The sequence below is a fragment of the Nonomuraea turcica genome (assembly GCF_030718205.1).
GTDB lineage: Bacteria > Actinomycetota > Actinomycetes > Streptosporangiales > Streptosporangiaceae > Nonomuraea.
The window spans coordinates 56,520-169,678 of the sequence record NZ_JAUZQF010000002.1 but is presented as its reverse complement, the minus strand read 5'-3'; the positions used below and the strand labels follow the sequence as shown (position 1 = coordinate 169,678).

Genomic DNA, 113,159 nt, shown 5'->3' with positions numbered 1-113,159 from the left:
TTTTCGCCCGAGGTCTTGAACGGCGTGCCGCCCGCCTGCCAGATCAGGCTGTCCACGCCGCCGGCGTCGCCGGGGTCGATGGAGGTGATGAAGTTGTCCGGGTTGTCGGCCTTGATCTTCTTGGCCGCCTCGATGAACTCCGCCCACGTCTTCGGCGGCTCGATCTTCAGCTTCTCGAAGATGTCCTTGCGGTAGAACATCGCCATGGGGCCGGTGTCCTGCGGGATACCGTAGACGCCGCCGTTGATCGCCACCTGGCCCCACGCCGCGGGCGCGAACTTGTCCTTGAGCGCGTCGGAGCCGTGCTCGGCGAGGTTGACGACCTGCTTGGAGAGCGCGAACTGAGGCAGCGCGAAGTACTCGATCTGCGCCACGTCGGGCGCGCCGGAGCCGGCCTTGATCGCGGTCTGCAGCTTGGTGTACTGGTCGGCGGACTGCCCCGCGTTCACCACGTTGACCTTGATGTTCGGATATTTCGCCTGGAAGCGGGCGACGGTCTTCTCGATCCCCGTGACCCAGGTCCAGAACGTCAGCTCGGCCGGCTTGCTCAGCGCGTCCTGGACGGCGGCCGACGCGCTCGGAGCGGCGGCCGGGGCGGTGGTGGCGCCCCCGCCGCTGCCGCCGCCGCATGCGGCCAGTGCCAGTGACAGGGCGGTGGCGACCCCGGCGGTCATCACACCGCGCCGCGATGGAAGAGTTCTCATGGGCGTTTCCTTATTCACGGGGGTTTATTGCTTGACGCTGCCGGTGGCCAGACCCGACTGCCAGAACCGCTGGAGCACCAGGAAGGCGATGATCAACGGCACGATGGACAGCAGGCTGCCGGTCAGGATGAGGCTGTAGGTGGCGTCGACGGCGCCGGAGGTGCCGCTGTTGGCCTGGGCGTTCCACTGGTTGAGCCCGACGGTGAGGGGGAACCAGTCGGGCGTGTTCAGCACGATCAGCGGCAGGAAGTAGTTGTTCCACGTCGCGACCAGTGAGAAGAGCAGGACCGTGACGAATCCGGGGGCGAGCAGGCGCAGCGCGATGGTGCGGAAGATCCTGAACTCACCCGCGCCGTCGATGCGGGCCGACTCCAGGATCGAGTCGGGCACCGCGTCGGCCGCGTAGACGCGCATCAGGTAGAGGCCGAACGGGCTGCAGAGCGACGGGATGAGCACCGCCCACGGGGTGTCGACGAGCCCGATCTGGCTGAACAGCAGGTACGTCGGCACCGCGAGGGCCGTGCCCGGGATGGAGATCGCGCCGAGCACCACCGCGAACAGCAGCTTGCGGCCGGGGAAGTCGTACTTCGCCAGGGCGTACCCGCCGATGGTGGCCAGCAGGGCCGCCCCGCCCGCGCCCACCACGGAGTAGAGCACGGTGTTGCCGAACCAGCGCAGGAAGATGCCGTTGTTGTAGCTCAGGGTGTCGGCGATGTTGGCGAACAGGTGGAAGTCCCCGCCGAACCAGAGCCCGAAGGTCGAGAACAGGTCCGCGCTGGTCTTGCTGGAGTTGGCCAGCAGCCAGAACAGCGGCAGGACCGCGTACCCGAACATGACCAGCATGATCAGGGTGAGGACGGGGCTCTTGCCCCGGCGCCTGGCCTTGGTGGATCGGTGCGTGCCCCGCTGGGCGGTGGTGGCGGGCGCGCCGGCGACGGCCGTCACAGCGTCTGCTCCCTTCTCGCGGTGATGAGCTGCACCACGTACGCCACCACGACGGTGACCAGGCCCAGCACGACGGCGACGGCGGCCGAGTAGTTGATCTGCTGGCCGTTGAACGCCAGGTTGTAGGCGTACATGTTGGGCGTGTAGCTCGTTGTAATCACCGAGGGCGCGAGCTTCTGGAGGATGTTCGGCTCGTTGAAGAGCTGGAAGCTGCCGATGATCGAGAAGACGGTGGCCACGAGCAGCGCGGGCCGCAGGGCGGGCAGCTTGATGCTCCAGGCGATGCGGATGGCCCCCGCACCGTCCATTTCGGCGGCCTCGTAGAGCTCGTCCGGGATGGCCCGCAGCGCGGCGTACAGGATGATCATGTTGTAGCCGACGTACTCCCAGGTCACCATGTTGCCGATGGAGCCCAGCATCCAGGAGCGCGACATCAGGTCGGGGAGCGTGACGCCGAAGACGTCGCCGATCTGGCCCACCAGGCCGAACTCGTCGCCGTACATATAGCCCCACATGAGGGCCGCCACGACGGCCGGCACCGCGTACGGCATGAAGATCGTGATGCGGAACAGGGACGGCCAGCGCAGCCGGCCGCTGTCGATCGCGAGCGCGCACCCCAGGGCGATGAGCAGCATGATCGGCACCTGCACGACCAGGAAGAGCGCCACGCGGAGCAGGCCGGCGCCGAACAACGCGTCGCCCACGGCGCGGGTGTAGTTGGCCAGGCCGGCGAAGACCGTGCCACCGATCAGGCGGTCCTGGAAGAAGCTCAGGTAGATCGCGTACAGCAGCGGCGCGACCACTGTGATCAGGAAGACCACGAAGAACGGCAGGAAGAAGGCGTAGCCGGCGACGCGCAGGCGCACGAACGGCCGGGCGAGGCCGGCCTGCCGGAGCCCGGTGGCCGGCGCGGTCATTCTGTGCTCCAGTGTGATGTTCGCGTTGCCATGGGGACTGGCACTGAACTCTCCTTGTCGGGGCGTCTGCGGCCTGGCAACCGCACCGCTACCTGCGCCACCGTGTCCTGCCTCCGGCGGCAGTCGCGGTGATCGTGTGTTTGCGCAAACATGATGAAGATGGTCCGTAGTCTGGACTTGCCGCCGGAATCATGTCAATAGGTAACCGTCAGTTAACATGACTGCCTATTTTTCGCCACATTTGTTGCCGACTGAAGCGGTCGTTGACGGACCGGCCATGTTTGCGTAAACATCATGCGAGACTTCGTACGGAGGTGTGAGTGGACGGGGCCACCCAGGAAACGGCGGCAGGACGGCGTACGCGCAGGCGGCCGTCCATGGCCGATGTCGCCGCGATGGCCGGGGTCTCCAGTCAGACGGTCTCCCGGGTGGCCAACAACCGCACCAACGTGGAGGAAGAGACCCGTCAGCGGGTCCTGTCCGCCATGCGGGTGCTCGGCTACCGGCCCAACACGGCCGCGCGTGCCCTGGTCACCGGCCAGTTCCGCACCTTGGGGCTGATCAGCTTCGGGCTCGGCAGCTTCGGCAACGCCCGCACGGTCGACGCCATCACGCGGGCGGCGCAGCGCGCCGGCTACACGGTGAACATGATCGCCATCGAGTCGCAGACCGAGCAGGCCGTGCACGAGGCGTTCGACCAGCTCACGATGCAGGCGGTCGACGGCATCGTGCTCATCGAGGCGCAGATCCTCGACACGCCAGCGCTGCGCCTGCCGCCGGGCGTGCCGGTCGTGATGGCCGACGGCGACGTCAGCCACCGCCATCCCATGGTCGACACCGACCAGGCGCTCGGTGCCCGGCTCATCACCCGTCACCTGCTCAACCTCGGCCACGAGACGGTCTGGCACGTCGCCGGGCCCGAGGACTCCTACGCCGCGCGGCGGCGGGCCGAGTCGTGGCACGCGACGCTCAAGGAGGCGGGCGCCGCGGTCCCGCAGCTGCTGTACGGGGACTGGAGCGCGGGCAGCGGCTACGAGGCCGGCCGCGTCCTGGCCCGGCGGCCCGGCGTCACGGCCGTCTTCGCCGCCAACGACCAGATGGCGCTCGGCGTGATGCGCGCGATGATCCAGGCGGGCCGGCGCGTCCCCGAGGACGTCAGCATCGCCGGGTTCGACGACCTCGACGAGTCGGCTTACCTGTCCCCGCCGCTCACCACCGTCCGCCAGGACTTCGACGTGGTGGCGGATCGGATCGTGTCGCTCATGATCGACCAGATCGAGGGCGGCACGGTCCCGTCCGCGACCGCCTTCGTCGCCCCCGAGCTGATCGTGAGGGAGAGCACCGCCGCGCCGCCGCCATCGGCCTGATCCCGCCGCCTCACCCCGCCCACCTGCCCGTCCACTACGCCCACCATCCAACAGCCCCCACCGGCTCCACGGGCCGCGACGAAGAAAGACGACCCGTCTGCCCGACGGGGCACCTACGAATAACACCACCTGTCGGCCCGACCGGGCGCCGACGAAGAAGACGACCTGTTGGCCCGTCCGGGCCGCGGTGACGAAGACGACCTGTCAGCCCGACCGGGAACCGACCAGGAAGAGGACCTGTCAGCCCGACCGGGCACCGACCAGGAAGACGACCTATCAGCCCGACCGGGCCGCGGTGACGAAGACGACCTGTCGGTCCACCGGGCCGCGGTGACGAAGACGATCCCGCCGGCTCCACCGGGCCGCGACAAAGAAAACGATCCCGGCGGCCCCACCGGGCCGCGACGAAGAGAAGGGAGGAGCGGCGGACCTCGCTCGTCGAGGCCGCCGCGCCGACAATGAACGCCGTACCTGACGATGTCACGCCGGTCTCCGGCACCGCCGGAGCCCCGTCCCCGGGTGAGCGGCTCTGGCGCCGGCTGGGCGGCGTGGCCTTCGGCGGCGACTACAACCCCGAGCAGTGGCCGGCCGAGACGAGGGCGGAGGACCTGCGGCTCATGGCCGAGGCCCGGGTGAATCTCGTCACCGTCGGCGTGTTCGGCTGGGCCCGCGTGGAGCCGGCGCGCGGAGCGTACGACTTCTCCTTCTTCGACCAGGTCCTGGATGACCTGCACGCGCACGGGATCACCGCCGACCTGGCCACCATGACCGCTTCGCCGCCGCCGTGGCTCGTCCACGAGCATCCTGAGATCCTGCCGGTCACCGCGGACGGCACCGTGCTGGGTCCGGGCGGGCGCCAGCACTTCTGCCCGTCCAGCCCCGTCTACCGGGAACGGGCCGCGCTGCTGGTGGAGCGGCTGGCCGCCCACTACCGGGGCCATCCGGCCCTCGGGCTGTGGCACGGCGGCAACGAGTACGGCTGTCACATCCCCGCCTGCTACTGCGAGGTGTCGGCGGACGACTTCCGCCGATGGCTGCGGGAGCGGTACGGCGACGACGTCGAGGCGCTGAACGACGCCTGGTCGACGGACTTCTGGTCGCAGCGTTACGCGTCCTTCGACCACATCCGCCCGCCCCGGGTGGCTCCGACCTACCCCAATCCGGCCCAGCAACTCGACTACCTGCGCTTCAGCAACGAGGCGTTGCGCGCCTGCTTCGATCTGGAGGCCGGCATCCTGCGGCGGGTCACCCCTGAGGTGCCGATCACCACGAACTTCCTGATGGGGCTGAAGGCCGTGGACGTCTTCGACTGGGCGCCGAGGCTGGACGTCGTGGCGGTCGACTCCTATCCCGACCCCCACGACGAGCGGCCGCATCTGTTCCCCGGCCTGGTCTACGACACGATGCGCGGCGCCGGGGGAGGGCGGCCCTGGATCCTGATGGAGCAGGCGCCGAGCGCGGTGAACTGGCGGGCCAGGAACGCGATCAAGCAGCCGGGCCAGATGCGGCTGTGGAGCTGGCAGGCCATCGCGCACGGCGCCGATGCGATCCTCTACTTCCAGTGGCGGCAGTCACGAGGCGGCGCCGAGAAGTTCCACTCGGGCATGGTGCCGCACGCGGGGCCTGACAGCCGGGTCCACCGCGAGATCGCCGCGCTCGGCAAGGAGCTGGCCTCGGTGCCCGACCTGGTCGGCACGCGGGTCCGCAACCGGGTGGCGATCCTGCTCGACTGGAACAGCTGGTGGGCGCTGGAGCTCGATTCCCACCCCTCGGACGGCGTGCGCCAGGAGGAGCGCCTGCTCGACCACTACGGCCCCCTGTTCGACCTCGGCGTGGGCGTGGACGTGGTGCCGCCCTCGGCCGACCTGGCCGGCTACGCGCTCGTCGTCGTGCCGAACCTGTACCTCCTGTCGAGCGAGGACGCGCAGCGGGTCTCGGCGTACGTCTCCGGCGGCGGCGCGCTGGTCGTCTCCTTCTTCAGCGGGATCGTCGACGAGCACGACCGGGTCCACCTGGGCGGGTATCCCGCACCACTGCGTGAGGTCCTCGGCGTGCGGGTCGAGGAGTTCTGCCCGGCGGCCGAGCACGAGACGTTCCCCGTCCGCGGCTACGGGGCGCTCGCGCACCTCGAAGGGGTCGCCGACCTGTGGCGCGAGGATCTCCAGCTGGCCGGCGCCGAGCTGGAGATCGCCTTCGACTCTCCGGACTGGGCCGGCCGCCCGGCGGCGACCCGGCACGAGTTCGGCCAGGGGACGGCACGCTACCTCTCGACCCGGCTCGACGCGGCCGCCATGCGGGCGGTGCTCGGCCTGGCGCTCGCCGAAGCGGGAGTGACTCCCGTCGTCGAGGGCCTGCCTGCCGGGGTCCAGGCGAGCGTCCGCGAAGGCGCCGGGCGCAGCTTCCTGATCTTGCTGAATCACACCGGCGACAAACACGACATCACCCTCCCCGGCGGATGGACCGCCGCACTCGACTCATCCGGGGAAGAGGGCGGCGTCGTCACCCTGCCCCCGTCTGGCGTCACTGTGCTCCGGCGAGTCCAATAAACATCACTCTGCGTGAGATCTCCGTCGTAACGGTCACGAACCGTGCGCTGACAAAGAGTCAGCACGACTTTCGGCACGATTGTTCGCATCCGTACCTTGAAGTACATCTGCCCCATGGGCATAGTGGACCAACCACAGGCGTCCCAGTCGTGGCAGGCGCTCTCGGGGGGTACCGGCCCACGACTGCCCAGAGGCGCACCACCCCGTGCGGAATTGGACAAGATGGATGAGCTCGCCCCCGACGATCCGTACCAAGCTGCTCAGGATCCTCCTGCTCCCGCTGGTATCCATGGTCGCCCTGTGGGGATTCATCGCCTACTCCAGCGTGGCGGAGATCGTCACGGTCTCCCAGGCGCAGGACCGCTGGGAGGAGATCGGGTCGCCGGTGCTGCAGCTGATCGTCGAACTGCAGCGGGAGCGGCAACTGTCCGCCGAGGCGGCGGGCGACACCGCGGCGTCCGTTCCTCTGGCCCACCAGCGGCGGGTCACCGATGCCAAGGCCGAGCAGCTGCGCCAGGTCATCGGATCCGTCGACGTGACCTCGGACGATGCGGAGACGCCTGCCCAGGTGCGGGCGCTGTTGCAGGCGCTCGACGGGTTACGGTCGCTGCGTGAGTCCGCCGACGGGGGCGTGCTGGCTCCGCCGCTGGCGATCACCGACGCGTACAACAAACTGATCGACGTCGCCAACAAGCAGTTCAGCGACCGCGACGCGCTGAGCGACGTCTCGTCCTTCCGCTCGGTGCGCGGGATGGCCGCCTACAACGCCGCTGCGGAGTATCTGGGCCGGGAGCACGCGGTGCTCACCAGCACGATGGTGGTGCGCAGGATGACGCCCACCGACCGTGCCGCGTTCGTCGCCGCGTCCACCAGCCGCCGGATCGTCTTCGTCAACGCCGAGCGCGACGTCGACGCCGATATGCAAGTGAGGCTCAATAAGCTGGTCGAGAGCGCCGCGTACAAGCGGCTGCTGGACATCGAGGACGAGCTGTTCACGTGGGACACCAGCGGTGGCGCCCCACCTGTCGACCCCGTCGAGTGGAAGAGCGACGCCGACTCCATGCTCGGCGCGATGTACCTCGACACGCGGCATGAACTCAACCATGTCCAGGCCCAGGCGGCGGAGCAGAAGACCGGGGCGTACTGGCGGATCGGGCTGGTCCTGGTCCTCGGCCTGGCGGCGGTGCTCGCGTCGGTGGCGCTGTCGTACCGGTTCGGCCGGTCGCTGATCGACGAGCTCAAGAGACTGCAGGCGTCGGCGGCCGAGATGGCCGAGCAGCGGCTGCCCCGGCTGGTCGAGCGGCTGCGCCGCGGCGACGACGTGGACCCGGCCACCGAGGCCCCCGTCCTCGACCCGGCCGGCACCGCCGAGGTCGATCGCCTGGTGCACGCCTTCTCCGAGGTGCGCCGCACCGCGGTCGAGGCCGCGGTGGGGCAGGCGAGCCTGCGCAAGGGCGTCGGCCAGGTCTTCCTCAACCTGGCCCGGCGTAACCAGGCGCTGCTCCACCGCCAGCTCGCCCTGCTCGACACCATGGAGCGGCGGGTCGACGAGCCCGAGGTCCTGGAGGACCTGTTCAAGCTCGACCACCTGACCACCCGCATGCGGCGGCACGCGGAGAATCTGATCATCCTGTCCGACTCCGCCCCGGCGCGCCGCTGGCGTGACCCGGTGCCGCTGTTCGACGTCGTCCGCGCGGCGGTGCTGGAGGTCGAGGACTACACCCGCGTCACCGTCACGCCGATGCCGAACGCCCCGCTGCTGGTCGGTACCGCGGTCACCGACGTGATCCACCTGATCGCCGAGCTGGTGGAGAACGCCACCGTCTTCTCCCCGCCCGACACGAGCGTGCAGATCCGCAGCATGACGGCGGCCAACGGCTTCGCGCTCGAGGTGGAGGATCGTGGTCTGGGGCTGAGCCAGGCCACCCTCGACGAGATCAACGCCCGGCTGGCCCAGCCGCCGGAGTTCGACCTGGCCGACAGCGACCGGCTCGGGTTGTTCGTGGTGTCCAGGCTGGCCGCGCGGCTCGGCATCAAGATCATGCTGCGGCGCTCGCCGTACGACGGGACCACCGCGATCGTGCTGCTGCCCTCCGCGTTGCTGGCCGGCGCCGAAGCCCCGGCCGTCACAGCGCCGCAGCACTCGCCGCGACCGGCCGACCACGCCGCCCGCCAGGGCCGGCCGGTCGGAGCTCGGCGGGCGCTCGGCGCGGCGCAGCCCGGCTTGGACGAGGGTACGCCGGACGCGCCCGAGCGCGTGACCTGGTTCGAGGCGAACCCCGCGCCGAGGCCGCGCCAGGCGAACGGCGCCGCCAAGCCCCCCGCGCCGGACGTCGAGTGGAGCGTCACGGTGCCGCCCCAGGAGACGACCGAGGACCTCGACGGGCTGCCGATGCGGATCCCGCAGACCAGCATGGCTCCCCAACTGCGTGCCACCAGGCGCGTGGAGCCGCGCGCGGTCTCGGTGCGCTCGCCGGAGGAGCACGCACAGCTCATGTCGTCCATGCAACGCGGCTGGCAGCAGGGCCGCCACCAAGCGGAGCAGGGACAAGACGTGTGGAATCGAAAGGACGACCATCCCGATGCCCGACCCCAGAAGTGAACTGAGCTGGCTGCTCGACGACCTCACCCAGCGCGTCCCCGGCATCCGGCACGCCATCGTGCTGTCCGCCGACGGGCTGGCCATGGGCGGATCCCGGGAGCTCACCCGGGAGGACGCCGAGCACCTGTCCGCCATCTCCGCCGGCAGCCACAGCCTCGCCATGGGCGCGGGACGGCACTTCGGCATGGGCGGTGTACGGCAGACGATCATCGAGCTGGAAGGCGGCTTCCTGTTCGTCACCGCGGCGGGCCAGGGCGCCCGGCTGGCGGTGCTCGCCTCGGGCGACGCCGAGCTGGGCATGGTCACGTACGAGATGGCGCTCATGGTCAAGCGGGTGGGCGAGCACCTCACCGCACAGCCGAGGGGGGCGGCACCGGCACCCGCCTGGAACGGCGCGAGAGCGTGACAGGGGAGGATCCCGGGCCGCTGATCCGGCTGTTCGGGCTGACCGGGGGCAGGGCGCGCCCACAGGGCGAGACGTTCGACCTGGTCGCCATCGTCACGACGGTCGGCGGCTCGTACGAGTCGGAGCTGATCCCGGAGCATCGCGCCGTGCTGTCGTTGTGCCGCCGGCCCACGCCGGTGGCCGATGTCGCGGCGCACCTCAGGCTGCCGCTCAACATCACCCGGGTGATCCTGGGCGACCTGCGACGCGAGGGCTTTGTCACCATCGAGCGCCCGCGCCCGGTGGCGCAGACGATCGACGAACGCATCTACAGGGAAGTGCTGCATGGACTACGCAGCCTCTGAGCCGGGGACGACCGCGGTCGCCTCGGCCTTGGCCATCAAGATCCTCATCGCGGGTGGCTTCGGCGTCGGCAAGACGACCATGGTCGGCACGATCAGCGAGATCCGGCCGCTGCACACCGAGGAGCTGCTGAGCGAGCGAGGCGTCGGGGTGGACGACACCTCGGGCGTGGAGACCAAGACCACGACCACGGTGGCGCTGGATTTCGGCCGCATCACGATCCGCGAGGGGCTGTGGCTGTACCTGTTCGGCACGCCCGGGCAGGACCGGTTCTGGTTCATGTGGGACGAGCTGGCCCTCGGCGCGCTGGGCGCGGTCGTGCTCGCCGACACCCGCCGCCTGGAGGACTGCTTCCCCGCGGTGGACTACTTCGAGCAGCGCGGCCTTCCGTTCGTGGTCGCCGTGAACTGCTTCGACGGCGCTCGCCGCCACGACCCGGCGAAGGTGCGGCGGGCGCTCTCACTGCACGAGATCATTCCGATCGTGCTGTGCGACGTGCGCGATCGCGAGTCGGTCAAGCGGGTGCTCACCACGCTGGTCACGTACGCGGTGGAAGGCCCATGACCGTGCGGGCGGTTCGCATCATCCCAGGTGCGTCGGGGCGAACATGCGCAGGGTCGCGGGCAGGACGATGACGCTCGGTCCCGGCGTTCGCAGCGCCCGCGCGAGGTCGCCTTCCAGGTCCGCCGGAGTGGTACGGCAGGCGGGCACGCCGAAGGCGGCCGCGAGCGCGACGAAGTCCGGCCTGGCCAGCTCGGTCGCCGTGGCGACGCCGAACGCGCCGGTCATGTACTCGCGCAGGATGCCGTAGCCGCCGTCGTCCACGATCAACCAGGTCACGTCGAGGTCATGCTGGCGGAGCGTGGCCAGCTCGGCCAGGCCGTACATCGCGCCGCCGTCACCGCTGACCGCGAGCACCGGCCCGCCGGTGGCGGCGGCCGCGCCGAGCGCCGCGGGGAGCGCGTAGCCGAGCCCGCCCGCGCCCTGCGCCGACTCCATCGGCCGCGGCCAGGCGGACCAGGCCCAGTACGCGAGGATCGTCATGTCCCAGAAGCTCAGCGCCTCCGCCGGCAGCGCACGGTCCACGGCCGCGAGCAGTGCGCGCTCGATCGTGAGGTCCTGGGCGTCCAGGCGCTCGGCGACCCGCGCGAGCACGTCACGCACCGCATCCCGCGCCGCCGGCCCACGGCCGGGCTTCGACGCCGCACCCTTGACGGCCGGCGCCAGCGCTTCCAAAGCCAGGCGAGCGTCCGCGTGGACGGCCAGCGCCGGATGGTTGGATTCCAGCTTGCCGAGGTCGGCCTCGATCTGGATGACGCGGCCGCGTGGCCGCATCGTGTGGTAATTGCTGGACAGTTCCCCCAGGCCCGAGCCGACGACCAGCAGCACGTCGGCGTCCTCCAGGAACGCCGTCAGATGCCGGTCCTCCAGCCACGACCGCAGCGACAGCGGATGCTCCCAGGGAAAGGCGCCCTTCCCGCCGAACGTGGTGGCGACCGGTGCATTCAGCTCCTCGGCCAGGTCCAGCAGAGCCGCCTGAGCGCCGGCGCGGACCACGCCACCGCCGGCCAGGATCACCGGGGCGCTCGCCTGGGCCAGCAGGTCCCCCGCCGCGGTGACGAGCTCGGCCCGCGGGGTGAGCGGCCTCGGCGCCACCCGGAGCTCGGCGACTGTGGGAAGGTCGGTCGCGCCGAGCAGCACGTCCTGCGGGATCTCCACCCAGACCGGCCCGGCGGGCGCGGTGAGCGCGGCTTCCCACGCCTGCGCCAGCGCCGGCACGATCTGACCGGCTGTCCGCACCACGTGGACCGACTTCACCACGTCACGGAAGGACGCCGCCTGGTCGGGCAGCTCGTGCAGGTAGCCCTTGCGCCCGCCGCCCAGCCCGTCCGCCGGGATCTGGCTGCTGATGCCCAGGACGGGCACGCTCGCCGTACGGGACTCCATGAGCGCGGGCAGCGTGCCCAGCGCGCCCGGGCCGGTGGACACCAGGAACGGCGTGACCGAGCCGGTCGCACGGGCATGCCCGTCGGCGGCCAGCGCGACGCTCAGCTCGGTCCGGCACCCTACGTAACGCAGGGGTGCTCGGCGTAGTGCGTCGAACAGGCCGAGCGCGTGCTGTCCCGGCTCGCCGAAGACCGTGGTGGCGCCGAGCGCGGCGAGCGACTCGACGACCAGGTCGCCGCCCGTCCGCACGGGTTTCGGCGCGGATTCGAGGGATCCCATGAGGTCCTTTCGCCTAAAGGACCTTGGCCAGGAAGGCCTGGGTCCTGTGGTGCCGGGGATTGGCGATCAGCTCGCCGGCCGGTCCCGCCTCGACGATCATCCCGTCGTCCATGAAGACCACGTGGTCGGCCACCTCGCGGGCGAATCCGATCTCGTGCGTCACCACGACCATCGTCATTCCCGCGCCGGCCAGGTCCTTCATCACGTCGAGGACCTCGCCGACGAGCTCGGGGTCGAGCGCGCTGGTCGGCTCGTCGAACAACATCAGCTTGGGCTGCATGGCGAGGGCCCTGGCGATCGCGACCCGCTGCTGCTGACCGCCGGAGAGCTGGGCGGGGTAGTGGCCGGCCCGCTCCTCCATGCCGACCCGCCGCAGCAGGTCGAGCGCCGCCTGCCGGACGGCCTCGCGGGGCCGGCCGAGCACGTGCACGGGCGCCTCCATGACGTTCTCCAGCGCCGTGCGGTGCGGGAAGAGGTTGAAGCTCTGGAACACCATGCCGATGTCACGCCGCTGGTCGGCCACCTCGCGCGGGCGCATCTCGTACTTCTTGCCGCCGGAGCGGCGGTAGCCGACCAGGTGGCCGTCGACCCAGATCTCCCCGCCGTCGAGCCGTTCGAGGTGATTCACGCACCGCAGGAACGTCGACTTGCCCGAGCCCGACGGGCCGAGCAGGCACACCACCTGGCCAGGGTGCACCGTCAGGTCGATGCCCTTGAGCACCTCGACTTTCCCGAAGCTCTTGCGTACGGCCCGCGCGACGAGCAGCGGCGTCATGTCACTCATGCGTGCCCTCCGAGTCGCCGTTCGAGTCTGGACTGGGCGAAGGTCAGCAGCGTGGTCAGCACGAGATACCAGATGCTGGCGACGATCAGCAGCGGGATCTGCTGGAAGTTGCGGCCGTAGATCAGCTGGGCGCTGGTCAGCAGGTCCGGCAGGCCGATGACCAGCACCAGGGACGTGAGCTTGAGCATCGAGATCGTCTCGTTCGCGGTCGGAGGCACGATCACCCGGGCCGCCTGGGGCAGGATGACCCGCCGGTAGACCAGCGCGGGCCGCATGCCGAGCGCCTCGGCGGCCTCCCGCTGCCCCCGGTCCACGGAGCCGATGCCCGCCCTGACGATCTCGGCCATGTACGCGGCCTCGTTCAGCCCGAGGCCGAGGATGGCCGCGGTGAACGGCGTGATCAGCGTGTTGACCGGCGCGGAGAAGAACTCGGGCCCGAAGGGGATCCCCACGCTGATCCGCGGCATCACCGCGCCGAGGAAGAACCAGAACAGCAGCTGGACCAGGATCGGCGTGCCGCGGAAGAGCCACACGTACGCTGCGGACGCCCAGCGCAGCAGCGGGTTGTCCGAAAGCCGCATGATCGCCAGAGCCGTGCCGAGCACCACGCCCGCCAGCATGGCGAGCACCGTCAGCTCGATCGTGAGCAGCAGTCCACGCATGATCGACCGCTCGAAGAGGTAGCCCGCCACCAGGTCGAGCCGCAGGGCCGGGGTGGTCACCACGAAGCTGACCGCCATCGCGGCCAGCACCGCGAGCACCGCCGCCGCTACCCACCTACCGGTGCGCCGCAGCGGCACGATCGGCTCGGCCGCGTGCTCCTCGACGCTCGTCATGAGCCCGCGTTGATCGCGGCGTCCTTGAACGCCTGCGCCTGCAGGTTCCACTTGGCCAGCAGCTGGTCGTAGGTGCCGTTCGCGATGACCTTCTTCAGCGCGGCCTGAACGGCGTCCCGCAGCTGCGGCTTGCTCTTGGGGATGGGGATGCCGACGGGCAGCGGGTCGATCGCGCTCACGGCGACCTCGAACTGCTGCGGCGCCTGCTTCACGCTGTAGGCCAGGGTCAGGTCCAGCGCGGCGACCATGTCGGCCCGCTTGGACTGCAGGGCCTGCACGGCGCTGGCCTGGTCGGGGAAGGGCACCTTCTCCACGGCCGGCTTGCCGGCGTCGGCGCACTTCTTCGTGACGTCGTCCACGAGCAGGTCGCCGGTCGCGGCCTTCTCGACGGCGACTTTCTTGCCGCACATGTCGAGGACCTCCTTGACGCCCTGCGGATTGCTCTTGGGCACCATGAGCGCCGAGCCGGACTTGAGGTAGTCGACGAAGTCCACCTGCTGCTGGCGCTCCTTCTTGTCCAGCATGCTCGTCAGGCCCAGGTCGTAGCGGCCGGCGTTGAGCCCGCCGATGATGCCGTCGAAGTTGACGTTCTCGAAGGCGAACTCCACGCCCAGCACCTCGCCGAGGGCCTTGCCCAGGTCGGCGTCGAACCCGAGCACGGTCTTGTTGTCGGTGTCGAAGAACTCCATCGGCGGGAAGGAGACACCGGAGGCCACACGCACCTTGCCGGCCTGCTGGACGTCCGCCGGGAGCAGCTTGGCGATCGCCTCGTCCTTCGCGCCCGCCGAGATCTGGGTCGTGGGGGCCGCCGTGGTCTCCTCGGGCGCGGCGCAGCCGGCGAGAGCCAGGCCGACGAGGCCGGCGAGGGTGATGGCAAGTGCTCTTCTCATGTGGTGCCCGTGCCTTCCCATACAGGTGGATGGCATTGAGTGTGGGGGGCGTACCGCGGACCTTCAATCGGGGCAGACCTGAAGACGCGCCATATCCTTTGTGGGTGACCACAAAAGTGTCGGTGGAGGACCTGCTGCGCTCTCCCGCTCTCCAGCTGCGGCTGCTGGCCGGCGAGGCGGGACTGGGGCGGTCGGTGTCGTGGGCGCACGTCAGCGAGCTCGACGACCCCACGCCCTGGCTGCTCGGCGCGGAGGTCATCATGACGACGGGAATCGCGATCCCGCGCCAGGCCGCCAAACAGCGCGCCTATCTGGAGCGGCTCGACGACGCGGGCGTGTCCGCGCTCGCCCTGTCGGCGCAGCTGCACGTGCCGCCGCTGCACGATACCTTCTTCCAGGCCGCCGAGGAGCGGGGGATGCCCGTGCTCGAGGTGCCGCTGGCGGTGCCGTTCATCGCGATCGCCCAGGAGGTGGCCGCGGCCGTGCAGGAGGACGCCAGTCAACGCCTCGGCGCACAGCTCCAGGTGTTCGGCGCGCTGCGCTGGCTGGCGGCCGAGAATCTCGGCACCGCGACCTTGTTCAAACGTCTCGAGCAGCTGTCCGGCTATGAGGTCTACCTGTGCACCCCGCAGGGACGGCCGTTGTTGCCGGGAGTGCCGGTGCCCGATCTGGCCGTGCTCCCGTCCCAGCCGGAAGCGCCGCCCACCATTCCCGGCGGCTTCGTCCTGCCCGTGCCGGCGCCGGGCGGGCCCGCGGGCTTTCTCGTCGCCTTCGAACGCCAGGGCGCCAGGCCCGCCGGCCTGGCCGTGGTGCAGCACATCGCCACCGTGGCCGCCCTGCAGGTGGCCATGGCCCGCCACGAGCGCGAGACGCTGCGCCGCCAGGGCGCGGAAACCCTGTCCGAGCTGCTCCAGGACGTCCTCGATCCGGCCACGGCGCGGCGGCGGCTGGTCAGGATGGGGCTGCCCGTGGATGCCGAGCTGGCCCTCCTCGTGATCAGGAACGTGCCCGACGAGGCCATTCACCGCGCGCTCGACGATCAGCCGCACCTCATGCTCCGCAGGGGCGAGGACCGCTACGTGCTCGGCTCACCCGCCCTCGAGGCTGCCGTCGCGGCGCTGCCCGACGTGGCGGCGGGCATGAGCAGGCCGTTCGCACCGGGGGAGTCCTTGCAGGTGCCCAAGCGGGAGGCGGTGTGGGCGGCGTCCTCGGCGTCGGAGTCGGGGCGCGCCCTGGTGCACTACGGGGACGACACCACCGGCAGGTGGCTGCCCGACGATCCGTGGGCGCTCACCGCGCTGGTCGAGAACGTGCTCGGCAAGGTGCTCGCCTACGACTCCGCGCACGGCTCGCAGCTGCTGACGTCCGTGCGGACCTGGATGGAGCGTGATCGGCGCACCGAGGACGCCGCGGCCGCGCTGCACATTCATCCCAACACGCTGGCGTACCGGCTGCGCAGGTTCGCCGAGCTGACGGGCCGCGACCTGTCGTCCACCGCGGCGTTCGCCGAGGTGTGGCTGGCGTTGCGAGCCGGGCGCCAGCTCGGTCTCCTGGACTGAGGTCCCGTTCGCGCCTCAGGTGCGGGAAAGGGGCTGGTCGCGGCGGACCAGGCGTTTGCCGAGGCGCTGGGCCGGCGCCTCGATCAGCTGGTACGAGGCGACGCTGAGCGGGAGGAGGACCACGAAGTACAGCACCAGGTCCGGTAGCACGTACAGCAGGAGCGGGTGCAGCAGGTAGAGGGAGAAGCTGATCACGCCCAGCTGCGGCAACCAGCGCGGGAACGCCCGCCGGCGCAGCGCGTACGCCAGGGCGAAGGCGCCGAACGCCAGCACGACCCCCGGCGCCCAGGCGGGATCGTCCTTGGCGGGCAGCGCGCATCCCAGCACCGCCACGACCGCGACGCCGGCCGTGCGCCAGGAGATCGTCCCCTGCTCGGCGCGGTAGACGGCGGTCCCCGCGAACATCGTCGCCAGGATGATCATGCCCTGCCAGGTGCCGGCCCGGCTGCCCAGGACCACGAGCGCCAGCCCCAGGAGACCGCCCGCGACCGCCGCCGCCGTACGGGCCCTGCCGCGCCCCAGCACGGTCACCGCGATGGCCGCGACGACCGCCAGGCCGAGCGACGCGGCAGCCAAGTCGGCCCGGCCGCCGATGCTCGCCCGGGGGAGCAGGAGGCCCACGGGCACGGCGGTCAACGCCAGGGCGACGGCGATCCCCGCCGACCGGTGTGCCTGCCTGACGGTGAACAGCGCGACGCTCATCAGGTAGAACGCCATCTCGTACGACAGCGTCCACGTCACGCTGATGACGGCGGGCAGATTGAGCAGTTCCTGCAGCATCGTCAGGTTGCCGAGCACGACCAGGGGCGGCGGGCGTTCGCCGAGCCCGGGATGGAGAGGCAGCACGCCGGCCTGCGCGAGCAGGAGCGCCAGGCAGCAGGCGGCGAGCAGGAGGGGGAGGAGGCGGAAGGCCCGGCCGGTCCAGAAGGCACGCAGGTCGCCGCGCCGCTCCAGGGAAGCGGGGATGATGTAGCCGCTGACGAGGAAGAACACGAACACGCCCCACGTGCCCAGATCGATGCGCCGGTCCACCTCCGCCCAGAGGCCCGGGACGAAGGTCCAGCCGGCGTGGTGCATCGTGACGGCCAGCGCGGCCGGTCCCCGCAGGGCGTCCAGCCAGGCCAGCCGGGCGGGGGCCGCGAACATCTGCGGGAGTCTAGACCATCGGCGCTCACACCCCTAAATAATTGACACTTGCCTTCTTATTTACATGTGTCCATTATCTTGAGGTATGCCACTGCAGTCGGGCGCGCTCGCCCCCGCACAGGACCGCCGGGTGCGGCGTACGCGCTCCGCTCTCCTGCGGGCCGCCGTCGCCCTGGTCGCCGAACGAGCCACGGCGGCCGTCCCGATCGCCGACCTCGCCGCGGCCGCGGACGTGAGCAGGCAGGTGGTGTACCAGCACTTCGGAGATCGCGACACGCTGCTGCTGGAGGCCGCGCTCGACCTCGCCCGGCGCGAGCTGTTGCAGCGCATCGAGGACGCCTCGCCCTCCCCTGACAGGCGCGGCCCGGCTTTGGCTGCGATGCGGCATTTCGCCGAACACCGGGCCTTCTACCGGGCGATGTTGACCAGCTCGATCGCGTTCGCCCTGAACAAGGCGCTGTCCGAACTGCTGATGCCGGTCAACAGGCGGCTCGCCCGCCGGATGGGCGGCGATCGGCTCGACCCGCGCACGGCCGACGACCTCACCCTGTACCTGACCGGCGGCGCGGCCGCCTTCGTCAATGCCTGGCTGGTGGAGGGGGACGATCCGCTCGACCCCGAGGAGTTCACCGAACGGCTCATGCGCATGATGCACGTCCTCCTCGAGCACAAAGAACAGGACCGATGAACATGATCAGTCATCTCCTCCAGCGCTGGCTGAAGCTGCCCCCGCCGGTGACCAGGAACCTCGTCGTCCAGCGGGATCTCCGGGTGCCGATGCCCGACGGGGTCGAGCTGCTGGCCGACCGGTGGGCGCCGCGGAGCGGGGGCGAGGCGCTGCCGACCGCGCTCATCCGCTGCCCGTACGGCCGGCGGGGCGTGCTGGCCATGGCCATGGCCAGGCCGCTGGCCGAACGCGGATTCCAGGTGCTGATCCAGAGCACCCGCGGCGGCTTCGGCTCCGGCGGCGCCTTCGACCCGCTGCGCCAGGAGCGCGAGGACGGCCTGGCCACGCTGGACTGGGTGATCAAACAACCCTGGTTCGGCGGCTCCATCGTCCTGGTGGGCGTCAGCTATATGGGGTATGTGCAGTGGGCCGTCGCCGACGCCCTGCCTCCCGAGGTCAAGGCGATGATCCCGCAGGTGACCGAATCCGCGCTGACCCTGGAGTTCCTCCGCAAGGACGGCATGTCACTGGAGACGCCGTTCGGATGGGGCGCCCTGATCGCCGTACAGGAACGACCCTTGGCGATGCTCCGGCAACCCTTCCAGGCCAAGAAGATCCGCCGCGCCCTGAGCACGCTCCCGCTCAACCAGGCCGACGTCGCCGCCGTCGGCCGCCGCTCGGACTACATCCAGGACATCCTCACCCACGACGCCGACGCCCCCCGCTGGGCCGGCCTCGACCACAGCGACCGGGTGGCCCAGGTGACGGTGCCCGTCAGCTCGATCGGCGGCTGGTACGACATCTTCCTGCCCGGCCAGCTCCGCGACTTCCGGATCCTCCAGGAGGCGGGCCGGCCGGCCAGAATGACGGTCGGACCGTGGACGCACACGGCGATCAACAACACGGGGACGCTGGAGGCCATCGAGTTCGGGCTCGCCCATGCCCGCGGCGAGCAGCCCCCGCACCGCCTGCCGGTGCGGCTGTTCGTGATGGGCGAGGAAGCCTGGCGCGACTTCGAGACCTGGCCGCCGCCCGGCTACGCACCGCAACGTTTCCACCTCCAGCCTTCCGGCGCGCTGTCCACCGAGACGGCCGGTGACTCGGCGCCCGACCGGTACCGTTACGACCCGGCGGACCCGACGCCCGCGGCCGGCGGCGTGGTCATGAACGGCGGCGGCCGCGTCGACAACGGGTCTCTGGAGGCCCGCGCGGACGTGCTGACCTACACCACCGACGTGCTCGAGGAGGACGCCGAGGTCATCGGCGAGGTCGGCGCCGAGATCTGGTTCCGCTCCAGCCTGCCCTACGCCGACGTCTTCGTCCGGCTCTGCGACGTCGACCCGCGCGGCCGCTCGGCCAACGTCTGCGACGGCCTGGTCAGCCTGTCCGGCGCCGAGGAGATCACTCGCGCCACCGTGAAGCTCTGGCCGACCGCGTACCGCTTCAAGCGCGGCCACCGGATCAGGGTCCAGGTCTCCAGCGGCGCCTTCCCCCGCTACGCCCGCAACCCCGGCACCGGCGAATCCCGCGCCACCGCCACCACCCTCCGAGCGGCGGACCAGGAGGTCTACCACGACTCCGCACACCCCTCGGCGGTGATCCTCCCGATCCGGAGCGCCTGATCCGCCGCCTCCCCGTCACGTCGAGGAGCCGGTCGTCCTGAGGGTGGGCGGCACGATCGCCTCGTAGGCGGGGAGGTGTCTGACCAGGCCGGTGGTGCGATGGAAGGCGATGGCCGTGTCGAAGGACGTGCGGGAGAAACCGATGGTCTCCGGTATCTCGGTCCGCATGAGGCCGGGCAACTCGGTCAGCGCCTTCGGATCGATGCCCTTGAGGTAGACCGTCAGCAGCCGCGTGATCTCCTCCGGCTCGGCCTCGTGGATGTACCGCTGCGCACGCTCCAGCGCGCGCTGGAAGGCGGCGACCTCCGCCGGCTTCTTGTCGATGATCCGCTGCGTGGTGAACGTGACGCCGTGCGCGGTCCGCTCCAGCCCTGGCACATCACCGGCGGCAGGCGAGATGTAACGGGTGCCGATGCCGGCGGCCGCCGCCTGCTGGGCGATCGGCTGGAAGAAGGCCAGCGCGTCCACCCTCCCGGCCTTGAGCGCGCCCAGCGCCGAGGCGGCGATGCTGCCGAGGTTGACCAGTTCGCAGTCCGTGGCGGAGTTCATGCCTGCCTTGGCGAACAGGTAGGTGACCAGGGCCTCGGTCCCGCTGCCCGGGCCGGTGATGCCGATCTTCTTGCCGCGCAGAGCGCGGATGCGCTGCTCGAGCGGGTCGGCCGCGGTGGCGCCGGTGAAGGAGGAGCCGACCACCACATCGACGTAGTAGCGGTCCACCAGGTTGGACACGAGCCGGGTCTTGTCGTCGATCCTGGCGAGGTTGAGCGCGTCGGTCAGCACCCCGGCGCCCAGGTCGATGCTGCCCGACTTGAGCGCGGCCGCGACCTTGGCGCCGGTGCCGAGCCTCGGCCGTTCGCCCAGTTTGACCCCCTCCTGCATGAAGTAGCCCTTCTGCTCGGCCACGAAGAGGGGGAAGAAGGCGATCGAGTTGCTGATCTGGCCGACGTTGAGCACGCCCGGCGGCGTCGTCGAGCCGCGTTGGGCGCACCCGGTCGTGACCAGGACCAGTGCGGCGAGGACGGCCAGGACTTTGCGCCTCACTGCTCCGCCCCCATCGGCTTCCACCGGCGGGCCCGGCGGTCGAGCAGCCCCACCACCAGGTTCAGCAGTGCCGCGATCACGCTCAGGACCGCGAGCGTGGCGAACACCCCCGCGGTGTCGAACTGCGCGGCCGCGTCGTTGATCAGGTAACCGAGCCCGCGGTTGGAGGCCACCAGCTCGCCGATCACGGCGCCGATGAGCGCATAGGGGATGGCCACCTTGAGCCCGGTGAGCAACCCGGTCATCGACGATGGGACGACCACCTTGAGCATGATCTCCCGCCGGCCGCCGCCCATCAGGCGCACGGCGTCGATCAGGCCGCGGTCCACCTCGCGCACGCCCGCCGCCGTGTTGAGAAAGACGAGGAAGAACACCGTCGCGGCGGCCAGCAGCACCTTCATGTGCAGGCCGATGCCGAACCAGACGATGAACAGCGGGGCCAGCGCGACCTTCGGGATCGCGTAGAGCGCCATGATGAACGGATCGAGCACCCGGTAGACGGCGGGCGCCGAGGCCAGCAGGAAGCCGGTCAGCGCGCCCGCGACCGCGCCGAGCACGAAGCCGTAGACGATCTCCTGGACCGTGATCCAGGTGTTGGACCACAGGGTCCCGTCCTGCTGCCACTGGACCAGCCGGGTCCAGATGTCGCTCGGCCTGCTGGTGAAGGTGATGTCGAACCAGCGCTCCGCGGTCAGCTCCCACACGAGCAGCAGCGCCGCCACCAGCAGGGCGCGCAGGGTCCACACCGTGGTGGTGCCGCCGTGCCTGCTCCACCAGCTCCGGTCGAGCCGCACTGTTTGGATGGTCGTGGTCATCGTGCTCCCTCCCGGAGCGCCTCGGTCAGCTCGCGGTGCAGGGCGACGAAGCCCGGGTCCACCCGCAGCTCGTCGGCGTCCCTGGGCCGGGGCAGGTCGATCGGCCGGTCCAGCACGATGCGGCCGACTCGGCCCAGCACCACGACCCGGTCGCCGAGCAGCAACGCCTCCTCGATGTCATGGGTCACGAACACCACCGTCTGCCCGCTCTCCTCCCACAGCCGCAACAACTCCGCCTGCAGATCACCGCGCAACTGGGCGTCGAGCGCGCCGAACGGCTCGTCCATCAGCAACGTCTCCGGGCCCCCTGCCAGCATCCTGGCGAGGCTGACCCGGCGGCGCATGCCACCGGACAACTCGCGCGGATAGTGCCGTTCGAACCCCTCGAGGCCGACCTTCGCGATGAGCTCCGCCGCGCGTTCCCTCCGGCGCTCGGCGGGCACGCCACCGATCTCCAAGGGGAGCTCGACGTTTCTCCGGACGTCACGCCACGGCATGAGCGTGTCGGACTGGGTCAGATAGCCCACCTCCGTGCGTGGGCCGGAGATCAGCTCGCCCCGGTAGGCGACCGATCCCGAGGTCGGCGTGGTCAGACCGGCGAGCAGGTTGAGCATCGTCGACTTGCCGCAGCCGCTGCGGCCGAGCACGGTGACGAAGCCGCCCTCGGCGATCTCGAGGTCGAAGTCGCGCAGCGCCACGATGCCGAGGTCGTCCTTGGCGAACTGCTTGCTCAGGCCGCTCACCTTGATGACGGTGCCGTTCATGATGCGTCCTGGGCGCGCATGCCGTAGGCGTCATAACTGAGCTCGCCGGACCGCCACCGCTCACGCAGGCCCGCCTCCTTGGCCAGCCTTTCCCGTACGGCTCCCACGGTCGCGTCGAGGTCGTGGGCGGGCACCACCACCGCGCCGTCGTCATCGAGGACCACCAGGTCGCCGGGCTCGATGGTGGCGCCGCCGACGGTGACGGGGACGTTCACCGCGCCGCGGACGTCCTTGCCCGCGCCCCTCACCCGCCGCCACCGCGTCCAGACGGGAAGGCCCAGCTCACGCAGGTCGGCCACGTCCCGTACGGCTCCGTCGACCAGCACCGCCGCGGCGCCGCGGGTCTGGGCCTGGGTGGCCAGCAGGTCCCCGAGCAGCGCCACCGGCCGCGGCTCCGGCATGGTCAGCACCACCACCTCGCCCGGCTGAACGTGGGCCATCACCTCGTGAACCGCTCGGTTGTCGTCCTGCCCGCACAGCGCGGTCCTCGCCGGGCCGGCGACCGCGCGACCGGGCAGCAGAGGTTCGAAACTCCCGTCGATCAGGCCGAGACGGCCCCTGGCCTCGTAGACCGTGGCCACGCCCGCCGCGGCCAGCTCACTCACGCTGCCGTGTCTCTTGGTCGTCTCGCTTCGCTCGCTCACAGCCCCTCCACCACGTTCGGCAACAACCGCTGGAACGCTTCCGCCTGCCGGATCCCCGCGTCGCCCGTGACCTTGCGCGCGTGGTTGCCGCGGTGGTCGGCGCGCTGCCGGTAGTAGTCCTGAAGGTATTGCTGGGCTTCCATCGCGGCCATCGCCTCGACCTTCTGCTCGAAGACCGGGGTGATGTCCACGTAGACGGTGGGGATGAATCCGCACAACTCGGGCTGGTGCGGCTCGAACACCAGGAACTCCGAGGGCGGGGCCGTACGGAAGCCGCTCGCCACGCCCGCGCCGGAGGTGAGCAGCCGGGCCTGCGCCACCGCCGCGTGCGCCGCGGGATGGTCGGGGTTGAACGGGTCGTGCTCAGGGTGGGTGAGCACGACGTGCGGTGCGAAGTCGCGCATCACCTCGGCCAGCCGGTCGACGGCCTCCGGCCCCACCCGGAGCGGATAGTCGCCGAGGTCGAACGCCTCGAACCGGGCGCCCACCGCCGACGCGGCCTTCGTAGCCTCCTCGTGCCGGATGCGCTTGACGTTGTCCTCGGTCTGGCCCGGCTGCTTCCACAACTCGCCCGATTCGCCGCGCTCGCCGTACGACAGGGCGAGGACCAGGGCCTCGCCGCCGCGGGAGGTGTGACGGGCGATGGCGCCGGCCGCCCGCCAGACGAAGTCCGCGCTGTGCGCGCCGACCACCAGCATCCTGCGTCCGCTCATTTCGCACCTGCCAGCCAGAGGGAGTTGTCCACGGCCATGGTCCGGATGTCCTTTTCGGTGAAGCCCTCGGCGAGCAGCCGGTCGGCGAGGAGCGCGAGGCCGTCTTCCACGGGCGGGTTGAAGGGCTGGCCGAGGTCGCTGGAGAGCACGGAATGCTCGGGTCCCGCGGCGCTGATGTGCTCGAACCACGTCTCCCACGAGATCTTGCCGCTGTGGGGCGTGGTGAAGCAGCGCTCGAGCAGGGCGCCCTTGGCCGCGAGCGCGCGCTGCCGGTCGATCGCGACCCGCTGGGACGTGAACTCCGGATGGGTGATCACGATGCGGCGGACACCCTCCTCCACGGCCGCGTCCACCACCGCGTCGATCTCGTCCGCGCTGAGGTGGCCGGTGGCGAGCGTCATGTCATGCTTGGCGATCACGCGCAGCACCTGGCGGGTGTGGTCGAGCACGGCGCCGCCGGACCCCACCACGTCCACCGGATCGGCCGCGATGCCCTCTTCCCGCAGATCGGCCTGCAACCGCGCCCACATGGGCGGCGTCGCCCCTTCGGGGTCGGTGGCCGTACAGGCCCGCTGGTTGGCGCTGTCCACCGTGGGCATCCACACGACCTGCGCGCCACCCCGGGCGGCGATCTCCACGGCGATGGGGTTCATACCGCCTACGGCGGCATTCAGGGTGATCGCCCCGACCGCCCCGAACCCTGGCACCGCCGCGCGCACCACCGCGGCCCGCTCCGCCGTGGGGACGTAGTGCGACTTGAGCACGAACCCCGCGAGCCCCACCTCGGCGAAGCGTGCCGCCAAGGTGAGGTCGTCTATTCGCCTGCGCATCACGTCGGGGGCCACGTGGATGTGGATGTCGTAGGCGCCGGCGACGAGCTTACGAGCTCGAGCGGAGGGCCTGGGATGGTCCGCCATGCCTGTCTCCCAAGATTGTTCGTCATCTTGTGAAACAGATTGTTTACAATGCGGCTACGCGCGTCAAGAGTGCTCGCCACCTCGCCTTCGGAAGCAGCATTGTTGACAATTTTGTATGACGCATAGCGGGGAAGGGCGGCGCCCGCACCAACGCTGGCTGGAGCCATGTGCCTCTAGTCGGCGCCGTACAGCCGCTCGATCGTCTCGGCCTGCCGGCTGCGGAACCACGCGCGGTCCCTGGCACCGGCGGCCAGCCCACCGGGCCGTTCGCCGTCGTGCCTGGCGTACTCCTCGGCCCACAAGCCGGTCTTCACCCGGCTCGGCAGGTTGGCCATGCCGGGCCGCCGCCGCGCCCGGCGCAGCGCGGCAAGGTCGAGCTCCGCCGCGGCCACCAGCGACTCGCCCGCGCCCGCCTGCGCGAGCACCCGCCCCTCGTGGTCGATCAGCTCGGAGCCGCCGTTGGTGGAGTCGCCGGGGATGGCGGTGCCGGACAGGCCGCCGGTGTTGGCCGACACCACGTACGCCAGGTTCTCCACGGCTCTGGCCCGGCGGGCGATCGCCTTGGGCGTCAGCGTGGGGGAGGACGCCTCGGAGGTCGGCTGGCAGAACACCTCGGCGCCGCGCATCGTCAGCGCGCGGGCCAGCTCCGGCATCAGGATCTCCTCCGAGGCCAGCACCGCCAGGTTGCCGATCTCGGTACGGGCCACCGGCAGCACGGCGTCCATGCCGTAGATCTCCACGTAGTCGCCCCACACGTCGTACGGGGTCGGCGTGAACATCGAGTGCAACCTGCGGTAACGCAGCACCACCTCGCCCGCGGGGGAGAAGATCACCGACGCCTGGAAGTACAGCTCGGGGAAGTGCTCGTCACGCTCGTAGGCGTTCACGCACAGGAACACCTCGTGCGTGACGGCGATTCCGGCGAGCACCCGGTACTCCGGGCCGCCCGGATCGAGCGCCGCCCGCTCCCGCCACTCGGCGAAGCTCTCCCGCATCGGGAAGCCGGTCAGCGCGTACTCGGGTAACACCACCAGCCGCAGGCCGGGCCCGAGCCACGCTTTCGAGCCGCCGACCTGCGCGCCGATCCGCTCGATCGCGGCGCGGATCTCGGCCCGAGGATCGGTGGCCCCGTTGATGGCCCGGGTCCGCACCTGCAGCGCCAGTGCGGTGAAGGCCGTCATGCCACCCGGCTCTCGTCGATCAGGGTGCGCCGCATGCACACGTGCGGGGCCGGCAGCGGCAAGTCCGCGCGCAGTCCCATCCGGTTCACTCCTTCGTCGCGTGCCACCACGGGTCGGCGGCGTCGGATCGGTTGACCAGGAAGGCGCGGCGGCGCAGGAACCGGCTGATGGAGGCGGGGCCCATGCGGGAGCCGCCGAGCCCGGACAGCCGGAAGGAGTGCTTCTCGCCCTCGTGCACGAGCGCGGTCAGCGAGGCGTCGTTGACGCTGACCGCCCCGGCGTGCAGCCGGGCCGCCACGGCCCTGGCCTGCTCCTCGGTGGCGGCGAAGACCGCGGCCGACAGCCCGTACACCGAGTCGTCGGCCAGCGCGACCGCCTCATCCACGCCGTCCACGGCCATGACCGGCAGCAGCGGGCCGAACGTCTCCTCCGTCATCACCAGCATCGTGTGATCGACCCTGGACAACACGGTCGGACGGCACCAGTGGCCGCCGCCGTGCCGCTCGATCGCCCCGCCCGTGTGCATGATCGCACCCTTGGCCACGGCATCGGCGAGGTGCGCGGCGAGCACGTCCGGCTGCTCAGGCGCGATGATCGGCCCGATCGGCCCGCCCTCGCAGGTCAGGCCGACCTGGGCGGCCTTGCCCACGAGCAGGGCCAAGAACTCGTCGTGGACCTCCCTGGCCACGTAGACGCGTTCGATGGACTGGCAGGACTGCCCGGCGTTGGCGGTGCCGCCCCACAGGATCGCCGAGGCCGCCCGGTCGAGGTCCGCTCCGGCCAGCACGATCGCCGGATCCTTTCCGCCAAGCTCCAGGTACGCCGGCACGAACGCGCGGGCGGCGGCCTGCGCCACCAGCCGCCCGGTCGGCACGCTGCCGGTGAACACCACGGCGTCCACCAGATCCACCAGCGCCGCCCCCGTCGCGCCGTCGCCCTCGACGACCCGCAGCGGCAACCCGTCAGGCACCAGCCGCATCAGCGGCTCGATGAACCTGGGGGTCACCTCGCTCGGCTTGACCACCACCGCGCACCCGGCGGCCAGCGCGGGCACGGCGTCGATGAGGCCGAGCAGCAGCGGGAAGTTCCACGGGGTGATCGCCCCGACCAGCTCGTACGGCACCGCGTCGCCGCCCACGACCACGCCGGGCAACGAGGCGGGAAACTCGGCAGGCGGCGCCAGCAGGGCGGGCGCCTGGCGTACCCACCGGTCGATCAGGCCGGCCACGACCTGCCGCTCCAGCAGCGACTCCGCCACCCTGCCGGTGTCGGCCACCAGCGCGGCGAGCAACTCGTCGTCGGCGGCGAGCGCGGCGCCGAACCGCGACAGCGGCGTGCCGCGGTCGGCGTCGCGCCAGGCCGGGGTCATCGCGCGCAGCTCCGCCGCGACGGCGGCGAGCCGGTCGGGCGGGACCGGATCGAGCGGCCGCTCGATCCGGCCGGTGAGCGGGTCGCGGACGTTCATGGACCGCCCTTCATGGCGGAGAAGGAACCTCATTGTGATCATGCCGGGCGAAAGGTTGTCCAGCCCGCCGATCAGCTGCCCGGCATGGGCAGCAGCGTCGGGTTTTCGCCGTGAAGTATCTGCGTCATCCGGTGCTCGATGTGTCCGGCGTATTCGGGATGCGTCAGGATGTAGAAACGCTCCTCGCGAATCGCCTGCAGCACCTCCTCGCCAATGGTTCGCGGGCTGAGGCCGAGCGCGAACCCCTGCCGGGCGGCGTCTTCGGACCAGCCGGTCGGAAACGGGCCGGCCTCGGCGAATCTGGCCGGCCGATTGCGGTGAGAATTGAAGATGTTCGTGCTGACCACGCCGGGGCACAGCACCGATATGCGCGGTTTGAAGCCGCCGCCGATGAGTTCCAAATGAACGGTTTCTGAATATGCGATGACGGCCGATTTTGATACGCCGTACAACGAGCCGCCCGTCAGCAGACCCGCTATGGACGCGGTGTTGACGATGTGCGCATCCTCGCCTTGCTCGATCATGACGGGGAGAAAGGTGCGGATTCCGTGCACGACGCCCATCAAGTTCACGCCGAGAATCCACGCCCAGTCGTCGAGCGTGCTCTCCCAGCTCGGCCTGCTGCCGGTGTGGATGCCCGCGTTGTTGCACAATACGTTGACGGTGCCGTATTTCCGTAGCGCGGACTCGGCGAGCGCGGCGACGTCAGGCGCTTGTGAGACGTCGGCCGGCACGGCGTGCACGTCGGCGCCCCCATCGCGCAGCTCGGCCGCCGCGGCGTAAAGTGCGGGCTCCTCCACGTCGCTCAGCACCACACGCATCCCCACTGCGGCGAATGCCTCGGCCATTCCCCGCCCGATGCCGCTCGCCGCGCCGGTGATGACGGCGACTTTGTTCTCCGGGTCTTTCATGACGACAGATTAGAGAAAAAGAGGCTGCCCGGCATCCGCTCGTTTCGACCGCGCCGATGCCACATCCCCCAGGTACGTAGTCCCACGGGTGTGAAAGATCTTGAGAGGCATGAGATTTTCCCGTACCGGTCCAGGAAAGCGCTTCATCGGAGGCAGCGACATGCGGGGACGCGAACGTGAATGGCGCCACGTCGACGGCCTGCTGCGCGTGCTGCGACGGCGTGGCGGGACCCTCCTGGTCGACGGCGAGCCGGGCGCGGGCAAGAGCCGACTGCTCGGCGAGGCCGCCGCCGCGGCCTCCGCACGGGGCATCGCCGTGGTGCGGAGCGGCGTGGCGGAGTTGGGGGAGCTCGTTCCGTGCGGCGTGCTGCTGGAGGCGCTCGAGCTGGGCGCCGAACCCGACGACGCCGCGCCCGTCGGGTCGGGAACGCGGCTGCTGGACCGGCTGAAGACGGCCTTCCACGCCAGGGCGCCGGTCCTGGCCGTACTCGACGACCTGCAACGCGCGGACCCGGCCACGCTGAAAACCCTCCACACCCTGCACGGCCTCCTCGCCGGCCAGCCGGTCGGCTGGTTGCTGAGCCGCTCGACCGCGGTGCGAGCCGGTCCTGCGGCCTCGCTGTTCGACCTGCTGGAGCGGCATGGAGCCGCGCGGACGACACTCCCCCCGCTCTCCCCGGACGCCGCCACGGCGCTGGCCGCGGACACCCTCGGGGAACGTCCCGACGCGGCCACGCGGGCACTCGTGGCGACCGCCGGTGGCAATCCGATGCTGATCATCGAACTCCTCGCCGGACTGCGCGACGAAGGCCTGCTCGGGACGGCCGGGCCGGGCGCGCCCCCGCCGGCCCGGCTGCGAGCCGTGGTGCGGAGCTGGATCCACCCGCTGAGCGCGGAGGCCAGGAGCCTGGTGGAGACTGCCGCGGTGCTCGGCGGCTCGCTGTCGCTCCAGCACGCCGCGTCGCTGCTGGGCACCACGCCGGCCGCGCTGCTCCCGGCGATGGAGGAGTCCACGGCGGCGGGAGTCCTCGTCGTGACCGCGCACGGCCTCGCCTTCCGCCACGAACTGGTCGGGGACGTCGTCGCCGCGTGGGTCCCGCCGCCCGTGCGGCAGGCGCTGCATGAGCAGTTCGGCCTGGTCGAGGAGACGGTCGCCGCGGCGGGACCGGCCGTCGCCGCCATGGAGTCCGCGATCGCCGCAGGGCGGCTGCGGGAGGCCGAGCGGGTGGTCAGGAGGCGCCTCGCCGATCATGGCACCGTACCCGACGTGTCCGAGTCCGGCACCGTGCCCGACGTGTCCGAGTCCGGCACCGTACCCGACGTGTCCGAGTCCGGCACCGTGCCCGACGTGTCCGAGTCCGGCACCGTGCCCGACGTGTCCGAGTCCGGCACCGTGCCCGACGTGTCCGAGTCCGGCACCGTGCCCGACGTGTCCGAGTCCGGCACCGTGCCCGACGTGCCCGAGTCCGGCACCGTGCCCGGCATGGCCGAGCTGCGATCCCTGCTGTCGGAGATCATGTACCTGAGCGGGCGGGGTGAGGAGGCGGTCAGGGAGGCCGAGACGGTGCTGGCCGTTCCCGGCCTGCCCCAGCACGTCCGCGACCGGGCCATCCTCGTCCGGCTGTACGCCGTCACGCGGCAGCGAAGCGGCGGTGCCGCGGCGGCGTACGCGAGCGAGGTCGTCGAGGAGCGGTCCCGGCACGGTCCTGCGGCCACGGCCGCCGCGCTGATCGCCCTCGCCACGGCCGCACGGGAGGAAGGCCGGTTCGCGGACGCGCTGGCGCTGGCCGAGGACGCCGGCCGGCTGAAGGAGGGCGACCGCTACGAAGTGCGCCTCACCACGGCCGCCATGCTCACGGACGTCCGCCGGCTCGACGAGGCCAGGGCCATGCTCCGGCAGGCACGCAAAGAGATGTTCGCCGGCGGCCATTTGGCCTGGGCCGCGGACGCCTCGGCGCTGGAAGCCCGGGCCGAGCTGGCCGCGGGCCGGCTCGACAGCGCGGCAGGCGAGGCCGAGCGCGCGCTGGACCTCGCCGGAGCGCTCGACACGCCCCTGACTGCCACGGTGGCACGCTCGGTGGCAGATACGGCGCCCGGCACGGCGGCAGGCTCGGCGCCCGGCACGGCGGCTGGCATGGCGGCAGGCTCGGCGCCCGGCACGGCGGCTGGCATGGCGGCAGGCTCGGCGCCCGGCACGGCGGCTGGCATGGCGGCTGGCACGGCGGCAGGCTCGGCGCCCGGCTCGGCGCCCGGCACGGCGCCCGGCATGGCGGCTGGCATGGCGGCTGGCTCGGCGCCCGGCTCGGCGGCTGGCATGGCGGCTGGCATGGCGCCTGGCACGGTGGCAGGCATGGCGCCTGGCACGGCGGCAGGCATGGCGCCTGGCACGGCGGCAGGCACGCCAGCCGGCACGGCGGCAGGCGTTGTGCTGGCCGCCGTGGCGCTGCGGCGTGGCGACCTGCGCGAGGCGGCACGACAGGTCGCCGAGCCGCCTGAGGGATCGCTCGAGTCACGTACCCGCCACGCCCTGCTGGCCGCGCAGATCACCGAGGCCCGCGACGGCCCCCATAGCGCCATGACCCTGCTCGCCGGCCTCTCCTGCCCGCTGGCGCTCGCCATGGAGCCGACGGCCGCCCCGTGGCTGGTGAGGGTCGCGCTCGGCGCGGGCGACCGATCGGCGGCCGAGTCCGCCGCCGCCACGGCGGAAGCAATCAGCCGGGCCAACACGGGGTTCCCCGCGCTCGCCGCGTCTGCCGCGCACGCCCGGGGCCTGCTCGACGGCGACCGGGACGCTCTCGCGCTGGCCGCCGGGCAGGCCGTGGACACGTGGGCGCGAGCCTCCGCGGAGGAGGATCTCGGCGTGGCGCTCGAGAAGGCCGGGCAACGTGAGGAGGCGGCCGGCAGCCTGGACCGCGCCCTAGCGGGGTACGTCGAGACGGGATCCGTCAGGGACGCGGCCCGCATCCGGCAGCGGCTGCGCGGCATGGGGGTACGCCACCGGCACTGGAACTCCGCCAAACGGCCGGACTCCGGCTGGGACAGTCTCACCGAGACCGAGCACACCGTTTCCCTGCTGGTCGTGGACGGGTGGACCAACCGGCAGATCGCCGAGCAGATGTTCATCAGCGTGCACACGGTCACGTTCCACCTGCGGCAGGTGTACCGCAAGCTGAGCATCAACTCGCGCGTCGAGCTCGCGCGTCTCGCGGTCGCGCAGGGGCGGGTCGACCCCGGCCGGGCGCGGGAAGGAAGACGGGGCTGACTACACGTCTGGGGGATGTGGCCGGGAAGCGCCAGGAGCAGGGTCGAAACTGTAGGCACAGGACGTCTCCGCATGTCTTGGCATGGGGAGGAGAGGAGGAGCCGTGTCTCACATGGTGTCGTCGACTCTCATCACGACCAACAAGGAACCGATCGCGACCTATCGCAGTTACCAGGAAGCCCAGAAGACCGTCGACTTCCTGTCCGACCACGGGTTCCCCGTCAAGGGCACGCTCATCGTCGGTGTCGGGCTCCGCTCGATCGAGCAGGTCGTGGCGCGCATGACGTATCTGCGTGCGGCCGGCTGGGGCGCGCTGAGCGGAGCCTGGTTCGGGCTCCTCATCGGCCTGTTCTTCGCGATCTTCACGGCCACGGCCATGCCGCAGATAGCCGTGGTGCTGTACGGGCTGCTGTGGGGCGCGGTGGCCGGAGCGATCTTCGGCCTGATCGCCCACTCGGTGCACGGCGGTCGCCGGGACTTCGTCTCGGAATCCGGCCTGGTCGCCGACAAGTACGAGGTCCTCGTCGACTCCGATCACGCGGCCAAGGCCCACGAGCTCCTCGGGAAGACGCCTCACTAGGCCGCTCGTTCGGGGAGTGGGGGGTTGCGGGGCGCACCAACCCGTTGATGAACGTGCTGGTGCACCTCCGTATCACGACGGCGCGTAGACCCGGTGGACGAACTCGGCGAGCTTGTTGTCCGGCAGTTCCTTCGCCAGGTCCGACTCGCTGACCATACCGACGATCCGGTGGTTGTCGATCACCGGCAGGCGCTTGATCTGGTGCTTCTCCATCTTCTGCAGCGCCTCTTCGACGCTGCTGTGGGCATCCACCCAGACCAGCCCGTGGGCGAGCTCGCTTGCCGTGGTCCGGTCGAGGTCCTTGCCCTCGGCGCAGCACTTGATCACGATGTCCCGGTCGGTGATGATGCCCTTGAGCCGGTCGTCGTCACCGCAGATCGGCAACGCGCCGACCCCCAGGTCGCGCATCATCTGCGAGGCCCGGCGCAGGCTATCGCTCGCGCCGATGCACTGCGCTCCCTGGTGCATCACGTCCTGAACCGTCTTGCCTTGCGTTGTGCCCATTCTTTTTCGCCTCCCTGAGAAGAAGGATGGGATTTTCAGGGCACCCCTACCCAGCAGATTCCAGATCAGTGGTGGGCCGCCCGGCGAAATGCCCTGTGAACAGCGGATATGTTCGCCCAGGCCCTGGTTGTGGGGGTTGTCGTGGACATGTGGCGTCGTTCTCCCGCGGTGACGGTCCCGCGCCCCGACGCGGCCCTTGCCGCCCCCGAGCCCGCCGTGCGCCCGGTCGTGCTGCTGGCGGGGGTGAGCGTCCTGTACGGCGTGGCCCAGCTGTTGCTCGTCTCGCCGTATCTGGGCATCGGCTGGGACGAGGCCGTGTACGCCAGCCAGGTCGCCCCGCACGCGCCGCCTGCCGTGTTCAGCGCACCACGGGCGCGGGGCGTGCCGCTCCTGGTCGCCCCCGTGGTGGCGGTGACCGATTCGGTGTTCGTGCTGCGCCTGTATCTGACGGTGCTCTCGGTGGCGGCCCTGTTCGGGGCGTTCTACGTCTGGCTGCGGGTGCGGGCCGATCATGTGGTGCCGCTGGCCGCCCTGCTGTTCGGCGGCTGCTGGCTGACGTTGTTCTACGGCAACCAGGCCATGCCCAACCTGTACGTCGCGCTGGCCGCCGTCGCGGCCACCGGTTTCCTCGTCCTGGCCGGGCGTTCCCGGCCGGCACCGGTGGGGCTGGCGGCAACGCTGGCCGTCATGTCGTTGATGCGGCCATCCGACGCGCTGGTCGCCGCAGCGGCCCTGGCGGTGGGGGCGCTCGCCCTGGTGCCCCGCCGCCTGCCGGCCGTGCTGGCCGCCATCGTGGCCGGTCTGGCTGTGGGGTGGGGCCAGTGGGCGATCGAGGCGCAGGCGAGCTTCGGCGGGTTCGCGACCCGGCTGCGGGACGCGGGCGAGCACAACGCCATGGGATGGAGCGTGTCGTTCCTCGAGCACGCCAGGGCGCTGGACGGACCCACGCTGTGCAGGTTCGGCGCCGACTGTGGCCCGGTCTCCCCGATGGCGCTCATCTGGTGGCTGGCCATCCCCCTGATGGCCGCGCTCGGCCTGTGGGCGGCTTGGCGTGAGCACCGGCTGCCTCCGATGCTCCTGGCCGCGGGCACCGGTGTGGCGATGGCGCTGCCGTACCTGTTCTACGTGGACTACGCGGCGCCGCGCTTTCTGACGCCGGCCTACGCGCTGCTGTCGTTGCCGGTGGCGGAGGCGGCGGTGGCGGGACTGCGGCTGCGCCGCCTCGTCGCGGTGGCGGTGATCGCCGGACTGCTGGCGCACCTGGGGCTCCAGGGTGCGTACGCCTACGGGCATGGAGTCGGCAACCGTCACGGCAGAGACGACATCGGCCGGGCCGCGGCGGAGCTTCGCAGTCTGGGGGTGCGTCCGCCATGCCTGATCTACGGGGAGAACGGCGTGCAGATCGGCTACCTGCTCGGCTGCGACTCGCAAGGAGTCATCCAGCGCTTCGCACAGCGACTCCCTGCCCGCATCCGTCAGGCGTTGGAAGGCCGGGCGCAGGTGGTGGCGGTGCACAAGGATCTGCGGCTCCCGCCGTACATGCTGACCTGGGTTGAGACCGATCTGTCCGGTCCTTGGACGGCCAGGTTCGCCCGCCGTTGAGTGCGCGCGTGACCGGGCCGGAGGTCATCCGGCCCGGGACAGGTTTCTCACCGCCTTCTTCTCGTCATGCCCATGCCCACGGTGACCAGGCCGAGGACGGCGATGATGGCGCCGACGATCACGTTGGTGGTGATCGCGCCGGCCGTGGCGGCCTCTCCCCGGATCAGCCACGGGGCCACTATGGTCCACAGGCCGATGAGCGGGGCGGTCCAGGCTATGCCGTACGTGCGGCCGAAAGCCGAGCTGAAGCCCAGCGCCAGCAGCGCGACGGCGATCCCGGTGACCAGGTTGTTCATGGTGAGGGATCCGAGGTTGACGAATCCCACGATCCACGGCGACAGCGCCAGGAACAGTCCGGCTACCAGCGTCAGCCCGTCCGCCAGTTGAACGGCCGGATTGGCCGCGGCGACCTCGTACCTTTCCCGCATACGGATGATGTCGGGATGACTCTCCATCTCGCGGGTCATCGGTGACATCACCTCCCCCTCGCGATGACGGGACCTTTTCCCGTTTCCCCAGATCAAACCTACCCAAGCCGGGCATACGCACTCCAGTTAGCGCATGTCCGCGGTCAGCAGGCCGTCCTCCCAAGTGGCGCTGGCGCCGAAGTCCGCGCACGCGCTGGTGAAGCGCCGGCCCAGCCAGGCGCGTTCGTCCCCTTCGGCCAGGACGGTCCGGGCGTACTCGAGCTTGAGCGGAACGGCCCGCAACCGCACCGGGCCGAGCTCGTCGACCGTCACCAGGAACAGGAACGACAGGTCGTTGCGCAGCTCGGGATCCACGATGTAGTCGTCGAGGAAGTCACCCATGTCGTACAGGACTGGCGGCGCGAGGCCGTGCACCACGTGCGCGGAGTGGCCGGCGACCAGGCTCGCTCCGGCATCGACCAGGGTCGCGGCGGCCGCGCTGATGTAGGGCTGCGGACCGGCCGTCATGTTGGGACCCCAATGGGGCGTCACCAGCACGGCGTCCGCCTCCGCGCGCATCGCGGCCACCGCGTCCGTCAGCCAGGACGGCACCCCGGAGGACAGGTCCGCGTAGGCCACGCCCGGCCGGTCGGGGCGGGCCGCGTAGTCCAGCGGATGATCGGTCGCGCCGATGACGCCGATGCGCAGCCCCCGCACGGACAGGACGACCGGCTGCCGCGCCTGCGCCTCGTCGGCGCCTGCGCCCACCGCGTGGACCTCCACGCGTTCGAGCTGCGCGCGGGTGTCGAGCAACGCGTCGTAGCCGTAGTCGAGCGCGTGGTTGTTGGCCAGCGTGACGCAGCTGACCCCGACCTCGGCGAGCAGGTCCGCGGCCTGCGGGGGCGCGCGGAAGTGGAACGGCTTGCCGGGCGAGAGCCAGGGGCTGCCACGGTCGGAGATGCAACATTCGAGGTTCAGCACGATCGCGTCGGCCTCGGCGAGGTGCTCGCGGACTCCGTCCGACAGGTACGCGTCCGGATCCGTGGACGCAGCCAACAGGTCGGCCACGCCGCGGCCGAGCATGGTGTCGCCCGCCAGCGCAAGCGTGACAGTCACGAAGGTCCCCTGCCTCACGAGGGCCCGTCCAAACCCGCTCCGCCAGGCAAAACAGCAGGTCATCACCGGCAAAGCCCCGGTCAAGGCGGTGCGCCTCGCCGACGGCGATCTCCGCAGCCGGCTCCGGCGGGCCCCGTGATTGTCCCGGTCGCTCGGGTAGGGGCGAGCGGTAGTCGCGAGAACGGGGAGAACGGTCATGAGCCGTATCGGGGAATGGCTGAGGAAAGCGGAGAGCTTCGCCAGAGGGCACTCCAAGCAGGCCGATCACCTGCTGGACCGGGTCGAGCGGTTCGCGAAGGAGCGGACCGGACACAAGTACGACCGGCACATCGAGAAAGGGACCGACGCGGTGCAGCGTCGCTACGGTGGCGCGTCCCGGCGCGGCAGGCCCCGGGGCCACGACCAGAACCCTCCCGGCCCGCAGGGCTGACGCCGACGAGGAGGCCGTCCGCAGGCTAAGCCGCGGGCGGCCTCCTCCTACGTCCGCCCCCGGTACGGTGATCCCATGGTCACCGGGGGATTGCTGGTCGCGGGCACCACGTCGGACGCGGGCAAGAGCGTGGTCACCGCCGGCATCTGCCGCTGGCTGGCCCGCCAGGGCGTGCGCGTCGCGCCCTTCAAGGCCCAGAACATGTCGCTCAACTCCTACGTCACCACGGAGGGCGCCGAGATCGGCCGGGCCCAGGCGATGCAGGCGCAGGCCGCGGGCCTGGAGCCCGTGGCGGACATGAATCCGATCCTGCTCAAGCCCGGCAGCGACCGCCGCAGCCAGGTCGTCCTCATGGGCCGGCCCGTCGCGGACGTGGACGCGATGGAGTACGGCACGCTCAGGGACCTGCTGCGGACCGCGGCGCTGGAGGCGCTCGGCCGGCTACGCGAGCAGTACGACGTGGTGGTGTGCGAGGGCGCCGGCAGCCCGGCCGAGATCAACCTGCGCCGCGGCGACATCGCCAACATGGGCCTGGCCAGGGCCGCCGGCCTGCCGGTCGTCGTGGTCGGCGACATCGACAGGGGAGGGGTGTTCGCCGCCTTCTACGGCACGGTGGGCCTCCTCGACGCCGAGGACCAATCCCACATTTCCGGATTTGTCATCAACAAGTTCCGCGGCGCCAAGGAGCTGCTGGAGCCGGGGCTCGACATGCTCAGGCAACTGACCGGGCGCCCGGTGTACGGCGTGCTGCCCTGGCTCGACGGGCTCTGGCTGGACGTCGAGGACTCCCTGGCCCTGGACGGCCGCCGGGTCGCCGCCCGCGCCCCGCACGGCAGGCAGACGCTGCGGGTGGCGGTGGTGCGGCTGCCGCGGATCTCCAACTTCACCGACCTGGACGCGCTGGCCGCCGAGCCCGGCGTCGTGGTGCGCTTCGTGAGCGAGCCCGCCGAGCTGGACGACGCCGACCTGGTGGTGCTGCCCGGGTCGCGGGCCACGGTGGACGACCTGGCCTGGCTGCGGGCGCGGGGGCTGGCCGCGGCGATCATCGCCAGGAAGGGGCCCGTGCTCGGGATCTGCGGCGGGTTCCAGATGCTCGGGCGCGAGATCGTCGACCACGTCGAGTCGGGCGCCGGCACGGTCGAAGGACTCGGCCTGCTGCCCGTACGGGTCGCGTTCGAGGGGGAGAAACGGCTCGCCCGGCCGGAGGGCAGCGCTTACGGGCACCCGGTGCGGGCATACGAGATCCACCACGGCCGGGCCACGGTAGAAGGTGGCGAGCCGTTCCTCGACGGCTGCCGGGCCGGCGACGTCTGGGGGACCACGTGGCACGGCGCCATGGAGAACGACGCGTTCCGTCGCGCGTTCCTGGCCGACGTGGCCGAGCGGGCGGGGCGCGACTTCGTCCCGGCTCCCGGGACGGACTTCGCCGCGCTCAGGGAGGAGCGGCTGGACGCGCTCGGCGACCTCGTGGAGCGGCACCTCGACACGGACGCGCTACTCCGCCTCATCCAGCACGGCCCGCCTGAGGTCCCTTTTCTCCCACCGGGAGCCGTTGGGCGCTGATCCAGGCGTCGATCTGCTCCCAGTGGTCGTACAACCAGCGAACGCGCTCCTCGCGCGTGCGCGGCACCTGGGCGGCGGGCACCCGCCACCATTTGGCGGTGATGTGCGCGCTGAAGGGCAGCTTGCGCCAGACGTCCCCCAGCGTGACCAGGTCGTCGAGTCCGGTGTGCGCGACGAACACGACGTCCGCCGACGGGCAGGCGTCGATGGCGGCGATGGCGCCGTTCGGGCGGGGCGGCAGCAGGTGGTCCATGCCGCGGGCCCGCTCCGCCTCCTCGGCCAGCCCCTTCTCCTCCAGCCGCCTGATCGCCAGCCGGTGGCGGCGCGGGGTGAAGTTGCCGCCTTCCGGGAAGATCACCAGCGCGTCCTGGTCGCCCATCGTCGCGGCCAATCGCCGGATCTCCTCGACGACGCCCTGCTGCCCGGACTTGCGGGGCACGAATGCGTTCGGCAGGCGGTTGATCACCACGTCGAGCGAGGGGTCGTACTGGAGGGCGGCCTTCATGACGATGCGGGGGCGCCGCCGGTAGAGCGCCAAGAGGTGATAAATCAGCAAGAAGGAGTCGCCGGGGCCGGCGTGCCGGGACAACACGATGACCGGCCGCGTCAGCCGGGCGGCCTGCTCCGCCTCGGTCGGCTCCGGCTCCTGGACGTCCAGGGTCAGCCGGAAGATCCGCACCGCGGCGGCGTACACCTTGGACAGGAACCACCTGATCAGCTCATAGTGCCGCTCCTGGCGGCGGGCGCCGCCCGCCGCCCACAACCACAGGCAGGCGATCAGCACCGCCGACTCCAGCGTCAGCCACGCCACCCCGAACCACACGAATCTGAGCCCCCTGCGCTGCGGCGGCGGCAGGCGAAGCGACGCGGCTGCCGTGACGACCAGCCAGAACGGCAGGGTGACCAGCATGAACACGGTCACCACGATGACCAGCGGAGCCAGCACGAGCCGGCGCAGGATGCGCGGTGGGAGCAACGCGGCCTCCCTTGACGTCTCCTCTCATCCTCCTCCGTCGGCCAGGTAGCGGGAAGACGCTTCGTAAGCCCGCTCGATGCAGGCCGACAGCTGCGACAGGTCCCGGTAGCGCAGCGGCGAGAGCGGCTCGGTCACCCCGGTGGGCAGCACGTGCACCTCCACCCCGGGCGGCAGGCTGGCCATGTCCTCGGCGAAGCGGTGCCGCCGCGCGATCTCGAACGCCACCAGCCCTACCTCCCAGAACCGCCGGGGCGGCGACAGCGGCCGCTCGATCCGGCCGACGTGCAGCACGTACACGCGCTTGGCCCCGAGGTGCACGGCCCGCCCGACGGGAATGCTGTGCACCAGCCCGCCGTCGTAGAAGTGCTCGCCGCCGATCACGACCGGCGGCAGCAGGCCGGGCACCGCGCACGACGCCAGCACCGCCTCCACCAGCGGCCCGCTGGTGAACCAGTGCGCCGCCGCCCGCTCCACCGACGCCGCCACGCACTGGAACGGCACCTCCAGGTCCTCGATCCGCGACACCCGCACCGTCTCGCTCAGGACGTCCCTGAGCGGCCCCATCGGGTGCAGGTGGGTGCCGGTCCTGGCCAGCGTCGACAGCCGGGCCACCCACGACCCGGCGAAAGCCGTACGGACGATGTCGGAACGCCACAAACCCGTCAGCCTGGCGACGGCCTCGGCCGGAGCGGCGGCGATCACCGCTCCGTTGAGCGCGCCGACCGACGTGCCCACCACGAGGTCGGGCCTGATGCCCGCCTCGTCGAGCGCCTGCAGCATGCCCACCTCGTGCGCGCCGAGCACGCCGCCGCCACCGAGCACGAACGCGGTCTCCACGTTCCCACCCTCTCGTTGCCGCCCTCCGGAAGCAAAGACCTCCCGCAGGCTGCCGGATCCAGCCGATGACGGGCGGCGTGGCGAGCGGGACGATGCGGCCATGACAGCAGTGGTGCAGGCCGAAGGGCTGACCAAGTACTACGGGAAACGCCGGGGCCTGGAGGATCTCACGCTCGAGATCCAGCCGGGCGAGATCTTCGGCTACCTCGGGCCGAACGGCGCCGGCAAGACCACGACGATCAGGCTCCTGCTCGACGTGATCAGACCCACCCGGGGCCTGGTACGGGTGCTCGGCGCCGACCCGCGCGAGCCCGCGATCCGCTCCAGGATCGGCTACCTGCCGGGCGAGCTGGCCCTGGAGGGCCGCGACCGGGCCAGGGACTACCTGCGCTTCCTCGGCCGGGTACGCGGCGGCGTGCCGGACGCCCGCATCGACGCGCTGGCCGAGCGGTTCGACGCCGACCTGTCCGTGCCGATGCGCAAGCTCTCCAAGGGCAACAAGCAGAAGGTCGGGCTGATCCAGGCGTTCATGCACGAGCCCGAGTTCCTCATCCTCGACGAGCCGACCGGCGGGCTGGACCCGCTGGTGCAGCAGGAGTTCCTGGCCCTGGTACGGGAGGTGCGCACCTCGGGCCGCACCGTGCTCATGTCCTCGCACGTGCTGGCCGAGGTGGAGAGCGTCTCCGACCGGGTCGGCATCGTCCGCGACGGCCGCCTCGTGGCCGTGGAGAACGTCACGGCGCTGCGCGAGAAGGCGGTGCGCCGCGTCGAGCTGCACTTCGAGTCGCCCGTGCCGCGCGCCGCCTTCGAGGACCTGCCGGGCGTGCGGGACCTGCGGGTGGAGGGCGCGAGCGTGAGCTGCACCATCGACGGCCGCCCCGACGCCCTGATCAAGGCGGCCGCCCGGTTCACCGTGGTGCACCTGGTCAGCGCGGAGCCGGACCTGGAGGAGATCTTCCTCACCTACTACAGCGACGAGGAGCGGCACCATGATCGCCAAGAGTCTGCGTGACTACCGGCGGGCGCTCATCTGGTGGACGATCGGCATCAGCGCGTTCCTGACCGTCTACCTGAGCATTTACGAGAACGTCCGGCAGGACCCCGCGACGTTCAACGCCCAGGCCATGGCCAAGTTCCCGGGCGCGCTGCGCGACCTCATGGGCGGTATGAGTGACCTGAGCGTCGGCGCCGGATACCTGCAGTCGGTCGTCTACCAGCTGTTCGTGCCGATGTTGTTCATCGTGTGCGCGACGTTGCTGGCCAACCGGGCGATCGCGCAACCGGAGGAGGCCGGCACGCTGGAACTGGTCGTCACATTGCCGGTGGACCGCAAGCGGCTGGTGCTGGAGCGGTTCGCCGCGCTGGTCGTGGCCCTGCTGGCGGTGGCCGTGGTGACGCTGGCCGTGGTGTGGGCGGTGGGCGAGTCCGTCCAGCTCGGGGTGCCGTTCGACCGACTCCTGGCCGCGCACACCGGGGTGTTCCTGCTCGGGCTGTTCTCCGGCACCGTGGCGCTGACCGTCGGCGCCGCCACCGGGCGCAAGGTGTTCGCCTCGGCCGTGGTCGGCGTATGGATCGTGGCCGGCTACATGGTCATCACCGTCGGCCGGTCCGTGGACGCGATCTCCTGGCTGAAGTGGGTCTCGCCGTTCCACTACTACGCGGACGGCCGCCCGCTCTTTGAGGGTCTGCCGGTCGGCGACTACCTTGTGCTGGCGGGCGCGACGGCCGTGCTCGTGCTGACCGCGGTCCTCGCCTTCGACAGGCGCGACGTAGGGGTGTGATGGCGATCTCCGAGATGCCCGCCGACCTGCTCGGCGGGCATCGCCAAGTACTGGCCGACTGCGCCGCGACCGGCCGGTCGCCGGACCGCGCGGCGCTCGACGCCTGCCGCGCCGCCGGCACGCGCGCCGCCGAGCTGGGGATATCCCTGCGGGCGCTGGTGGACGCCGCGCTCGCCGCCGGCGAGGGCCTGCCTGCGGTGCTGCCCGCGTTACGGCGATCGGTCTCGGCGCTGATGGAGGGGTACGAGCAGGCGCAACTTGCGGCCATCCGCGGTGAGGAGGCGGCACGCAGGCAGTTCGTGGACGACCTGCTCCAAGGGCGGGCCGAGCGGCTGGCCGAGCGGGCCGAGCACTTCGGCCTGCGGCTGGCCGAGTCGTACGTGGTCGCCGTGGCCCGCGGCATGCGCGACGGCGACGAGGAACGCATCGAGCGTGACCTGATCGCCCGCTTCGGCTCGCACAACGTGCTGGTCGCCGTGCGCGACGGGCTGCTGGTGTGCGTGACGCCCGCGACGTTGCCGGCCGCCGTGGGGGAGTTCACCCACCACGTACGCACCCGCTTCCCCGCCGGGTGGCGGGTCGGCGTCGGCCGGGCGCACCGGGGGCCCGGCGGCGTGGTGACGTCCTTCAGGGAGGCGGCCGACGCCCTGGGGCTGGCGGACGGGCTGGGCCTGCGCGCGGACGTGGTCAAGGCCGCCGACCTGCTGGTGTTCCCCGTGCTGCTGCGGGACAGGAGCGCCATCGAAGACCTGGTCACCAGCGTGCTGAGCCCGCTGCTCGAGGCGCGCGGCGGGCACCAGCCGCTGCTGGAGACGCTGGAGGCGATCTTCGCCTCGCAGGGTAATCAGACGGCCGCCGCGCGGCGGTTGGGGCTCAGCACGCGGGCGGTGACGTACCGGCTGGAACGCATCCGCCGCCTGACCGGCTTCTCACCCGACGACCCCACGCAGCGCTTCACCCTGGAGACCGCGGTGCTCGGCGCCCGCCTCCTGGGCTGGCCCAACGGGTTCAGTCGCTGACGGCCAGCCGCACGCCGAACCCGACGATCACGACCCCCGTCAGCCGGTCCAGGAACCGCCGCACCCTCGGGGACCGCAAGAAGCCGCTCATCAGCGACGCGAACCCGATCAGCGCGGCGCTCCACACCAGCCCCTCGGCCACGTGCACGCCCGCCAGCAGCAACCCCATGACCGCGTGCGGCGCCTCGTCCGGGATGAACTGCGGCAACATCGCCACGTAGAACGCCCCGACCTTGGGGTTGAGCAGGTTCGTCATGAGCCCGCGCCCGAACCCCTTCCCGAACCCGACCTCCTGCGGCTGCTCGGGCAACTCCTGGGGGTCGTGCCTGGTCAGGACCATGCGCAGCCCCATCCACACCAGGTACGCCGCCCCCGCCCAGCGCAGCGCGGTGTACGCCGGCTGCGAGGCCGCCAGCAGTGCCGACAGCCCCGCCGCGGTCAGCACACCCCAGAGGAGCGTGCCGAGCTGGATGCCCAGCGTCACCCCCCAGGCCGGCCGCCTCCCGGCCACCAACGACGTCCGCAGGATCAGAGCCGTATCCAGGCCCGGGGTGATCGTGAGGAGAGCCACCACGGCGGCGAACGACCAGACAGATCCCGCGATGTCCATGGACGTCAGGGTATGAGAAGCAGCTTTCCGGTGGTACGGCGGGCCGCCAGATCCTCGTGCGCCTGCCGCGCGTCGGCCAGCGCGTAGCGGTGCGAGACGTTGATCGTGAGCTGCCCGGACGCGATCCAGCCGAACAGGTCGGACGCGCGCTGGAGCAACTCCGCGCGCTCGGCGATGTAATGCACGAGCGTGGGCCTGGTCAGGAAGAGCGAGCCCTGCTTGTTGAGCGTCTGCGGATCCACCGGCGGCACCGGGCCGCTGGCCGCGCCGTACAGGGCCATGAGGCCGCGCGGACGCAGCGCCTCCAGCCCGCCGTCGAACGTGGTCGCGCCGACGCCGTCGTACACGACGTCGATCGTGCCGCGCAGCGCCTCGGCGAAGCTGTCGTATCGCAGCACCTCGTCCGCGCCGGCCTCGCGGGCCAGTTTCTCCTTCTCGCTGGAGGAGACTGTCGTGGAGACCTTGGCGCCCTTGAGCTTGGCGAGCTGGATCAGCAGTTGCCCCATGCCGCCCGCGCCGGCGTGGATGAGGACCTGGTCGCCCTCCTTGACCACGTACGTGGAGTGCGTCAGGTAATGGGCGGTCAGGCCCTGCAACATCGCCGCGGCCGCCACCTCGGCAGGCACCCCGTCCGGCACCGGCACCACCCGATCGGCCGGGACCACGGCCTTCTCGGTGTAGCTGCCCAGCACACTGGCCCAGGCCACGGTGTCGCCCACGGCCACGTCCCGCACCCCCGGCCCGACGGCCGACACGGTCCCCGCGCCCTCGGAGCCGATCGTGGTGGGGAGGGGGAGCGGGTAGGCGCCGGAACGGTGGTAGATGTCGATGAAGTTGACGCCGCTGGCGGCGACGTCCACGACGACCTCGCCGTCACCGGGGACCGGATCGGGACGTTCGGCGTATTCGAGAACCTCTGGGCCGCCCGGGGCGGAGACGATGATGGCATGCATGCCCATAGTCAACTCCGCCCGCCGCCGCCCATGCCACCCGGGGCCCGCATGTGCAGGTGCAGCCGACACATAGGCACCTACCGGCCCAACCGGACAGGGTGGCTCCACGCGCACCGAGGCGACCCGACCCTGGGCCCAGGTGGGACCAGTCAGGCTCAAGAGGATTCCAAGAAGCTCCGTGTTGCATGATGCTCATGAGCACTCGTATGTCATCCATGTCCCGCGGTGCCCGCAGAGCCTTGGCGCTGGCCCTTCTCGCCGTGACCACCGTCATCACCATCGGGGTGACGAGCGCACCTGCTCAGGCCATGCCTAACGAGTGGTACCGCTGCTGGGTCTCGGGCCACGGCTGGATGTGGTGCATGGACGTCTAAGGCCCAACCGAACCGCCGCCCTCCCGTGTGGGGAGGGCGGCTTCTTCGTGTTGAGGGCGGACCGGGGCGCCCGGCTCCCCGGCCCGCGCTCGGTCAGTCGAGGCGAGCCAGGGCGCCGGCTTCCAGCGCCACCCAGATCGCCCCGTCAGGCCCCACCGTCAGCCCATGAGGCTCGGCCTTCCGGACACCGTCACCCTCTCCCGCCACCCCTTTCTCCGGCAGCCGCGGAAGAGGATGCTCTTCGATGATGCCGTCGGTGGTGATGCGCCCGACGCGGTCGGCGGCCCACTCCGTGAACCACAGGGCGCCGTCGGGACCGGCGACGATCGCATGCGGTCGTGACTCCTGGTCGGGAAGCGGGAATTCCTCGATCTTCCCCGACACGTCGATCCGCCCCACCTGACCAGCACCGATCTCAACGAACCACAACGCCTCATCGGGCCCGCACGTGATCCCCACCGGCCCGGCGCCCTCCGTGGGAAGCGGATACACGACCACCTCACCCCTCAGCGAGATCCGCCCGACGGCGTTGCCCTGGTTGAGCGTGAACCACAGGGCACCGTCCGGCCCCGCCGCGATGGAAGCAGGCATGCCACCACCCTCCACCGGCACCGGAAACTCCGTCAGCACACCATCGGCCCCGATCCGCCCGATCTTTCCGGCCTGCAACTGCGTGAACCACATGGCTCCATCCGGACCGGCGGCGATTCCGTACGGCGAGCCCGCCGCGTGCGAGGTCACCTGCCCGTCGGCGGTGATGCGGCAGACCCGCCCGCCCTTTCCCTCTGTGAACCACATCGCTCCGTCGGGTCCGCGCGCGATCACGGTCGGCTGCCCGTCGCCCGGGTCGAGCTGGTGGATCACTGGCTCCTGGCCGGGCACCAGCCTGCCGATCCGTCCCGTGTGGACGAGTGTGAACCAGAGGGCCCCGTCTGACCCCGTGGCGATGCCGTACGGCGAGCCCGCGCCGATCATGGTCAACATATGCGTCCCCCTGCGAGATGGATGGTCCTGCCGCGGAAACGTCGCGTGAACGTGCAGTCGTGCGACACCACGACTAGCGTGCCGCGGTAGCCATCGAGCGCCTGCTCCAGCTCCTCGGCCAGGAGCGGCGAATTGGAAGTGCTTCGGAGGTGAATCAGGTTGGAACTCCAATCGCAACTATTGTAGCGTTAGCTTGCCATAGGTGAGCACCAAACGCAACTGGAGTAGTTTTTGGGAGCGAGTGGCGTGCGTCCTGGGGGACGTAGCGCGCGGGTACGCGACGCCGTGCGGCAGGCCACGCTGGCCGAGCTGGTCGAGCACGGATATCCGGGGTTGACGGTCGAGCGGGTGGCCGAGCGGTCAGGCGTGCACAAGACGACCGTCTACAGGCGGTGGGGCAGCGTGGAGGGGTTGATCTCCGATGCTCTCGAGCTGGCCAAGGACGAGCCCTGGCCGATTCCCGACACCGGCACGGTCGAGGGTGATCTGCGGGGCATCGTCCAGCTCGTACGCACCGGGTTCGCCGATCCCGAGCTGGGCCCGGTGTCGTCGGCCTTCGTGGCCGCGGCCGTGCAGAACGCGGAGGCGGCCCGGGCGCTGCATGAGTTCTTCGTCGCCAGACACGATCAGTCGGCCGAGATCGTGCGGCGGGCGATCGCCCGGGGCGAGCTGCCGGAGGTCGTGGACGTGAGGGAAGTGATCAGGGTCGCGGTGGCGCCGGTCTACTACCGCTTGTTCGTCACCCACGAGCCGGTGACTGAGGACGATGCCGACCGTGCCGCCGACGCCGCCCTGGCCGCGGCCCGCGCCGGGGTGCTCTGAGAGGTGCCTTGAGAGTGCATGCGCGGTGGGAACTGATTTTGCCGGTGGCGTCGGCGTGGAGTACGAGCGGCTCAGAGCTGCTTTGGGCCGAACGTGAGTCGCGCTGGAGGCCGTGATCGCGCCGTGGCCGTCCGAATCGCGGCCCAGCAGCAGCGCCCCCAGCCACAGACGGCCATACCGAGGGCGACCAGCACGGAGCCACCGCCACCGCCGGGTGGTCGCGGTCCGCCACACCTGGCCGGGCAACCGAAACGCCGGGCAACCGAAACGACGTCGTCGACTACCTCGAAACCGTTTCACAGAGGTCCCCGGCCATCCCCGCTTCATCGGCGACGCGGGTACCGCGGCGCCAGACGACGCTGCGCCGGTAGTTCTTGGATTTCGCGGTGCGGGTGTGGTCGTGGACGGGGTGAAGGTGCCGTCGAGGATCCGATGACTGCTGCTTGTCGGTGGGCGGCGGGCCGCGCAGCGTAGCCAGGTGCGGAGCGAGATCGGCGATCACCGGCAGAGTGCGGAGTCGGAGACACTGAACAGCGCACCGAGCTCGATCATGGTGAGGTTGGTGAGCACGACGAGGAAGACCCGGCCGAGGTAGGCATAGGCCAGGCCCCAGGGACGTCCCCACCCGAGCCGGGATGAACGGTCCCGCAACCGGCTGATCAAGGTCTGGAGTTGCGGCCCGGACAGTCCGGTCCACGCTGGACGTCCCAGGGCGCACAAGGGGCCGGCCGCAGCCGCATGATCGCACGGTAACACTCACCTGTGAACGCGTGATGCCGCCAGACCGGCACAATCGCCAACGCTTCGGCTTCGGCTTCGGCTAAAGATCGCGATCGGGTTCGGTCGGGCTGGGCCGACATGCGAACATGTTCCCGAATATTTGCTGGACGGTTACCGAACGTGTGTGTCACGCTAGGTGATGTGAGCGTGACGCAAGAGCGCCAAGTGACCTGTGAGACAGTCCCGTCCTCGCCGGCGTCACCTCCTGCCCAGCCGGCGCATCGCCGGTTTCGGGGCAAGAACAAGACCCGCGCCTGGAAACGCGACAAGGACCAGCCGGTCTCGGTGATCCGCTTGCCTCTGATCGTCGACGACCCGCAGACTCGCGACCGGGTCGAGCAGTTGTTTGCCGCCGCTTGGTCGTTGAAACGGGCATTGCAGCGTGACGCCCGCGCCCGGGTCGACGCTTACTGGGCGGGCACCTGCCGCCGCAAGGCCGACCCTAAGGAGTGGCGGACCACGCTCGGGCTGACCCGCACCGCTCTGGAACACACCGCTTACGCCCATCTGGACAACTCCGGGCATCTGCTGCACCACCTGACCAAGGCTCTCGCCCTGCACCTGGCCGACGAGGTGTGGACCGGGGTGGACCGGCACCTGTCCGCCGACAGCAGCGGCAAACGCGCCGGGCGGCCGAAGACCGGTTCGTTCTGGACGTTTACCCGCATCCCCGGCCGGGCCCGCTCCCACACCACGGCGCGTAAATGGGAGACCTTCCGCCTGCACGGCACCCTGGACGGGCATCTGGCCGCTTACCCACACCCAGACCTCATCTCCCACCTGACCCCCGTATCCGGGTCGGCGCCAGAGGCGGGGGCGGGGGTGGCAGCGGCGCTGGCGCTCCCGCCGAGGGCCTCGGTGCTCGCCCAGCCGCGGCGCCTTCGCCCGCCGAGTGCCCCCACCGGCCGCATCACCCTCACAACCACATCGAGCACAGCCACCACGAGCACCAATACCACCGGGAGCGTGACCACGGGGAGAACCCGTACCCGGCCCGCGTCCTGGTGGGACCACACCGGCTCCCTGACCATCGTCTACACTGGCGGACCGCGCGGTGGCCGCGGTGACCTCGTGCTGCCCGTCCGCCTCCCCCAGGGCGCGGGACGAGCGCCCTACCTGGCCCACTACCTGAACCGGCCTGAGCTGTGGCACAAAATCGACCTCGTCCGCCGCCGCCACCCGTCCGCGCCCGGCGGCTGGACCTATGAGGCCCATCTGATGATCCTCGACACCGGATATGCCAGCCCGGCCACCCGCCAGCGCCGCGCGCAAGCGGCGGGGCTGGATCGGCGGGCCGGGATCGACGGCAACGTCTCCAACCTGTCGATCGTCTCCGCCCCCGCCACCGGTAACCCGGATGACGGGCCCCTGCACGCCAACCAGGTCACGCTCACCCCCGCCGAACACGCCCGCCTCGCCCACGATCTGCGCAAAGCCAAACGGCGCTCCCGGGCCCTGGATCGCTCCCGCCGCGCGAGCAACCCTGACCGGTACGAGCCGTCCAGACAGCAAGCCAAACGCGCTCGCCGCCGCCAAGAGGCCGGCCTGCCCGCCCGCCACATCGCCCTCCCCCGTGGGGCGCGGGTGGCGACCGCGGCCGGGAAACCCCGCAACGCCTACCACACCGACACCCTGTCGGCCGGCTACCAGCGTCTGCGCGGCCGGCACGCGGCCGCCGCCGCCACCCGGACGGCCGCCCGCAAAGCCCGAGCCCGCCAGGTCGCCGCCGACCTTGTCGCTCTCCACGGCCCCCGCCTGGTCGTCGAAGACTGCGACATCCGCACCTGGTTCCGCCTGTGGGGCCGGTCGGTCGCCGCATTCACCCCCGGCCAGCTCATCGCCGCGATCGAACGGGAAGCCATCGCGGCGGGCGGCACGCTGCTGCGCGCCTCCACCATGACAACCGCCATGTCGCAGCACTGCCCCTGCGGCGCCCGCGTCCCCAAATCGTTGCGGGAACGCACCCATGCCTGCCCCGCCTGCGGCCTGACCGCACCCCGCGACCTGATCTCGGCGCTGCTGGCCTCCTGCGTCACCCACAGCGACCCGGCCGACCCGGCCACCGCCCGCGTCGACTACTCCCACGCGGAGCGGCTGCTCACCAGCTACACCACGCGAGGGCTGCAAGAAGCCCTGTCCGAGTCAACCGCGATCGACCCCACCCCCACCACCGCCGTCTCGACGGTGGCGGACGCGGGTCACGCGGCAGCCACCCCCACACCCCACCACGGGGAACGGGCACGGCCTCTGCTCGGCGAAATTCCGCAACCCGTGCCACGCCGACCCCGGATGAGACCCCACCCGCACCCCACGGGCCGGGGACCACGCCGGACAGACGTGCCCGCGGACCGGACTATCTCTCCATTACGGGATAGCTCTTAGGACTCCTCTTTCCGCCGCGCAGCTCGAAGTCATCGAACGTGGTCTTCAGCACCGAGTCGCTGCCCTTCGGCGTGCGCGCGAACAGGCCGACGAACCCGTTGCCGATGCCGTTGGGATCGTCCACCTCGTGGATCTGCTTGTCGTTCACCCACATCGTCAGCCGCACGGCCGACCCGCGCTGCTCGCAGGAGGCCACGATGCGGACCGGTTTGCCGATCACGTCGTCGACCGGGACCGGCTGGGCCAGCGTGCCGCCCGCCCCGTCGACGATGCGCCGGATCCTGGCCATCCCCTTCGTGTCGAGCCCGAACTCGTAGTAGGTGTCGTCATCGTCGGAGTTATGGCAGTAGACGCCGTATTCGCCGGTGCCCGACGATCGCTTGACGTCGGCGGTGACGCCGACGACGACGCTCGAGGGCAACATCGGGGTCGGCGTGGCCGAGGGATCGGGCGTGGTCGTGGGCGTGGCGACGAGGAAGGGGATGGGCGCCTTCGCCCACCGCTCCTCGTAGCCGTTCTCCACATCCAGCCCGTACGTGCCGTCGGTGCGGTAGCCGTAGCTGCTGGACGCCTCGGGATCGTAGGTGCCGCTCCAGCCGCCGGAGGTCTGGGTGAAGTCCTCCGCGTAGAGCACGCCCAGATCGGGTGGGCCGCTCGGGCCGAGCACGCTCCAGGCGGCTACGCCGGCGCCCGCCAGGAGGACGGCGGCGCCCGCGACAGCCCCGTACAGCTTGCCGCGGCCCGCCTTCTTCTCCGGCCGGACCTCCGTGTACGCCGCGGTGGCCTGCTGCCAGGCCACCTGCACGGTGTGCGCGGCCTGCTCAGGGCCGGCCGACCGCCCGACGAGGTGGTCGAGCAGCTGCTGGGCGGTGGGCCGCGTGGCCGGGTCCTTGCGCAGCGCCGCCGCGACCAGCTCGCGCAGGCCGGGGTCGACGGCGTCGAGGTTGGGCTCGGTGTTGAGCACCTGGTAGACGATCGCCGGCAGTGTGTCCCCGCCGAAGGGGGCCCGCCCGCTGGCGGCGAAGGCGATCAGGGATCCCCACGAGAACACGTCGCAGGCCGGCGAGACCGGGTCGCCCCGCAGGACCTCGGGCGCCATGTAGCGGGGCGTGCCGATCAGCTCGCCGGTGCCCGTGACACCGCCCAGCGTGTCGAGCGCCCGGGCGATGCCGAAGTCGATCACGCGCGGGCCGACCGGGGACAGCAGCACGTTCGACGGCTTGAGGTCCCTGTGCACCACTCCGGCCCCGTGGATGGCGGTGAGCGCGGTGGCCACGCCGACGGCCAGCGCGTCCAGGCTGGAGCCGCGGAGCGGGCCCGACTGGCGTACGGCCTGCTCGAGGTTGGGTCCTGGCACGTATTCCGTGACCACGTAGAGCTGGTCGCCGTCGAGCGCGGCCTCGAGCACCGCGGCCGTGCAGAACCTGCGCACCCGCCGCGCGGCGTCGGCCTCCCTGCGAAAGCGCATGCGGAACTGCTCGTGCTGGGTCAGCTCGGGGTTGATCACCTTGACGGCGACCTGCTGCCCGGCGGGATCCTCGGCGAGATGGACCGTGCCCATCCCGCCTCGGCCCAGCACGCTGAGCAATCTGTAGCGCCCGATGTGGGAGGTTTTACCACTCACGGCGGGCAAGCTTACCGACACGGCCCGGTTCGGCGCAGACCCCTCGTACGCGGTCGAGCGACGGCAGGCCGTTCCCCGGCTCCACCACGAGCACGCGGCACCCCGCCTCCCTGGCCGACGCGACGCCTACCGGGCTGTCCTCGACGGCGACGCAGCGTGCCGGAGTCGCGCCGAGCCGCCGGGCGGCTTCCAGGTAGGGGTCCGGGTGCGGCTTGCCGCGAGCCGTGTCCTCGTTCGTGATCACCAGGTCGAACGCGTGGTCCAGGCGGGGGAGCACCAGATCGACCACGCGCCGCGGGGAGGCGGTGACCAGCGCCGTCGGGATGGCGGCGGCGGCCAGGCCGTCGAGGAGCTCGCGGGCGCCGGGCATGAGCGTGACATCCGCCGCGACCCGGTCGGCGAAGGCGTCGGTCAGCCGCCCGGCCACCGCGCCGAACGCCCGCCCGGCCGTGTCGTCCGGGATCGCGCGTCGGGGCACATCGTCCGGGATCGGGGGCCCGGGCGGTTCGTCCCGCACCAGGTAAGCGGCCACGTCCTCGACTGTGTGACCGTGCACGTGCGGCACGTCGGCCGGGCTCAGGCGGCGGCCGAGGGACTCGGCGACGGTGGCGGCCGCCTGCCACCACAGTCCCTCGGTGTCGACGAGGGTCCCGTCCATGTCCAGCAGCACAGCGTCCGGCCCACGCCCTGCGGGCTCGGCGGGGGGCGAGCTGGGCTTGGGGGCCGGGAACGGAGCGCCGGGCCGGTCAGGTCGGCCGCCGCCGGGGTCAGACGGCATCGGCGGCCACGACGGGTACGGGGACCGTGACCGTGCGGGCGGCCACCAGCACCGGCCGCTCCACCAGTCGGACCGCGACCCGCGTGCCGGGCCCGAGCGTGGCGGCCTCGTGCCCGGGCACGTCCGCGAGGACCTCCCCGCCCTCCACCGCCAGCCGCAGCCGTACGGAGGCGCCGCGGAAGGACGCGGTGACCACCTCGGCGGCCCCGTCCTCGTCCGGGACGACCCGCACCGCTTCCGGGCGGATCAGCACGTCCACGGACGGATCCGCGGGAATGGCCCCGTCCACGGGCAGGAGCTGCCCGAGCACGGACACCTGATCCCCGGTGACGTGCCCGGCCAGGTGGTTCATCGTGCCGACGAACTCCGCCACGAACGGCGTGGCCGGCCGGTCGTAGACCTCGGCCGGCGAACCCACCTGTTCGAGCCGCCCGTCACGCAGCACCGCCACCCGGTCGGCGACCGACAGGGCCTCCTCCTGGTCGTGGGTGACGAAGATGGTGGTGATGCCGAGGTCCAGTTGGAGGCGGCGGATCTCCTCACGCAGCGCCACACGTACCTTGGCGTCCAGCGCCGACAGCGGCTCGTCCAGCAGCAGCACCCGCGGCTCCAGGGCGAGCGCGCGGGCCAGGGCGACGCGTTGCTGCTGCCCGCCGGACAGCTGGTGCGGGTAGCGGTCGGCGTGCTGGGGGAGCCCGACGAGCTCCAGCAGCTCGTCCGCCTTGGCGTGCCGCACCGCCGCGGGCGCCTTGCGTACCCGCAGGCCGAAGGCGACGTTGTCGCGGGCGTTGAGGTTGGGGAAGAGGGAGTAGGACTGGAAGACCATGCCCGCGTCCCGCTTGTTGGCGGGGACGTTCGTGATGTCCTTGCCGTCCACCAGCACCGCGCCCGAGTCCGGCCGCTCGAAGCCGGCCACGCACCGCAGCGCCGTCGTCTTGCCGCAGCCCGAGGGCCCGAGCAGGGCGACGAACTCGCCGGGCGCGATGATCAGGTCGAGGCCGTCCAGCGCGACCGTCTTGCCGAACTCCCGCCGGAGCCCGCGGAACTCCACCGATGCGGTCATTTCTGTTTCTCCCTACCGAAAACGGTGGACACGGCCAGCAGCAGCAGCCAGATGAGCAGCAGGCTGAGGATCGACACGGCGACCGAGAGCTGCCCTTCGGACCCGCTGACGGTGACGATCCACACGGCGAACGGCGCGTACCCCAGGAGGCTGGCGACGGTGTACTCGCCCAGCACCAGCGCCAGCGTCAGGAACGACGCGCTGGCCAGGGCCGAGCGCAGGTTGGGCACGACGACCCGGAACAACACCTGCGGCCACGAGGCGCCCAGATTGCGCGCCGCCTCGACCAGCGTCCGCACGTCCATCGTCCGCAGCCCGGCGTCCAGCGACCGGTAGACGAACGGCAGCACCAGCACCACGTACGCCAGCACCAGGACCACGGGGAACCCTGGATCCTGCACCGCGATGATCGTGCCCCAGAACGGCGTCGGCGCCAGCACGTCGGTCCCCACCCGCAGCGACGTCCCCATCCCGGCGACGAACGTGATCGGCGGCACCACCAGCGGCAGCGTGCAGAGCACCTCCATCACCGGCCCCAGCCGCGGCGCGAACAGCCGCACGGCCAGCATCGCGGGCAGCGACAGCAGCAGCACCAGCACGATGGTGGCGGCCGCCAGCCCCAGCGACAGCAGCAGCGACCGCACGAACCCGTCGGCCGTCAGCAACTCCCCGTAGGCGGACAGCGACACCCCTTCGACGGGTGTGTAGACCGTGTACCAGAAGGAGGCGCCGAGCGGGATCAGGAAGTAGGCGGCGCCCAGCAGGAACACCACGCCACGCCAGACCCGAGGCCGCGCGGAACCCCCGGAGACCCGCTCCAGCCCGGTCAGTGCAGCCATCGGGAGCTCCTCCTCTGCAGCGGCAGGTAGATCGCCATCACCAGCCCGGCCACCACGATCATGTCGAGGCTGAGCGCCAGCGCGATGTTCTCGTAGCCGATCAGCACGTCGCCGGTGAGGGCGCTGGCGATCTTCAGGGTGACGAGCGGCACGACGGTGCCGACCATGGCGTTGGCGGTGGCGTACGCGGAGAAGGACGACCCGAACAGCAGCACCACCCCGCCCAGCATGGACGGCGTCAGCACCGGCAGCGCCACGAAGCGCCAGTAGTGCCAGGCGGTGGCGCCGTTGTTCGCGGCCGCCTCGCGCCACTGCGGCCGCAGCCCGTCCAGCGCCGGGGCCATGACCAGCACCATCAGCGGGATCGAGAAGTAGAGGTAGACCACGACCAGGCCCCAGAGCGTGTAGAGCGAGCCCGACGGCAGCCCGATCAGGCCGCTGACCACGCCCGAGTTGCCGAGCGTGGCGATCCAGAAGAACGCCAGCGGCACCCCGCCGAAGTTGGCCAGCACCCCGGAGGCCGTCAGCACCGCCTCCCGCAGCAGCGTGAAACGCGAGGTCACGACGGCGTAGGCGAGGAACGTGCCCAGCACGGCCCCCAGCAGCGCGACCACGGCCGACAGCCGCACGCTGCCGATCATGGCGGTGAGGTAGCCGCCCTGCAGGCTCTGCGCCAGGTTCGCCAGACTCGGCCGCCCCTCAGCGGTGAACGCCCCCGCCACCAGAGCGATGGCGGGGACGCCGAAGACGAGCGCGAAGAACGCCAGGAGGGGCAGCGCCCCCAGCCAGCCCCGCGAACGCGACCGGCTCATCCCGAGATCGCGGCGTCCCAGCCGCTGGCCAGCTTGGCCTTGGCCGCGTCCACCTGCGCGGTCGTCGGGAACGTGGGCGAGCCGTCCACCGAGGGCAGCTTCTCGGCCAGCGCCTTGTCCGCGGTGCCGTCGGCGGTCATCGTCGGCAGCAGCACGGGGCGGGCGAAGCCCTTGAGGAACAGGTTCTGGCCCTCGGCGCTGTAGAGGTATTCCTGCCACAGCCTGGCCGCCGCCGGGTGCGGGGCGTCCTTGTTGATGGCCTGGGCGTACATCTGGAAGTACTTGCCGTCAGTCGGCACGTTGACCTTCCAGTCGATGCCCTTGGCCGTCATCTGGGGTGCGTAGGCGGCGTTGTTGTAGTCCCAGTCGATGCTGATCTGGGTCTCGCCCTTCTCGATGGTGGCCGGGGTGGTCTCGACCGGGTTGTAGTTGCCGGCCGCGTTCAGCTTCTTGAAGAAGTCGATGCCGGGCTGGATGTCGTCGAACGAGCCGCCGTTGGCCAGGGCGGCGGCGTACACGCCGGCGAAGGCCGAGCCCGCCTTGGTCGGGTTGCCGTTCATCGCGACCTTGCCCTTGTACTCGGGCTTGAGCAGGTCGGCGAAGCTGGTCGGGCAGGTGGTGATCTTCTTGGCGTCGCAGCCGATCGACACGTAGCCGCCGTAGTCGTTGACCCAGAGCCCGGTCGCGTCCTTCTGGCCCTCGGGGATCTTGTCGAACGTCTGCACCTTGTACGGCGCGAACAGCCCCTCCGCCGCGCCGCTGAGCGCGAACGACTGGCCGAGGTCCAGCACGTCGGGGGCGCGGTCCTGGCCCTTGCGGGTCTTCACGGCGTTGATCTCGTCGGCGCTGGCCGCGTCGGGGGTCTCGCTCTCGATCTTGATGCCGTACTTGGCCTGGAACTTCTCGATGATCTCGCCGTAGTTGGCCCAGTTCGGCGGCAAGGCGATGACGTGCAGGTTGCCCTCCTTCTTGGCCGCCTCGACGAGCTTGTCGAGGCCGCCGAAGTCGGCGGCGGAGGTGGCGGTGGCCGCGTTGACGCCGCCTTGTGACGCCTGGGTGGTGGCCTGGGTGCCGGGAGCGGCGCCGCAGGCCGCGGTGACTACGGTAAGGGCGGCGGCAACGCCGGCCGCGCGGGCGCGAGATGTGAACACAACGCCTCCACTGTGCAGGGGGTGTGGAAAGAAACTAGGGGAACTTGTACAAACAAGCGAGCACCAGTAAGTCGCATGAATGTTGCTCTTTCGTGAATGGGAGGGGGCGGACTTGGTTGCGCGCTATGAACTGATCGCCGATGAGCTGCGGGAGGAGATCCTCTCCGGCGCCTACCCGGTCGGTTCCCAGCTCCCCAGCGAGGCCGAGCTGGCCGGGCGCTTCGGCGCGGCGCGCGGAACCGTGCGGCAGGCGGTGGCCGTACTGCTCGCCGAGGGGCTGGTCGGCTCCAGACAGGGCGCCAGGCGCATCGTGCTCGGTGCCGCGCACAGCCAGAGCTTCGCCGAGCTGCACAGCTTCGCGCAGTGGGCGCGCGCGGGCGGCTACCGCTTCGGCGGCCAGGTGATCGAGCAGCACCGCCGCCGGGCGAGCGCCGCCGAGTCGGCCAGGCTGGGCGGTGGCGAGGTGCTGGAGGTGCTGCGTCTGCGCACACTGGAGGGCAAGCCCGTCCTCGTCGAGCGCACGGTGTACGCCGAGTGGGTGGCCCCGGCCGTCGAGGGGCTGCCCGCCGACTGCGAGTCGGTCACCGAGGCGCTGTACGAGGCGATCGGGCTCGTGTTCGCCTACGGCGAGCACCTCATCGACGCGGTCTCCGCCGGGGTCCAGGACGCCCGCCTGCTGGGGGTGCGCCGCGGCAGCCCGCTGCTACGCCAGCGCAGGACCACCACCACTCACGAGGGCCGCCCCGTGGAGACCTCAGACGACCGTTACCGCGCAGGCAGCGTGGCCTTCAGCATCCGCAACTCGATTGGCGCGAACCCGCTCGTGCGGCAGGCGATCGACTTGCGATCTAGGGCCGGAGAACATATGTTCGAGTTATAAGCGCCCGCCTTCCCCCGGGTGGCTCAGACAGAGGACCAGAGCCGCGGGGAGAAGCGACTTGAGCAGACTCTATGGCGATCCGATAGAGGTGTGGACCAGGGACGGGGAGCCGACCCAGTTCGTCTGGCGCGACCGGCTCTATCTCGTTCGCCGTGTCCTGGACCACTGGGTGGTCGCGCGCGAGTGGTGGAAGACCGGCGAGGGCGATCCCGGTGAGCGCCAGTTCTGGCGGGTGGAGGCCAGCCCGGGGCGCGAGGTCGGCTCCTACGAGCTGCGTTACGACACCGCCGGCAACGGCTGGCTGCTGCTGAGGGCGTGGGACTGATGGCGCCCCCGTTCCCGCACCTCAACGTGTGCTCCGCCTACTCCATGCGCTACGGCACCGCCTTCCCGCAGGCGCTGGTGAGCCGGGCGTCCGAGTTCGGCATGGACATCCTGGCGCTGACCGACCGCGACGGCCTCTACGGCGCCATCAAGCACGCCCTGGCGTGCGCCGCGGCCGGGATCGCCCCGGTGCTCGGTGTGAACCTGGCGCTCGCCACCCCGCCCCCGTCGCTGCTTCCCGGCATTCCCGCCCCCCGCCCCAAGACCGGGCCGAACGCCGAGGACCGGATCACCGTGCTGGCCCGTGGCCGCGGCTGGTCACGCCTGTGCCGCCTGGTCACGGCCGCTCACTACGCGGGCGAACGGGGCAAACCGGAGGTCACTCGCGAGCTGATCGGCGAATGGGCCGGCGAGGCCGGCGACCACGGGTTCGGCGCCGAGGACGGCCTGGTCGTGCTGCTCGGCCCCAGGTCCGATGTGGGCCGCGCGGTGGCAGAGCGGCGCGACGAGCAGGCCAGGACGCTGCTCGGCCTGTGGCGATCCACGGTGCCCGGCGTCGTGATCGAGCTGGTCGACCAATACGGCTACCGCGACGCCGGCACGGCCGTACGCATGCTCGGCCTGGCCGAGTCCATGGGCGTGCCCGCCGTGCTGACCAACGCGGCGCGCTACCTGGACCCGGCCGATCACCAGGTCGGCGACGTGCTCGACGCGGCCCGCCAGCTTGTCCCGCTGCACCCCCGACACCTCGAACGCACCACCTCGCACGCCTACCTCAAGAGCACCAAGGAGATGTGGCAGGTGGCGGCCAAGGTTTGCGGCGCGGACCAGGAGCGGGTGGCGCGGCTGCTGTACACGACCAGGCGGCTGGCCGAGGCGTGCTCGATGGAGCCGCTGGACCTGCTCGCGCTCCGCAACGACCCGCCGAACCTGCACCTGCCCGAGATCGGCCGCGACCCGGTGCCGCTGCTGCGCCACCGCGTCGAGGACGGGCTGATCAGGCGGGGCCTCGACCGCTCGGCCGACGCCGGGCGGCGTCTCCAGGACGAGATGGCCATCATCGAGAAGAAGCGCCTGTCCGGATATTTCATCGCCGTGGCCGGCATCACCGACATGATCCGCGGCATGGGCATCCGCTGCGCCATCCGCGGCTCGGGCGCCGGCAGCCTGGTCAACTACCTCATCGGCATCGGCGAGGTCAACCCGCTCGACCACGGCCTGCTCATGGAGCGGTTCCTGTCCGAAGGCCGCATCGGGCTGCCCGACATCGACGTCGACGTGGAGTCGGCCCGCCGCCTCGACTGCTACAAGGCCATCTTCGACCAATACGGCGAGGCCCGCGTGGCCTGCGTGTCCATGATGGAGACCTACCGGGCGCGCAGCGCCATCCGCGACGTCGCCGCCGCGATGGGCCTGCCCCCGCACGAGATCGACGCGGTCGCCAAGGCGTTCCCGCACATCAGGGCCAAGCAGATCACCGCGTCGCTGCACGACCTGCCCGAGCTGCGCGACAGCCGGCTCAACGAGGCGGGCCTGGACCGGGTGTTCCGGCTGGCGGAGAAGCTCGACGGCCTGCCCAGGCACATCGCGCTGCACCCGTGTGGCGTGCTGATCGGCAACATGGGGCTGCGGGACCGGACGCCGGTGGAGCGCAGCCTGCTGGAGTTCCCGATGTCGCAGTTCGACAAGGACGACGTGGAGGAGGCCGGGCTGCTCAAGCTCGACGTGCTGGGCGTGCGGATGCAGTCCGCGATGGCGTACGCGCTGAACGAGATCAAACGCGTGGACGACGTCGTGGTCGAGCTGGACACCCAGCGCGGCGACGACCCGGACATCCAGTACGTCCCGCACGACGACCAGACCACCTATGACATGATCTGCGCCGCCCGCACCCTCGGCTGCTTCCAGATCGAGTCGCCGGGCCAGCGGGAGCTGGTGGCCAAGCTGGAGCCGCGCACGCTGCACGACCTGATCGTGGACATCTCGCTGTTCCGTCCTGGGCCGGTCAACTCCGACATGGTCACCCCCTACCTGGAGGCCAGGCACGGGTGGCGGCAGCCGCGTTACCCGCACGAGCGGCTGCGGGAGGCGCTGAAGGAGACGCACGGCGTCGTGGTGTTCCACGAGCAGGTCCTGAAGATCATTTCGGAGATGACCGGGCGGGACCTGTCGTACGCCGAGAAGCTGCGGCGCACGCTCGACACGCCGGAGGGGCGCGCGCGGGTGCGCCGGGCGTTCGTCCCCCTGGCCCAGGCCAACGGCTTCGACGACGCGGCCGTGGAGCGGGCCTGGCAGGTGCTGGACGCGTTCGGGGCGTTCGGGTTCTGCAAGGCGCACGCGGCGGCGTTCGCGCTGCCCACATACCAGTCGGCCTGGCTGAAGCGGCACCACGCGGCGGCGTTCTTCGCCGGGGTGCTCACGCACGAGCCCGGCATGTACCCGCCGCGGGTCATCATCGACGAGGCCAGGCAGTGCGGGATCAAGATCCTGCCGCTCGACATCAACAAGTCGGGCAAGGACTGGCAGGTGGAGCGGCTCGGGCCGCGCGCCCGGGTCCGCGCGCGCTCTTCGGAAGGCCGGCGGGTGGAGTTCAGGATCGGGGAGATCGGCAAGGGGTACGCGCTGCGCGTGCCGTTCTCGGCGATCAAGGGGGTGAGCGAGGCGGAGGTCGAGCGGATGGTCGCCGGGCAGCCGTACACGTCGCTGGCCGACTTCTGGGACCGCGCCCGCCCCTCGCGGCCCACGATCGAGCGGATCGTCCAGGTCGGCGGCCTGGACGCGCTGCACGACCTGCACCCGGGCGGGCCGCGCTGGCGGCCCGGCGAGCTGACCAGGCGTGACCTGATCGCCCAGGTCGGCGCGCTGGAGCGGGCCTCGTCGAGCGGCGTGCGGTCCGGTCCGCGCACGTCCAAGCGCTACACCTCCGCGCGCCCTTCCCCGCCGGAGAAGCCCTCCGTACAGCTCCCGCTGGGCTTCACCGAGCACCTGCCGCCGGGGGAGTTGCCCGAGATGACGGAGGCGGAGATGGTCCAGGCCGAGCTGGAGATCCTCGGCATCGACGTCAGCCGGCACATCATCAGCTTCCACGACGAGCTGCTCGACCTGCTCGGGGTGGTACGTTCCAAGGATCTTCTCGCGCAGCGCAACGGGGCTGAGGTGCTGGTGGCGGGGGTCAAGGTGGCGACGCAGACGCCTGCCGTGCGCTCGGGCCAGCGCGTCATCTTCACCACGCTCGACGACTCGACCGGGCCGATCGACCTGACGTTCTTCGAGTCGGTGCAGGGGCGGTGCGCGGCCACCGTCTTCGGGTCGTGGCTCCTGCTGGCCAAGGGAGTGGTCCGGCGCACGGGCACGCGGGCGGTGTCGATGCGGGCGGTGGACTGCTGGAACCTGGCGGACCTGGACGCGCTGTGGCGCGCCCAGGGGATCGACGCGGTCCGCGCGCTGCTCGCCCAGGAGCACGAACAGTTGGAGGGGGTCAGCGGGCGCAGCATCGAATACCCCAACGGCTTCCGCCTGTCGCCCTACTCCGACCTCGGGCCGGCCATCGTCACGCCGCCCCGGCGACTGTGGCACGCCAGCCCGGGCAGCTCCGGCCCCTCAGCCGCCTGATCTCGCCGTGAACCGCTCGGTGCGGAGTGCTGGCACCCCTCTCGCGCTTACACGCCGACTTGCAGGGAATCTCTTCGTAGAGCCGCTTGAAAGTGTAAGGTGACAGCCGGTTCACCGTGGGGAGAAGGCCATGCTGCTGCGATTCAGGGTCGCCAATCACCGGTCGGTCCGCGATGAGCAGACCCTCTCCTTCATCGCGGCCCCGCGCCGGGGGGAGCCGGGACGGACGAAACCGTTGTCGGTCGCGGGAATCTATGGTGCGAACGCGTCGGGGAAGTCCAACGTTCTCGATGCCCTGCGGTGGATGAGCGACGCTGTCTCGTGGTCGCACACCCAGTGGGAGCCGACCGCAGGAATACCCAGACAGCCATATAAATTCTCGAAACCCGGGCTTGAGGCTCCATCGTTTTTCGAGATCGATTTTCTGCTCGATGACGTTCGCTATTCGTATGGCTTCGAGGTCGACGATGAGGCTGTTCTCGGCGAGTGGTTGAATTCCTTCCCTCACGGAAGGGTGAGAAAGCTCTTCGAGCGCACCAGCCCGACCGATGTATCCTTCGGGCGCGGACTCGGCGGAGAGCTGCAACGCATATGGCGGCTCACGCGCCCGAACTCGTTGTATCTCTCATGTGCGGCATCCAATAATCACCCGCTGCTGAGTGCCATCTTCAATGTGCTGGGAGGCCACACTCTCTTTGCCCGGCATGGCGAGCGAGACGAAAAACTTCGACTGAGCATTACGAGTGTGCTGCTGCACGGGAACGCTGCTCCGGAGCTCAACGAGCTGCTCCGGATAGCCGACCTGGGAATCGAGCAGGCCGAAATCGTGGAGACGACGTCGAGTTCGAAAATCGTCTTGCGCAGGCCAGGGCAACCTGTCCTCCTCGACTTGGAGGAAGAGAGTGCAGGAACCCGAGCTTGGCTGTCCCTGCTGGGTTACGCGCTGTTCGCACTCAGGACGGGCGGCGTTCTGGTTGCCGATGAGATCGACTCAAGTCTCCATCCCCTTCTGAGTTCGACGTTGATCCGGATGTTCAAGGACGCCGACATCAACGAGGAAGGAGCCCAGCTCGTCTTCGCCTCGCATGACACGACACTCCTCGGCTCTCTGCTGAACGACGAGATTCTGGCAAGGGACGAGGTGTGGTTCACCGAGAAGGAAGAATCCGGCGCCACTAATCTCTACTCACTTGCCGAGTTTCATACCCGACGGGATGAGAACATCGAGCGCGGCTACTTGCAAGGCCGTTATGGTGCGATGCCGTACCTCAACTTCGAGAACGTCCGCCAAATATTTCTGGAAAGGCGCCGATAGCAAGCCATGAGCCCCAGGCGTAGCCCCCCGCGCCTAGATCGAGTCGTCGGTCGGCGAGAGCCGAAGAAACGCGTTCTCATCGTATGCGAGGGTGAAGTAACCGAGGTCGAGTACTTTAAGGGAATTCGTGACTACTTTCGCTCCCTTCCTGTCGACATCCGAAATTGCAAGGTGGTCGGTCTCGGTCGGGATCCTGCGAAGCTGGTCGCGTACGCCCTGAGCGAGCGTGACAAAAAGGACCGGGAAGCGCGTGCTCAGCGGGACGCCAACATCGCCTACGACGAGGTGTGGTGCGTCGTCGACGTCAACGAACACAAGACTCTCGCGCAGGCTCTGATCACGGCGCGTAGAGGGCACGTCAACCTAGCGGTCTCCCTACCTTGCTTCGAGCTATGGATTCTTTATCACTTCGAAGACTGCGTCACCGCCTGTGACCATGTCAGAGTCGGGCGCAAGCTCAGGAACCACATCAAGGACTACGACAAGCACCTCGGCCGGGACTTTCCCTTCGCTAACCATGAGGTGGCACGGGAACGTGCCCGGAGGGCGGACCCGGAGCACTGTGAGCCCAACCGAAAAGGTCGAAACCCATCCACCAACGCATGGCTCGTCGTGGAGGTAATCCGTAATTCGGGTAAGAGTTGATCGGCGCAGTGCCGCACCTGGCGGCAGGTCAGCTGGTGCGGCCGAGCGGTGTGGAGCCTGGGGCTGGATGGGACTCGTGGGAGAACGTGCGGATGGTGGCGAGCGGAGAGCGGGCGGCACGCTGCAGCCGGGTCAGCTCCCGCACGGTGCACGCGCACAACACGGCCGCCACAGCCGCGCACCCCAGCTCCAGCACCCCCACCCCCGTCAGATCCCCGGCGGACGCGCCGAGCGGCAGCCGGACGGTGATCAGCGCGAGCATCGTCAGCCAGCTCAGCCACCACGCCGCGAGCAGCGACAGCCATCGCCCTCGCTGCCCCGCGGGCGGCCTCGCGCCCCGCCACACCTCGTCGACCAGCATCACGGGAGCGAACAGATTCATGCCGGGGATCAGCCACGCGGCCGCGACCGGACCTGTCGGGGCCGAGCGGTCGTTGGCCTGCCTGGCCCGCACCAGCCACGTCACGTAGGCGGCGCCCGCCGCGATCGACGTGCCCGCCACCAGCATCATCAGTAGCGCGAACACCGTCACGGCCCCCACGACCGCTTCCGCGTCGGCCCCGTGCGGCCGCCCGCCGAACTCGGCGAGCTGGGCGGCGAGCCGGTGCCCGCGGGTGTGTTCGAAGATCACGAGAGCGGCGAGGGAGAGGACCTGCGCGGCGAGCGTCACGTATACGGCAGAGGCGGCTCTCGTAGGCGATGCCTGGGTGTAGCGCACGATGTTCTCCCCCCGGGCCATGCGCTGAGGTTCTCATTCACTTCTATCCCGGGAGCCCCGTCGTTAATCAGCTCACCACGCCGGATTCCCACGCCCAAGCTGCGATTCCCACCCGATTTCTGACACCGAGCTTGGCCTGGATGTTTCCCAGATGCGTCTTGACCGTCGACAGGGACACGAACAACTCCGCGGCCACCTCCTGGTTCGTGCGTCCCCTGGCCACCAGCCGCACGACGTCCAGCTCGCGGTCGGTCAGCGGGTCGTTCGCCGGGATCATGGCCCGCCGGGGCTGGGTCAGATGCTGCAGCAGCCGAACCGTCACCGACGGCGACACCAGCGCGTCACCCGCCGCGGCCGCCCTGACCGCCTCGATCAGCAGCGTGGGCCCGCTGTCCTTGAGCAGGAACCCGGTCGCGCCCGAGCGCAACGCCCCGTACACGTACTCGTCCAGATCGAACGTCGTGACGATGACCACCCGCAGCGGATTGTCCACCCCTGGACCGGCCAGGATCCTGGTCACCTCGATCCCGTCGAGCTTGGGCATCCTGATGTCGAGCAGGCACACGTCCGGCCGCAGCCGCCTGGCCTCGGCGACGGCCTCGGCTCCGTCCGCCACCGCCGCGACCACCTCCATGTCAGATTGAGCGTCCAAAATCATCTGGAAGCCCGTGCGTACCAGTTGCTGATCGTCGGCGATGAGAACCCGAATAGTCACGCCCCAACTCTAGAGATCAGCCGTTCGGCCGATGGCGGTATGGACGCACGGCCGATCCCCCGCCCCCCGGCCCGCCGGAACCCTGTACGTCATGAACGATGTGCTTGTTGGAAGAGCCCTGACCAAACGGTTCGGGCAGACGGTCGCCCTGGGCGGCGTGGACATCACGGTACGGGCCGGTGAAGCCGTGGCGATCATGGGGCCGAGCGGTTCCGGCAAGTCGACCCTGCTCCACTGCCTGGCCGGGATCATGAAACCGGACGCGGGCGAGGTGCACCTGCTGGGGCAGCGCATCGACGCGATGGGCGAGCGGAAACGCAGCGCACTGCGCCGTACTCGCTTCGGTTTCGTCTTCCAGTTCGGCCAGCTCCTGCCCGAGCTGCCCGCCGAGGAGAACGTGGCGCTCCCGCTCATGCTGGGCGGCGTGCCCAGGGCCCAGGCGGTACGGCAGGCGCGCGCCTGGTTCGCGCCGCTCGGCCTGCACACGCTGGAGTCCAGGCGCCCGGGCGAGCTGTCGGGCGGCCAGGCGCAGCGGGTGGCGATCGCCAGGGCGCTGGTGAGCAGGCCGGCCGTGGTGTTCGCCGACGAGCCCACGGGTGCGCTCGACCAGCAGACCGGGCAGGACACGATGCGCCTGCTCGTCGAGGCCACGAAGCACAACGACGCCTCGCTGATCGTGGTCACCCACGACCCGAACGTGGCCGCCTGGTGCGACCGCACGGTCGAGGTCCGCGACGGCCTGCTCCTGGCGACCGGAGCACGCGCATGACCCGCGTACCGCACGGGACACGAGCGGCGGGCGGGAGGGCCGCGTGAACCTCGAGCTGACCTGGCGGCTGCTCAAGGGCGGCGGCCGCAGGGGCCTGCTGGGAACCTGGCTCACGCTGGGCGCGGTCGCCGTGTCCACGGCGCTGCTGCTGTTCGCCGTGGCCGCGAACTCCGCCTTCGACGCGAGGGCCGAACGCGGCGCCTGGCGCAACCCGGTCCCCGCCGCGTCGGGCGCGGTCGCGATCGAGGCGTCGCGCTTCGACTACGTGCGCGACCAGGTGATCACCGTGGTCGACCTGGCCGCCTTGAAACCAGGTGTGCCCGCTCCGCCCGGAATGCCGCGTTTCCCGCAGCCGGGCGAGGTGTGGCTGTCGCCCGCACTCGCCGAGCTGGCCAGGCAGCTCCCCGCCGACCAGCTCGCCAAGCGTTACCCCGACTCGCGCGGGATTCTCGGGGACGAGGCGCTGGTCCACCCGGACGAGCTGGTCGCGGTCGTCGGCCACGCGCCGGACGCGCTGGAGATGACCGCGCCCCGCAGCGATGACTGGATCATCGCCAAACCGCCGACCAGGGTGTCGGGCCTGGCCGGCACACCGAGCGAGGACGCGGAGGCGTACAAGGCGCTTGCGCTCGTCGCGAGCGTGCTCATGGTGGTGCCGCTGCTGGTGTTCGGCGGCGCCGCGGCCAGGCTCACGGTGGCCAGGCGCGACCAGCGCCTCGCCGCGCTCAGGCTGGTCGGCGCGACGCCGGGGCAGGTCGTGGCGATGACGGTGGCCGAGGCGATGATCGTGGCGCTGGCCGGCGCCCTCGCGGGCGCCGTGGCCTTCGCCCTGGCCGTGCCGTTGCTGGCCGGGATCGAGATGCAGGGCGGGCCGTGGTTCGCCGGCGACCTGTTCCCGAGCCCGCTCGTCCTCGCCGGGGTGCTGGTCGCGGTGCCGCTGCTGGTGGGGTTGTCGGCGGTGGCCGGGCTGCGCCGGGTCGTGGTGAGCCCGCTCGGCGTGGCCAAGCGGGAGACGCCGCCCGCCCTGCGGTTCGTACGGGTGCTCGTCCTGCTCGTGGTGCTGGCCGTCTTCCCGATGCTGACCAGGGGCACCAGTGTCGCGATCGTCGCCGTGGCGCTCGCCCTGGCGTTCCTGTGCGTCAACCTGGTCGGCCCCTGGGTAGTGGGCCTGATCGGCAGGATCACGGCGGGCACCGCACGCGGCCCGGCCCGGCTGCTGGCCGGCCGGAGGCTGGTGGACGACCCGCGCTCGGCCTGGCGCACGGTGAGCGGCGTCGCGCTGACCGGTTTCGTGGCGGGCTTCCTCGGCCTGCTCAGCCCGGACGCGATCACCGGGGATGCCGCCGCGCCTCCCCAGCTCCGCGTCACGGCGCCCGCCGGGCGGGTGGAGCAGGTGACCGAGCAGGCGCGCGAGCGGCTGGCGGCGGCGAAGGTGCCGGCCACCGTGCAGGCGTCGAAGCAGACCGTGGTCGCCGCCCTGGGCAGCTCCGCGGACGCGCCAACGGTGGACCGGGCGCGCACCGCGCTCGCCGGGCTCGTCCCCGGCCGCACGCCCACGACGGAGACCGACGACCAGCGGTTCGGCATCGGCATCCTGGCCGACGTCCGCGTGGGCACGATCGTCGTGCTGTCGGTGTCGTTCCTGGTGGCCATCGCCAGCGCGGGCATCACGGCCGCGTCGTCGATCCTGGACCGGCGGCAGACGTACGGGCTGCTGCGGCTGGCCGGCACGCCGCTGGAGGTGCTCGACCGGGCGCGGCGCGCGGAGACGCTCATCCCGCTGACCGTGATGGGTGGCGGGGCGATCCTGGTGGGGGCGTTCTGCGCCACGCCGTTCATGATGGGCCAGATCAGCGCGGTCGGGGTGATCACGCTGGTGACGTGCGTCGTCGCCGGGTTCGCCGGGGTGATCGGGGCGGGGGCCATGAGCAGGCCGCTGCTCAGATCGGTCACCGCCGACCCGGCTCCGCGCCCCGACTGACCCCGGACCCACGCCCCGGCCTCGCCCAGGACTGACGCGGTGCTATCCCAGGACGAGGTCGCGGATCAGCTTCAGCGAGTGCTCGTCGCGCGGTCCCATCACCAGCAGGCTCGTGACCGGGCTCTTGCGCCACGACTCGAGGCGTTCCTTGATCCGGCCGGGCGGGCCGACGAGCGAGATGCCGTCAGCCAGCTCGTCCGGGATCGCCCGGAACGCCTCGTCTTTCCGCCCGGCTAGGTAGAGCGCCTGGATGTGCTCGGCGGCCTCGGCGTAGCCCATCCTGCCGATGATGTCGGCGTGGAAGTTGCGGTGCTTGGCGCCCATGCCGCCGATGTACAGCGTGAGCATCAGCTTCACGCCGTCCAGCGCCGACCGCACGTCGTCGGAGACGATCACCATCACCATGGCGGCCACGTCGAAGCCCTCGGGGGCGCCCGCCAGCGACTCCCCGTACATTTCCTCGATCTTGGCGGGGAACGCGAACAGCGGCAGCCAGCCCTGGGCCACCTCGGCGGCCAGGGCGACGTTCTTCGGGCCCTCCGCCCCGAGATAGACGGGGATGTCCGAGCGGAGCGGATGCGTGATGAGCTTGAGCGGTTTGCCCAGGCCGCCCGCCAGCGGCAGCGGGTAATGCGGGCCTTCGCTCGTCACGGGCTCCTCGCGGCGCCATACCTTGCGCATGATCTCGACGTACTCACGCGTCCTGGCGAGGGGCTTGGCGAACGGCTGCCCGTACCAGCCCTCCACGACCTGTGGGCCCGAGGCGCCCACGCCGAGCAGCAGGCGGCCGCCGGTGAGATGGTCGAGGGTCATCGCGGTCATCGCCGTCGTCACGGGCGGCCTGGCCGAGAGCTGCGCGACAGACGTGCCGAGCTTGATGCGGCTGGTACGCGCTCCGTACCAGGCCAGCGGCGTGAACGCGTCGCTCCCGTACGCCTCCGCCGTCCACACCGAGTCGTAGCCGAGCCGCTCGGCCGCGAGCACTGTCTCGGTCGCGTCGTCGGCGTGGCGTTGCCAGTAACCCAACTGGAGCCCGAGCTTCATAGGACACCTCCGGAATTAAGTTCTATTACGGCTGTGGCGGGCGCGGGTGTCAATGGAGGATCTTCCGGGGAAGTCACACTCCGTGGTCAAGGGTCTCTGTCGCGTTGCCTGCCTTTTGCTCTCGCTCCTTCTGCTGCTCCCGGCGGCCGAGCCGCCTGCGGCCGCGAGCGTGTCCAGGCCGAACGTCGTCGTCATCGTGGTCGACGACCTCGAGGCGGGCACGCTGGCGTACTTCCCCAACATCACCCAGCACCTGGTGCGCGAGGGCGCCTCGTTCGACCGGTTCTTCGTGACGAACTCGTGGTGCTGTCCGTCCAGGGTGTCGATCCTGCGCTCCCAGTACGTCCACAGCCATGGCGTTCTCACCAATACCGCGCCGGAAGGGGGCTTCGACCGCTTCCATGCCCAAGGTCTGGAACGTTCTACTTTGGGGACGTGGATGCAGGGTGCCGGATACCGCACGGCGCTGATGGGCAAGTTCCTCAACCACTACCCCGGCCACGCCGCGGAGGAGACGTACGTGCCGCCCGGCTGGGACGAGTGGGCCGTGCCGGTGCGCAACCTCTACGAGGAGTACGGCTACCGGCTCAACGAGAACGGCGCGTTGGCCGACTACGGCTGGACCGAGGATGACTACCTCTCCAGCGTGCTGGCCCGCAAGAGCCGCGACTTCATCGCCGGGTCCGAGGGTCCGTTCTTCCTGTACCTGGCGCCGGTCGCGCCGCACCACCCGGCCAACCCCGCCTGGCAGCACGCGGGGGCGTTCCCGCTGGCCATGGCGCCGCGGACGCCGTCATTCAACCAGCAGGACGTGAGCGCGGAGCCGCTGTGGATGCAGAGCCTGCCCCTGCTCGACCAGTCGAGGATCGACGCGATCGACGAGCGTTTCCGCGCCCGGTTGCGGGCCATGCTCGGCGTGGACGACCTCGTCGGTGCCGTCGTCGAGGCGCTGCGGGAGGCCGGGCGGCTGGACAACACCTACATCATCTTCACCTCGGACAACGGCTTCCACCTCGGGACGCATCGGCTCGCGCAGGGCAAGACCACCCCGTTCGAGGAGGCGATCAAGATCCCGTTCGTGGTGCGCGGTCCGGGTGTCGCGCCGGGTTCCACGATCTCGCGCATGGGGGCCACAGTGGACCTGGCGCCCACGGTCGCTGAGCTCGGCAAGGCTGCGGTGCCGGCGTTCGCGGAGGGGCGCTCGCTGGTGCCACTGCTGCAGGGCCGGTCGCCGGGAGAGTGGCGCAAGAACGTGCTGGTCGAGTTCACCAGGCCGACCAACCGGGCGTCGGCCAAGCAGACGCCTGTGCCGGCTTATCAAGCGTTGCGGACCGATCGGTACACGTATGTGCGGTACGACACGGGGGAGCGGCAGTTGTACGACCTGCAGACGGATCCGTACCAGTTGCGGAACCTGGCGGGTAGTGCCGATCCCGCTTTGCTGGCCGGTCTCGATGGGCGGCTGGCGGGGATGGTGGCGTGCTCGGGGGCGAGCTGTAGGAACGCCGACACGCGGGAATGACACCCTCAGATCTCCGCCTGGCACGACAGTGACCGGATCCAGCATGGATCGTCCGGAAGCGTCAGCGGCCGCCCGAGAACAGCGACGGGTACGCGTGTGCCAGGTGCTCGGAGACGGCTCGGGCCGCTTCGTCCGCCTCGCCCCGTCCGATGGCCTCCAGGATGCGTACGTGGTCGGCGCGCAGGATCGACGTGTCGCCCAGCCGCTCGACCGCTTCGACCGCATACCTCCGCATCGAGTCGCGGAGCGAGCGCATGATGGCGGCGATGAGCCGGTTGCCCGACGCGTCCGCGATCGCACAGTGGAAGGCCGTGTCGTGCTCCACGAACTCCTCCGCCGTCCGCGCCTCGTCCATCCCGGAAAGCGCGGCGGCGAGCGCCGAGGTGTCGGCCCGCGCCGCGGCGGCGCGGGAGGCCGCCCACTGCTCGATCATGTGCCGGGTGTCGATCACCTCGCGCAGCTCCAGGCTCGCCAGCCCCAGGTGCAGCCTGAGCAGGTCCGTCAGCGCCGAGTCCGGGCGCGAGATCAGCACCGCGCCCGCGTCCGGGCCCCGGCCCACCTGCGAGGACACGACGCCGAGCGTCTCCAGCACGCGCATGGCCTCCCGTACCGATGAGCGGCTGACGCCGAGCTGCTCGGCGAGCTGGCGCTCGGCGGGCAGGCGGTCGCCGGCCGTCAGACCGTCCTCGGCGATGCGCCGCTCGATCTGCGCGAGCACGTCCTCGAACGTCCGCGTGCGCTTGACCGGCCGCCAGCCCTCCACAAGAGCCTCCTGATATGGTCGGACCATACTGTGGTCAGACCATACCTTGGAAGGAGAGCCGTGCGAGTCGCCCTGTTCATCACGTGCGTGAACGACACGCTCTTCCCCGGCACCGGAAAGGCGGTGGTGTCGCTGCTGCGCAGGCTCGGCTGCGACGTGGACTTCCCCGCCGCCCAGACGTGCTGCGGCCAGATGCACGTCAACACGGGCTACCGCGCGGAGGGCGTGCGGCTGGCGCGGCACTTCACCGAAGTCTTCGCCGGGTACGACGCCGTCGTCGCGCCGTCGGGCTCGTGCGCGGCCATGGTGCGCGAGCAGTACCCGAAGCTGGCGCGCCCGGGCAGCAAGGGGGCGGCGGCGATCGCCGAGGTCGTGCCCAAGGTGTATGAGCTGTCCGAGTTCCTGATCGATGTGCTGAAGGTCGAGGACGTCGGCGCATATTTCCCGCACCGGGTGACATATCACCCGACGTGCCATTCGTTGCGCGGACTGCGCCTCGGTGACCGGCCGACCCGGTTGCTCCAGCATGTCCGGGGCCTGGAGCTGGTGCCGCTGCCCGGGGCGGAGGAGTGCTGCGGCTTCGGCGGCACGTTCGCGGTCAAGAATCCGGCCGTCTCCGCCGCGATGGGCGCCGACAAGACCCGGAGCATTCTGGACACCGGCGCCGAGGTGTTGTGCGCGGCGGACAACTCGTGCCTGATGCACATCGGCGGCACGCTGAGCCGCCAGAAGACCGGTGTCAGGACGATGCATCTGGCCGAGATCCTCGCATCAACGGAGGAGGCCCAATGAGCGCCACGTTCCTCGGCATGCCCGGAAATTTCCCAAAAAACGCTGAAAAGGCTGTACAGAACTCTCAGCTCCGCTTCAATCTCCGCAAAGCCACCCACACCATTCGCGGCAAGCGGGCGAGCGTCGTCGGCGAGCTGCCCGACTGGGACGAACTGCGCGCGGCCGGCAAGGCGATCAAGGACCACACGCTCCGCAACCTCGACCGCTACCTGGTCCAGATGGAGGAGGCCGTCACCAGGGCGGGCGGCACGGTCCACTGGGCGAGGGACGCGGCCGAGGCCAACCGCATCGTCGCGGACCTGGTCAAGGCGACCGGCGAGACCGAGGTGGTCAAGGTCAAGTCCATGGCCACCCAGGAGATCAACCTCAACGACGCGCTCGCCGCGGAGGGCATCACCGCGTACGAGACGGACCTGGCGGAGCTGATCGTGCAGCTCGGCGACGACTTCCCCAGCCACATCCTGGTCCCCGCCATTCACCGCAACCGGTCGGAGATCCGGGAGATCTTCCTGGAGAAGATGCCCAAGGTCCCGGACAACCTGACCGACGACCCGCCCGCCCTGGCCGAAGCCGCCCGGCTCCACCTGCGCGAACGGTTCCTCAAGAGCAAGGTCGCGATCTCCGGCGCCAACTTCATGGTCGCCGAGACCGGCACGCTGGTGGTGCTGGAGTCCGAGGGCAACGGCCGCATGTGCCTGACCCTTCCGCGGACGCTCATCAGCGTGGTCGGGATCGAGAAGCTCCTGCCCTCCTGGCAGGACTTGGAGGTGTTCCTCCAGCTCCTCCCGCGCAGCTCCACAGGCGAGCGGATGAATCCCTATACGAGCATGTGGACGGGGGCGGTGGAGGGCCAGGACTTCCACCTGGTGCTGCTCGACAACGGCCGCACCGACGTGCTCGCCGACGAGGTCGGCCGCCAGGCGCTGCGCTGCATCCGCTGCTCGGCCTGCCTGAACGTGTGCCCGGTCTACGAGCGGGCGGGCGGCCACGCGTACGGCTCGGTCTATCCGGGCCCGATCGGCGCGATCCTCACGCCGCAGCTGCGTGGCATGGGCTCGGACCTGGACGCCTCGCTGCCCTACGCCTCCAGCCTGTGCGGCGCCTGCTACGACGTCTGCCCGGTCGCCATCGACATTCCGGAGGTCCTGGTGGACCTGCGGGCCAAGGCCCCGCACGCGGCGGCCGAGCGGGCCGGCATGAAGGTCGCCGGCTGGATCTTCAACGACCACACCCGGCTGGCCAAGGCCCAGCGTGCGGCCACCCGGCTGCGCAAGCTCGTGCCGAAACGGCTGCCGGGCCCGCTGTCGGCGTGGACCGACACCAGGGACATCCCCGACATCCCGGAAGAATCCTTCAGAGACTGGTGGGAGCGGAATGAGCGCGCGTGACGAGATTCTCGCCAGGATCGGCAGAGCCGTCGCCGGGGCGCAGGACGTCGAGATTCCCCGCGGCTACCGTACGACGCAGCAGGTGGAGGACCTCGTCGGCCTGTTCGCCGAGCGCGTGGACGACTACCGGGCGATCGTGCACGTGCTGCCCGCGGCGGAGGTGCCCGCCAAGATCGACGAACTCGTCGCCGGGCGGCGCATGATCAGGCCAGGCGGCGACGGGTGGGAGGATCTCAACACCGCCGACGGCGTGGTGACCAGCTGCGCCGTGGCGATCGCCGAGACCGGCACGATCGTCCTCGACCACGGCCCCGGCCAGGGGACCAGGGCGCAGACGCTGGTCCCCGACTACCACCTGTGCGTGGTCAGGGCCGACCAGATCGTCTCCGGCGTCCCCGAGGCCATTGCCAGGCTCGACCCGGCACGCCCGCTGACCTGGATCAGCGGCCCGTCGGCCACCAGCGACATCGAGCTCAACCGGGTCGAGGGCGTGCACGGCCCCCGAACGCTGGAAGTGATCATCAGTACCTGAGTACGGCCGCCACGTCCTTGACGTCGTCGGTGAACCACAATTCGGCGTCCGTCATCGCCGCCGCCCTGGCCAGCGCCGAGTCGGCGCGCTCCTGGACCGGGTCGTCCACGCCCCAGCGGCGCAGCTCCTCCGGGTCGGTGGCGACCTGGGTGCCGCCCTCGCCGGTCCAGACGGGCTTCGGCAGCTCGCCTGGCGAGAGCACCGCGTGCACCCGGCCCTCGCGCAGGGCGTGCGCGACGCGGGACACACCGACCGGGCCCGACGCCTCCTGATGGCGTTCGAGCAGCTCGGCCCGCCTGCGGTCGAGCCAGTCGTCGAGGGCCTTCTCCACGTCCTTCTCGAACTGGCCGTGGTCGGCGCGGCTGCCGTGCTCGACCATCAGGACGCGGTCGGCGGACTTGGTGCCGAGATGGTGCAGCAGGTACGAGCGTGACTTCGGCTCACCGGCCACCAGGATCAGGTCCGCGCCGATCCGGCGTACCTGCTCGTCGATCTCGTGCGCGACGGCCACCGCGTTCTTCTCCCACGTCTCGTCGACCGCCCGCTCGTACCGCTTCTGCGACCAGCCGCCCTGCGCGGTCTTCTGCAGCGGCCACTCCTCGGCCTCGACGATGGTCCGGCGCGGCGACCCGCCCCCGAACACCGTCACCTCCGCGCCCGCGTGGTCCACGATCACGCGAAGGTGCGGCACGTTTTCACCCCGCTGCATGAGCATGGGCGTGACGTGCGGCAGCGGCGACCACACGGCCAGCTCGTACGGCGCCCGCAACAGCGACTCGGCCAGCGCCACCTCACCGTGCGTGGCGAACAGGGCCCGCCCGGCCGCGGCCTGCTTCGCCTCGGCCTCCAGCGCGTCCAGCGTCGCCGAGTCGGCCCCGTCGAGCTGGTCGCGCATGGCGCGCCACTGCTTCTCCCGCTCGGCACCGGTGAGCGCGCCCAGGTACACCGACGCGTATGGGCCACGCCTCTCGTACAGCGGTCGGATGAAGTCCAGCCGCACCGGTCACCACCTCCGCTTCTCCACGCCGAGCCCGAGTGCCTTCGCCACCTCGGCCACGTTGGCGTACCGGCGATCGGGGAGGGACCCGACCATGTCCGCCACCCGGTCCGGCGCGCCCGCACGCTCCGCATGGCTCACCAGGTCGTCCTTCGACGCGGGCCACTTGCAGTCGCTGAGCCACTTGGCCAACTCGCTACGGATGTCGACGCCCCGCTGGGTGATTCCGGCAGGCGTGCCGGGCTCGTGACCGGGCGGGTACGACTGCTCCGACCGCTCGCCGGGCGCCGGCATGTCCTCGGGCTCCTTCCATTCCTCGGCGTGCGTCGTGCCGCCGCCGCGGACCATGCCCTTGGTCTCGTGCTTCTGCTGGTCGTCCAGACGGGGGCCGTGCTTGTCGCTCCCACGTTGTTCCATCGTTCCCTCACTCCTCTCAACTGCGCCCCTACCCCCGCTTTCGTGGGCAAACATCGCGAGTGTGTACCCTGCCGACCGTGTTCGATCCCGACGTCAGCATCGTGACGGCCCGGCTCACACTGCGGCCGTTCGGCCCTCAGGACGCCGCCCGGATCCGGTCGATCGTGGAGTCCGGCGTGCGGTTCCTCCCGCCCGGCGCCCCCTCCCACGTCTCCGGCGTCGCCCCGTGGCTGGCGCACGGCGTGCACGAGCTCCGCAAGTCAGGTCAGGGCGTCCATCTGGCCATGACGGACGTCGACGGGGTCGTGGTGGGCGCCATCAGCCTGTTCAAGACCTCGTGGAGCGCGGGCACGACCGAGGTCGGGTACGGCGTGCACCCCCTCTACCGGGGCCGCGGCCTGGCCACCGAGGCGGTGCGCGGTCTGGTCGAGTGGGTGTTCGAGACCACCGAGCTGCGCAGGATCGACCTGACGGCCAACCTGGACAACGCCGCCTCGCTGCGCGTCGCCCAGAAAGCGGGCTTCACCTGGGAAGGCGTGCTGCGTTCCGCGGTCATGGACGACGACGGCCAGCATGATCTGGTCGTGTTCGGCCTGCTGCGCGGCGACGGCCGCCGCCCGGCTCCCACGCTGCCCCGGGCGGAGCTGCGTACCCAGCGGCTGCTGCTGCGCCCGCTCGCGCCCGCCGACGTGCCCGACCTGGCCGCCACCGCGGCGGACCCGCTCACCCAGGCCAGGACGGGAGTACCGCGCGGCTACACCGAGGAGCACGCGCGGACGTTCATCGAGAGCGTCGAGCGGCTCCGGCTGCGGGGTGCGGGCATCGGCTGGGCGGCCGTACATCCGGCGACTGGCCGGTTCGCCGTGAACGTGGACCTCAGGGACATCGATTGGACGAACCGGACAGCCGAGGTCGGCTACATGACGGCCCCATGGGCACGCGGCCGCGGCTACGCCGGCGAGGCCGTGCTGGCGGTCGCGCGCTGGCTGTTCGAGAGCCAGGGCTTCCACCGGCTCCAGCTGCGCGCGGCCGTCGGCAACCCGGAGTCCCAGCGGGTGGCCGAGAAGGCGGGGTTCACCCGCGAGGGCGTCGCCCGCGCCAGCCTCGCCGGCGAGGACCTCGTCGTCTTCAGCCTCGTCCCCTCCGATCTCGTCTAGGGAGCAACTGCTCTGTGTCGATGGTCGCGCTCGCACGGGGCTCCGCTGGTTACGCAAGCTGCCGCTCTCCGCCCCAGGCTCGCCGCTCTGTGTCGGTGGTCGCGCTCGCACGGGGCTCCGCTGGTTACGCAAGCTGCCGCTCTCCGCCCCAGGCTCGCCGCTCCGACCTGGCCCGGGGGCATACCGGCCTGACCCTTGCACCCTTTGTGAAACTCCGCCGCAACCGTCACCCTTGAGGTGGAGGAGAGTGAGGCGCCATGATCACGGTTGTCGGCTGGGACGGATCCGAGCTGTCGGCCAAGGCGGTGGACCGGCTGCACGAGGCGAGGCTCGTTGTGGGACCCGACGCCATCGTCGGGCAGCTCACGCTGACGGCGCAGACCGCGGCCGACGAGTCGCTGCTCCAGACACTCGACGACCACCTCGAACAGGGCGAAGGTCCCGCCGTCGTGATCGCGGAGGGCGATCCCGGCTTCTTCGGCGTCGTGCGCACGCTGCGGGCGCACGGCATCAAACCCGAGGTGCTGCCCGCGAAATCGCTGGTCACGCGGGCTTTCGCCTGCGCCGGGCTCAACTGGGAGGACGCGCTCGTCGTCGCCCCGGCCGGCCCGCACCAGCTCAACCGCGCGGTGAACGCCTGCCGCGCCCATCCCAAGGTCGCCTTGCTCGTCGCGCCGGGCGTGGGCCCCGGTGAGATCGCCAGGGAGCTGGCCCCGACCACGCCCCGCGCGCTGATCGTCTGCGAGGACCTCGGCGGCCCCGACGAGCGGGTCACGCACAGCCGCATGGGCGAGGCCACGACCCGGCCGTGGAAGGATCCCGACGTGGTGCTCGTCATCGACCCGCTGCACCAGCCCAAGGAGCACAGCTGGGTGGCCGGGGCGCAGCCGGGTCCCGCCGAGTGGGCGCTGCCGTTCGAGAGTAGGATCCCGGCGGAGGCGCGGGCGTACATCCTGGCCAAGCTGGGCCCCAGGCTCGGTGACCTGGTGTGGGACGTGGGCGCCGGCGTCGGCGAGATCGCCGTGGAATGCGCCAGGATGGGCGCGGCCGTCGTGGCCGTCGAGCGCGAGGAGTCTTTGTGCGCCAAGTTGCGCGCCAACGTGCTCGAGCACGGTGTGAAGGTGGCCTTGACCAGGGGACAGGCGCCGCCGGCGCTGGAGCCGCTGCCCGACCCGGACGCGGTGTTCGTGGGCGGCGGCGGGCCGGACGTGGTCGTGGCCTGCGCGGCGCGCCGCCCGCGCTCGCTCGTGTGCGCGCTCAACAAGATCGAGCAGGTCTCGGCCGTGCTGGAGCGGCTGCGCGAGCAGGGCTACCGGGGCGAGGGCACCCAGATCCTGGCCTCGAAGCTGACGCTCAACCCCGACGGCTCGCACCGTTTGACCACCGCGGACCCCGTGTTCGTGGTGCATGCGACGCCATTGCACGCAGCGTGACCTGTTCCGTACCGGGGCCTATCGGTTATCCTCTCGTGACTTTGTCCCCCGTAATGGAGATTCCCTCACGATGAAGCCGCCGCTCCTGCTGATCGGGCAGGGCTCGCACGATGACGCCTACGCTGCGGAGTTCGGTAGGTTCGTCCACCGTCTCCGCTGCCGCCTCGACCATTTGGCCGCCGATGTCTCTGGCGGCTACCTGGAGCGGGCCACGCCGCGGCTGAGTGATTCCGTCGCCTCCCTGGTCGCCAGGGGGCACCACCGCCTTGTGGCGCTGCCGCTGAGCCTCAGCCGGGTCAGCGACGACTTCAGCGCCGCCATGGAGCTGGAGCAGAAGCGGCACCCGACGCTGATGTACGACTACGGCCGCCCGCTCGGGCCCGACCCCCGGGTGCTCGCGCTGCTGGCCGAGCGGCTCAACGAGGCCGCCGCCGAGATCTCCAAGCCGGCGCGCCCGCTCGAGCTCGTGGGCGCCCGGCCCCGGCTACGTGCCGTCGACACCCTGCTCGAGGAGTCCCTGCACGTGGAGCCGGGCGAGACCGCTGTCGTCCTGGTGGGCGAGGGCTCGACGGACGCGGCCGCCAACGCCGAGGTCCACCGGGTGTCCAGGTTGTTCTGGGAGATGCACGCCTACGACTTCATGACCGTGGAGACCGCGTTCGTGTCGGTCACTCCTCCGGGGGTGCCCGGCGGGCTGGAGCGCTGCCGCCGCCTGGGGGCCAAGCGGGTGATCGTGGTGCCCTACCTGCTGTTCGCGGGCGGCATGCTGGAGCGCGTGTGGGCGCAGGCGCTGGCCTACGGCGCGGGACATCCCGATCTCGACATCCGCTGCGCCGAGGTGATCGGCGACTGCGAGACCCTGGCCGACGTCGTGATCGACCGATACGAGGAAGCGCTCCAGTTCGTTCCGTAGGCCTTCCGACCTCATCCCCTCAGCCTTCCCACCCTGAAGGCCTGTCAGTGGAGGTACGCCATGCTCGCTGAGACGCTCGCCGCGATCCGCCCCGCCGATCCGGTGGCGGTCGCCGAGGCCCGTGCTCACCAGGATCGCCTCACCAAGCCCCGCGGCTCGCTCGGCGCCCTGGAGGAGCTCGCGATCCGCCTCGCGGGCGCTGCGGGCCTCTGCCCGCCGCCGATGCCCGCTCCCGCGGCGCTGGCTATCTTCGCGGCCGACCACGGCGTGCACGCCCGCGGCGTCACCCCGTGGCCGCAGGAGGTCACGGTGCAGATGGTGGCCAACTTCCTGGCCGGCGGCGCGGTCGCCAACGCTTTCGCCGCCCAGGCCGGCGTGTCCGTGACCGTGGTCGACGTCGGCGTCGCCGCCGACCTGCCCGACGCGCCCGGCCTGGTCAAGCACAAGATCGGGTACGGCACCGCCGACCTGTCGCAGGGGCCCGCCATGACCGTCGACCAGGCCGTCCGAGGGCTGGAGGCCGGGATCACGGTGGCCCGCGACCTGGTGGCCTCGGGGGCGCGCTGCCTGATCACCGGCGACATGGGCATCGCCAACACCACCGCCTCCGCCGCCCTGATCGCCGTCTTCACCGGGAAGGACGCGGCCGAGGTGACCGGCAGGGGCACCGGGATCGATGACGAGACGCACGCCCGCAAGGTGGCCGTCGTCCGCGACTCCCTGCGGATGAACGGCCTGCCGGCCGACGTGTCCTCCGCGAGCGAGGCGCTGCGCGCGCTGGCCGCCGTCGGCGGCTACGAGCACGCCGCCCTCGCGGGTTTCATCCTGGGCGGCGCGGCGGCCCGCGTCCCGGTGATCCTGGACGGCGTCATCGCCGGCGCCGCCGCGCTCGTGGCCGCCGCGCTGGACCCGGCCGCGCCCGACCACTGCGTCGCCGGGCATCGCTCGGCCGAGCCCGGCCACGCCGCCGCGCTCACCCACCTCGGGCTGCGCCCCCTGGTGGACCTGGAGATGCGGCTCGGCGAGGGCACCGGCGGGCTGCTCGCCCATCCGATGGTGTGCGCGGCCGTGCGGGTGATGCACGATGTGGCCACGTTCGACTCGGCAGGAGTGACCGAGAAGCCGGAGTGATGGAGGTCGGGTTTGTCCCGTTATGGCGCGATGTATGGCCCGGATGTCACGTTCTTGGGTGTGGACCGCTGCGACGTCGGCGACCCGGCGAGCTACGAGGGCGCCGACGTGGTGATCATCGGGGCTCCGTTCGACGGCGGCACCTCCAACCGGCCCGGCGCCAGGTTTGGCCCGAACGCGTTGCGCCAGGCCTGCTACCTGCCCCACGACGGGTCCAGGCCGAGCCTGGCGCTGCGCGTGGACGCGCTGAAGGACCTGCGCGTCCTCGACGCCGGTGACGTGGAGTGCTATTCGGGCGACGTCGAGGGCTCGCTGACGGCGATCGAGGAGGCCGTGCACCGCGTCGCCGCCTCGGGCGCGATCCCGCTGGTGCTGGGCGGTGACCATACGATCGCGCTGCCCGACGCGCGCGGCACGGCCAGGGCTCACGCGCCGGGCCGCACCTCGATGATCCACTTCGACGCGCACGCCGACACCGGCGACCACACCTTCGGCCACCACCTGTACGGCCACGGCCAGCCGATGCGGCGGCTCATCGAGTCGGGCGCCATCCGCGGCGACCGGTTCCTGCAGATCGGGCTGCGCGGCTACTGGCCCGAGCCCGCGACGCTCGAATGGATGGCGCGGCGGAACATGCGCTCGTACGAGATGACCGAGGTCGTCGCGCGCGGGCTCGACGAGGTGCTGACGGAGTCGTTCCAGATCGCGCTCGACGAATGCGACCAGGTCTTCCTGTCCGTCGACATCGACGTCTGCGACCCCGGCCACGCGCCCGGCACCGGCACGCCCGAGCCGGGCGGGCTCACGGCCAGGCAACTCCTCGACGCGGTGCGCAGAATCTGCTACGAGCTTCCTGTGGCGGGGATGGAGCTGGTGGAGGTGGCGCCGCCGTATGATCATGCGGACATCACCGCGTACCTTGGGAACCGGGTTATTCTTGAGGCGCTGTCAGCGATGGCCAGACGCCGGAAGGACGATGAGGGCGGGCCGCGCTGGGATCCCCGTCGGCCACTTCTCGATGGTCGTTAACCCAGGCGCAGCAAATGAAGGATTGAGAGCCGGTAGGTTTACCTCCTAAACACAACCTTCGCGAATGGGAGATTCCCCTCATGGGTCCCTACCTCCTCGGCCTGCGGCTTTCCGGCCGCCGGGTGCTCGTCGTGGGCGGCGGCCGCGTCGCGCAGCGGCGTGTCCCCGCGCTGCTAGAGGCCGGTGCGGAGGTCACCGTCGTGTCGCCGAGCGTGACTCCGGCGCTCGACGACCTGATCGCTGCCGGGCGGGTCACCTGGCACGCCCGGCCCTACGAGGTCGGCGACTGCGACGGGGCCTGGCTCGTCCAGGCCTGCACCGACGAGAGATCCGTCAACACCGCGGTCGCCGCCGAGGCGGAGGCCAAGCGCGTGTGGTGCGTGCGGGCCGACGACAAGGACGCCTCCGCCGCCTGGACGCCCGCCTCGGGGCGGGTCGACGAGATCAGCGTGGCCGTCACCGCGGGCGGCGACCCGCGCAGAGCCGCCGGCATCAGGGACGCGGTCGTCGAGGCGCTGCGTGACGGCACGGTCGAGGCCCGGCGCAACCGTACGAAACCGGTCGGCGTGGCCCTGGTCGGCGGCGGGCCCGGCGACCCCGGCCTGATCACTGTGCGGGGGCGGCAGCTCCTGGCACAGGCCGACGTGGTGGTGGCAGACCGGCTGGCCCCCCGCGCCCTGCTCGATGAGCTCGCGCCCGACGTCGAGCTGGTGGACGCCGCGAAGGTGCCCTATGGCCGGTCGTTGTCCCAGGAGACGATCAACGAGCTGCTCGTGGACCGGGCCAGGCAGGGCAAGTTCGTGGTCCGGCTCAAGGGCGGCGACCCGTTCGTGTTCGGGCGGGGCGGCGAGGAGATGATCGCCTGCGCCCGGGCCGGCATCCCCGTGCTGGTCGTGCCCGGCATCACCAGCGCCGTGGCGGTGCCCGCGGCGGCCGGGGTGCCGGTGACGCATCGCGGCGTCAGCCAGGAGTTTCACGTGATCTCGGTGCACGTGGCGCCGGACGACCCCAAGTCGACCGTCGACTGGCCCGCGCTGGCCCGTTCCGAGGGCACGCTGGTGCTGATGATGGCGGTCGAGCGGCTGGCGAAGGTGGCTGAGGCACTCGTTCGCGACGGACGTTCTCCGGAGACTCCCGTAATGGTGGTACAGGACGGTACCCTTCCGACCCAGCGGGCGGTTATCGCCTCGCTTTCCACCGTGGCCGACCGCGTGTCCGCGGCTGGGATACGGCCGCCGGCGATCGTCATCGTCGGCGACGTCGTCAGGGTCGGCCAGGAGGTCGAGATGGTTCGAGCGGAGCGCTTGCCGTGAACACGGCCATGGATGACGGACGACCGGAGTCGCTGGGGGAGCAGACGTTGAGCTTCCGGCCAGTGCGGGACGACGACGACACGTTCGACGCCTTCGCCCCGGCCGGCGGAGCCAAGGCCACGCGGCCTGACGACCCACGTCCGGCCGGCGGCCGGACCGGGCACGAGGAGCCGGCGCCCGAGGACAGTCGGCCCGGCCGGGCCGAGCCGCCGGCTGGTGACGAGCGGGTCGGCCGTCCGGGGCCGTCGGCGGGTGATGGGCGGGCTGGCCGTCCAGGGCCGTCGGCTGGTGATGGGCGGGCCGGCCGCGAGGAGCCGCGGGCCCAGGAGGCGGGCGCGCCTGGTGAGTCCCCCCAGGGCGAGGCCGTCGCCGACCGTTCCGGCGCCCAGAAGCCCGCCGAGGCCGTGAACTTCTTCGCTCCCCGCCGACCCGCCACCGGCACCGGCCGCTCCGCACCGGAGCCGCCGCCCGCCTCCGCGGGGCGTTCCACAGCGGAGCCGCCGTCCGCTTCCGAGCCCGAGACGCTGTCCGCTTCCGAGCCCGAAACGCTGTCCGCTTCCGAGCCCGGAACGCTGTCCGCTTCCGAGCCCGAGACGCTCGCCGCTTCTGAGCCCGAGACGCTCGCCGCTTCTGAGCCTGAAGCGCCGGTCGCTCCCGGGCCCCGCCCGGAGCCGAGGAAGCCCGAGGCTCCCGCCGACTCGGCCCCGTCCGGTGGGCCCTCCCTTTTCGTGAAACCTGCCGCACTCGACGGCCCGGCCGTCGGCGAGACCTCCGCCGAGCAGCAGATGCTCGCCCGTGACGAGCCGGCGACCGCACCGGCCGCCGAGCAATCGGACGGCGAGCTGCTGAACATCGAGCAGCCGGTGGACGCGGGACCGTCTGACGAGCCACCAGGCGATGCGGAGGCGCCCGGCGAGGAGCCGCACTCTCAGGAGCCGTCTGCCGGGGAAACGGCCGACGCGAAGGCATCGCCGGACGCTGAGGCATCGGACGCTGAGGCATCGGACGCTGAGGGCCTGCACGACGCTGACGAATCGCAAGACGCTGACGAGTCGCATGTCGAAGATCGGCCGTCACCCGAGGATGAGCCGGTCGCAGCGGAAGAGCAGCCGCCCGCCGGCGATCCGCCCGCTGAGGGACCCGGCGCCGACGAGCCCGAAACCCCCGAGCCCGAAACGCACGAGCCTGAAGCCCATGAGCCTGAGGCCGGCAGCTTGGGATCCGACGGGAACGAAGGCTCTGGCGAGGCCTCGGCGACCCGTACCGAGGAGTTGCCGGCAGAGGCGGCCGAGGCACTCGCGGCGGCACTCGGCACGTTGCGGGAAAGCGTCGCCGACCTCCGCTTCGGCCTGGACCTGCCCGGTGCCGAGGAGGCCAGGCAAGCGCAGGCCGACCTGCTGACCCAGCTCGAGGACTACGTGCTGCCCCGGGTCAAGACCAGCACCGCCCCCGCCCTCATCGTGGTCGCGGGCTCGACGGGCGCGGGCAAGTCCACCCTGATCAACTCCCTCGCCGAACGCAACGTCTCGCGCACCGGCGTACGCCGCCCGACCACCGGCACCCCCGTGCTGGTCTGCCACCCCGAGGACCGCGACTGGTTCACGGAGGGCGAACTGCTCGGCAATCTGGAGCGGCTCGACCAGCCCTCCCCGAACTCCGGGATGCGCGGCATCGTCATCGTCGCGACGGAGAAGCTCCCGCAGGGCGTCGCGCTGCTCGACACCCCCGACATCGACTCGGTGGTCGAGGAGCACCACGATGTCGCACACCGCATGCTCGACGCCGCCGACCTGTGGATCTTCGTGACCACGGCGGCCCGATACGCCGACGCCCCCGCCTGGAACCTGCTGAAGCTGGCCAAGGAGCGCGGCGCCCGCCTGGCCATCGTGTTGTCGCGGGTACAGCAGAGGTCCGCCGACGTGGTGCTGAAGCATTTCGTCCGGATGCTCACCGAATACGGCCTGGGCGAGATCGACCGGTTCGTGATTCACGAGTCGAAGGTCGAGGACGGCAGGCTGCCCGACAGCGAGGTCACCGACCTGCGAATGTGGCTGGCCGAGCTGTCGGTGGACGAAGAGCGGCGCGCCCAGGCCGTACGCGAGACGCTCAACGGCGTGCTTGACAGCTTCCGCACCCGCGTACCGGCGCTGGCCAAGCATCTGGAGGCGCAGGCCGCGTTCAGGACCGAGCTGCGCAGCGACGTGGAGGCGGCTTTCTTCAGCGCGCTCAGCGCGATCGACAAGGCGTCGAAGAATGGCTCGCTGCTGCACGGCGAGGTGCTGGCCCGCTGGCAGGACTTCGCCGGCTCGGGCGATCTGATGCGCTCGCTGCGGCTGCGCAAGCGCGGCAGGGCCGCCAGGCAGGCACCCGAACGGGTGCTGGCATTCAAGGCGGCGATCCGCACCGGCCTGGAGTCGGTGATCGTGGCCGCCGCCAACCGTGCCGCTGAGGAGGTGGCCGCGCGCTGGCGGCACCGCTCGGAGCTAGGGGCCAAGCTCGGCGAGGGCCTCGACAGGCCTTCGGACGATCTCGTACGGCACACCAGTCGGGCCATCGCGTCCTGGCAGGAGCACCTGAGCGAGCTGGTGCGGACAGAGGGTGTGGCCAAGCGGTCGGTGTCGAAGCTGGTGTCGTTCGATCCCGACTCGCTGTCACTGATCTTCATGGTCGCGATGTTCCACGGCAGCAACGGCGAAGGCGTGCCGCATCGGCTGGTCAACGCCCTGCTGGGCGCGGAGTCGCTGCGCGGCATCGGCGCCAAGGCGCTGAGCGACCTGCGGGCCAGGATCGGCATGCTGTTCGACCAGGAAGCGCTGCGTTATGCGCAGGCGCTCGATTCCGCGGGCATTCCCGACGAGTCCGTCGCGACTCGGCTTTACCAGGCAACGTACAACCTTGAGGTCGCTCGATGACCACGATGACCACCAGGCCGGGCCTCGCCGCGCGGCTGACCGCGCTCACCAAGGTGGTGGAGCTGGGCCCGGGGCGGCTCGACAGGAAGCTGCTTAACGAGGCCGGCGCGCTGCTGCAGCGGGCCGGAGAACGCCTCAAGCTGTCGTCCGAGCACACCGTCGTCGCCCTTGCGGGCGGCACGGGCAGCGGGAAGTCGTCGCTGTTCAACGCGATCTCCGGGCTGGAGCTGTCGCCCACCGGCGTACGCCGGCCGACCACGGCCCGCACCCACGCCTGCGTCTGGGGACTGGAGGGCGCGGCGCCGCTGCTCGACTGGCTGCAGATCCAGTGGCGGCACCGCTTCTCCCGGGCCAGCGCGCTCGACAAGGGCGACAGCCAGCTCCACGGGCTCATCCTGCTGGACCTGCCCGACCACGACTCGATCAGGGCACTGACCGACACCGAGGCCGACCGGCTCATCGGTCTGGCGGACCTGGTGGTGTGGGTGCTCGACCCGCAGAAGTACGCCGACGCCTCCACGCACCGGCGCTACGTGACGGAGCTGGCGGGGCATGACGCGGTGACGGTGTTCGCGCTCAACCAGGCCGACCGGCTCACCACCGAGGAGCTGGCCGAGCTGGTCATCGACCTCAACGACCTGCTGCGCCGTGAGGGCGTCGAGCATCCGAGCGTCGTACCCACCTCGTCGGTCAGCGGGCGCGGCATCGAGAGCCTCAAGAGCGTCATCGCGACCGCCGTCGCCCGCCGGCGTGCCGCCATCCAGAAGCTCGAGGCGGACCTGCACCGATTGGAGCAGCGTCTGGCCGAGGCCATGCCGCTGGGCGAGTCCTTGACCGCCCCGTCGTCGGTCGACGAGGCCCGCAGGATGGGGCTGACCGACGCGTTGTGCGACGCGGTGGGCGTTCCGGCCGTGGGCGAGGCCATGGAGAACGTCTACGCGGAGCGGTCCAGCCAGTGGGTCGGGTGGCCGTATCCACGGTGGTTCGACAAGTTCCGCTCCGATCCGTTGAAGAGCCTGCGTCTTGAGGACGTGGGGGATGAGATCCGCGGCATCACGGCGGGCTCGGTCAGCGCCCAGTCGGCCGAGGTGGCCAACGCCGTCCACGCGCTGGCCGACGGGCTGTCCATGGGCATGCACCCGGTGTGGCGTACGGCGGTGCACCAGGCGGCCAGGTCCCGCGCGGGCCAGTTGCCACAGGCCCTGACCGAGGACCTCACGGAGGTGGCGCCCCAGCTCGACCGGGTGCCGGGGTGGTGGCGGCTGCTCAAGGTGTGGCAATACTTCCTGGTGGCGGCATTCCTGGCCGGGGCGGCCTGGCTGGCGGTCGGCCTGATCATGCCCGGCCGGCTGCCGGCTGGGCTGGAGCTGCTGGGCGACAGCGCGGCGCTGCCGTGGGTGGGGCTCATGATGGCTTCGGTGCTGGGCCTGGGCGCGCTGTCGGGCATCGCGTCCCGCAACTTCGTGGAGCTGGGGGCGTCGAAGGAGCGGGAACGGCTCGAGCGCGAGATGAGGCGCCGGGTCGCGGCCGTGTCGGCGACGATGGTCGTGGAGCCCGTCGAACGCGAGCTGACCCGCCACCACGCCTTCTACACGGCTCTGCGCGATCTGTCCGGCTGACACCTCGTCCTGCACCCTCTTGCCGGCCGGGACCGGCGTCTCGGCCGGCGGGTGCGGCGGGCGGATGTCCTTGGCTTGCGTGCTGGGGCGGGCGGATCTCCGGGGGGCGTGGATTGTGTCCACAGGCTCAACCCGCGCCGACACCTTCATCCACAGAATCCCGTTCGCCCGCCCCTGCACCCACCCCCTCACGGCACCGTAGGGCCAGGTCGCGGGCAGCCCGCCCGCCGCATGGGGAGGCATGGGATGAACGACATCTACATCACGCTCACCGGCAACGTCGCAGCAGAGCCCCGGCAATACACCTTCGATGACGGCCTCAGGGTCACCTCGCTGAAGGTGCTCACTTCGCACCGTTACTTCGACAAGAAGACAGGCCAGTGGACCGATGGCGAGCGGGTCTGCTTCACCGTCCGCTGCTGGCGCGCCTTGGGAGAGAACGTCGCCACGTCCGTACGGGCGGGGCAGCCTGTGGTGGTATCGGGCAGGCTCCGCATCCGCGAGTTCGGCCAGGAAGGCGACCGCCGTTTCATGCCTGAGATAGAGGCCAGCGCGGTGGGCCACGACCTGCGCTGGGGCACCGGAGTCTTCACCAAGCCGGAGCGGGGCGCCGGCGTGGCCTCGATGAGCAGGGAAATGCGTGACCGCCTGGACGAGGAAACCCAGGACTGGGCCATGGGCTCCCGGCCCCTCCGCTCTCTCCCTCGACCCGGCGCCGCGCCCACCGAAAGCCACCCTGTCCGCGTGCTTGGGCCGGAGGGCGCGAACGACAGCGCCGGCGATGAAGACGACCAGAACGTCGAGCCGCTGACGACCGAGGAGCGTGCGGCAGCGTAGAACACCGAGCCAGCAGGGGGCGCCGTCGGCCACATGCGGTGCTCCCTGGTGCTTCGGGGCGCCAAGGTGCTGAGGGCGCTGAGGGCGCTGGGGCGCTGAGGTGCTGAGGGCGCTGAGGGCGCTGAGGGCGCTGGGGCGCTGGGGCGCTGGGGCGCTGAGGGCGCTGAGGTGCTGAAGGTGCTGAAGGTGCTGAAGGTGCTGAGGCGCTGGAGCGTTGGGAGCGGTGACGTGTGACGGCGCTGACTTTGGGGGCGCTGAGGTGTTGGGCGTCGGGACGGCCGCTAAGGCGCAGGCGGTTGAGCCGTTGATGATGCGCGCAGGGGAGTTGGCTAAGGGAGGGGGAGGAGGAGGGGAGGGGGCACCGGCCGAAATCCCGTTGATCGCCCCGAGGGCGGCCGATGGCGTTGACCCGTGTGGCGGCCCGCGTCAGATCGCGACCGCATCTGTCAGGCCCAAATCACGCCCCGCACCATGGCTGCTCCTTTCCAGCACGGCCCGCTCGCGGATTGAGCAGGTGTGGTCTCTGTCAACGTATCGGTTCCCATCGCGCAACGCACACTCCGCAATTATTGTGTTACACATCGTTAGTCAAGGAGGAGACGAGATGGCGGCGACCAGTCACGCCTCGATAAAGTCTCGCAACGGTGTGTCAACACTGGTCGACCGCTGGCCGTTGCTAGGGCAACGCCGCCCACTCGTGATCTACTTGTGCGCGATAGTGGCTCTCGATCTCGTCGCGATCATGGTGTTCGCGTCCAGCACCGAGTTCCGGTGGCCGGATATGGGCACGTTTGCTGCCCTCATGGGGTGTGGCATGGTCTGCATCGAGGCCACCAGACGCCTGGGGATGCCTGCCGGGGTCTCGCGCGACCTGCTGTCGGCCTGGTGGCTGCCGGTGGCCTTGCTCTTGCCCCCCGTCTACGCACTGTTCGCGCCGATCGTGCTGCAGGTCCTGCTGCAGCTACGAGTCCGGGCCACGGTGCTGCACCGCCGGGTGTTCACCTCGGCCGCCATCGGCCTGGCCGGGTGTTCGGCATCGGTCCTGTTCCACGGGTTCGTCCCGGCCCCGTCGGCGTTGTCCCGCGGCAGTGGCCCGCCCATCATGTACGCGGTGGCGGCCGCCGTGCTCTTCTCGTTGCTCAACATCGCGCTCATCGCCATCGCCGCCCACATGGCCAACCCGGACATCACCTGGCCGGAGGTGCTGTGGGATCGGGAGAGCGTGCTGCTGGACATCGTCGAGCTGTGCCTCGGAGTCACGGTGTCGATCGCCTGCGGCCTCAACCTCGCCCTGCTTCTGCTCGCCCTTCCGCCGGTGGTGCTCCTGCAACGCAGCCTTCTGCATGCACAGCTCCAGGCGGCGGCACGTACGGACGCGAAGACCGGCTTGCTGAACGCCGCCGCCTGGCAACGCGAGGCCGACACGGAGATCGTCCGCGCCCGCCGCACCGGTGACACGCTGGCGCTTCTGATCATCGACATCGACCACTTCAAACGCGTCAACGACGCGCACGGCCACCTGGTCGGCGATCAGGTCCTGGTCGGGGTGGCGGCCGCGTTGCGCAGCCAACTGCGCGACTACGACGTGGTGGGGCGTTTCGGCGGTGAGGAGTTCGTCGTCCTGCTGCCCGGCGCCGACATTCACGAGGCCCGGCAGGTCGCCGAGCGCCTGCGCACCCGCATCGGCCACATGGCCATCCCCGCCGATGACACCCTCGTCAAGGTCACCATTTCGGCGGGTGTCGCGTTGATGAGCGTCCACGGCGATGAGCTGATCGATCTGCTGGCCGCCGCCGATCTGGCGCTGTACCGAGCGAAGGAGCTGGGCCGCGACCGCGTCTGCATCCCAGCCGTCCACCCCCCGCCCCGCCCCCTCCCCGAGGAACCCTGCTGACCGCGCCGGCACCTGTCCCTACAGGTCTGGCAAGGTCTCACAGGCGGACGTTCGCACGCGCCGGTTGAAGGGCGGTGTTCGCGCCAGCGCTGCGGTGCAGTCCCGTGGCCTGGTGCAGGGAGTCTGGCCGCAGCGCTGCGGTGCCATTCCGTGGCCTGGTGCTGGGCATCTGACGGTGTCGCCCAGCGTCTGGCCTGGTCGTGTCGGGGCCTGGGGCGCTCCTGGGGAGGAGCGGCGGAAGCCCGGGTCGGGAGCCCCTAAGCTAGAGGACATGCCGGAGTACATCTACACGCTGCAGCGCGTGCGCAAAGCGCACGGCGACAAGGTTGTCCTTGACGACGTCACGCTGTCGTTCCTGCCCGGAGCCAAGATCGGTGTCCTGGGGCCGAACGGCACCGGGAAGTCGACGCTGCTCCGGATGATGGCCGGCCTGGAGCAGCCGTCCAACGGCGAGGCCCGGCTCATGCCCGGCTTCACGGTCGGCATGCTCCAGCAGGAGCCGCCGCTCAACGAGGAGAAGACCGTCCTCGGTAACGTCCAGGAGGGCGTAGCCGAGACGATGGCGATGCTTCATCGCTTCAACGAGATCGCCGAGCAGATGGCCACCGACTACAGCGACGAGCTGATGAACGAGATGGGCAAGCTGCAGGATCAGCTGGAGCATCGCAACGCTTGGGATCTTGACAGCCAGCTGGAGCAGGCGATGGACGCCCTGCGGTGCCCGCCGCCCGACGCCGAGGTGACCAAGTTGTCCGGTGGCGAGCGGCGCCGGGTCGCGCTGTGCAAGCTGCTGCTGGAGGCGCCCGACCTGCTGCTGCTCGACGAGCCCACCAACCACCTCGACGCCGAGAGCGTGCAGTGGCTGGAGCAGCACCTGGAGAAATACGCCGGCACCGTGCTGGCCGTCACCCACGACCGCTACTTCCTCGACAACGTCGCCGGCTGGATCCTGGAGTTGGACCGCGGCCGCGCCTACGCCTACGAGGGCAACTACTCCACCTACCTGGAGCTCAAGGCCCAGCGGCTCAAGGTCGAGGGGCAGAAGGACGTCAAGCGCAAGAAGCGCTTGGAGGACGAGCTCGAGTGGGTCCGGTCCAACCCGAAGGCCCGCCAGACCAAGAGCAAGGCCCGCCTCCAGCGCTACGAGGAGATGGCGGCCGAAGCGGATAAATACCGCAAGCTGGACTTTGAGGAGATCCAGATCCCGCCGGGCCCGCGCCTGGGCACCACGGTGATCAAGTCCGACGAGCTCACCAAGGGCTTCGGTGACCGGCTGCTGATGGAAGGGCTGACGTTCGACCTGCCCCGCAACGGCATCGTCGGCATCATCGGCCCCAACGGCGTCGGCAAGACCACGCTGTTCCGCATGATCACCGGTGGCGAGACGCCTGACAAGGGGTCGATCACGGTCGGCGACACCGTCAAGATCTCATACGCGGACCAGAGCCGCGGCGGCATCGACCCGAACAAGAATGTCTGGGAGGTCGTCTCCGACGGGCTCGACCACATCAAGGTCGGCAACGTGGAGATGCCGTCGCGGGCGTACATCGCGGCGTTCGGTTTCAAGGGCCCTGACCAGCAGAAGAAGGCGGGGGTCCTGTCGGGTGGCGAGCGCAACCGGCTCAACCTGGCGCTCACCCTCAAGCAGGGCGGCAACGTCCTGCTGCTCGACGAGCCCACCAACGACCTCGACACGGAGACGCTGTCTTCGCTGGAGAACGCCCTGTTGGACTTCCCGGGCTGCGCCGTCATCACCTCGCACGACCGGTGGTTCCTCGACCGCATCGCCACGCACATCCTGGCGTGGGAGGAAGGCTCCAACTGGTTCTGGTTCGAGGGCAACTTCGCCGACTACGAGAAGAACAAGATCGAACGGCTGGGTGCCGACGCGGCGCGCCCGCACCGGGTGACGTACCGGAAGCTGCACCGCGACTGAGTCGCGCGAATCAACAGGCGTGTGAGCGGCCGGCCCGCTCACACGCCTGTTGTCGTGTGAGCGGCGGACATGTCCGCCCGCTGTGGGTGGACATGTCGCCCACAGCGCCCGACCTCGAGACCGGTCAACCGCTAGAATCAAATTCTAGGATTGGTCTGGAGTGAGGAGTCGTGCGTTGGACCTGGAACTGGACGGCCTCGAGGTGACCTTCGACCACACGGCCGTGGCCGCGCCCCGGATCAGGGACCTGCTGGCCATTTACCGCGATCTGCTCGGCGGGCGGCACCTCGGCGGCGGTGGCGACAACCAGGTCGCCGGCTACCGGACGCTGCAGCTCTCGTATGCCAACGGGAGCAAGGTCGAGCTCATGGAGCCCCTGGCCGGCTCGGCCTTCTTCGACAGCTTCTTCGAGCTCACCCGGGGCCGCGGCGGTGTCCACCATCTGAACTTCCACGTCGACGATCTCACCGCGGCCGTCGCCCGGCTCACCGGCCGCGGTTACCGCCTGCACGGGCTCAATCGGTCCGATCCGCGCTGGCAGGAGGTGTTCCTGCACCCGAAGGAGGCGCACGGCGTCTTGATCCAGCTCGCCCAGCCCGGTCCGAGGGACATTGCCGATTGGCGGCCGACCTTGGAGGACGTGCTGTCCGGCCGCGGCTGGGACGGCAACGGCGTCCCCAGTCCTTGAGGGCTTCTCAGCCCTTGAGCCTCCAGCCCTGGAGCCCGCGCGCTGGAGTCCGTGTGCTGGAGTCCGCGCCCTCGAGTGCTCGCCCTCGAGTCCGCGTCCTGGAGTCCCGACCGACCGCCCCACCCGGCCTTCTTGGCGGGGGAGACGATTCGGACCGACTATCCGGGAAAGGTCACCAATAGGGGGAGGGATACACGATGGCGAAGTTCATGGACGTGCACACCGGATTCGCCGGCGCGACGGAGGGCCAGTTGCGCGAGGAGCACGAGCGGGACCTGGCGATCGAGGAATCCGAGGGCGTGCACTTCGAGCACGCCTGGCTCGACCCGGAGTCGGGCAAGGTGTTCTGCCTGTCGACCGGGCCGTCCAAGGAGGCGGTCCTGCGGGTGCACGAGCAGGCCGGGCATCCGACGAACGAGATCTACGAGGTTCCCGTCGAGATCGAATAGCATGCTAAAGGAGTCGGCCGCTCCGGTGGAGCTGGTCGAAAATGATCTGATCGACCGGGGCCACGCGGTCCCGGTCGGCGTACGTGAGCCAGACCACCTCGTCGATCTCGCTGCTCGGCGTCGGAGTGCCCTGGTGCCGGGCGGTGTAGCAGATCATCCGCACGATGACCCCGTCGGGGTGACTGTCGGCCTGTGCCTCGAACGTACCGAAGTACGCCGCGCTTCTCGGGACGATGGCGACGGCGAGCTCCTCGTCGATCTCCCTGACCAGCGTGTCGAGGTCGCTCTCACCCGGTTCCCGTTTGCCGCCGGGCAGGTAGTAGACGTCCTTGCCGCGCGATCGGGTGCTGAGGATCTTCCGGTCCTCCAGGTGGATCCAGGCGACTTTGTCGAAGATCGTGGTCAATGCCGTCCTTCCGTTCGTGCTCATGGGCGCCTGCCGGCCCGTCATGCCATGATCCTCCTACCGGCACGCGTCGCGCTGGAAAACATGAGGTCGTAGAGCGGGATTCTAGAATTCGTCAGCGGTACGATCCCCTCATGGCACGTAAGTCCTCGTGGGAGTGGAGCCGTACGGCACAGACCCGCAAGAGCATGCTCCAGGCGGCACGCGAGGTCTTCAGCGAGCACGGATTCGCCGACTCCAGCGTCTCCGAGGTGGTCGCCCGCGCCGGGTCCAGCGTCGGCAGCCTCTACCACCACTTCGGCGGCAAGACCGAGTTGTTCCTCGCGCTCTACGAGGACCACCAGGCGGCGCACGAGCAGGCGTCGGCGGCCAGCGTGGCCGCGGCCAAGAAGGCCGGGGTGGACGATCCGGTCGAGTTGCTGATCTCGGGGGCGCGGGCGTACCTCGACGGGGTCTGGGAGCGGCGGGACCTGGTCAGGTTGTTCATCGACGGGGATGGGCCGCCCGGGTTCGAGCTGATCCGCCGGACCAGAGGGCGGGAGTGGGTACGCCAGAACGCCGTGCTGCTCGGGGCCGGTGGGGATCCGCTCGACCGGTTCACCGTGGCCGTGTTGACCAGCATCATCGGGGAGGCCGCCCGCGAGGTCGCCACCTCCGACACGGAGGACGAGGCACGCGAGGTCATCGAGGCCGCGATGGCCCTGATCCGCAGGCTCGACCCGCTGAAGGTCCTCGAAGACGGCTGACCCACGGCTGAGGGGTGACGGGCCAGGCGCCGGGGGCGGCATGGTTGCCGCCGACGGGGGGCCGGTACGGTGGCGGACGTGGTTGAACGTACCCCGGCCCAACGGCACACCTATCCCCGCACGGTGAGATTCGCCGACATCGACTCCCAAGGCCATGTGAACAACGTGCGCTTCCTCGACTACCTGGAGGACGCCCGCTTCGGCATGTTCGCCATCGACCTCCACAACGCGGGCGAGGAGCCGTTCAAAGGCCTGGTCGTGACCCGACACGAGATCGACTACCGCCGCCCGCTGGGCTTCCGCCCCGACCCGGTGCGGGTGGAGACCTGGGTGGAGGAGATCAGACCGGTACGGTTCACCCTGCGCTACGAGATCCGCGACGACGACCAGGTCTACGTCACGGCCATGTCGGTCATCGCCGCCTACGACGTCGAGCGGGCCGCCCCGCGCAGGCTCAGCGAGAGCGAGCTGGCTTACCTCAAACGTTTCTCCGTATGAGGCGCTGGTGGATGCTGGCGCTGGGCGTCAACGCCCATGCCAGTGTCACCTTGGGGTTGTTCGCCCTACCCCTGGTCATGCCGGAAATCATGCGACATTTCGGTGTGTCGCTGACGGTGGCGGGAATCATGGCGAACGCCCCGGCCTTTGGCATCCTCCTCGCCCTCGTCGCCTGGGGAGCGCTCGCCGACCGGCACGGCGAGCGGCTGGTCCTGGGCATCGGCGTGAGTCTGGCCGCCGTGTCATTCGCCGCCGTCGCGTTCGTCGACCGGGCATGGGCCGTGGTCGTGTTGCTCGCCCTGGCCGGCGCGGCGGGCTCGGCCGCGATGGTCGGTGGCGGGCGGATCGTGCTGCGCTGGTTCCAGCCTCCCGAGCGCGGCGTCGCCATGGGCCTGCGCCAGGTCTCTTTCACGCTCGGCATGGCCGTCGGCGCGTTCACGCTGCCGCCCGTCGCCCGGGCGCACGGCCTGCCCGGCGTGCTCCTGGTCTGTGCGGGCACGAGCCTGCTCGCCGCCGTGCTGGCCGCGATCTTCCTGGCCGAGCCGCCGCACGAGCTCGCCGGCCGCGGCACGGCGCTGGCGGGCTCGCCGTACCGGCAACCGGCGTTGTGGCGGGTGCACGCCACCAGCGCGCTGCACGTGGTGCCGCAGATCGTGGTCAGCACGTACGGCGTGAGCTGCCTGGTCGAGCTCTACGGCTGGGACGATGTGGAGGCGGGGCGCTTGTTCGGCGTGGCGGCGATCGGCGGGGCCGTCATCCGCATCGCGGCGGGGCGGTGGTCCGACCGGACGGGGCTGCGCATGCGGCCCCTGCTGCTGATCACGTTCGCCAACGTCGGCGTGCTGGCGCTGCTGGCCGGCGGCACGCTCACCCGCACCTGGCTCGGGCCCGCGATGCTCGCGCTGGCCGCGGTGATGACCGTGGCCGGCAACGGGCTCGCCTACCTGGCGGCGGGCGAGCTCGCCGGCCCCGCGTCGGCGGGCAGGGTGCTCGGCACCCACAACACCATCCAGAACTCCGTTTCCCTGGTCGCCACTCCCCTGGCCGGGGTGTTGATGGAGAGCGTGGGGTTCTGGGCGGGCTTCGCGGCGGGGCTGGCGTTCACGCTGCTGTCCGTGCCCGTCGTCCCCGTCCGCGGCGAGCGCCCGAAGGGCTTATGACGACAACCACACGGCCGTGTCGGGCGGCAGCAGGTCCCGCTTGAGCGGCCCGCTCGCCATCAGTACGCTGTCGTGCTCGGGCAGGCGTACCGGCCGAGTGCCGCAGTTGATTGCGCAGATCAACCGGCCGCGGGTGAAGAAAAGTGCACCCTCGGGAGAGTCCAGCCACTCCAGGGTGTAAGGAATTTCCCTCACCACGTCCCGGCGGCAGGCCAGCGCCCGCCTGTAGAACTCGAGCGTCGAGTCGGCGTCCCCCTCCTGCTTCTCAACGCTCAACTCGGCGAACGTCGCCGGCTGCGGCAGCCACGGCTCCACCCCGCCCTGGGCGAACCCGTACGAGGGCGTGTCCACCGTCCACGGGATCGGCACCCGGCACCCGTCCCGCCCGGGCAGATTGCCCTCCGACTGGAAGAACACCGGGTCCTGCTTGGCCTCCGCCGGCAGGTCGGTCACCTCGGGCAGCCCCAGCTCCTCGCCCTGGTAGAGATAGGCGGAGCCGGGCAGGGCCAGCATGGTCAGCAGCGCCGCCCTGGCCCGCGCGAGGCCGGTGCCGGGGTCGGCCGTCTCGTAGCGGGTGCGGTGCCGTACGACGTCGTGGTTGGACAGCACCCAGGTCGCGAACGGCACGGTGCCGAGCGTGTCGTCGATGACCTTCTTGAACGCCGTCGGCGACCACGGCGCCTGCAGCCACGCGAAGTTGAAGCTCTGCTGCAGCTCGTCGGGACGCAGGTAGAGGGCGAGGTCCTCGGAGCTGTCGGTCCACACCTCGCCCACGGCCATGCGCTCGCCCGGATAGCTGTCGAGCAGCCGTCGCCAGTCGCGGTAGACATTGTGGACCTCGGGCTGCCCCCACACCGGGGAGACCGCCTTGAACGACTGGTCGCCGACGTCCGGCAGGCCCGCCGCCTTGTACAGGCCCATCGCCACGTCGATGCGGAACCCGTCCACGCCCCGGTCCAGCCAGAACCGCAGGATGTCCAGGAACTCCCGGTGCACCTCGGGATTGCGCCAGTTGAAGTCGGGCTGCCCGGGAGCGAACAGATGCAGGTAGTACTGGCCGTCCGCCACCCGCGTCCAGGCAGGGCCGCTGAAGGTGGACTGCCAGTTGTTGATCGTGTCGCGGAAGATGTATCGGTCACGGCCCTCGCCCCGCAGCGCCGCCTGGAACCAGGGATGCTCGGAGGAGCTGTGGTTGGGCACGATGTCCACCAGCACCCTGAGCCCCAGCCCGTGCGCGTCGGCGACCAGCGCGTCGAAGTCGGCCAGCGAGCCGAACAGCGGATCGACGCCGCGGTAGTCGCTCACGTCGTAGCCCCCGTCGGCCATGGGGGAGGGGTAGAACGGCGTCAGCCAGATGGCGTCGACCCCCAGCCGTCGCAGGTACGGCAGGTGTTGCCGCACCCCGGCCAGGTCGCCGACGCCGTCTCCCGAGGCATCGGCGAAGCTGCGAACATAGATCTCGTAGACGACGGCATCACGCCACCAGGGGATATCCATGTGGCGTCTCATGCCCCGTTATACGGCTGAGTTCACCAGGCTGTGGGCCGCGTAGACCAGATAGTCCCAGAGCTTGGTCTCCAGCTCGTCCGGGAGATCGAGCGAGTCGACCGCGTCCCGCATGTGCCGCAGCCAGGCGTCCCGCTCCGGCTCGCCGATCACGAACGGCATGTGCCGCATGCGCAGCCGCGGGTGGCCGCGCTGCTCGCTGTAGGTCTTGGGGCCACCCCAGTATTGGATCAGGAAGCCCCGCAGCCGCTCCTCGGCGCCCGTCAGGTCGGGCTCCGGGTAGAGCGGCCGCAGCACCGGGTCTTCGGCGACTCCCTCGTAGAAGCGGTGCACGAGGCGGCGGAAGGTCTCCTCGCCTCCGACGGCGTCGTAGAAGGAGGTCTCAGTCACGCTCATTAGCTTATGCCGTGGGAACCATCGTGACGCCCGCGGCGTCCAGCGCGGCCTTGACCCTGAGCCTGAGCTGCCTGGCCACCTCCGCCTGAGCGGACGGCAACGTCTTGGCGGTGATGCGGAACACCAGCGAGCTGTCCGACAGCTGCTCCACGCCGAACACCTGCGGCTGCTCCACGATCTTGGCCTCGCGCAGCTCGGGGTCGGCCCAGATCTCCTCCGCGACGTGCTCCAGCAGCACCTTCACGGTCACGACGTCGGCGTCGTAGGCCACCGGCACGTCCATATAGGCCCGCGACCAGCCCTGCGACTCGTTGCCGACCCTGGTGATCGTGCCGTTGCGGACATACCAGACGCGGCCGTCCACGTCGCGCAGCCTGGTGACGCGCAGCGTCACGGCCTCGACCGTGCCCACGGCGGGGCCCACGTCGATCACGTCGCCGACGCCGTACTGGTCCTCCAGCAACATGAACATGCCCGCGATGAAGTCCTTGACCAGCTCCTGAGCACCGAAGCCGATGGCCACGCCGAGAATGCCGACGCTGGTCAGCAGCGGCGCGATCGGGACGGTGAGCCGCTCGAGCACGGTCAGCGCCGCGGTGCCCATGATGACGATCGAGGCGACGTGCTTGAGCACCGACCCCATCGTCTCGGCCCGCTGCTTGCGCCGCTCGTGCAGCAACGCGTCGATGCCGTCGGTCGCGGCGGCTCTGCGGAACCTGTTCGTGAGCGAGCCACCTGTCGCCGCGCGACTGACCACCCGCGCGATCACCTTGTGGGCGATCTTGCGGATCACGAACGCGAGCACGACGATCAGCACGATCACGATCGCGCTCGACACCAACCCCGCCCAAGGCGCATTCCCAAACATCGCGACCAGGCTAGAGCAAAGCGGGTCATCTGTGCAGGTCGTGGCCATCTGCTGAGCCACTTTGTCCATGTCGGGAAGGCCTGATGGCGTCGACTCGGGCGGTGGCGACGGCGTCACCAGCAGTAACACTGAGTGGATCCCCCTCCGGAAGCGGTTCGGCCCGGCTGCTTGGACCGTTTCGATCTCGATCCAAAATACCGCCGGCCGAACCGCCCGCCGTCACATCACGCCGGGGAAGACGGGGTCGCCTGCTCTCTGGGCCGCGGAGGGAGAGAGCCGGCGCTCCGGTGACGGACGGCTCGGAGCAGGACACACACCCGGAAGCATGTCCCGCGCCGGTTCCGAGAGGGATCCCTCGAACACCCGCCCGGCGGACCGGTCGGGTGGCTTGGTGCGTACGGGTGCGAGCCGTACGGAAGGTGACGCGATGAAAAGCGGAACCGGCGGAGTGACCAGGGCCCCGGCATACCAGGACCCTCCGCACCGGTCACCCCGCCGGCTCCGTATGGCCGCGGTGGGTGCGGTGAGCCGCGGTGGCTGCGCTCCACCCGGATCACCGCGTCGTCACTCTCCCACCGCGGCGAGCACACGGGCGACCTTCGTCGCCGCACCGGCCGGGTCGTCGGCCGTGTGCATCCGCTCGCCCCAGGACCAGCAGTACCACCAGTCCGGGATGTCGGACACGGCCGTCGGCCGACAGGTCACGTTCTCGGACAGGCTGGTCGCGTTCGGGTTGATCACCCGTACGAACCGGCGCCCGCTCTGCGCCCTGACTACTCGTGCGAGCAACCCGAGCGCGCCGAGTTCGGCCACGAGACGCTCCAATAGCTCGAAGTCGTCGTCCCCCACCGTTCTCGTCCTCCCTACGATCGCTGCTGGTGGGCCAAAGATGTCTCATGTCGGCGGCGGACGCAACGCGTGGTTCTTCGCTACAGGGAGTTGCTTTTCCCTCGTGGGTTGTAAGAAACAGCCCCTCGGAGGACGATCCTTAACCGTAATCTGGAGAACGGCGTTTCCAAGCCGCCCTCATTGCTTCATAGTCATGGGTAGGCGCACAGCAACCTGGCGACTACCATCAGTCACCAGTTGTGGACCGGTCGAGACTTGCGTTGAGAGGGGCCGGGATGACCGGCAGGCAGCACAGGGAGACGGAGATCGCGCGACGGATCCGGGCCGCTGGCCTGGCCGCCGGGCGCACGTCGGCCCAGATAGCTGATGAAATCCATGAGGCGTGCACGACCCACTTCAGCACGACCCGCATCAAGGCGCACCGTCTGTCCCAAGGGATCGCGCTGGCCGATGTCATCGAGCAGGTCAGAGCCCTGTTCGAGCGTGACAAGAAGCCGATGCCGGGGATCGGCGAGACGCTCCTGTCGGCGTACGAGAGCGGGCTCAAGCGCCCCGGACCCGAATACCTGCACTACCTGTGCACCGTCTACCGCGTCGAGCCGGCCTCGCTCGGCTACGAAGGACCGTGCATCTGCGGCCACGGCCATCGGATGCCTGCCCTGAACGGTGAAGTGCGCGAACGCGCCCCGGTCTTGCCGATGGAGCGCGAGCTCGTCATCCATCCGATGGGGCCTGACCCGGACGCCCAGGAAGACGAGAACATTCTTCGCCGCATGCTCTTAAATCTTCTCAACGTGGACACCTCCCCCCTTGCGGAGCTCGACGGTCCTGTTCTCGGAGCCTGCGAGGGCATCAGGCGCCGGATGGACGAGACTCTCGTGTCGGCCACCGTGTCGGCGGCGATGCTGGACCAGTGGGAGGAGGCGACGAGCAGTTTCGGCCGCCAATACACCACGACGGCCCCGCTGCGACTGCTGTGCGACGTGCTGCTGGAGCTCAGCGCCGTGCGCACGGCCATGTCCCGCCGCCAGCCGACGGACCTGGCCGAACGCCTGTGCAGGATGGCCGCCCAGCTGTCCGGGCTGAGCGGCATGATTCTGATCAACCTCGGCGATCACCGACTGGCCCGCGCATTCTTCCGCACCGGGCGCACCGCGGCCGACGAGACGGGCGACCGCGCGCTGCGTGCGTGGGTGTGCGCCCGGGAGTCCCTCGTCCCCCTCTACTTCGGCGACGCCCGTGAGGCGCTGCACCTGGCCAAGAAGAGCCGGGACCTGGCCGGCTCGATGCCGTGCCCGGCACAGGCCATGGCGCCGGTCGTCGAGGCCAGGGCGCTGGCCATGATGTCCGGGGCGGACAGCAAGAAGGAGGTCGTCGACCAGGCCAAGCGCGCGCTGGCCCGGGCCAGGAACGCCTTCTCGCACATGCGCGAGGAGGACCAGGAGGACGTGGCGTTCGGCTACACCGAGAAGCAGCTCTTCTTCTACCAGGGCGACGTGCTCACCAAGCTGGGCCAGACGATCGAGGCGGAGGTGGTTCTCGACCAGGCCCTGACCAAATACGAGGACCACATCGTCGACCAGACGCTGATCAGGCTCGACCAGGCGCAGTGCCGCCTCATCGACGGCGACGTCGACGAGGCGCTCTCCATCGGCACCAAGGCGCTGCGGCTGGTGGGCGACGAATACCTGACCGATTTCATCGTGCGTCCGGCCCTGGCGCTTGAGCAGGCGATCATGTCCAAGAACGCCGACGCTCCAGGACTCGAAGATTTCCGGTCCGCGTTGCGGCGGTCCAAGAACCAAGTGAAAGGGGGCGGTGCATGAAGTTGACGATCCGGCGCTATCGCTGGTCCGATCTGGACACCATCCTCGCGCTCCATCGGATCTGTCTCGCTCAGGTCGGCCTGGTCCCCGGCGACGGCGTCTACTACGACGACGACTTCCCGCGCATCCAGGAGATCTACCTGGCATGCGGCGGGGACTTCCTCGTGGGCGAGGTGTCCTCGCGGGTCGTCGCCATGGGCGGGCTGAAACCCGTGGACACCATGACGGCGGAGATCTGCCGGCTGAGAGTCCATCCCGAGTTCCAGCGGCGTGGCTTCGGCGCGGCCATGCTCGTCGCGCTCGAGCAGCGCGCGGTGGAGCTCGGGTTTCACAGCGTCATCGGAGACACGACACTCAACCAGGAGGCCGCGCTCGCGTTGTACGAGCGCCAGGGCTGGCGGGAGCTGTCCAGGCGGCGCGTGGGCGACCTGACCGTCGTCTACGGTGAGAAACGTCTGGTCGTGCCGGCCGTCCTCGAGCTCTGACCGCCCATAGACCACGTCTGTGGACGGGATCCCCGCAGTTCCCGAACGGCCCCACCGACCCCCTCCTGGGGCCGCACCCCGGTGACCACCCCCGGATACCCCGGCGTGACGTCCCCGCCGATCTCCGCCGTCAGACGGCGTGACTTGCTCCCGGTGCATTTCCCGCAGGAAGAACTCATTTCCCATTTACGGGACATGATGGAAAATCCGCGGCTCAGGCGGTCTCCTGGTATGGATGTGCAAGCCCGTGGGTGAGGGTCTTAACTCCGAGTGGTAGAGGAACCTCACCGGCTGCTCCCTGTACATCACCGGCTGCAAATTGTAGTGAGATGCTTTTGGGCATGACAGTCGTGCCTGCTCCCCGCCCCCTCCTGGGAGCCGTGCTTCTGTTGTTCGTCAGCGCCGCTTGGGGGTCGGCGTTCCCACTGATGAAGGATCTCATCGAGCGGTTACCAGTCGAGGATCTGCTCGCCGAGCGCTATCTGATCGCCGCGCTGACGCTTCTCCTCATCAAGCCAAACTGCTTTCGGGGGCTTCCACGGGGCACGTGGATCAACGGGGCCGTTCTCGGGGTCATATTCGGGATCGGGCAGACCGCCCAGGCCATCGCGCTGGGAAGCCTGCCGTCGGCCGTGTCGGGGTTCGCCGTCGGGTGCAGTGTCGTCATCACGCCGATCCTGGCGCTCATCCTCTTCAAGTCCAGGGTGCCGCGCCGGATCTGGGCAGGCGTCGCGCTGGCTCTGGCCGGAATGACCGCGTTCACCCTGATGCGCGGGGTCGAACAGCACGAGTTCTCGCTGATCGCGCTCGCGGCCACGCTCTTCGCGGCCGGACTCTACGCCGGCCACACGCTCATGCTCGGCCAGTTGTCCAAGCGCGGCACGTTCCACCCCTACGCGCTGACCGTGATCCAGCTCTTCACCATCGGGCTGCTGACGGGGGTCGTCGGGGCGCGCGACGGGATCACGCTGCCCGCCGACGCGCCGGACTGGCTGCTGCTGGCGCATCTGTCCGTGATCTCGTGCGCGCTGGGCTTCCTGGCCCGCTCGTACGGCCAGGCGCACGTTCCTCCCGTGCCGAGCGCGATCATGATGTCGTCGCAGCCCCTCTGGGTTGCGGTGATCGCCGTGATCTGGTTCAACGAGCAGGTGGGCTGGAGCATGGTGGTGGGCGGCGGGCTGATGGCGGGGGCGATGTTGCTCGCACTGCCGTCCCGGGAAACCGTGCGCGGCACGGAACGCAAGCGCAAGAACCACGATCTTCTCGTCGTCTCCCGCGCGGCCGCCAAGGCGCTGGCCGACCTGAAGATCAAACGTACGGACCCGCTCCGGCTCGACAGGGGGACGGCGGCGCCGCACGTCGCCAAGGGCGCTTGCGCGGATGTCGCGTCGTGCCCCTGGAACACCCGCTCGCTCAAGGGCGGCGGGGAGCCGAGTGTGGAGCGGCTGATCGAGCGGGCCACCCTCATCGTCCGCGCCAAGAATCTGCCGGGGCCCGGCTGCTGCCGGTCGGTCACGCTGCTGGGTCGTTGCCTGTGCGACTTGATGGGAGAATCCGACCAGGGGCGTAGCACCAGATTGCTCCGCTGGTTTCGGTCCAAATAGGTTACATTATCCAATCAAAAGGCAACTGCTTCTTATCCATGTGCCTCGGGCTTATTCACCGCGAACCTTGATATTCGTAGGGGTGCCCTAATAATGGGGAATCACCCCCGAGTGGAGAGGTACGCGTCATGAAGCGCATCGTCGTCCGCAAGCCTGGAACCGCGAGGCTCGCAGGGATCTCCAGCGTCATTCACAAGGGGTGACTGAGGCGAGCTCCCATCTCAGGGTCCAGGGCGAACCACCTTCCAGTTGGGGGGCCGCGCGGCTGCTGATGCCACCGATAGACGGGCATCGGCGGGCGCGCGGCCCTTACACCGTCGCCGCGGCCCTGTTGCGCCGCCTGGTGCCGCAGGTCCTGGAACGATCCGCCGATCTGGTGCGGGCCCATGACATCGAGATCCTCGCGGCGGCCCCCGAGCTGGCAGATCTGGTCCCTGCCGGGCGGGTCACGATCGATGCGGGACTGGCCGACGACGAGCGCATCCTCGTGCCGGCGCCCCGCCGTACGCTGCGGCTGGCCAACGGAATCACGGAGTTCGTCCGCGACGCCGTGTCCCCGGGGCGTGCGCTGGCCGTGTGCAACGTGGCCGAGGCCGACCCGACCGACGTGGAGCTGCTCGACGTCATGGTGCGGCGGATCACACCGGCCACGCTGGCGATCATGCTGTACTCGGACGGACCCGAGCCCGCCCCCGACACTCGCGGCGCCGACGAGCTGTGGGCGACGGTGGATCGCTCCATGCGGGAGGGCTATCTGCACGCCGTCGTCGAGCTGGGGGAGCGCGGCATGGCCGGCACGGAGCCGGGCGGGGCGCGGTGGTGGGCCTTCGCCCAGCGCACCGCGACCGCGCTCGGCGGGCTCGGACGCACGGCGGAGGCTCTTGCGGTGTGGGACCGGGTGCGCGCGGTCAGCCAGGATCCGGCGATGCACGCCGCCAGCGCGTACGGCACCGCCATGCTCGACGCCCGCCACCCCGACCCCGCGCAGCGCGACCTGGCCAGGGCCAGACGCTGGATCAACGAGGCGATCGCCATCTCCACCATCCTGCCCGACCCCGCCGAGCGTGCCTTCAAGCTCGGCTTCGATCGCAACGGGCTGGCCCTGATCGAGCTGCGGCTCGGGCGCCTCGGCTCCGCCTTGTCGCTGGTCGAGTCGGCCATCGAGCTGGCCCGTGAGCTGGGGGAGCGGCATCCGCTGCACCGGATGGTGCTGCTGGCCAACCGGGCCCAGCTGCTGGCCGCGCTGGGGCACACCAAGGAGGCGCTGGAGGACTACGCGGCCGCGATCGCCATCGACCCCGCCTTCCCCGATTACTACCTGGAACGCGGGAACCTGCTGTTCAAACTCGGGCAGCACGAGGAGGCCCTGGCGGACTACGAGCGGGCCATGCGCGCCGGGCCGCCGCTGCCCGAGGCCTACTACAACCGGGCCGAGCTGCGCATCATGCGCGGCGACACCGGCGGCGCGCTGGCCGACCTCGGCCGGGTGATCGAGCTGGACCCCGACTACCTGGACGCCTACATCAACCGGGCCGGGCTGCTGGCCGCCGTGGGACGGGACGAGGAGGCCATGGCCGACGTCACGGCCGGGCTCGCCCTGGTGCCGGGTAACCCGCACCTGCTCACGGTCCTGGGTCAGCTGGAGACGACGTCCGGCCGGCTCGCCGAGGCCAGGGCGGCGCTGGACCTGGCCGTGGAGGGCGCGCCCACGCTGGCGGCGGCCTGGGGGAACCGGGGAGTGCTGCGGTACACGGCCGGGGATCTGGAGGGCGCGGTCGAGGACCTGAGCCGGGCCATCGAGTTGCAGCCGCAGCCGGATCTCTACCTCAACCGGGCCATCGCCCTGCGCGCGCTGGGCCGCGACGCCGACGCCGACGCCGACGAGCGCCGGGCGAGCCTGTTCTCCTGACCGTGCCTGTGGCTACCTGGCCGCACAGGGCAGAGTGCCGGGCTTCGGCTGGTGGGAGTATTGGTGGCATGACGGGGCGGATGGGGCGGGCGTGTGCGGTGTGCGCGGCCCTGGGGATGCTGTGGTGGGCGACCGTCCGCCTGGCCTGGGCGGGCGTGGGCTGCGAGGACTGGGGGTGCCTGGTCCCGGCCGTGGGGGTGGTCGTGACGATCTCGCTCGCCCTGCTCGCCGGGGCCGCGCTGGTGCTGGAGCGGGTGGACGTACGGCCCGGGCGGCGGGTGGCGCTGGTGGCGGCCGGCGCGCTGGTGGCGTTCAGGCTGGCCGGAGAGACGCTGCCGTCGTGGACGTCCCAGGTGGCGGACGCCGTCGCCGCCGGGGCGGCGTTCGCGGGCGCGGGGGCCGTGGCGGCGTTCGTGACGGAGGCGGGGGTGGCCAGGCGCTGGAAGGTGGCGGCGGCCGTGGCGCTGGTGGCCCTGGGACCGGTCGCGCTCGCCGTGTCGCTGGCGAGGTCCGGTCTCTGAGGCGCCGGGGAACGCCGGTCAGAGGCGGCTCCGGAGGAATGACTCGAACGTGGTGAGGCCCGGGTGCTCCTTCCTGAGAGCCTCGAGGTCGGCCTGGTAGCCGCTCTCCTGGAACCATTCGTACATCCGCTCCCCGCCGGCCGGTTGCGGCGCGAAGCGGGTGGCCACGCCGGTGACCCGCTCGTACATCTCGGCGATCTCGTCCCCGGTGGGGGCGTCGCCGGCGAGCTCCAGCCGCCTGCCCACGTAATCGGCCGGGTGGTCGAACGCCTCGGCCGCGAAGTACGCGATGTCCTCGGGTGCGATCATCTGCATGCGCTGCCCGGGGAGGAACGGCAGTTCGATCACCCGCTCGCCGTCCGGCGCGTCGGCGTAGTAGAGCAGGTTCGTCATGAAGAAGGTCGGGCGCAGAATCGTGGCGGGCACGCCGGCCGCCGCGATGTGCTGTTCGATGGCGAATTTGCTCGCGAAGTGAGCGATCCCGGTGTCGCGTTCGGCGCCGCCGACCGAGCTGTAGACCAGGTGTGCCACGTGGAGCTCCTTGGCGGCGTCGGCGATCGTCGTGCCCTGGCGGACCTCTCTGGCCAGCTCTTCCTCCGTCCACGCGAACGCCTGCATGCTGAAGACGCCGTGGACGCCTGCCATGGCCGTGCGTACGGAGTCCGCGTCGTTCAGGTCCCCTTGGACCGGTGAGACGCCGGCGGGGAGGCGGGCGGAGTCCGGGTCGCGGACCAGGGCGCGGACCGACCAGCCCCGGGCGAGCAGCTCACGGGCAACCGCCCCGCCCTGGTTGCCGGTCGCGCCGGTGACCAGGATGGTCCGCGCCCGTGCGGGCAGCAGCAGGGTCTTGCCGGTGACCGCGCGCGATTCGATGGCCGCGTGGGCCTCGGCGGCGGACTCCAGGGGGAGCACGGCGCCGATCGTGGGACGCAGGCGACCGGCCACGGCCTCCGCCAGCGCTGCCCTCGACAGCTCGCGCAGGTCTGTCTGAGGCCAGGGGACAGCCGTCACGCGGGGGTCGGGGGTGGTCATGGGGCCGCCGGCCATGCCGTACACGCTGAGCCTGCCCCCGTCCTTCAGCAACCCCTGGGCCGCGGCGCCGATCTCGCCGCCCACGCCGTCGAAGACGACGTCCAGGCCGCCGGTCGCGGCGCGCACCACGTGGGTCCAGCCCGGGTCGGTGTAGTCGACGGTCAGCTCGGCGCCCAGGCTCGCGGCCAGGTCTCGCTTGCCCGCGCTGCTGGCCGCGCCGATCACGCACGCTCCGGCGGCGCGGGCCAGCTGCACCAGCAGGCTGCCTACGCCGCCGCCCGCCGCCTCCACCAGCACCCACTCGCCGGGCTGGGGCGCGGCGGCCCTGGACAGGCCCACGGCGGTACGCCCGTCGGCCAGCAGCGCCACCGCGGTCTCCAGCGACAAGCCATCGGGCACCGGGATCAAGTCGCCGGCGCTCGCCACCGCCAGCTCCGCGTAACCCCCGGAGCCGCCCAGCGTGCTGACCACCCGCGTGCCGACCAGCGACGCTTCCACGCCCTCGCCCACCGCCAGCACCGTGCCCGCGATCCCGTTGCCCAGGATCGCGGGCAGCTCGGCCCGCCGCGGCCCCCGGTCGGCGCGCACCTGCGTCTCCACGAACGTGACACCCGCCACCGAGACCTCCACCAGCACCTGCCCGGGCCCGGCGACGGGATCCGGCACCTCCTCGGCGACCAGCGCATCCGGCCCGCCGTACTGCCTCAAGACCACCGCACGCATGACATACCTCCACAGTTATTCGGAGCGATCCGCTCCGAAATCTATATCGGAGCGGATCGCTCCGCAACCGGGCTATCCTGGGCGGCATGGCGACACGCGGCAGGCAGGCCGAGGCGGCGCGCAACGATCTGCGGCTGCTGCAGGCGGCGCACGAGGTGTTCACCACGCAGGGGTTCGACGCACCGGTGTCGGCCATCGCCAAGCGGGCCGGCGTGGGCATGGGCAGCCTCTACCGCCGCTACCGGACCAAGGAGGAGCTGCTCCAGCGCCTGTGCCTGATCGCCATGGAACGCGTCGTCGAGGCCGCCGAAGCCGCGCTCGCGGAGGAGAGCCCGTGGGCCGGCCTGGAGCTCTATGTACGCACCTGCGTGGGCCTCAGGTCCGGCGCGCTCGCGCCCGTCGCGGGCACCATCGAGGTCACCGACGAGATGTGGCGGACCTCGCGGAAGGCCACGGAGCTGGCCGACCGGCTGATCAGCCGGGCGCGCGAGGCCGGCGTGCTCAGGGACGACGTGACCATGCTCGACGTCTCGCTGCTCATCGAGCAGTTCAGCCGCCCGGCCCCCGGGCCGCCCAGCGAGCAGCACCAGCAGGTCAAGCAGCGGTTGCTGGCCATCGCGCTCGACGGCCTGCGCGCGCCGGGGCGGACGGAGCTACCCGGCGACCCACCGAGCCTGGAGTGGTACGAAGGCCGTTGGGGACGGCACCCGTAGGTCTACGGTTGGGTACGTGGCGTTCAACGAGCTGCTCGACGACCTTGATCACAGCGCCGGCGTCCAGGCCGCCGGCATCAGGCGCGGCTACGGCGGGCCGCCCGCCCGCACGGTCGGCGTCAGATCCGGCCTGGCGCGGCTGCGCTGCGCCTCGCTGCTCAAGCCTCTGTACGCGTGGGTGAGCGCGGACCACATCCCCGACGCCGACCGGTGGCGCCGCCACGCCGAGCCCGCCGTCGTCGTGTCGTCCAACGCCGACACGCTCAACCTCTGGCTCGCCGTCGGGCCCGGCGTCATCCTCGACGGCATCCGCCGGCGCACCGGCGTCGCCTGGTCGCCGCCCAACGGCGACCCATCGCGGTTCGGCTCCGTCGAGGTGGCCGCCGACGAGGTCGCCACCGCCTACGCGGCGTTCGCCCAGTCCGCCGTCGCGGGCGATCCGGTGGCGGCGACCGTCCTGGGGTGGATGCGGCAGGTCGGCGCGGAGCAGGCGTTCGGCGTGCGGGACGCGCTCGGGGCGGCCGACGCCGGGATCAAGTGCGGCTGGTTCGGCGCGCCCGACGAGACCTGCCTGCGTACGCATGCCGTCGCCGTCCTGCCGAAGGGCGGCACCCGGGTCACCGTGATCGTCGGTATGACCGCGCTGCCCTACACTGACGCACGCGAGCGCGAGATCTACCGCGAGCGCGTGGCCAAGGGGCTGTCCGTGGAGCACACGCACGAAAAGCTCGCGGGCACGCTGTTGCGCGAGCTGATGGCGACCACCCTGGCCGAGCTGGGGGGTTGATGAGATTCACCGTGCTGGGCGGGTGTGGCGCCTGGCCCGCGGCCGGTCAGGCGTGCAGCGGGTATGTGCTGGAGCACGACGGCTTTCGCGTCCTCATCGATCCCGGCTACGCCGTGCTGCCGCGGCTGCTGGAGCGGATGAGGGCCGACGAGGTGGACGCGGTGCTGGTCACCCATGGTCATCCGGACCACTGCGCCGACCTCAACCCGCTGCTGCGCGCCCGTGCCCTGGCCGATGCGCCGGCGGCGAGGCTGCCGGTCCACGCCCCGCCGGGCGCGCTGGACGCCGTGCTCGCGCTGGACAACCGCCGCATGCTGGCGGGGAGTTTCTCCTTACAGGAGCTCCGTCCCGGCACGCCGGTCGAGATCGGGCCCTTCCGCCTGGACGTCTTCGACCTGCCGCATCACGTGCCCAACGCGGGGCTGCGGCTGAGCGGCGGCGGGCGGGTGATCGCGTACACGGGGGACACCGGGCCGTCGGCCGAGTTGCTCTCCCTGGCCAAGAATGCCGACCTGCTGGTGGCGGAGGCGACCTACCCGCAACGGGTGCCCGACGAGGACGCGCCTTTCCTGTCCAGCGCGCTGGACGCGGGGCGTACCGCGTCATCGGCCGGAGCGGCGCGGTTGCTGCTCACCCACCTGTGGCCGGACACTCCGGCGGAGCCCGCGCTCGCGGCGGCAGGCCGCTCCTACTCCGGCCCGCTGTCGGTCGCCTCCGGCGGCCTCACCCTCGATCTCGGGTGAGTCGGTCGATGACCTTCGCCAGCTCCGGCGGGTCGACCGCCTCGGGCAGCTCCTCGGCCCACGCGTAGCCCAGGTATGCCTGGCGCTCCTCCTCCGTGAGCTCTCCTGGATCGACCGCCGGGCGGGGTGTGCCGAACCTGGCCAGGTAGAAGGGCTCGGTCTTGACGTAACGGACGCCCAGCCAGGTGAAATCCCGCTCGACCTGGACGCAGTGGTCCAGGACGGCCTCGCCGGGCAGCCCGGTCTCCTCGGCCAGCTCCCGCCTGGCCGCCTCCAGCGGGGTCTCGCCGGGGTCGATCCCGCCGCCCGGCGGCTCCCAGACGTCGCTGCGGCTGACGCGGTCGTACCAGTGCATCAGCAGCACCCTGCCGTCCCGGTCCAGGCAGACGACGCGCGCTGCGGGGCGGTCGCTCGGGTCACTCATCGGGAACCTGCTCCTCGCTCAGAACCAGCGCCAGCAGCCCGGGGAACCGCTCCTCGAACTCCGCCCTCCTCAGGCGATTGAGGCGGCGGCTGCCCTCGTCACGCTGCTCCAGCAGGCCGACGTTGCGCAGCACGGCGAAGTGGTGACTGAGCGTGGACTTGGCGACCGGCAGGTGGGTGAACGTGCCGCAGGGACGGGTCCAGTCGGGCACGCCGGCCAGCTCGCGGACGATGCTGCGGCGTACGGGGTCGCCGAGGGCGTCGAGGGCGGCCTGGAGGGAGACCTCGAGGGGGGAAGTGTGCGTGAGGGCGCGTGCCCTGTTCGACGTCGGTCGAACACTCGTGTAGTGTTCCATCTCGATCGAACATCCTATGCGAGGGGAGCGACCGTGGACATCGGCCGCGTCGGAGTCTGGCATCCCATGATCGGCAAGGCCCCCGCCGAGGAGGCCCGGCGGGCGGCGGCCCGGATCGAGGAGCTGGGTTACGGCACCCTCTGGGTCAACGAAGGCTGGGGCAGCAAGGAGCCGTTCACGGTGGCGGCCATCGTGCTGGCCGCCACCGAGCGCATCGTCGTCGGCACCGGCATCGCCAACCTCTGGGCCCGCGACGCCATGACCATGACGGCGGCGGGTGTCGCGCTGGCCGACGGCTACCCGGGCCGTTTCCTGCTGGGCATCGGCGTCAGCCACGCCCCTCTGGTGGGACGGCGCGGGCACGATTACGGCAAGCCGCTGAGCACGATGCGGGCCTACCTCGAGGCCATGGACGAGGCCGCGCAGAGCCTGCCTGAGGCGGGCGCGCCGAGGATCCTGGCCGCGCTGCGCCCGAAGATGCTGGAGCTGTCCCGGGACCGGGCGGCCGGCGCCCACTCCTACTTCGTGCCGCCGGAGCACACCGCCCAGGCCCGCCGCATCCTCGGCCCCGACCGCCTCCTGATCCCCGAGCAGGCGGTCGTCCTGGAGTCCGACCCGGCCCGCGCCCGCGAGATCGCCCGCACCCACATGGCCTACTACCTGACCCTGCCCAACTACCTCAACAACCTGCGCACGCTGGGCTTCACGGACGCCGACTTCGCCGACGGGGGCAGCGACCGCCTGGCAGACGCCATCGTGGCCTGGGGCGATGCGGACGCCGTCGTCAAGCGGATCCGCGCCCACCTGGACGCCGGCGCCGACCACGTCGCCATCCAGCCCTTGTCGCCCGACGCCCCGGACCTCGCCGACGCTCTCACCCAGCTCGCTCACCTCGCCCCTGCCCTGCCGGGTTGACCTGGAGCGCGCTCCACTTCGTAGCGTGGGGACATGACAACGCCACAACACAAGATCGGGTCGGGCTTCGGAGCCAGGAGCACCGCGGACGACGTGCTCCAGGGGATCGATCTGTCCGGGAAGCTGGCGATCGTCACCGGCGGCTACTCCGGCCTGGGGCTGGAGACCACGCGTGCGCTCGCCCGGGCCGGCGCCCGCGTCGTCGTTCCCGCCCGCCGTCCCGACACCGCTCAGGAGGCGGTCGGGGGCATCGACGGGGTCGAGGTGGACGAGCTCGACCTCGCTGACCTGGAGAGCGTACGGCGGTTCGCGGAGCGTTTCCTCGCCACCGGTCGCAGCGCCGAGTTCGTCATCGCCAACGCGGGCATCATGGCCTGCCCTGAGACGCGGGTCGGTCCTGGCTGGGAGGCGCAGTTCGCGACCAACCACCTCGGGCACCACGCACTCGTCAACCGCCTGTGGCCGGCCATCGCCCGCGGCCAGGGCCGGGTCGTGACCGTCTCGTCCGGTGGTCACCGCCATTCGGGCATCCGGTGGGACGACGTGCAGTTCGAGCGGGGGTATGACAAGTGGCTGGCATACGGGCAGGCGAAGACCGCCAACATCCTGTTCGCCGTGCAGCTCGACGCGCTCGGGCGGGACGCGGGGGTGCGGGCGTTCTCGCTGCATCCCGGTGCCATTCTCACACCGCTGCAGCGGCACCTGCCCAAGGAGGAGATGGTGGCGGCCGGGTGGATCGATGAGGCGGGCAACGCGCTGGACCCCAGTTTCAAGACGCCCGAGCAGGGCGCGGCGACCCAAGTATGGGCGGCCACCTCGCCACAGCTGGCCGGCATGGGCGGCGTCTACTGCGAGGACTGCGAGATCGCGGAGGTGACCATCGAAGACAACCCTGGGCGGGGAGTGCGCCCCTACGCGATCGACCCGGATGAGGCGGCACGTTTGTGGCGGCTCTCGGCCGGCCTGACCGGCGTCGACGCCTTCGCCCCAATCCGCTGACCACGGGGTTCACCGCTTCATCGCTCCGTCCGCGATCGCGTCGGCCGCGTCGCCGATGGCCATGCCGACGATCTCCAGACGGCGCACCAGCTCCCGCTCCTTCATGACGTCCGCCGTCAGCTCCCCAGAGAAGATCCGCGAGATCTCGTACTGGTACATCCGCCGGATGGCCCCGCCCGCCTTCTTCGCCTCCAGCGCGTCGGCCGCCACCCCGGAGGGCCGGGCGGCCAGGCCGCGGACGGCGCTCTCGAGCGCGTCGATGCCGACGATGACCTGGTCGAGCAGGGGAGAGAAGCGGATCTGGTCGGGCACCTGGTAGAGGTGGGACTCGCGGACGAAGTCCCGCAGCGAGTCGAGCACGTCGTCGATCGACCGGGACAGCCGGAACAGGTCCTCCGGATCGATGGGGGTGACGAGAGCGGTCTTGAGCTCGTCGATGAGGCGGGCACGCTCCTCGTCGCCGAGGTGCTCGATCGAGCGCATCTGCTCGTGCGCCCCCGTACGGCCCACCTCGCCGCCGATCATCGCCATGGCCAGCCACGCTCCCTCCTTGGTGGCATTGAGCTGCCCGAGCAGGGCCTCGGTGACCGCGCTGTCCATGCGGCCGGCCATGAGATCCCTGATCCGCCGGAGCCGCTTCATCGCCTGCCTGCCTTCCCGTACGCGTTCACCCCTGCGTCATCCCCTTCACCACGAAGGCCCCCACCCCGCCCAGCAGCGCGCTCGCCGGGAGGGTCAGCATCCAGGCCGTACCGATCTTGACGGCGGCGTACCAGCGGACCCGTCCGCCGCCCTGGGCGATGCCCGCGCCGACGAGTCCTCCGGCGACCGCCTGCGTCATGCTCACCGGCATGCCGACGGCCGCGCAGCCGATCACCGCGACGCCTGCCGCCAGCTCCGCGGCGACCCCGTGCGTGGGCCGGAAGACGATGATCTCGCGGCTGAGCGTGCGTCCGGCCTTGGGCAGCCCGTACAGGGTGCCGAGCGCGAACAGGGCGGCCACCAGCGACGTGTACGCGATCGGCGCGCCCGGGAAGCCCAGTGCGATCATGAACACGGCGAGCATCTTCTGGCCGTCGTTTGCCGCGTACGCGAGGGTCTGGAGCAGGAACCCCGCCCGATGCCAGCCCCCCAGCCCCCGCGCCGTGGCCACCGCCACCAGCACCCGGATGAGCACCCAGGCCAGCAGCCCGCCGACGGCGGGCGCCGCCAGGCCGAACGCCAGCACCAGCGCCACCCACCCCGGCGAGACCGGCAGCCCCCAGCCGAGCCCGGCCCCGGTGAGGCCGCCCACGATGGCCAGCGTGAGGCTGGTCGGGCGGCCCTTCGCGCTGAGCACCGCCGCCACGGCCAGGGCCGCGATCACCGCGATCGTCGTCGCGATCTTGCCGCCGGGCTCCTGGAAGCTCGCCAGCCTGGTCACGAAGGTCCGCGCCACCTGGTGCGTGACCAGCGGCACGACCGCCACCATCACCACCAGGGCGAGGATGCCGGTGGCAGGGCGCACGGTGGGCAGCTTGAGCCCGGTGGCGAGAAGGGCGCCCCCGTCGTTGACCCCGGACACGACCGCGAACAAGCCCGCGACCACGATCAGAACGGCGGCTTCCAAAAGCATGCGCTCCTTTCCCGCCCGCCCGGTTGTGGCAAGGCGCGCCAAAACTCCCGGCGAGTGTCCGTAATGCCCGACTACTACCCAAGATCCGGGAGATCAGCGCCATCGCCGGGGACACTGCGTCGCGCCCGGTACGCTCGATCGTGCCGCCACTGCCGGTGCTCAACGGGGGAGGCGGCGGACGGACGGGCCGGGCGACCGGTAATCTGCCCAGATCAGCCGCAAGGCACCCGACGATCCCATGTCCGCGAGAGTGAACGAAGTGACCAGCCCAGCCGAATACATCCTGACGCTGTCCTGTCCCGACCGGCCCGGTGTGGTGGCCGCCGTCTCCGGCCTGCTGGCTCGGCACGGATGCAACATCATCGAGAGCCAGCAGTTCGGCGACAGGGTCGCGCAGCGCTTCTTCATGCGCGTGCAGTTCGCCGGGCCGCTGGGTGAGGACGAGCTCAACGCGGCCTTCGCGGCGCTGGCGCCCGACTTCGCCATGGAGTTCACGGTGCGCGGCGTGGCGAGGAAGCCGCGGGTGCTGATCATGGTCAGCAAGTTCGACCACTGCCTCAACGACCTGCTCTACAGGGTCAAGGCCAAGACTCTCGACATCGACATCGTGGCCGTCGTGTCCAACCATCCCGACCTGCGGCCGCTCACGCAGTCGTACGGCATTGACTACCACCACCTGCCGATCACCGCGGGGACCAAGCTCAAGCAGGAGGCCGAGGTGCTGGCGCTGGTCGAGCACTATCAGGTGGACCTGGTGGTGCTGGCCCGCTACATGCAGGTGCTCTCGCAGGACCTATGCGAGAAGCTGGCCGGGCGGGCGATCAACATCCATCACTCGTTCCTGCCGTCGTTCAAGGGCGCCAAGCCTTACCACCAGGCCTACGACCGCGGCGTCAAGCTGATCGGCGCCACCGCTCACTACGTGACCTCCGACCTGGACGAGGGGCCGATCATCGAGCAGGAAGTGGCCAGGGTCAACCACAGCCACTCGCCCGAGGACCTGGCCGCGATCGGGCGGGACGTGGAGTGCGTGACCCTGGCCAGGGCGGTCAAGTGGCACACCGAGCAGCGGGTGCTGCTCGACGGCCACAAGAC

Annotated in this window: 105 protein-coding genes (2 of these 105 cut by a window edge); 57 read left to right on the top strand and 48 right to left on the bottom strand. The window is 70.7% G+C overall.

What is annotated here, in order from left to right; all coding sequences use genetic code 11:
• The 3 genes in view from Q9G87_RS06530 to Q9G87_RS06520 are tightly spaced (at most 24 nt apart) and all read right to left on the bottom strand, a layout consistent with a single transcriptional unit that may run on beyond the window.
• Positions 1-704: the 5' portion of an ABC transporter substrate-binding protein gene (locus Q9G87_RS06530; RefSeq protein WP_305915286.1), read on the bottom strand. 670 nt of this gene lie to the left of the window's left edge; 704 of the gene's 1,374 nt are visible here — the first part of the coding sequence; it begins with the start codon at positions 702-704; its stop codon lies off the left edge, out of view.
• Positions 705-728: 24 nt separating this feature from the next.
• Positions 729-1,649, bottom strand: a complete 921-nt coding sequence (locus Q9G87_RS06525) for a carbohydrate ABC transporter permease (protein WP_305915285.1) — start codon at positions 1,647-1,649, stop codon at positions 729-731.
• Complete coding sequence (locus tag Q9G87_RS06520; RefSeq protein WP_305915284.1) at positions 1,646-2,566, bottom strand: carbohydrate ABC transporter permease; 921 nt, start codon at positions 2,564-2,566, stop codon at positions 1,646-1,648. Before Q9G87_RS06520 ends, Q9G87_RS06525 begins: the two co-directional genes overlap by 4 nt.
• 320 nt (positions 2,567-2,886) lie before the next feature.
• Between Q9G87_RS06520 and Q9G87_RS06515 the strand changes: the two genes are divergently transcribed.
• The 6 genes from Q9G87_RS06515 (at position 2,887) to Q9G87_RS06490 (ending at position 10,393) form a co-directional block, all read left to right on the top strand.
• Positions 2,887-3,933 (top strand): LacI family DNA-binding transcriptional regulator, encoded by a 1,047-nt coding sequence (locus Q9G87_RS06515; RefSeq protein WP_305915283.1) that lies wholly within the window; start codon positions 2,887-2,889, stop codon positions 3,931-3,933.
• 458 nt (positions 3,934-4,391) lie between these two features.
• Entirely contained in the window at positions 4,392-6,479 is a 2,088-nt protein-coding gene (locus Q9G87_RS06510) for a beta-galactosidase (protein ID WP_305915282.1), read from the top strand.
• Positions 6,480-6,705: 226 nt separating this feature from the next.
• The gene (locus Q9G87_RS06505; protein ID WP_305915281.1) at positions 6,706-9,081 is read left to right on the top strand and encodes a sensor histidine kinase; all 2,376 of its coding nucleotides are present in this window, start codon (positions 6,706-6,708) and stop codon (positions 9,079-9,081) included.
• Complete coding sequence (locus Q9G87_RS06500) at positions 9,062-9,487, top strand: roadblock/LC7 domain-containing protein (RefSeq protein ID WP_305915280.1); 426 nt, start codon at positions 9,062-9,064, stop codon at positions 9,485-9,487. The genes Q9G87_RS06505 and Q9G87_RS06500 overlap by 20 nt, the downstream gene beginning before the upstream one ends.
• Entirely contained in the window at positions 9,484-9,831 is a 348-nt protein-coding gene (locus Q9G87_RS06495; protein ID WP_305915279.1) for a DUF742 domain-containing protein, read from the top strand. Before Q9G87_RS06500 ends, Q9G87_RS06495 begins: the two co-directional genes overlap by 4 nt.
• Entirely contained in the window at positions 9,812-10,393 is a 582-nt protein-coding gene (locus tag Q9G87_RS06490; RefSeq protein WP_305915278.1) for a GTP-binding protein, read from the top strand. The genes Q9G87_RS06495 and Q9G87_RS06490 overlap by 20 nt, the downstream gene beginning before the upstream one ends.
• An 18-nt stretch (positions 10,394-10,411) precedes the next feature.
• On the opposite strand, the gene Q9G87_RS06485 is transcribed toward Q9G87_RS06490, so the two are convergent.
• The 4 genes from Q9G87_RS06485 to Q9G87_RS06470 are packed head-to-tail and all read right to left on the bottom strand — an operon-like array spanning position 10,412 to position 14,565.
• Positions 10,412-12,055 (bottom strand): thiamine pyrophosphate-binding protein, encoded by a 1,644-nt coding sequence (locus Q9G87_RS06485; RefSeq protein WP_305915277.1) that lies wholly within the window; start codon positions 12,053-12,055, stop codon positions 10,412-10,414.
• Positions 12,056-12,068: 13 nt separating this feature from the next.
• Positions 12,069-12,839, bottom strand: coding sequence for an amino acid ABC transporter ATP-binding protein (locus Q9G87_RS06480; RefSeq protein ID WP_452448761.1), 771 nt, complete (start codon positions 12,837-12,839; stop codon positions 12,069-12,071).
• Positions 12,836-13,675: an amino acid ABC transporter permease gene (locus Q9G87_RS06475; RefSeq protein ID WP_305915276.1), complete on the bottom strand. Its 840-nt coding sequence runs from the start codon at positions 13,673-13,675 to the stop codon at positions 12,836-12,838. Before Q9G87_RS06475 ends, Q9G87_RS06480 begins: the two co-directional genes overlap by 4 nt.
• Positions 13,672-14,565, bottom strand: a complete 894-nt coding sequence (locus Q9G87_RS06470; protein WP_305915275.1) for an ABC transporter substrate-binding protein — start codon at positions 14,563-14,565, stop codon at positions 13,672-13,674. Before Q9G87_RS06470 ends, Q9G87_RS06475 begins: the two co-directional genes overlap by 4 nt.
• A gap of 104 nt (positions 14,566-14,669) precedes the next feature.
• On the opposite strand from Q9G87_RS06470, the gene Q9G87_RS06465 reads away from it, so the two are divergent.
• Positions 14,670-16,124, top strand: a complete 1,455-nt coding sequence (locus Q9G87_RS06465) for a PucR family transcriptional regulator (protein ID WP_305915274.1) — start codon at positions 14,670-14,672, stop codon at positions 16,122-16,124.
• A 15-nt stretch (positions 16,125-16,139) separates the two neighbouring features.
• On the opposite strand, the gene Q9G87_RS06460 is transcribed toward Q9G87_RS06465, so the two are convergent.
• Positions 16,140-17,270, bottom strand: coding sequence for an acyltransferase family protein (locus Q9G87_RS06460; RefSeq protein WP_305915273.1), 1,131 nt, complete (start codon positions 17,268-17,270; stop codon positions 16,140-16,142).
• Positions 17,271-17,355: 85 nt separating this feature from the next.
• Between Q9G87_RS06460 and Q9G87_RS06455 the strand changes: the two genes are divergently transcribed.
• Together Q9G87_RS06455 and Q9G87_RS06450 are read left to right on the top strand one after the other, a co-directional pair.
• On the top strand, positions 17,356-17,958 hold the full coding sequence (locus Q9G87_RS06455; protein ID WP_305915272.1) for a TetR/AcrR family transcriptional regulator: 603 nt from the start codon (positions 17,356-17,358) through the stop codon (positions 17,956-17,958).
• Positions 17,955-19,559, top strand: coding sequence for a CocE/NonD family hydrolase (locus Q9G87_RS06450; protein WP_305915271.1), 1,605 nt, complete (start codon positions 17,955-17,957; stop codon positions 19,557-19,559). The genes Q9G87_RS06455 and Q9G87_RS06450 overlap by 4 nt, the downstream gene beginning before the upstream one ends.
• 15 nt (positions 19,560-19,574) lie before the next feature.
• Here the strand turns inward: Q9G87_RS06450 and Q9G87_RS06445 are convergent, their stop codons facing one another.
• From Q9G87_RS06445 to Q9G87_RS06405, 9 genes are all read right to left on the bottom strand, one after another.
• Positions 19,575-20,600, bottom strand: coding sequence for an ABC transporter substrate-binding protein (locus Q9G87_RS06445; protein ID WP_305915270.1), 1,026 nt, complete (start codon positions 20,598-20,600; stop codon positions 19,575-19,577).
• On the bottom strand, positions 20,597-21,415 hold the full coding sequence (locus tag Q9G87_RS06440) for an ABC transporter permease (protein WP_305915269.1): 819 nt from the start codon (positions 21,413-21,415) through the stop codon (positions 20,597-20,599). Before Q9G87_RS06440 ends, Q9G87_RS06445 begins: the two co-directional genes overlap by 4 nt.
• A complete protein-coding gene (locus tag Q9G87_RS06435) occupies positions 21,412-22,179 on the bottom strand; it encodes an ABC transporter ATP-binding protein (RefSeq protein WP_305915268.1) in 768 nt (255 codons plus the stop codon). Before Q9G87_RS06435 ends, Q9G87_RS06440 begins: the two co-directional genes overlap by 4 nt.
• The gene (locus Q9G87_RS06430) at positions 22,176-22,823 is read right to left on the bottom strand and encodes a 4-carboxy-4-hydroxy-2-oxoadipate aldolase/oxaloacetate decarboxylase (RefSeq protein WP_305915267.1); all 648 of its coding nucleotides are present in this window, start codon (positions 22,821-22,823) and stop codon (positions 22,176-22,178) included. The genes Q9G87_RS06435 and Q9G87_RS06430 overlap by 4 nt, the downstream gene beginning before the upstream one ends.
• Positions 22,820-23,536: a PIG-L deacetylase family protein gene (locus Q9G87_RS06425; protein WP_305915266.1), complete on the bottom strand. Its 717-nt coding sequence runs from the start codon at positions 23,534-23,536 to the stop codon at positions 22,820-22,822. Before Q9G87_RS06425 ends, Q9G87_RS06430 begins: the two co-directional genes overlap by 4 nt.
• Positions 23,533-24,453, bottom strand: a complete 921-nt coding sequence (locus Q9G87_RS06420) for a DUF6282 family protein (protein WP_305915265.1) — start codon at positions 24,451-24,453, stop codon at positions 23,533-23,535. The genes Q9G87_RS06425 and Q9G87_RS06420 overlap by 4 nt, the downstream gene beginning before the upstream one ends.
• 173 nt (positions 24,454-24,626) lie before the next feature.
• Positions 24,627-25,634 carry a nitrilase-related carbon-nitrogen hydrolase gene (locus tag Q9G87_RS06415; RefSeq protein ID WP_305915264.1) on the bottom strand — a complete coding sequence of 336 codons (1,008 nt, stop codon included), beginning with the start codon at positions 25,632-25,634 and terminating at the stop codon, positions 24,627-24,629.
• Positions 25,635-25,719: 85 nt separating this feature from the next.
• Positions 25,720-27,099 carry an aldehyde dehydrogenase family protein gene (locus Q9G87_RS06410; RefSeq protein ID WP_305915263.1) on the bottom strand — a complete coding sequence of 460 codons (1,380 nt, stop codon included), beginning with the start codon at positions 27,097-27,099 and terminating at the stop codon, positions 25,720-25,722.
• 71 nt (positions 27,100-27,170) lie between these two features.
• Entirely contained in the window at positions 27,171-28,010 is an 840-nt protein-coding gene (locus Q9G87_RS06405) for an SDR family NAD(P)-dependent oxidoreductase (protein WP_305915262.1), read from the bottom strand.
• 109 nt (positions 28,011-28,119) lie between these two features.
• Between Q9G87_RS06405 and Q9G87_RS06400 the strand changes: the two genes are divergently transcribed.
• Complete coding sequence (locus Q9G87_RS06400; RefSeq protein WP_305915261.1) at positions 28,120-31,272, top strand: LuxR family transcriptional regulator; 3,153 nt, start codon at positions 28,120-28,122, stop codon at positions 31,270-31,272.
• Between the two features lie 112 nt (positions 31,273-31,384).
• The gene (locus Q9G87_RS06395) at positions 31,385-31,852 is read left to right on the top strand and encodes a general stress protein (RefSeq protein WP_305915260.1); all 468 of its coding nucleotides are present in this window, start codon (positions 31,385-31,387) and stop codon (positions 31,850-31,852) included.
• Between the two features lie 72 nt (positions 31,853-31,924).
• Here Q9G87_RS06395 and Q9G87_RS06390 read toward each other — a convergent pair whose 3' ends face one another.
• Positions 31,925-32,356 carry a CBS domain-containing protein gene (locus Q9G87_RS06390; RefSeq protein ID WP_305915259.1) on the bottom strand — a complete coding sequence of 144 codons (432 nt, stop codon included), beginning with the start codon at positions 32,354-32,356 and terminating at the stop codon, positions 31,925-31,927.
• A gap of 141 nt (positions 32,357-32,497) precedes the next feature.
• On the opposite strand from Q9G87_RS06390, the gene Q9G87_RS06385 reads away from it, so the two are divergent.
• Positions 32,498-33,958, top strand: a complete 1,461-nt coding sequence (locus tag Q9G87_RS06385; RefSeq protein ID WP_305915258.1) for a hypothetical protein — start codon at positions 32,498-32,500, stop codon at positions 33,956-33,958.
• Positions 33,959-34,005: 47 nt separating this feature from the next.
• Here the strand turns inward: Q9G87_RS06385 and Q9G87_RS06380 are convergent, their stop codons facing one another.
• Positions 34,006-34,425 carry an SPW repeat protein gene (locus Q9G87_RS06380; RefSeq protein ID WP_305915257.1) on the bottom strand — a complete coding sequence of 140 codons (420 nt, stop codon included), beginning with the start codon at positions 34,423-34,425 and terminating at the stop codon, positions 34,006-34,008.
• 87 nt (positions 34,426-34,512) lie between these two features.
• Positions 34,513-35,481: a CapA family protein gene (locus Q9G87_RS06375; protein ID WP_305915256.1), complete on the bottom strand. Its 969-nt coding sequence runs from the start codon at positions 35,479-35,481 to the stop codon at positions 34,513-34,515.
• Positions 35,482-35,677: 196 nt separating this feature from the next.
• On the opposite strand from Q9G87_RS06375, the gene Q9G87_RS06370 reads away from it, so the two are divergent.
• Positions 35,678-35,911 carry an antitoxin gene (locus tag Q9G87_RS06370; RefSeq protein WP_305915255.1) on the top strand — a complete coding sequence of 78 codons (234 nt, stop codon included), beginning with the start codon at positions 35,678-35,680 and terminating at the stop codon, positions 35,909-35,911.
• A gap of 75 nt (positions 35,912-35,986) precedes the next feature.
• Entirely contained in the window at positions 35,987-37,474 is a 1,488-nt protein-coding gene (locus Q9G87_RS06365; protein ID WP_305915254.1) for a cobyric acid synthase, read from the top strand.
• On the opposite strand, the gene Q9G87_RS06360 is transcribed toward Q9G87_RS06365, so the two are convergent.
• The gene (locus tag Q9G87_RS06360) at positions 37,416-38,450 is read right to left on the bottom strand and encodes a 1-acyl-sn-glycerol-3-phosphate acyltransferase (protein ID WP_305915253.1); all 1,035 of its coding nucleotides are present in this window, start codon (positions 38,448-38,450) and stop codon (positions 37,416-37,418) included. The genes Q9G87_RS06365 and Q9G87_RS06360 overlap by 59 nt on opposite strands.
• A 24-nt stretch (positions 38,451-38,474) precedes the next feature.
• Entirely contained in the window at positions 38,475-39,287 is an 813-nt protein-coding gene (locus tag Q9G87_RS06355; protein WP_305915252.1) for a patatin-like phospholipase family protein, read from the bottom strand.
• 100 nt (positions 39,288-39,387) lie between these two features.
• Between Q9G87_RS06355 and Q9G87_RS06350 the strand changes: the two genes are divergently transcribed.
• The 3 genes from Q9G87_RS06350 to Q9G87_RS06340 are packed head-to-tail and all read left to right on the top strand — an operon-like array spanning position 39,388 to position 42,087.
• Complete coding sequence (locus Q9G87_RS06350; protein WP_305915251.1) at positions 39,388-40,299, top strand: ABC transporter ATP-binding protein; 912 nt, start codon at positions 39,388-39,390, stop codon at positions 40,297-40,299.
• Positions 40,277-41,068 carry an ABC transporter permease subunit gene (locus Q9G87_RS06345; protein WP_305915250.1) on the top strand — a complete coding sequence of 264 codons (792 nt, stop codon included), beginning with the start codon at positions 40,277-40,279 and terminating at the stop codon, positions 41,066-41,068. The genes Q9G87_RS06350 and Q9G87_RS06345 overlap by 23 nt, the downstream gene beginning before the upstream one ends.
• A complete protein-coding gene (locus tag Q9G87_RS06340; RefSeq protein WP_305915249.1) occupies positions 41,068-42,087 on the top strand; it encodes a PucR family transcriptional regulator in 1,020 nt (339 codons plus the stop codon). The genes Q9G87_RS06345 and Q9G87_RS06340 overlap by 1 nt, the downstream gene beginning before the upstream one ends.
• On the opposite strand, the gene Q9G87_RS06335 is transcribed toward Q9G87_RS06340, so the two are convergent.
• The 3 genes from Q9G87_RS06335 to Q9G87_RS06325 form a co-directional block, all read right to left on the bottom strand.
• The gene (locus Q9G87_RS06335; protein ID WP_305915248.1) at positions 42,077-42,697 is read right to left on the bottom strand and encodes a LysE family translocator; all 621 of its coding nucleotides are present in this window, start codon (positions 42,695-42,697) and stop codon (positions 42,077-42,079) included. The two genes, Q9G87_RS06340 and Q9G87_RS06335, sit on opposite strands and share 11 nt — an antisense overlap.
• A 5-nt stretch (positions 42,698-42,702) precedes the next feature.
• Positions 42,703-43,650 carry a quinone oxidoreductase family protein gene (locus Q9G87_RS06330; RefSeq protein WP_305915721.1) on the bottom strand — a complete coding sequence of 316 codons (948 nt, stop codon included), beginning with the start codon at positions 43,648-43,650 and terminating at the stop codon, positions 42,703-42,705.
• Between the two features lie 467 nt (positions 43,651-44,117).
• The gene (locus Q9G87_RS06325; protein WP_452448751.1) at positions 44,118-45,008 is read right to left on the bottom strand and encodes a Vgb family protein; all 891 of its coding nucleotides are present in this window, start codon (positions 45,006-45,008) and stop codon (positions 44,118-44,120) included.
• 246 nt (positions 45,009-45,254) lie between these two features.
• Between Q9G87_RS06325 and Q9G87_RS06320 the strand changes: the two genes are divergently transcribed.
• Positions 45,255-45,830, top strand: coding sequence for a TetR/AcrR family transcriptional regulator (locus Q9G87_RS06320; RefSeq protein ID WP_305915247.1), 576 nt, complete (start codon positions 45,255-45,257; stop codon positions 45,828-45,830).
• A gap of 498 nt (positions 45,831-46,328) precedes the next feature.
• On the opposite strand, the gene Q9G87_RS06315 is transcribed toward Q9G87_RS06320, so the two are convergent.
• Entirely contained in the window at positions 46,329-46,481 is a 153-nt protein-coding gene (locus Q9G87_RS06315) for a hypothetical protein (RefSeq protein ID WP_305915246.1), read from the bottom strand.
• 270 nt (positions 46,482-46,751) lie between these two features.
• Here Q9G87_RS06315 and Q9G87_RS06310 point away from each other — a divergent pair, with 270 nt between their 5' ends.
• On the top strand, positions 46,752-48,992 hold the full coding sequence (locus Q9G87_RS06310) for a hypothetical protein (RefSeq protein ID WP_305915245.1): 2,241 nt from the start codon (positions 46,752-46,754) through the stop codon (positions 48,990-48,992).
• Here the strand turns inward: Q9G87_RS06310 and Q9G87_RS06305 are convergent.
• The 6 genes from Q9G87_RS06305 to Q9G87_RS06280 are packed head-to-tail and all read right to left on the bottom strand — an operon-like array spanning position 48,964 to position 55,259.
• Positions 48,964-50,616: a serine/threonine-protein kinase gene (locus Q9G87_RS06305; protein ID WP_305915244.1), complete on the bottom strand. Its 1,653-nt coding sequence runs from the start codon at positions 50,614-50,616 to the stop codon at positions 48,964-48,966. The genes Q9G87_RS06310 and Q9G87_RS06305 overlap by 29 nt on opposite strands.
• Positions 50,606-51,394, bottom strand: coding sequence for an HAD family hydrolase (locus tag Q9G87_RS06300; RefSeq protein ID WP_371825741.1), 789 nt, complete (start codon positions 51,392-51,394; stop codon positions 50,606-50,608). The genes Q9G87_RS06305 and Q9G87_RS06300 overlap by 11 nt, the downstream gene beginning before the upstream one ends.
• Positions 51,384-52,457: an ABC transporter ATP-binding protein gene (locus Q9G87_RS06295; RefSeq protein ID WP_305915243.1), complete on the bottom strand. Its 1,074-nt coding sequence runs from the start codon at positions 52,455-52,457 to the stop codon at positions 51,384-51,386. The genes Q9G87_RS06300 and Q9G87_RS06295 overlap by 11 nt, the downstream gene beginning before the upstream one ends.
• A complete protein-coding gene (locus Q9G87_RS06290; RefSeq protein WP_305915242.1) occupies positions 52,454-53,296 on the bottom strand; it encodes an ABC transporter permease in 843 nt (280 codons plus the stop codon). The genes Q9G87_RS06295 and Q9G87_RS06290 overlap by 4 nt, the downstream gene beginning before the upstream one ends.
• Positions 53,284-54,108, bottom strand: a complete 825-nt coding sequence (locus Q9G87_RS06285) for an ABC transporter permease (RefSeq protein WP_305915241.1) — start codon at positions 54,106-54,108, stop codon at positions 53,284-53,286. Before Q9G87_RS06285 ends, Q9G87_RS06290 begins: the two co-directional genes overlap by 13 nt.
• Positions 54,105-55,259 carry an ABC transporter substrate-binding protein gene (locus Q9G87_RS06280; RefSeq protein WP_305915240.1) on the bottom strand — a complete coding sequence of 385 codons (1,155 nt, stop codon included), beginning with the start codon at positions 55,257-55,259 and terminating at the stop codon, positions 54,105-54,107. Before Q9G87_RS06280 ends, Q9G87_RS06285 begins: the two co-directional genes overlap by 4 nt.
• Positions 55,260-55,371: 112 nt before the next feature.
• Between Q9G87_RS06280 and Q9G87_RS06275 the strand changes: the two genes are divergently transcribed.
• The 5 genes from Q9G87_RS06275 (at position 55,372) to Q9G87_RS06255 (ending at position 62,035) form a co-directional block, all read left to right on the top strand.
• Complete coding sequence (locus Q9G87_RS06275) at positions 55,372-56,139, top strand: GntR family transcriptional regulator (protein ID WP_305915239.1); 768 nt, start codon at positions 55,372-55,374, stop codon at positions 56,137-56,139.
• 58 nt (positions 56,140-56,197) lie between these two features.
• On the top strand, positions 56,198-56,464 hold the full coding sequence (locus Q9G87_RS06270; protein ID WP_305915238.1) for a DUF6504 family protein: 267 nt from the start codon (positions 56,198-56,200) through the stop codon (positions 56,462-56,464).
• Positions 56,464-60,075, top strand: coding sequence for a DNA polymerase III subunit alpha (locus Q9G87_RS06265; RefSeq protein ID WP_305915237.1), 3,612 nt, complete (start codon positions 56,464-56,466; stop codon positions 60,073-60,075). The genes Q9G87_RS06270 and Q9G87_RS06265 overlap by 1 nt, the downstream gene beginning before the upstream one ends.
• Before the next feature lie 130 nt (positions 60,076-60,205).
• Complete coding sequence (locus tag Q9G87_RS06260; RefSeq protein WP_305915236.1) at positions 60,206-61,390, top strand: AAA family ATPase; 1,185 nt, start codon at positions 60,206-60,208, stop codon at positions 61,388-61,390.
• 6 nt (positions 61,391-61,396) lie between these two features.
• On the top strand, positions 61,397-62,035 hold the full coding sequence (locus Q9G87_RS06255; RefSeq protein ID WP_305915235.1) for an RloB family protein: 639 nt from the start codon (positions 61,397-61,399) through the stop codon (positions 62,033-62,035).
• 28 nt (positions 62,036-62,063) lie between these two features.
• Here the strand turns inward: Q9G87_RS06255 and Q9G87_RS06250 are convergent, their stop codons facing one another.
• Both Q9G87_RS06250 and Q9G87_RS06245 read right to left on the bottom strand, forming a co-directional pair.
• The gene (locus Q9G87_RS06250) at positions 62,064-62,774 is read right to left on the bottom strand and encodes a DUF4328 domain-containing protein (protein WP_305915234.1); all 711 of its coding nucleotides are present in this window, start codon (positions 62,772-62,774) and stop codon (positions 62,064-62,066) included.
• 46 nt (positions 62,775-62,820) lie between these two features.
• The gene (locus tag Q9G87_RS06245; protein WP_305915233.1) at positions 62,821-63,468 is read right to left on the bottom strand and encodes a response regulator; all 648 of its coding nucleotides are present in this window, start codon (positions 63,466-63,468) and stop codon (positions 62,821-62,823) included.
• A 91-nt stretch (positions 63,469-63,559) separates the two neighbouring features.
• On the opposite strand from Q9G87_RS06245, the gene Q9G87_RS06240 reads away from it, so the two are divergent.
• Positions 63,560-64,237: an ABC transporter ATP-binding protein gene (locus Q9G87_RS06240; protein ID WP_305915232.1), complete on the top strand. Its 678-nt coding sequence runs from the start codon at positions 63,560-63,562 to the stop codon at positions 64,235-64,237.
• Positions 64,238-64,280: 43 nt separating this feature from the next.
• Positions 64,281-66,218, top strand: a complete 1,938-nt coding sequence (locus Q9G87_RS06235; protein ID WP_305915231.1) for an FtsX-like permease family protein — start codon at positions 64,281-64,283, stop codon at positions 66,216-66,218.
• Between the two features lie 42 nt (positions 66,219-66,260).
• Here Q9G87_RS06235 and Q9G87_RS06230 read toward each other — a convergent pair whose 3' ends face one another.
• Positions 66,261-67,262 (bottom strand): LLM class F420-dependent oxidoreductase, encoded by a 1,002-nt coding sequence (locus tag Q9G87_RS06230; protein ID WP_305915230.1) that lies wholly within the window; start codon positions 67,260-67,262, stop codon positions 66,261-66,263.
• 115 nt (positions 67,263-67,377) lie between these two features.
• On the opposite strand from Q9G87_RS06230, the gene Q9G87_RS06225 reads away from it, so the two are divergent.
• A complete protein-coding gene (locus Q9G87_RS06225; RefSeq protein ID WP_305915229.1) occupies positions 67,378-68,784 on the top strand; it encodes a sulfatase family protein in 1,407 nt (468 codons plus the stop codon).
• A 61-nt stretch (positions 68,785-68,845) separates the two neighbouring features.
• Here Q9G87_RS06225 and Q9G87_RS06220 read toward each other — a convergent pair whose 3' ends face one another.
• Positions 68,846-69,547, bottom strand: a complete 702-nt coding sequence (locus Q9G87_RS06220; protein ID WP_305915228.1) for a FadR/GntR family transcriptional regulator — start codon at positions 69,545-69,547, stop codon at positions 68,846-68,848.
• Between the two features lie 60 nt (positions 69,548-69,607).
• Here Q9G87_RS06220 and Q9G87_RS06215 point away from each other — a divergent pair, with 60 nt between their 5' ends.
• Genes Q9G87_RS06215 through Q9G87_RS06205 form a run of 3 tightly spaced genes read left to right on the top strand, consistent with a single transcriptional unit; the run spans position 69,608 to position 72,259 of the window.
• The gene (locus tag Q9G87_RS06215; protein ID WP_305915227.1) at positions 69,608-70,339 is read left to right on the top strand and encodes a (Fe-S)-binding protein; all 732 of its coding nucleotides are present in this window, start codon (positions 69,608-69,610) and stop codon (positions 70,337-70,339) included.
• Positions 70,336-71,727 (top strand): lactate utilization protein B, encoded by a 1,392-nt coding sequence (locus Q9G87_RS06210; protein ID WP_305915226.1) that lies wholly within the window; start codon positions 70,336-70,338, stop codon positions 71,725-71,727. Before Q9G87_RS06215 ends, Q9G87_RS06210 begins: the two co-directional genes overlap by 4 nt.
• Complete coding sequence (locus Q9G87_RS06205) at positions 71,714-72,259, top strand: LutC/YkgG family protein (RefSeq protein WP_305915225.1); 546 nt, start codon at positions 71,714-71,716, stop codon at positions 72,257-72,259. The genes Q9G87_RS06210 and Q9G87_RS06205 overlap by 14 nt, the downstream gene beginning before the upstream one ends.
• Here the strand turns inward: Q9G87_RS06205 and Q9G87_RS06200 are convergent.
• Together Q9G87_RS06200 and Q9G87_RS06195 are read right to left on the bottom strand one after the other, a co-directional pair.
• The gene (locus Q9G87_RS06200; protein WP_305915224.1) at positions 72,249-73,259 is read right to left on the bottom strand and encodes a baeRF2 domain-containing protein; all 1,011 of its coding nucleotides are present in this window, start codon (positions 73,257-73,259) and stop codon (positions 72,249-72,251) included. The genes Q9G87_RS06205 and Q9G87_RS06200 overlap by 11 nt on opposite strands.
• A gap of 3 nt (positions 73,260-73,262) precedes the next feature.
• Positions 73,263-73,673, bottom strand: a complete 411-nt coding sequence (locus Q9G87_RS06195; RefSeq protein WP_305915223.1) for a DUF2795 domain-containing protein — start codon at positions 73,671-73,673, stop codon at positions 73,263-73,265.
• A gap of 77 nt (positions 73,674-73,750) precedes the next feature.
• Here Q9G87_RS06195 and Q9G87_RS06190 point away from each other — a divergent pair, with 77 nt between their 5' ends.
• From Q9G87_RS06190 to Q9G87_RS06130, 13 genes are all read left to right on the top strand, one after another.
• Positions 73,751-74,830 carry a GNAT family N-acetyltransferase gene (locus tag Q9G87_RS06190; protein WP_305915222.1) on the top strand — a complete coding sequence of 360 codons (1,080 nt, stop codon included), beginning with the start codon at positions 73,751-73,753 and terminating at the stop codon, positions 74,828-74,830.
• A 257-nt stretch (positions 74,831-75,087) separates the two neighbouring features.
• Positions 75,088-76,263 carry a bifunctional cobalt-precorrin-7 (C(5))-methyltransferase/cobalt-precorrin-6B (C(15))-methyltransferase gene (locus Q9G87_RS06185; RefSeq protein WP_305915221.1) on the top strand — a complete coding sequence of 392 codons (1,176 nt, stop codon included), beginning with the start codon at positions 75,088-75,090 and terminating at the stop codon, positions 76,261-76,263.
• Positions 76,264-76,333: 70 nt separating this feature from the next.
• Complete coding sequence (locus Q9G87_RS06180) at positions 76,334-77,176, top strand: sirohydrochlorin chelatase (RefSeq protein WP_305915220.1); 843 nt, start codon at positions 76,334-76,336, stop codon at positions 77,174-77,176.
• A gap of 60 nt (positions 77,177-77,236) precedes the next feature.
• Positions 77,237-78,307 (top strand): nicotinate-nucleotide--dimethylbenzimidazole phosphoribosyltransferase, encoded by a 1,071-nt coding sequence (gene cobT / locus Q9G87_RS06175; RefSeq protein WP_305915219.1) that lies wholly within the window; start codon positions 77,237-77,239, stop codon positions 78,305-78,307.
• A 12-nt stretch (positions 78,308-78,319) separates the two neighbouring features.
• Entirely contained in the window at positions 78,320-79,336 is a 1,017-nt protein-coding gene (gene speB, locus Q9G87_RS06170) for an agmatinase (protein WP_305915218.1), read from the top strand.
• A gap of 80 nt (positions 79,337-79,416) precedes the next feature.
• Positions 79,417-80,649, top strand: a complete 1,233-nt coding sequence (cobA, locus tag Q9G87_RS06165; RefSeq protein WP_305915217.1) for a uroporphyrinogen-III C-methyltransferase — start codon at positions 79,417-79,419, stop codon at positions 80,647-80,649.
• Between the two features lie 8 nt (positions 80,650-80,657).
• Positions 80,658-83,561 (top strand): dynamin family protein, encoded by a 2,904-nt coding sequence (locus Q9G87_RS06160; protein WP_305915216.1) that lies wholly within the window; start codon positions 80,658-80,660, stop codon positions 83,559-83,561.
• Positions 83,558-85,180 carry a GTP-binding protein gene (locus Q9G87_RS06155; RefSeq protein WP_305915215.1) on the top strand — a complete coding sequence of 541 codons (1,623 nt, stop codon included), beginning with the start codon at positions 83,558-83,560 and terminating at the stop codon, positions 85,178-85,180. The genes Q9G87_RS06160 and Q9G87_RS06155 overlap by 4 nt, the downstream gene beginning before the upstream one ends.
• A gap of 246 nt (positions 85,181-85,426) precedes the next feature.
• Complete coding sequence (locus Q9G87_RS06150) at positions 85,427-86,017, top strand: single-stranded DNA-binding protein (RefSeq protein ID WP_305915214.1); 591 nt, start codon at positions 85,427-85,429, stop codon at positions 86,015-86,017.
• A gap of 814 nt (positions 86,018-86,831) precedes the next feature.
• Positions 86,832-87,911: a GGDEF domain-containing protein gene (locus Q9G87_RS06145; protein ID WP_305915213.1), complete on the top strand. Its 1,080-nt coding sequence runs from the start codon at positions 86,832-86,834 to the stop codon at positions 87,909-87,911.
• Positions 87,912-88,182: 271 nt separating this feature from the next.
• Positions 88,183-89,847, top strand: coding sequence for an energy-dependent translational throttle protein EttA (gene ettA / locus Q9G87_RS06140; protein ID WP_305915212.1), 1,665 nt, complete (start codon positions 88,183-88,185; stop codon positions 89,845-89,847).
• A gap of 175 nt (positions 89,848-90,022) precedes the next feature.
• On the top strand, positions 90,023-90,535 hold the full coding sequence (locus tag Q9G87_RS06135) for a VOC family protein (protein WP_305915211.1): 513 nt from the start codon (positions 90,023-90,025) through the stop codon (positions 90,533-90,535).
• A gap of 197 nt (positions 90,536-90,732) precedes the next feature.
• Positions 90,733-90,984, top strand: a complete 252-nt coding sequence (locus Q9G87_RS06130) for an SCO4226 family nickel-binding protein (protein ID WP_305915210.1) — start codon at positions 90,733-90,735, stop codon at positions 90,982-90,984.
• 4 nt (positions 90,985-90,988) lie between these two features.
• Here Q9G87_RS06130 and Q9G87_RS06125 read toward each other — a convergent pair whose 3' ends face one another.
• Entirely contained in the window at positions 90,989-91,435 is a 447-nt protein-coding gene (locus tag Q9G87_RS06125) for an NUDIX hydrolase (protein WP_305915209.1), read from the bottom strand.
• A gap of 89 nt (positions 91,436-91,524) precedes the next feature.
• Between Q9G87_RS06125 and Q9G87_RS06120 the strand changes: the two genes are divergently transcribed.
• The 3 genes from Q9G87_RS06120 (at position 91,525) to Q9G87_RS06110 (ending at position 93,794) form a co-directional block, all read left to right on the top strand.
• Entirely contained in the window at positions 91,525-92,136 is a 612-nt protein-coding gene (locus tag Q9G87_RS06120; protein WP_305915208.1) for a TetR/AcrR family transcriptional regulator, read from the top strand.
• 78 nt (positions 92,137-92,214) lie between these two features.
• On the top strand, positions 92,215-92,634 hold the full coding sequence (locus tag Q9G87_RS06115; protein WP_371825740.1) for an acyl-CoA thioesterase: 420 nt from the start codon (positions 92,215-92,217) through the stop codon (positions 92,632-92,634).
• The gene (locus Q9G87_RS06110) at positions 92,631-93,794 is read left to right on the top strand and encodes an MFS transporter (RefSeq protein ID WP_305915206.1); all 1,164 of its coding nucleotides are present in this window, start codon (positions 92,631-92,633) and stop codon (positions 93,792-93,794) included. Before Q9G87_RS06115 ends, Q9G87_RS06110 begins: the two co-directional genes overlap by 4 nt.
• On the opposite strand, the gene Q9G87_RS06105 is transcribed toward Q9G87_RS06110, so the two are convergent.
• The 4 genes from Q9G87_RS06105 to Q9G87_RS06090 all read right to left on the bottom strand — a co-directional run bounded on the left by Q9G87_RS06105 (position 93,789) and on the right by Q9G87_RS06090 (position 97,413).
• The gene (locus Q9G87_RS06105; RefSeq protein WP_305915205.1) at positions 93,789-95,291 is read right to left on the bottom strand and encodes a glycoside hydrolase family 13 protein; all 1,503 of its coding nucleotides are present in this window, start codon (positions 95,289-95,291) and stop codon (positions 93,789-93,791) included. The genes Q9G87_RS06110 and Q9G87_RS06105 overlap by 6 nt on opposite strands.
• 18 nt (positions 95,292-95,309) lie before the next feature.
• Entirely contained in the window at positions 95,310-95,690 is a 381-nt protein-coding gene (locus Q9G87_RS06100; protein WP_305915204.1) for a globin, read from the bottom strand.
• Between the two features lie 10 nt (positions 95,691-95,700).
• Positions 95,701-96,564, bottom strand: a complete 864-nt coding sequence (locus tag Q9G87_RS06095) for a mechanosensitive ion channel family protein (RefSeq protein ID WP_305915203.1) — start codon at positions 96,562-96,564, stop codon at positions 95,701-95,703.
• Positions 96,565-97,128: 564 nt separating this feature from the next.
• On the bottom strand, positions 97,129-97,413 hold the full coding sequence (locus Q9G87_RS06090; protein ID WP_305915202.1) for a hypothetical protein: 285 nt from the start codon (positions 97,411-97,413) through the stop codon (positions 97,129-97,131).
• Between the two features lie 275 nt (positions 97,414-97,688).
• Here Q9G87_RS06090 and Q9G87_RS06085 point away from each other — a divergent pair, with 275 nt between their 5' ends.
• From Q9G87_RS06085 to Q9G87_RS06065, 5 genes are all read left to right on the top strand, one after another.
• Positions 97,689-99,239: an XRE family transcriptional regulator gene (locus Q9G87_RS06085; protein WP_305915201.1), complete on the top strand. Its 1,551-nt coding sequence runs from the start codon at positions 97,689-97,691 to the stop codon at positions 99,237-99,239.
• Positions 99,236-99,724: a GNAT family N-acetyltransferase gene (locus tag Q9G87_RS06080; protein ID WP_305915200.1), complete on the top strand. Its 489-nt coding sequence runs from the start codon at positions 99,236-99,238 to the stop codon at positions 99,722-99,724. Before Q9G87_RS06085 ends, Q9G87_RS06080 begins: the two co-directional genes overlap by 4 nt.
• Before the next feature lie 341 nt (positions 99,725-100,065).
• Positions 100,066-101,328 carry a DMT family transporter gene (locus Q9G87_RS06075; protein WP_305915199.1) on the top strand — a complete coding sequence of 421 codons (1,263 nt, stop codon included), beginning with the start codon at positions 100,066-100,068 and terminating at the stop codon, positions 101,326-101,328.
• A gap of 271 nt (positions 101,329-101,599) precedes the next feature.
• Positions 101,600-103,237, top strand: a complete 1,638-nt coding sequence (locus Q9G87_RS06070; protein WP_305915198.1) for a tetratricopeptide repeat protein — start codon at positions 101,600-101,602, stop codon at positions 103,235-103,237.
• 68 nt (positions 103,238-103,305) lie between these two features.
• Positions 103,306-103,758, top strand: a complete 453-nt coding sequence (locus Q9G87_RS06065) for a hypothetical protein (protein ID WP_305915197.1) — start codon at positions 103,306-103,308, stop codon at positions 103,756-103,758.
• Positions 103,759-103,776: 18 nt separating this feature from the next.
• On the opposite strand, the gene Q9G87_RS60575 is transcribed toward Q9G87_RS06065, so the two are convergent.
• Positions 103,777-105,513 carry an NmrA family NAD(P)-binding protein gene (locus tag Q9G87_RS60575; RefSeq protein WP_371825739.1) on the bottom strand — a complete coding sequence of 579 codons (1,737 nt, stop codon included), beginning with the start codon at positions 105,511-105,513 and terminating at the stop codon, positions 103,777-103,779.
• Positions 105,514-105,599: 86 nt separating this feature from the next.
• Here Q9G87_RS60575 and Q9G87_RS06050 point away from each other — a divergent pair, with 86 nt between their 5' ends.
• Genes Q9G87_RS06050 through Q9G87_RS06040 form a run of 3 tightly spaced genes read left to right on the top strand, consistent with a single transcriptional unit; the run spans position 105,600 to position 107,756 of the window.
• Positions 105,600-106,226, top strand: a complete 627-nt coding sequence (locus Q9G87_RS06050) for a TetR/AcrR family transcriptional regulator (RefSeq protein WP_305915196.1) — start codon at positions 105,600-105,602, stop codon at positions 106,224-106,226.
• A 16-nt stretch (positions 106,227-106,242) separates the two neighbouring features.
• Complete coding sequence (locus Q9G87_RS06045; protein ID WP_305915195.1) at positions 106,243-107,013, top strand: hypothetical protein; 771 nt, start codon at positions 106,243-106,245, stop codon at positions 107,011-107,013.
• The gene (locus tag Q9G87_RS06040; protein ID WP_305915194.1) at positions 107,013-107,756 is read left to right on the top strand and encodes an MBL fold metallo-hydrolase; all 744 of its coding nucleotides are present in this window, start codon (positions 107,013-107,015) and stop codon (positions 107,754-107,756) included. Before Q9G87_RS06045 ends, Q9G87_RS06040 begins: the two co-directional genes overlap by 1 nt.
• Here the strand turns inward: Q9G87_RS06040 and Q9G87_RS06035 are convergent.
• A complete protein-coding gene (locus Q9G87_RS06035) occupies positions 107,737-108,180 on the bottom strand; it encodes an NUDIX hydrolase (protein ID WP_305915193.1) in 444 nt (147 codons plus the stop codon). The genes Q9G87_RS06040 and Q9G87_RS06035 overlap by 20 nt on opposite strands.
• Positions 108,173-108,535 (bottom strand): ArsR/SmtB family transcription factor, encoded by a 363-nt coding sequence (locus Q9G87_RS06030; RefSeq protein ID WP_305915192.1) that lies wholly within the window; start codon positions 108,533-108,535, stop codon positions 108,173-108,175. The genes Q9G87_RS06035 and Q9G87_RS06030 overlap by 8 nt, the downstream gene beginning before the upstream one ends.
• Positions 108,536-108,568: 33 nt before the next feature.
• On the opposite strand from Q9G87_RS06030, the gene Q9G87_RS06025 reads away from it, so the two are divergent.
• Together Q9G87_RS06025 and Q9G87_RS06020 are read left to right on the top strand one after the other, a co-directional pair.
• Positions 108,569-109,450, top strand: coding sequence for an LLM class F420-dependent oxidoreductase (locus tag Q9G87_RS06025; protein WP_305915191.1), 882 nt, complete (start codon positions 108,569-108,571; stop codon positions 109,448-109,450).
• 33 nt (positions 109,451-109,483) lie between these two features.
• Entirely contained in the window at positions 109,484-110,449 is a 966-nt protein-coding gene (locus Q9G87_RS06020) for an SDR family NAD(P)-dependent oxidoreductase (protein ID WP_305915190.1), read from the top strand.
• Positions 110,450-110,458: 9 nt separating this feature from the next.
• Here the strand turns inward: Q9G87_RS06020 and Q9G87_RS06015 are convergent, their stop codons facing one another.
• Both Q9G87_RS06015 and Q9G87_RS06010 read right to left on the bottom strand, forming a co-directional pair.
• Positions 110,459-111,091 carry a DUF47 domain-containing protein gene (locus Q9G87_RS06015; RefSeq protein ID WP_305915189.1) on the bottom strand — a complete coding sequence of 211 codons (633 nt, stop codon included), beginning with the start codon at positions 111,089-111,091 and terminating at the stop codon, positions 110,459-110,461.
• 25 nt (positions 111,092-111,116) lie between these two features.
• Complete coding sequence (locus Q9G87_RS06010) at positions 111,117-112,064, bottom strand: inorganic phosphate transporter (RefSeq protein WP_305915188.1); 948 nt, start codon at positions 112,062-112,064, stop codon at positions 111,117-111,119.
• 259 nt (positions 112,065-112,323) lie between these two features.
• On the opposite strand from Q9G87_RS06010, the gene purU reads away from it, so the two are divergent.
• Positions 112,324-113,159, top strand: partial view of a formyltetrahydrofolate deformylase gene (purU, locus tag Q9G87_RS06005; RefSeq protein ID WP_371825738.1) — the 5' portion only. The gene runs 19 nt beyond the window's last position; only the first 836 of its 855 coding nucleotides appear in the window; its start codon is at positions 112,324-112,326; its stop codon lies beyond the right edge, outside the window.

Bases quoted from the DNA above. Each gene is read 5' to 3' on its own strand.
- Q9G87_RS06410 (WP_305915263.1), bottom strand. From the start codon at position 27,099: ATGAACGTCCGCGACCCGCTCACCGGCCGGATCGAGCGGCCGCTCGAT.
- Q9G87_RS06260 (WP_305915236.1), top strand. From the start codon at position 60,206: ATGCTGCTGCGATTCAGGGTCGCCAATCACCGGTCGGTCCGCGATGAG.
- Q9G87_RS06095 (WP_305915203.1), bottom strand. From the start codon at position 96,564: ATGTTTGGGAATGCGCCTTGGGCGGGGTTGGTGTCGAGCGCGATCGTG.
- Q9G87_RS06180 (WP_305915220.1), top strand. From the start codon at position 76,334: ATGAAGCCGCCGCTCCTGCTGATCGGGCAGGGCTCGCACGATGACGCC.
- Q9G87_RS06490 (WP_305915278.1), top strand. From the start codon at position 9,812: ATGGACTACGCAGCCTCTGAGCCGGGGACGACCGCGGTCGCCTCGGCC.
- Q9G87_RS06295 (WP_305915243.1), bottom strand. From the start codon at position 52,457: ATGACCGCATCGGTGGAGTTCCGCGGGCTCCGGCGGGAGTTCGGCAAG.
- Q9G87_RS06075 (WP_305915199.1), top strand. From the start codon at position 100,066: ATGACAGTCGTGCCTGCTCCCCGCCCCCTCCTGGGAGCCGTGCTTCTG.
- Q9G87_RS06475 (WP_305915276.1), bottom strand. From the start codon at position 13,675: ATGACGAGCGTCGAGGAGCACGCGGCCGAGCCGATCGTGCCGCTGCGG.
- Q9G87_RS06480 (WP_452448761.1), bottom strand. From the start codon at position 12,839: ATGAGTGACATGACGCCGCTGCTCGTCGCGCGGGCCGTACGCAAGAGC.
- Q9G87_RS06130 (WP_305915210.1), top strand. From the start codon at position 90,733: ATGGCGAAGTTCATGGACGTGCACACCGGATTCGCCGGCGCGACGGAG.
- Q9G87_RS06050 (WP_305915196.1), top strand. From the start codon at position 105,600: ATGGCGACACGCGGCAGGCAGGCCGAGGCGGCGCGCAACGATCTGCGG.
- Q9G87_RS06020 (WP_305915190.1), top strand. From the start codon at position 109,484: ATGACAACGCCACAACACAAGATCGGGTCGGGCTTCGGAGCCAGGAGC.
- Q9G87_RS06420 (WP_305915265.1), bottom strand. From the start codon at position 24,453: ATGGCGGACCATCCCAGGCCCTCCGCTCGAGCTCGTAAGCTCGTCGCC.
- Q9G87_RS06125 (WP_305915209.1), bottom strand. From the start codon at position 91,435: ATGACGGGCCGGCAGGCGCCCATGAGCACGAACGGAAGGACGGCATTG.
- Q9G87_RS06285 (WP_305915241.1), bottom strand. From the start codon at position 54,108: ATGAGCCGGTCGCGTTCGCGGGGCTGGCTGGGGGCGCTGCCCCTCCTG.
- Q9G87_RS06450 (WP_305915271.1), top strand. From the start codon at position 17,955: ATGAACATGATCAGTCATCTCCTCCAGCGCTGGCTGAAGCTGCCCCCG.
- Q9G87_RS06265 (WP_305915237.1), top strand. From the start codon at position 56,464: ATGGCGCCCCCGTTCCCGCACCTCAACGTGTGCTCCGCCTACTCCATG.
- Q9G87_RS06065 (WP_305915197.1), top strand. From the start codon at position 103,306: ATGACGGGGCGGATGGGGCGGGCGTGTGCGGTGTGCGCGGCCCTGGGG.
- Q9G87_RS06455 (WP_305915272.1), top strand. From the start codon at position 17,356: ATGCCACTGCAGTCGGGCGCGCTCGCCCCCGCACAGGACCGCCGGGTG.
- Q9G87_RS06255 (WP_305915235.1), top strand. From the start codon at position 61,397: ATGAGCCCCAGGCGTAGCCCCCCGCGCCTAGATCGAGTCGTCGGTCGG.
- cobT (WP_305915219.1), top strand. From the start codon at position 77,237: ATGCTCGCTGAGACGCTCGCCGCGATCCGCCCCGCCGATCCGGTGGCG.
- Q9G87_RS06505 (WP_305915281.1), top strand. From the start codon at position 6,706: ATGAGCTCGCCCCCGACGATCCGTACCAAGCTGCTCAGGATCCTCCTG.
- Q9G87_RS06365 (WP_305915254.1), top strand. From the start codon at position 35,987: ATGGTCACCGGGGGATTGCTGGTCGCGGGCACCACGTCGGACGCGGGC.
- Q9G87_RS06435 (WP_305915268.1), bottom strand. From the start codon at position 22,179: ATGAACGGCACCGTCATCAAGGTGAGCGGCCTGAGCAAGCAGTTCGCC.
- Q9G87_RS06470 (WP_305915275.1), bottom strand. From the start codon at position 14,565: ATGAGAAGAGCACTTGCCATCACCCTCGCCGGCCTCGTCGGCCTGGCT.
- Q9G87_RS06085 (WP_305915201.1), top strand. From the start codon at position 97,689: ATGACCGGCAGGCAGCACAGGGAGACGGAGATCGCGCGACGGATCCGG.
- Q9G87_RS06485 (WP_305915277.1), bottom strand. From the start codon at position 12,055: ATGGGATCCCTCGAATCCGCGCCGAAACCCGTGCGGACGGGCGGCGAC.
- Q9G87_RS06370 (WP_305915255.1), top strand. From the start codon at position 35,678: ATGAGCCGTATCGGGGAATGGCTGAGGAAAGCGGAGAGCTTCGCCAGA.
- Q9G87_RS06120 (WP_305915208.1), top strand. From the start codon at position 91,525: ATGGCACGTAAGTCCTCGTGGGAGTGGAGCCGTACGGCACAGACCCGC.
- Q9G87_RS06415 (WP_305915264.1), bottom strand. From the start codon at position 25,634: ATGACGGCCTTCACCGCACTGGCGCTGCAGGTGCGGACCCGGGCCATC.
- Q9G87_RS06395 (WP_305915260.1), top strand. From the start codon at position 31,385: ATGGTGTCGTCGACTCTCATCACGACCAACAAGGAACCGATCGCGACC.
- Q9G87_RS06290 (WP_305915242.1), bottom strand. From the start codon at position 53,296: ATGGCTGCACTGACCGGGCTGGAGCGGGTCTCCGGGGGTTCCGCGCGG.
- Q9G87_RS06390 (WP_305915259.1), bottom strand. From the start codon at position 32,356: ATGGGCACAACGCAAGGCAAGACGGTTCAGGACGTGATGCACCAGGGA.
- Q9G87_RS06145 (WP_305915213.1), top strand. From the start codon at position 86,832: ATGGTCTGCATCGAGGCCACCAGACGCCTGGGGATGCCTGCCGGGGTC.
- Q9G87_RS06240 (WP_305915232.1), top strand. From the start codon at position 63,560: ATGAACGATGTGCTTGTTGGAAGAGCCCTGACCAAACGGTTCGGGCAG.
- Q9G87_RS06325 (WP_452448751.1), bottom strand. From the start codon at position 45,008: ATGTTGACCATGATCGGCGCGGGCTCGCCGTACGGCATCGCCACGGGG.
- Q9G87_RS06155 (WP_305915215.1), top strand. From the start codon at position 83,558: ATGACCACGATGACCACCAGGCCGGGCCTCGCCGCGCGGCTGACCGCG.
- Q9G87_RS06160 (WP_305915216.1), top strand. From the start codon at position 80,658: ATGGATGACGGACGACCGGAGTCGCTGGGGGAGCAGACGTTGAGCTTC.
- Q9G87_RS60575 (WP_371825739.1), bottom strand. From the start codon at position 105,513: ATGCGTGCGGTGGTCTTGAGGCAGTACGGCGGGCCGGATGCGCTGGTC.
- Q9G87_RS06300 (WP_371825741.1), bottom strand. From the start codon at position 51,394: ATGCCGTCTGACCCCGGCGGCGGCCGACCTGACCGGCCCGGCGCTCCG.
- Q9G87_RS06230 (WP_305915230.1), bottom strand. From the start codon at position 67,262: ATGAAGCTCGGGCTCCAGTTGGGTTACTGGCAACGCCACGCCGACGAC.
- Q9G87_RS06500 (WP_305915280.1), top strand. From the start codon at position 9,062: ATGCCCGACCCCAGAAGTGAACTGAGCTGGCTGCTCGACGACCTCACC.
- Q9G87_RS06440 (WP_305915269.1), bottom strand. From the start codon at position 21,415: ATGACCACGACCATCCAAACAGTGCGGCTCGACCGGAGCTGGTGGAGC.
- Q9G87_RS06035 (WP_305915193.1), bottom strand. From the start codon at position 108,180: ATGAGTGACCCGAGCGACCGCCCCGCAGCGCGCGTCGTCTGCCTGGAC.
- Q9G87_RS06040 (WP_305915194.1), top strand. From the start codon at position 107,013: ATGAGATTCACCGTGCTGGGCGGGTGTGGCGCCTGGCCCGCGGCCGGT.
- Q9G87_RS06400 (WP_305915261.1), top strand. From the start codon at position 28,120: ATGAGATTTTCCCGTACCGGTCCAGGAAAGCGCTTCATCGGAGGCAGC.
- Q9G87_RS06015 (WP_305915189.1), bottom strand. From the start codon at position 111,091: ATGAAGCGGCTCCGGCGGATCAGGGATCTCATGGCCGGCCGCATGGAC.
- Q9G87_RS06405 (WP_305915262.1), bottom strand. From the start codon at position 28,010: ATGAAAGACCCGGAGAACAAAGTCGCCGTCATCACCGGCGCGGCGAGC.
- Q9G87_RS06380 (WP_305915257.1), bottom strand. From the start codon at position 34,425: ATGACCCGCGAGATGGAGAGTCATCCCGACATCATCCGTATGCGGGAA.
- Q9G87_RS06185 (WP_305915221.1), top strand. From the start codon at position 75,088: ATGATCACGGTTGTCGGCTGGGACGGATCCGAGCTGTCGGCCAAGGCG.
- Q9G87_RS06460 (WP_305915273.1), bottom strand. From the start codon at position 17,270: ATGTTCGCGGCCCCCGCCCGGCTGGCCTGGCTGGACGCCCTGCGGGGA.
- Q9G87_RS06210 (WP_305915226.1), top strand. From the start codon at position 70,336: ATGAGCGCCACGTTCCTCGGCATGCCCGGAAATTTCCCAAAAAACGCT.
- Q9G87_RS06520 (WP_305915284.1), bottom strand. From the start codon at position 2,566: ATGACCGCGCCGGCCACCGGGCTCCGGCAGGCCGGCCTCGCCCGGCCG.
- Q9G87_RS06010 (WP_305915188.1), bottom strand. From the start codon at position 112,064: ATGCTTTTGGAAGCCGCCGTTCTGATCGTGGTCGCGGGCTTGTTCGCG.
- Q9G87_RS06345 (WP_305915250.1), top strand. From the start codon at position 40,277: ATGATCGCCAAGAGTCTGCGTGACTACCGGCGGGCGCTCATCTGGTGG.
- Q9G87_RS06250 (WP_305915234.1), bottom strand. From the start codon at position 62,774: ATGGCCCGGGGGGAGAACATCGTGCGCTACACCCAGGCATCGCCTACG.
- Q9G87_RS06195 (WP_305915223.1), bottom strand. From the start codon at position 73,673: ATGGAACAACGTGGGAGCGACAAGCACGGCCCCCGTCTGGACGACCAG.
- Q9G87_RS06205 (WP_305915225.1), top strand. From the start codon at position 71,714: ATGAGCGCGCGTGACGAGATTCTCGCCAGGATCGGCAGAGCCGTCGCC.
- Q9G87_RS06335 (WP_305915248.1), bottom strand. From the start codon at position 42,697: ATGGACATCGCGGGATCTGTCTGGTCGTTCGCCGCCGTGGTGGCTCTC.
- Q9G87_RS06070 (WP_305915198.1), top strand. From the start codon at position 101,600: ATGCCACCGATAGACGGGCATCGGCGGGCGCGCGGCCCTTACACCGTC.
- Q9G87_RS06330 (WP_305915721.1), bottom strand. From the start codon at position 43,650: ATGCATGCCATCATCGTCTCCGCCCCGGGCGGCCCAGAGGTTCTCGAA.
- ettA (WP_305915212.1), top strand. From the start codon at position 88,183: ATGCCGGAGTACATCTACACGCTGCAGCGCGTGCGCAAAGCGCACGGC.
- Q9G87_RS06340 (WP_305915249.1), top strand. From the start codon at position 41,068: ATGGCGATCTCCGAGATGCCCGCCGACCTGCTCGGCGGGCATCGCCAA.
- cobA (WP_305915217.1), top strand. From the start codon at position 79,417: ATGGGTCCCTACCTCCTCGGCCTGCGGCTTTCCGGCCGCCGGGTGCTC.
- Q9G87_RS06080 (WP_305915200.1), top strand. From the start codon at position 99,236: ATGAAGTTGACGATCCGGCGCTATCGCTGGTCCGATCTGGACACCATC.
- Q9G87_RS06350 (WP_305915251.1), top strand. From the start codon at position 39,388: ATGACAGCAGTGGTGCAGGCCGAAGGGCTGACCAAGTACTACGGGAAA.
- Q9G87_RS06150 (WP_305915214.1), top strand. From the start codon at position 85,427: ATGAACGACATCTACATCACGCTCACCGGCAACGTCGCAGCAGAGCCC.
- Q9G87_RS06425 (WP_305915266.1), bottom strand. From the start codon at position 23,536: ATGAGCGGACGCAGGATGCTGGTGGTCGGCGCGCACAGCGCGGACTTC.
- Q9G87_RS06510 (WP_305915282.1), top strand. From the start codon at position 4,392: ATGAACGCCGTACCTGACGATGTCACGCCGGTCTCCGGCACCGCCGGA.
- Q9G87_RS06110 (WP_305915206.1), top strand. From the start codon at position 92,631: ATGAGGCGCTGGTGGATGCTGGCGCTGGGCGTCAACGCCCATGCCAGT.
- Q9G87_RS06105 (WP_305915205.1), bottom strand. From the start codon at position 95,291: ATGGATATCCCCTGGTGGCGTGATGCCGTCGTCTACGAGATCTATGTT.
- Q9G87_RS06030 (WP_305915192.1), bottom strand. From the start codon at position 108,535: ATGGAACACTACACGAGTGTTCGACCGACGTCGAACAGGGCACGCGCC.